Source organism: Pseudomonas sp. B21-019, from assembly GCF_024749225.1.
GTDB lineage: Bacteria > Pseudomonadota > Gammaproteobacteria > Pseudomonadales > Pseudomonadaceae > Aquipseudomonas.
Genome location: NZ_CP087193.1, coordinates 2289658 through 2405000, shown reverse-complemented (window position 1 = coordinate 2405000; position 115343 = coordinate 2289658). Strand labels below are relative to the sequence as shown.

The following is a 115343-nucleotide window of genomic DNA, read 5'->3' as shown; positions in this document are numbered from 1 at the left end:
TTGTGGCGGCGGTGATTGTCAGTGAGTTGAAGACCAAGGGTAAGGCGGCTGCCGAGGTTGATGAAGCCTTGGAGAGCGAAAGCGGCAATTAACAGCAAGATCTTTTCGGGGCTCCCCCATCTCCATTGAAACAATGATAAACAGGGTTTTTCCGTCTACCTTGTAGGATTCTGCGACAGCTTGACGTTTGGTGATCGGGGAGCTGGCACGTATGATGCTTCACAAACTTCCGCAGATTAGAAGCCTATGTCCCTGATAGTTCTACTGCTTCTGCCTTTTATCGGCAGCTGTCTGGCAGCCTTGCTGCCGCACAACGCGCGTAATACCGAATCGCTGTTGGCTGGCCTGGTTGCCTTGATCGGCACCGTCCAGGTCGCCCTCTTGTACCCGCAAATCGCCCATGGCGGCGTGATCCGCGAAGAGTTCTTCTGGCTACCCAGCCTGGGCCTGAACTTCGTGCTGCGCATGGACGGTTTCGCCTGGCTGTTCTCGATGCTGGTGCTGGGCATCGGTACGCTGGTTTCGTTGTACGCCCGCTATTACATGTCACCGGACGATCCGGTACCGCGCTTCTTTGCGTTTTTCCTGGCGTTCATGGGCGCCATGCTGGGGTTGGTGATCTCCGGCAACCTGATCCAGATCGTGTTTTTCTGGGAGCTGACCAGCCTCTTCTCGTTCCTGTTGATCGGCTACTGGCACCACCGCGCCGATGCGCGACGGGGTGCTTATATGGCACTGATGGTCACCGGCGCGGGCGGTTTGTGTTTGCTGGCGGGGGTCATGCTGCTCGGCCATGTGGTCGGCAGCTATGACCTGGACAAGGTCCTGGCCGCCGGCGAGCTGATTCGCGCGCATGCCCTCTACCCTATTCTGCTGCCCCTGATCCTGATTGGCGCCCTGAGCAAAAGTGCGCAATTTCCCTTCCACTTCTGGTTGCCCCACGCGATGGCGGCACCGACGCCGGTCTCGGCTTATCTGCACTCGGCAACCATGGTCAAGGCCGGGGTGTTCCTGCTCGCGCGCCTGTGGCCGTCGCTGTCCGGCAGTGAAGAATGGTTCTACATCGTCAGCGGGGCCGGCGCCTGCACCCTGTTGCTCGGCGCTTATTGCGCGATGTTCCAGAACGATCTCAAGGGCCTGCTGGCCTACTCGACCATCAGCCACCTGGGTCTGATCACCCTGCTGCTGGGCCTGAACAGTCCGTTGGCCGCCGTGGCCGCGGTGTTCCACATTCTCAACCACGCCACGTTCAAGGCCTCGCTGTTCATGGCCGCCGGGATCATCGATCACGAAAGCGGCACCCGGGACATTCGCAAACTCAGCGGCCTGGTCAAACTGATCCCGTTCACCGCCACCCTGGCCATGGTCGCCAGCGCCTCCATGGCCGGCGTGCCGCTGCTCAACGGCTTCCTGTCGAAAGAGATGTTCTTCGCCGAAACCGTGTTCATCAACGCCACGGCCTGGGTCGAGATGACCCTGCCGATCGTCGCGACCATCGCCGGGACGTTCAGCGTCGCCTACTCCCTGCGCTTCACCGTCGACGTGTTCTTCGGCCCGACCGCCACCGATCTGCCGCACACCCCGCACGAGCCGCCGCGCTGGATGCGCGCGCCGGTGGAGTTGCTGGTGTTTACCTGCCTTGTCGTGGGGATTTTCCCGGCGCAAGTGGTCGGCTCGCTGCTCGCGGCGGCGGCATTACCGGTAGTGGGCGGCACGCTGCCCGAGTACAGCCTGGCGATCTGGCACGGCTGGAACGCACCGATGATCATGAGCCTGATCGCCATGTCCGGCGGCATCGTGCTTTACCTGTTGCTGCGTAATCAACTCAAGCAAGGGCGCTTCACGCACCCGCCGGTGATCAGCCGTTTCAATGGCAAGCGGCTGTTCGAGCGCAGCCTGGTGGTCATGATGCGTCTGGCCCGTCGCCTGGAGCGGCGGATCAGCACCCGGCGCCTGCAAACCCAACTGTTTCTGGTGGTGCTCGCCGCCGTACTGGCCGGGTTGATCCCGATGCTGCACAGCAGCCTGAGTTGGGGCGACCGGGCGAAAATTCCGGGCTCGATCGTGTTCGTGATCCTCTGGCTGCTGGCGATTGCCTGTGCACTCGGCGCGGCGTGGCAAGCCAAGTATCACCGGCTCGCGGCCCTGACCATGGTCAGTGTCTGCGGCCTGATGACCTGCGTGACCTTCGTCTGGTTCTCGGCGCCGGACCTGGCCCTGACGCAACTGGTGGTCGAAGTGGTGACCATGGTGCTGATCCTGCTCGGCCTGCGCTGGTTGCCGCGACGGATCGAAGAGGTGTCACCGTTGCCGAGCAGCCTGCGCAAGGCGCGGGTACGGCGGGTTCGTGACTTGCTGCTATCGACAGCGGTCGGTGGCGGCATGGCGTTGCTGTCCTACGCGATGCTGACCCGCCAGACGCCCAACGACATTTCCTCGTTCTACCTAAGTCGCGCCCTGCCCGAAGGCGGCGGCAGCAACGTCGTCAACGTAATGTTGGTGGATTTCCGTGGCTTCGACACCCTCGGTGAAATCACCGTGCTGGTGGCAGTGGCCCTGGCGGTGTTCGCCCTGCTGCGACGCTTCCGTCCTCCGAAAGAAAGCCTGCAACTGCCGGCCCAACAGCGTCTGCTGGCGCCCGATGTGGTCACCGATCTGGTCAACCCGCGTCACGCCAGCGACACCGCGCTCGGTTTCATGATGGTGCCGGCGGTGCTGGTGCGCCTGCTGTTGCCAATCGCCCTGGTGATCTCCTTCTATCTGTTCCTGCGCGGGCACAACCAACCGGGCGGCGGTTTCGTCGCCGGGCTGGTGATGTCGGTGGCGTTCATCCTGCAATACATGGTCGCCGGCACCCAGTGGGTCGAGGCGCAAATGAGCCTGCGGCCGCTGCGCTGGATGGGCACCGGGCTGTTGTTCGCCACCGTTACCGGGCTCGGGGCAATGGCGGTCGGGTATCCGTTCCTGACCACCCACACCTGGCATTTCGAGCTGCCGCTGCTGGGTGACATTCATATCGCCAGCGCGCTGTTCTTCGATATTGGCGTGTACGCCGTGGTGGTCGGTTCGACGCTATTGATCCTCACCGCCCTCGCCCACCAATCGGTACGCGGTCATAAAACCAGCGCGCAAATCAGGCCCGCGGCCAAAGCCGTTGTCACCCAAGGAACCATCTGATGGAAGAAGTCATCGCAATCGCCATCGGTGTGCTGGCCGCGTCCGGCGTATGGCTGATACTGCGGCCACGGACGTTCCAGGTGGTCATGGGCCTGTGCCTGCTGTCCTATGGCGTCAACCTGTTCATCTTCAGCATGGGCAGCCTGTTCATCGGCAAGGAGCCGAGCATCAAGGACGGCGTGCCTCAGGATTTGCTGCACTACACCGACCCGCTGCCGCAGGCGCTGGTGCTGACCGCAATCGTCATCAGTTTCGCCATGACCGCGCTGTTCCTGGTGGTGCTGCTCGCCTCCCGGGGCCTGACCGGTACCGACCATGTGGATGGCCGGGAGCCTAAAGAATGATGGCGATGACTCACCTGATCGTTGCACCGATTCTGCTGCCGCTGCTGACCGCCGCCGTGATGCTGATGCTGGGCGAGAAACACCGCCCGCTAAAGGCCAAGATCAACCTGTTCTCCAGCCTGCTGGGACTGGGCATTGCCGTAATGCTGCTGCAATGGACGCAAACCACCGGCGTGCCCGGCTCCATCGGCGTGTACCTGCCGGGCAATTGGCAGGCGCCGTTCGGCATCGTGCTGGTGGTCGATCGTCTGTCGGCGCTGATGCTGGTGCTGACCGGGATCATCGGCGTCAGCGCCCTGCTGTTCGCCATGGCCCGCTGGGACGGCGCCGGTTCGAGTTTCCACGCACTGTTCCAGATTCAGTTGATGGGCCTGTACGGCGCCTTCCTAACGGCGGACCTGTTCAACCTGTTCGTGTTTTTCGAAGTGCTGCTCGCCGCCTCTTACGGGTTGATGCTGCACGGTTCGGGCCGGGCGCGGGTGTCGTCGGGGTTGCATTACATCTCGATCAACTTGCTGGCCTCGTCACTGTTCCTGATCGGCGCAGCGTTGATCTACGGCGTTACCGGCACGCTGAACATGGCCGACCTGGCGCTGAAAATCCCGCTGGTGCCGGAAGCCGATCGCGGCCTGCTGCATGCCGGCGCGGCGATTCTGGCGGTGGCGTTCCTGGCCAAGGCCGGGATGTGGCCACTGAACTTCTGGCTGGTGCCGGCCTACTCAGCGGCCAGCGCGCCGGTGGCGGCGATGTTCGCGATCATGACCAAGGTCGGCGTCTACACCTTGCTGCGCCTGTGGACGCTGCTGTTCTCCGGCCAGGCCGGGGCCTCCGCGTACTTCGGTGGCGACTGGCTGATCTACGGCGGCATGGCGACCATCGTCTGCGCCGCCGTGGCGATCCTCGCCGCGCAACGCCTGGAGCGCATGGCCAGCCTGAGCATTCTGGTGTCGGCAGGCATTTTGTTGTCGGCCATCGGTTTCGCCCAGCCGAACCTGATCGGCGCGGCGCTGTTTTACCTGGTCAGCTCGACCTTGGCCTTGAGCGCGCTGTTCCTGCTGGCGGAGTTGATCGAGCGTTCGCGTTCGGCCAACGAAATGCCACTGGACGATGACGGCGAGCTGCTGCCACGGCCCCTGGAATCCTTGCAGCCGCCCAAAGGCTTCAACCTCGATGACGACCAGAAAGCCGTGGTTGGTCAGGTGATTCCCTGGACCATGGCCTTCCTCGGCCTGAGCTTCATCGCTTGCGCTTTATTGATTATCGGCATGCCGCCGCTCTCCGGATTTATCGGCAAACTCAGCCTGCTCAGCGCCCTGCTCAACCCGCTGGGCCTGGGTAATGGCAGCGACGAGCCGGTATCGAACGGCGCGTGGGGGTTGCTGACGTTGTTGATCCTGTCCGGATTGGCCTCGTTGATCGCTTTCTCGCGTTTGGGCATCCAGCGTTTCTGGACCCCACAAGAGCGACCGTCGCCTTTGCTGCGCCGCCTGGAATGCGTGCCGATCATCGTGCTGCTGGGGCTGAGCATCGCGCTGACGTTCAAGGCTGAACCGCTGCTGCGCTACACCCAGGCCGCCGCTCAAGCATTGAATAACCCTCAGCAATACGTGATGGCGGTGCTCGGCACCCGTGCGGTGCCGAGCCCTGAAGCCAGGGCAGCACTGGTGGAGGTGCAACCATGAAGCGTCTGTTTCCTGCGCCGTGGTTGTCACTGTCCTTGTGGCTGCTGTGGCTGCTGTTGAACCTGTCGATGAGCCCCGGCAATGTGCTGTTGGGCGCGGTATTGGGCCTCTGTGCCCCACTGATGATGCGCAAGTTGCGGCCGTTGCCGATCCGCATTCGTCGCCCTGGGGTAATCCTGCATTTGTTCTTGCTGGTCGGGCGCGATGTGCTGGTGTCCAACCTTGCCGTGGCCTGGGGCGTGCTCAATGCCGGGCGGCGCGCGCCTCGCTCGCGGTTCATCAAGGTGCCGCTGGACTTGCGCGATGCCAACGGTCTGGCGGCGCTGTCGATCATCTGCACGGTGATTCCCGGCACGGTCTGGTCGGAACTGGCGCTGGATCGCAGCATTCTGTTGCTGCACGTCTTCGATCTGGATGACGAAAGCCAATTCATCCAGCACTTCAAGGCGACTTACGAGCGCCCCTTGATGGAGATCTTCGAATGAGCGAATTGCTGTCGAACGCAATCCTGCTGAGCCTGTTCATCTTTTCGTTGGCGATGATTCTGACCCTGATCCGCCTGTTCAAGGGCCCGTCGGCCCAGGATCGGGTTCTGGCCCTGGATTACCTGTACATCATCGCCATGCTGATGATGCTCGCGCTGGGCATTCGTTATGCCAGTGACACCTACTTCGAGGCGGCGCTGCTAATCGCCCTGTTCGGCTTTGTCGGCTCGTTTGCCCTGGCCAAATTCCTGTTGCGTGGCGAGGTGATCGAATGAGCGCTGAACTGTCTTTGTGGGTGGAAATTCCGGTGGCGATTCTGCTGGTGCTCAGCAGTCTGTTTGCGCTGATCGGCGCGGTCGGGCTGCTGCGGATGAAGGATTACTTCCAGCGCATGCACCCGCCGGCGCTGGCCTCGACATTGGGCGCGTGGTGCGTGGCACTGGCTTCGATCATTTACTTTTCGGCGCTCAAGTCGGGGCCGGTGTTGCATGCCTGGCTGATTCCGATTCTGTTATCGATCACGATGCCGGTGACCACGCTGCTGCTGGCCCGGGCAGCGCTGTTCCGCAAGCGCATGGCGGGGGATGATGTGCCGGCGGAAGTGAGTAGTCGGCGCACGGAACCCGGGAGTTAAACGCAAAAGATCTTGCTTGCCCGAATCAAATCCAGGCCACTGCCAGCAACCCGGCCCCCAACACCACGCACAACGGCGAATACGCCCAAGTGTCGAGCCGGGCAAACTTCGAATCCTTGACCTGCTTGAAGAACCCCACCAGATTCGAATCACCGATCGCCCGAGCGAACATCAGCAGCGCAATCGCGCTAATCACCCATTGCAACGACCAGTGATGCACCGTGGGCAGATACAGTCCGACCCGCAGGCACACCAGCATCGCAATCAGCAGCAAACCCACCGCCACCAGCAGCGTGCCAAAGCCCGATGGCTTGAACGCCGGCCTTGATGCCTCACCACCCTCCCCGGGTACTCTCGGTATCACCGCCTCGCTACCCCACTGGCCACCCGCCGCCCAATACAAGTGGATCAAGCTGATGACCAGAAAGATTGCAGCAATCCATTGCGCGACCAAAAGACTCATATTCAGACGTCCCGTGTGAAATGTTGCAGCAGAATGAACTTCCTTGTGCGATTTTAAAAGCGCCCCGTAGGAGCTGGCGAAGCCTGCGATCTTTTGATTTTGCTTCCAACGGCAAAATCAAAAGATCGCAGGCTTCTACGAGATCTATGTACACCCGAGCAGTTTATTTCAGCTGGGCAGCGACTTTATCCGCCACATCCTTGGGCACCCAGGCCTGCCACACCTGCGGGTTCGCCTTCATGAACGCCTCGGCCGCTTGACGTGGCGGAGTGTGTTTTTCACTCATCTGCGCCAAGGCCTTGTTCAACGCTTCGATCGGTAAATCGACCTTGCTGAAGAACTCGGTGAGCTGCGGGTACTGTTTCTGGAACGGCGCGGACACGCCGATGGACAGCTTCGAGGGCAGTGAGCGAGTCGGCTTCGGATTAGGATTGTCGGCCTCGGTCAGGGTTTTCCAGGCTTCAGCGTCGAATGGCGGTTCTTGCAGTTGAATCAGCTTGAAACGGCCGAGCAATGGCGTCGGTGACCAGTAATAGAACAGGACTGGTTTGCCGCGACGAATCGACGAACTGATCTCTGCGTCCAGCGCCGCCCCCGAACCACTGCGAAAGTTCACGTAGCTGTCGTTCAGCCCATAGGCCTTGAGCTTCTGCTTGTTGACCACCTCCGACGTCCAGCCGATCGGGCTGTTCAGGAAGCGCCCCTTGCTCGGGGTTTCCGGGTCTTTGAACACATCCTTGTAGCGCGGCAGATCACTGACACTGCGCAGCCCCGGCGCCAGCGGCTTGATGCCCTTGGCCGGGTCGCCCTTGATCACGTATTCCGGCACCCACCAGCCCTCGGTCGCGCCCTTGACCGTATCGCCCAGGCTCGCGACTTTGCCCTCGGCCTCAGCCTTGACCCAGACCGGACTGCGGCCCGCCCACTCTTCGCCAATGACCTGAATGTCATTGTTGGCCAAGGCGGTTTCCAGGGTAATGGTCGTTCCGGGCAAGGTATCGGTCGGCAAGCCGTAGCCCTGCTCGACGATGATCCGCAGAATCTCGGTGATCAGGCTGCCACTTTCCCAATTCAGGTCGGCAAAGTGAATCGGTGCCTGGGCAGCGAATACCGGAACGGGTGAAACCAACAAGCCGAACGTGGCCAGGGTAGCGGCCAGTAACCGTCGTAATCCCTTCATGCTCTTGCACCTCGTGCTGTTCACAGCAATAGCAGGATGGCCTGACAAATGAAGACCGCAAGCCTCTGAATACTCAGTCAACTGACTGTAGTAGAGGTTTCTGCTTTCGAGGGGCGAGGATTATTTTTCGGAAGGTTCCTGCAAGCGCGCAAGCTCTCTTCTGACCATGCTGGCGTACGCCGCCGGGCGCAACATATAAATCTGTGACGCTACCCAACTCAGCCAGGCTCCCTGCAGAACGGCCTTTTCAGCCAACAGGCGCTGGGCCTCGGCGTGTGCACTGGCCTGGTTCTGCTCATGGAAATCGGCGCGGGTCTGGGTCATTACTCGCTGGCCTTGAAGGTCACCAGTTCGCCTTTGCGCCACTTGGCGGCCTTGGCAGTCACGGCTTTCAGTGTCTTGGTCAGGCCTTCCTGCAATTGTTGGTGGGCCGCAAACACCATCACCACGCTATGACCTTCCTTGAACACAATGCCGTGGCCGTCCGCGGTGGTCACGAACGCGTAATCCCCCAGCCCGTATACCGTCAATTTGATTTCGCGGAACTTGATGTCCAGTTTTCCGCCTTCGCGGCTGGGCAATACGGAAGCGCTGAAATGATCGCCGACCTTGAGTTTCAGCCCGGGCTTGTCGTCCACCACCAGTGCCGATTCGGTGTCGATCTCGGCAATGTAAATGCCTTCAGCGTTCTGTTCGGTGATGTAGACGAAACGTGACTGAAACTGTTTAACCAGCTTTGCGCGCAAATCACCCAGTACGAACAAAGCATGCATATCGAGATTACTTACTGCCAAGGAAACATCCCCACATCTGAAAATGATGCCGCACGCAGGAAACGCGCACAGCAGAAAAAAGCGGCAATGCCGAGGTTTAACCAAATGACCCGGGTCGTAATCCTGGAACGAGCAGAGGGCTCATTCATCGCGAGGTTTGGGAAGATTACTGGAACATCCCCCGCTTCGTCTTGCCTGGCGGTCGTCAGAGGTTGAAGGAAAACGCCCTTCTGACGGCCAGAAAAACCGGACCACCAACTTTAGGGAAAAATCTCTTTAAAAAAAGCACTTTTCCGACATATCGCCAGTAAAAAATTGCTTTAGATGGGCAGCAATCGCCAACCAGTGATAGCGATTCTAGAGCAGCCATGCTCACCGAGACTACCCAAAACAACGTACGCACGTCGGTAAAACCACGAAAAGGACTTCATATGTGCACACTGACTCACTTCGCCCAGCCTCACACACACCACACAAACGGCTCGTCACTTCTGCAATCGATAATACTCCGTCAGCAGGATTTCCACCCTGAGGCGCATCCACTCCCGCGTTTTCAGGTGGTATTGGCCGGCAACGCCTTTTTCCATATCAGGGAAATATCCACCGGACGTGTCAGAGGTTTCCGCGCCGACCATAACGAAGCCTGCGCCCTTGCCCGCTCACTCGAGTCGCGCAACTGACGCACCCTGCGGCATTCACTTCTGTAGACGTTTCGTCACGCCGGCGACTTAACTCAGCCGCCGGCAGGCAACTGCTGCCATACTGCCCGCCCCATGAAACCCGTCCCCAGGGCGGACGGCGCTCACTACAACATAATATTTCAAAGGGAAGACTGCTACGTGACGGAATTTGATATCGGTGAATTTTTTATCCGGGGCGAAGCCAGAGAGGTCGACGGCGAATTCCAGGCAGTCATTATCATGCGCGCCAAACCGCCGTTGACCACGGTGTCGTATCACCAGGTTGAAAAGGATCGCTGGTTCAAGACGGCGGAAGTCGCGACGATTGCCGCCCAGGAATCCGCCAAAGCCCTGAAGCTTGCCGTCGATGAGGGTGCGTTGAAGACCTGAGATGGGAGTGACTGAGCAGGGTCAGGCCTGAGAGTGTTTTGCGGCGTGCCAGCCTTGTACAGATAGCACGCCTTTGTCTCGACAACCGGTCAGATCAGCTTGCGCTTGACCGCTTCATCCAGCGTGCTCTGGGTCAGGTGTTTGAGTACCGCATCCCCACGTTCATTGAACGGCAAGCCGACAATCAGCAGAATCTGCATCCAGGTGCGAGTGCTTTCCTGCTTGACGATTTTGCCCAGCATGTTGCCTTCCCGGTCCTTGAACACGGTTTCCAGCGTGAAGGTGTTGCTGTACGTAGTCGGGATCACGAAGAACGTGAAGCCTGTGAGCCAGGCGCTCGCGATATTGCCCTGCTCGTTATTGGTCAACGTACTCGTCACGTACAGGTTCGAGTCGACCTTGTCTGTGGTCACGCTTTTGAACTGTCCGGATTCCTTGAAGGTTCCCAGCATGTGCTGTTCCACCAACGCCGCATTGCCGACGCCACCCGACAGCTCACCGTTGAACTGCTGCTGAGTGGTCACGTGCAGATAAGCACTGGGCTTGTCTTGCCTGGCCTGCGCTGGCGGCCACTGGTCCACTTGGGCCAACTCATGCTGGGAATAGGAAATGCAGCCGGTCAGGGTGCTGCCGACCAAAAGCAGTAAAACCAGAAGATACTTATTCATGTGCAGCCAGTTCCTTTGACGGTGTACGCAGTTGAGGGGTGGCACTGGCTAACAGTTGAGCGATCAGATCGCGCAACTGCGAACCGCCCAGACGCGGATTGAGGTAGTCGGCGTTCCACATACCGACATTCTTGTCGAGCTTGACCTGCTCGACCGATCTGGCCAGTTGCTTGCCTTGGCGGTCTTCGATGATCAGTTCGCCGGCGAGGTCGTATTTGTCGACGTAAATTGGTCCGTCGACCCAGATCCAGATAGTCAACGTCACCAGCGCGCCAGGAATGTAAGCCGGGTGCATGGTGCGCTTGCCTGCCAGTGAGGTCAGGTTGAACTTGAGCACCACGTCGTCTTCGCCCGCCTTGGCCGGGAACACCACAACTCGCTTGAAGTAATCGCTTTTATCGATATAGGCGCTGACCTGCTCGGTCAGTTGCCGGCTGCCGTCGACGCGCACCTTGTCGTCCAGCTCGGGGGCGGAAATCACCACGTCGCGGATCTCGGCGCTGCGATCGAGAGTGGTCGGTGCGGGGCTCAGAGGTTCGCCGATAGGGCCTAGCGGCGTGAAAGACACACAGCCGGTCAACGACAGGCCAAGTGCGATGACCATCAGATAAACAAGACGCTTCACTGCTTACATCCTTTTCATGCGGAATCGGGGGGCGCGTCGGCTTGAAAGAAATCGCGCAAGGGATGGGCAGATCAGCACCGCAAGGCGCTAAACCTGGGGAGCGAGTGACGACGACATCCATGTACGGACTCTTTGAATGGCGACTTGATGACGCCAAAAAAACGCGACGGCATCGTAATCGCTGGAACAGAGGCAGGCAATAGCTTATTGCCATCATTGGTGGCGAATCTGGAGGAAGCTGCTAAACCCTTATCGAACTCTTGGCGCGCGGGCCCCTCGGATGCAATGAAGCCGCACCTCAGACCTCACGCCCGAGGCGATTGATTATCTGCAAGGAGATGAAGATGGATTCACCCACACATGACTTGAAAGGCTTGTTCGACCAGCTCGGCCTGGACTCCAGCGAAAAGGCCATCGACGATTTCATTGCCCTGCATTCACCGTTGCTCAATAACCAGAAACTCATCGATGCCGAGTTCTGGACCCCGCAACAAGCCGGCTTCCTCAAGGAACAACTGCGTGAAGACGCCGATTGGGCGCACGTGGTCGACGACCTGAACCTGCGCATGCACCAGATCCACTAGCCCGCATTCCTCTGTAGGAGAGCGGCCTCAGCGAGGTTTTTGCGGTTTGTAACCCAGGCGCAAACCACCCCAATGCCGGCCCTTGAGCATGATCGGCACCGAGAGGTCGTGCATCAGTTCACCGGTGTCGCGGGTGTAGGTCTGCAACAGTACGGCCTGCTGGTGGCTGCCACAGCGAATTCCGGTGCGGTCGGCGAACTTGCGCTTGGTGCGGTTTTGCAGGGTATCGACTTGCACGTCGCCGGTCAGTGGCTGGCTGAACACGGTGTTGTGGGTCGGCACGTACCCCTGCGGCGTGCAGGCAATGGCGAACACCAGGCCTTCGTGACGCGGCAGCAACGGTTCCTGAATCGCCGGCAAGACCTGATCGGTGTAACGGTCGAAGCGGGTCTGGTATTTGACCGGGCTGGTGTTGGGGATCGTCTGGTAATTGCGATCAAACAGGTCGTCGAGGCTGATCCGGCCCTGGTCGATATCCGCCTCGAAACGCGCCGCAATCTGACTCGCCCCTTCGCGGGCCAAGTCGTAAATCCGCTGGTGATAGTCATCCAGCCCGACTTCGGCGAGACGTTCGCTGATGGTTTCGGCCTGCCCTTCCATTTGCACCGCCGCCTGGGCCAGGCGCTGGGTTTGCTGGTCACTGATCGCCAGGTCGCTGCGCATTTGTTCGATGGCGTGAAACAGGCTGTCGAGTTGTTCGCGATTGGTGTCCGCGCCCTGAGCGATTTCCCCGACCTGCCTTTCGACGCCGGCGGCCAGGCGCGCGATGTTTTCCAGGTGCTGCCCCGTGTGCTCGACCTGCGCAACGCCAGTATTCAGATCGCTGGCCAGCTGACGAATCTGCTCCACCACTTGCGCCGTGCGTTGTTGAATGTCAGCGACCATCTCCCCGACTTCGCCGGTCGCCGTCGCCGTGCGCGCAGCCAGGCCACGAACCTCATCGGCCACCACCGCAAACCCGCGACCGTGTTCCCCGGCCCGCGCCGCTTCGATGGCTGCGTTCAACGCCAACAGATTGGTCTGACTGGCGATGGACTGGATCACCAGCGTGACCCGCTGGATATCGTCACTGCGCAGGCTCAGGGCTTCGATCAGCTCGCGGCTGCTGCTGGCACGCTGACTGAGTTGATGCATGCGCGCGATGGACTCGATCAGTTCCGTACGCCCTGCCGCGCTGCTCTGATGGGCTTCGCTCGCCGCGCTCAAGGCTTCCCGGCTGAGTGTCGAGGTAGCCTGTTCGGTGGCGATCATCACTTCAGCGCTGCTGACAATCTGTGCTGCGGCGCCGAGTTGCGATTGCAGTTTGTCGGCCAGTTGCTTGACCGAAAAGGCCACGCCGGCGGCGGACAAAGCGTTATGGCTGGTGGTGTAGGAAAGATCGCGAGTCAAACCGGCGATAGCGCTGGCGTTGTCAGCCGGGGTTGCCTGCGGCAGCGTGCGCGAACGCAGGCGTGGCAGCCAGATAATCAGCACAGTCAATGGCAGGCCAAGGTAAAGCGACCAGCCAGCCAATGCCATGCCACACAGCAAGAGCATCAGGGCGATGCTTTGCAGGGTCGGCGTGAGCCACTGGTTTTTAGGCAAAAGTACGGCTGCGGGCACTGCCCCAGCCAGAGACCCGTCTCGCGTCATCGTTTGTCACCCCAGGCATCTTCTAATTGTTGTATCCGCATTAAACGCCACCACAAGGCCATTATCTATGGTCCGTTAGTAGTGGGGGGTTGCAGCAGATCAATAGAAGTGCATGGGTGTTTTCGCAGACGTCGAAAAGCAAAGATCGCAGCCTTCGGCAGCTCCTGCACGGGTTCACATAAACCTGTAGGAGCTGCCGAAGGCTGCGATCTTTTCAAGGCAGCCAGCTATTAACTGGCTGCCTCACAGAATCAGGCCTGACGCTGGTGCTTGTCGATCTGCTCGTGACGTTCTTGAGCTTCGATGCAGTACTTGGTGGTCGGGCTGATCAGCAGACGCTTGAGGCCAATTGGCTCGCCGCTGTCATCGCACCAGCCGAAGCTGTCTTCCTTGATGCGTTCCAGGGCCTGTTCCAACTGAGGCAGCATGCGCTGGTCGCGATCGATCGCGTTCACCAGCCAGGTGCGCTCTTCTTCGACAGAAGCCGCGTCAGCCGGATCGGCCGGGGTGTCCAGGCTCTCGATGGCGATGCGATTCTGTTCGATGCGCTCATGGGTTTCGACTTTCATGTTCTGCAACAGCTCAGAGAAAAAAGCATGTTGCTCGGCATTCATGTAGTCATCCGCCGGCATGGCCAGCAACTTGTCCTTTGTCATTGATATCTCTATAAAAAAACGTGCATTAAGGCGAATTAGGGAGCGTTCCGTTGAGCCTTGTGCGGTCATTGGAACGGCGCCGTTTATTCCAAGCGCCACCCGGCACTCAATTTACGAGGGGCGGCAGTCTAAGGCCGACTTGAGGCCTCAGCAACTGAAAAGACAGCAAATCTGTCCGACAAAGCCTTGAAAGTGCTCTATGGCGAGCTTTGAGGCGCTTATCGGAGTGCGTTTATAGCAAGAAATTCAGTCCAGCGGCTGTATATAGAAGACAAACGGCTGCGCCACGCGGGTCAGGCGTGGCGCAGTTTCGTCTTTCGTGTGGCTTAGCGCTTGAGTTTGCGCTTGTTGCGGTACTGGTCGATGACCACCGCCACCACAATAATCAGCCCCTTGATGATGTCTTGAATATAAGCATCAACACCGACAAAGGTAAAGCCGCTGGCCATGACCCCGAGAATCAATGCGCCGATCACGGTGCCGGTGATGCGCCCTACGCCACCGGCCAGACTGGTGCCGCCGATGACCGCCGCGGCAATCGCGTCCAGTTCATAAGACATGCCCATCCCGGCCTGCCCGGTCGCGGCCCGTGCCGACGCCACCACCCCGGCCAGGCCGGCAAGCAACCCGGCGATGCTGTAGACGATCACCAGATGCCGCTTGACGTTGATCCCGGAGGTACGCGCCGCCTGCATGTTGCCGCCAATGGCGTAGGTGTATTTGCCGTACTTGGTGTAGCGCAGGGCAATGTGAAAGATCACTGCCACCACCAGAAAGATGATCACCGGCATCGCGCCATGTCCAATGGCCGTGTAGGAATCCGAGAGCATGCTCACCGGCTGACCTTCGGTGTAGTAGCGCGCCAGGCCACGCGCCGAGACCATCATGCCGAGGGTGGCAATGAACGGTGGAATCCCGGTGATCGCAATGATGCTGCCGTTGATCGCCCCCGCCAGCAATCCCACCCCCAGCCCAGTGATCACTGGAATCCACACCGGCAAGTCGGTCAGGGACGGAAACACCGCCCGGGCAAAGTCCGAGGTCTGGGCCAGGCTGGCGGCAATCATCGCCGACAGCGCCAGCACCGAACCGGAGGACAGGTCGATACCGGTGGTGATGATGACCTGGGTCACCCCGATCGCCAGCAGGCCGATGATCGACACTTGCAGAATCATCAGCACCAGACGCTGAGAGTTCATCAGGAAGCTCTGGTCCCGCACGATCCAGCCGAACAACTCGAAGACCAGGCCGATGCCGATCAGCACCAGGAAGATACTCAACTCGGTCGGAAAGCGCCGGCGACTCTTCACCGGTGCCATTGCAGGCTTGTTTTCCAGTATCGCGTTCATAACCACTCACCCTTCTATTGCGTCATCGGCGACAGCCATGGCCACCGCCGGCATCCATTAGTGAACCGCGGACATGCCCGAGGCCAGTTGCATCACTCGTTCCTGGGTCGCTTCGCTGCGGTCGAGGGTGCCCATCAGGTCGCCCTCGTGCATGACCATGACCCGGTCGCTCATGCCCAGCACTTCCGGCAGCTCCGAGGAAATCATGATCACCGCCATGCCTTCGCTGGCCAGGTACGAGATCAGCCGGTAGATCTCGGCCTTGGCGCCGACATCGATGCCCCGGGTCGGCTCGTCGAGAATCAGGATTCGCGGGTTGGTCATCAGCCAGCGCGCCAGCAACGCCTTCTGCTGATTACCGCCGGACAAGGTATCGATGCACTGCTCCAGCGACGGCGTTTTCACCCGCAGCTTCTTGCACATGTCTTCACACAACGCGCGCAGGGCTTTCTGCTGGATGAAGCCGTTGCCGACGTAATGGGGCAATACCGCCATTTCCATGTTTTCCAGCACCGACAGGCACGGGAACAGGCCGCTGAGCTTGCGATCTTCGGTCAACAACGCGAAGCCCTTCTCGATGGCCATGTGCGGATCAGTGATGCGCACCACTTCGCCGTCGAGCCGGATCTCGCCACCGTCACTCGGTGTGATGCCGAAAATCGCCTCGGCGACATTGGTCCGCCCCGAGCCCATCAACCCGGCAATGCCCAGGATCTCGCCGGCATGCAGGTCGAAGGAGACATCCTTGAAGCTGCCGTCCAGCTTGAGGTCGCGTACCGACAGCAACAGATCGCCGATCGGCTTCTCGCGCACCGGGAACAACTGGCTCAGCTCGCGGCCGACCATCATCGAGATCAGGCTGTCGCCATCCATGCTGTCGGCCCGTTGCAGGCCGATGTAGGCGCCGTCGCGGAACACCGCCACTTCATCGGCGATGCTGAACACTTCGTTCATTTTGTGAGTGATGTAGATGATGCCTTTGCCCTGGCTCTTGAGGTCGGCAATGATCGAGAACAGGTGGGCGACTTCCTTATCGGTGATGGCCGAAGTCGGTTCGTCCATGATCAGGATGTCGGAGTCGTAGGACACCGCCTTGGCGATCTCGACCATCTGCCGTTCGGCGATGCTCAGGTTGCCCACCTGCTCTTCAGGGTCGAGATTGATCCGCAGACGCTCCAGCAGCTTGGCGGTGCAGCGGTGCATTTCGCGGTGATCGATCATGTGCAGGCCGTTGAGCTGCTCGCGACCGATCCAGATGTTCTCGGCGATGCTCATGTGCGGCATCAGGTTGAGTTCCTGGTGGATCATCGCGATCCCGGCCTGGAGCGCAGCCAGTGGCGTTTCGAAGACCACCGGCTTACCCCGCAGGCGCAACTCGCCGGCATCCGGCTGGTAGATGCCGGCAATGATTTTCATCAGGGTGGATTTGCCGGCGCCGTTTTCGCCCATCAGCGCCAGCACGGAGCCGGGACGCACCCGCAGCTGTACGTCGGACAAGGCCACCACACCGGGAAAACCCTTGCTGACGTTGATGATCTCCAGCAGGTACGGCTCATCGACAGGTGTTGCGGTTGGCTGGATACCCACCAACGGGGTGCTCGAAGCAGTCGCTGAAGCGAACATGATCAGGTACTCCATCAGCAAGGTCGCGTCGCAACCTTGCGTGCTTATTGTTGTTATCGAACGGACGGACTATTTGAACTGGTCAACGTTTTGCAAAGTGATCAAGCGATACGGCACCCACACGGCCTGTTCGACCGGCTCGTTCCTGGCCATTTTCACCGCCGTGTCGATCGAGCCGTCGGCCTGACCCTTGGCGTCCTGGAACACCGAAACCAGCAGAGAGCCCTTCTTCACCGCGTTCAAGCCGTCGGGCGTACCGTCGACACCGGCGATCAGCACACTGCCTTTGGCGACACCCGCCTGTTGCAGGGCCATGGCCGCGCCAATCGCCATCTCGTCGTTGTTGGAGACGACCGCGTCGAACTTGCGGCCCTGGGTCAGCCAGTCGTTGACCAGGGTCATGCCCTTGTCTCGCGACCAGATGCCGCTCTGCTCTTGCTCGATCTTGATGTTCGGGTACTTGGTCAGCACCTCTTTTACGCCCTTGGTGCGGTTAGTGGTGGAGTTGTTGGCCAAATCACCGAGCAGAATCACGATGTCGCCCTTGCCGCCCATTTTTTCGGCCAGGTACTGCATCTGCATCTGGCCGGCCTCCAGATCGTTGGAGGCAACAGTGACCACGCCTTTGGGCAGGTTCAGGTCATCGGGACGGCGATTGACGTACACCAGCGGAATGCCGGCCTTGACCGCCGCTTCGGTAATTTTCTTGGTGGCGGCGGTATCCACCGGGTTGACCACAATGGCATCGACTTTCTGGCTGATGAAGCTTTCTACCTGGCTCAACTGCCTGACTACGTCGCTGCGCGCATCTTCGAACTGCAGCTTGACGCCATCAGGATAGGACTTGGCTTTGGTGTCCATGGATTCGCGCAGGTAGGTCAGCCAGGTGTCGTCGAACTGCGCCATGCTGACGCCGATCTTCATGTCAGCGAGTGCGGCACCGCTGGCGAGCATCAGGGACAAGGCGAGTGAGGCGAAACGGGTCTTGGTCTTCATGAAAGGTCTTTCTCCACATTCTTGTTGGTTTTTATGGATAAGGCGTGACGATTTCAGTGAGCGGGCAAGCGGACAATCGGCGCACCCGGAATGCAGCAGACCAGGGCGCCCTTGCGTTCGACGCAAAGCAAGCGAGAGATGGAATGAAACGAGACGCGAGGCAGGTCGCGAGAGAGGTGCAGCGCGGAACGTAAAGCCTGCAGAGCAGAGTTGAAGGTTTTCATCGACGGTACCTGGCTTTGTTTCTTGTTTTTGGTGCGCCCTTCACTCGTTCAAGGCCTGCTTGAGCGTGATCGGACGTTGATAGTCGGCAACCTGGAAACGACTTTATTGGAAAATAATTTCTATATCAACTCATTTTAGAATTTTATTCTGATTTTGTTCCATGGCTTTCAAATGGGCTCAACGCCACCACTTGATGGCGCTCGAAACTGAGCCGCGCAGCGTCTAGCACGCGGGTAGTCGCCAGTGCATCACGGGGCTCGACCGGCAGTGGGCCACCGCTCTGTAACGCGGTTTGTAGCTGCAAATAGAACTGGTTCCAGCAGCCTCGTTCGGACGGCACCCGCTCGCGCACCTCGCCTTGCTCGAACCAGCCCCAGCGACGATGCTCTTCGACACCCCAGCGCTCACCCTCGGATTTGGGCGTGAGCCCGGCCAGAGTCGATGCCTCTTGCCCGTCCAGACCGTCGACGCTGTAGCAGCCCTGGGTGCCGGTCACGCGAAAACGCGGGCCGGGGGTGTTTTGCAGGCAACTGCCACTCAGATGCGAGATCACGCCACTGGCATGAGTCAGGGACATAAAGAAGCCGTTGTCGAAGGTCTGGCCTTTTTCGAGGTAATCCAGTTCGGCGTAAACCCGGGTGACGGGGCCGAATAACAGCAGCGCCTGATCCACCAGATGGCTGCCCAGATCACGCAGGAAACCGCCGCCGCTGCCATTGTTCACCGACTGTGGCGAGTAGCGTTCGATCCGTGACTCGAAACGGGTGACCTGGCCCAGGGCACCGGACTCGATGAGTTTGCGCACGGTGAGGAAATCCGAGTCCCAGCGTCGGTTTTGGTAGACGCTCAAATGCACGCCCTGACGCTCGGCCATGGTGATCAGGGTTTGCGCCTGTTGCGTATCGGCGGCGAACGGCTTGTCGCTGACCACCGCCACCCCATGTTCGATGGCGTCGAGCACCAACGCCGGACGACCTTTGAGCGGCGTGGACACCACCAGCACATCAATCCCGGCTTCGACCAGTTGGCCAATGCTGTCGAAGGCCGGCACACCGGGATGTTCCGTGGCCAGCAGTTGTCGGCGTTCGGTGGAACGGGTGACCACGCCCACAAACGTCGCCGCCGGCAAACTGCTGATCAGCGGAGCATGGAAAAACCGGCCGCCATGGCCGTAACCGACAAGTCCGATACGCATGAAAGTATTCTCCTTATAGAACGCGGCCCCTGTGGGAGCGGGCTTGTGTGGCGAGGGGGCTTGCCCCCGTTGGGGCGCGAAGCACCCCTAAAACCAATCACCGCGTTATTGAATTTAGAAAGCAGTGACTGGTTTACGACTGCTTCGCAGTCGAACGGGGGCAAGCCCCCTCGCCACACAAGCCCGCTCCCACAGGTTTTTTGTGTATGCCGCGGTTATTGGCAGAGTTCGCGGGTCACGCGTTCGAGCATCATTCGGTTGGACTCGTCCGGCCGGTCTTCCCAGGCGAATACCGAGACGGTGGCGATGCCATCGAACTTGATCTCGCGCAAGGTGCCGAAAAACGCTTCCCAGTCCACCTCGCCCTGGCCGATGTCCAGGTGCTGATGCACGGTGGCGGTGACGCCCGGCGGGTTGACGATGTAGCGCAAGCCTGAGGATGCCTTGTGGTTGTAGGTGTCGGCGATGATCAAATGACTCAGTTTCGAGCCGGCGTATTTGAGCATCGAGGCGATGTCACCCACGCCATCGTCATAGAAAAACGTGTGCGGCGCGGCGTAGAGATAGTTGATCCAGTCGCGGTCCAGACCGCGAATGATGTCCACCGACTCGTTGTTGCGCTCGCAGAAATCATAAGGATGGGCCTGGATATCGAGCTTGATGCCTTCGCGTTCGAACTCGGGGATCAGTTCGTCCATAGAACGCATGAACTGGTTCTCGCAGACCAATGGGTTGTCCGACTGGCCGGTGAACTCGGTGTTGACCAGCTCGCAGTCCATCTCCACGGCAATCTGGATCGCCCGCTTCCAGTTGCGCACGGCGGCCACGCGCAAACCTTCATCGGCGGCGGCCCAGTGGTACATCGGTAATAAAGAAGAGAGTTTGACCCCGGTGTCGCTCAGGGCTTTGCGAAATTCCTTGATCCGCGCCTTGTCGACCCGCGGGGCTTTGTAGAACGGCAGAAAATCTTCCCGGGGCGACAGCTCGATATGTTCGTAACCGAGCTCGGCGACCTTGTCGACCATTTTGCCCAGGGACAGGTTGCGGTACATGTAGGGGTCTAGTGCGATGCGCATTTTTTCTCCTTAACCAGAGTCGACGACGTCCCCTGTAGGAGCTGCCGAAGGCTGCGATCTTTTGATCTTGATTCTAAAAAGCAAAGTCAAAAGATCGCAGCCTTCGGCAGCTCCTACATAATCGCTGACACCGATTTCAGGGTGAGTGTCAGCGGGGCCGGGGTTGGTTTTAGCCGTAGAAGCGTGGGCGATCCGGTAGGCCGACTTTGACGATCTGGCCGCTGTTCTGCGCCTCGATGCAGGCATCCGCAGCGACGGCGGCGGCGAAACCGTCCCACGCCGACGGCCCGCCGACCTGCCCGGCGCGCACGCCATCGATGAACGCCTGCAACTCGACGTCGTACGCGGCGATGAACCGGTCCTTCCAGTCCATCAGAATCGCATTGGACAGTTTCGCTCCGCTGCGCAGCTGAACCTGCGACGGCTCCGGCAGTTTGGCGATGCCTGTCTCCCCTACCACTTCGCACTGGATGTCGTAGCCGTACTGGCAGTTGACGAATACTTCCACGTCGATGCGCGTGCCCTTGGCGGTTTCCAGCAACACGATCTGCGGGTCTTTCAAATGGGCGTGGGCCTTGCTGGTCTTGCGCGGGAACACCACTTGCACCGACACATAGTCGTCGTCGAGCAACCAGCGCAACACGTCCAGCTCATGGATCAGCGTGTCGGTGATCGCCATGTCGGTCTTATAGTTTTCACCCACGGTCGGGTTGCGGTGTGCGCAGTGCAGCATCAGCGGCTCGCCGATCTGGCCACTGTCGATCACCGATTTCAATGCCCGATAACCTTCATCGTATGGGCGCATGAAACCAACCTGCACCAGTCGCTTGCCGTGGGCCACTTCGGCCTCGACAATCTTGCGGCAGCCTTCGGCGGTGACCGCCAGCGGTTTCTCGCAGAACACCGGTTTGCCCGCCGCAATCGCCGCCAGCACGAACTCTTCGTGGCTCGGGCCCCAGGAGGTGACGAGGATTGCGTCGACGTCCGGTGCCTTGATCAGCGCGAGGCCATCAGGATAGACCTCGGCGGTCAGCTTCAGATCGGAGACGACCTTGGCCGCTTGCTGCAAATTGATGTCGGTGACCGCGACAACCTGACTGTTGAGCAAGGTCTGGCTGCAACGACGGATATGGTCCTGGCCGATGGCCCCGGTGCCGATGACGCCAATGCGCAACGAATTGGAAAGCGAAGACATATAAACACTCCTGTTGTTCGTTTCAGGGCAATCAGTATTGACGGGCCTTGGCCAATCGTTCGTTGAGGGTCTTGGCCACTGCGTCAGTGCGTGCGCTGGTGGAGACTTGCGCCACGCCGACCCGCCACCACGACAGGTATTTGTGAATCATGGTTTTGGGCAGGACCTTGATGTCGATCAGCGTCGACACCGTCTGCAACCGCGCATCGGCCAACGCGGCTTGCAGCTCCTCGACGGTGTTGACCTTGTAGGTCTTGCAGCCGTAAGCCGCCGCGCTCATGGCGAAATCCACCGGCACGAAACCGCCATCGAGCTTGCCGGTTTCAGGATTGCGGAACCGGAACTCGGTGCCGAAGCTGTCCATGCCGTGTTCCATTTGCAGGTTGTTGATGCAGCCGAAGGTCATGTTGTCCAGCAGCACCACGTTGATCTTGCGGCGCTCCTGGATCGAGGTCGCCAACTCCGAGTGCAGCATCATGTAGGAGCCGTCGCCCACCAGCGCATAGACCTCGCGCTCAGGCTCGGCGAGCTTCACCCCCAGTGCGGCGTTCACCTCATAACCCATGCACGAATAACCGTACTCGACGTGGTAGGTGTTCACACCCTTGCTGCGCCAACTGCGCTGCAAGTCGCCGGGCAGGCTGCCGGCGGCGGCGACGATCACCGCATCATCGGCCAGGGTTTCATTGAGCACACCGAGCACCCGGCTCTGGGTCAGGCAGGAACCGGTCAGCTCGATGAATTCGCGCAGCACCGCCGGGTCCAGGTGATCGTTGATTTCCGGGACGAAGTCCTGAGTCTGGTACTCGACCTGATAGAGGCGGTCGACTTCCTCGTCCAGCTGCGCCCGGGCCTGTCGGGGTTGATCGCCCCAGCCGGAGCGATAGTCGCCCAACACAGCGGCCAAGGCGTTCAAGCCGGTTCTGGCGTCCGCCAGCAGTTGCACGCCATCGAGTTTCAGGGCGTCGCAAGGGCTGATGTTGAGGTTGAGAAATTGCACGTCCGGGTGTTTGAACAAGGATTTCGACGCGGTGGTGAAATCGCTGTAGCGGGTGCCGACGCCGATGATCAAGTCAGCGTCCGTGGCCAACAGATTCGCCGCCAGGCAACCGGTTTCGCCGATCCCTCCGACGTTCAGTGGATGGCTCGACACCACCGCGCTCTTGCCGGCCTGGGTTTCGGCGAAAGGAATATCAAAGCGCTCGGCAAAGGCCTGCAACGCTGCATTGGCACCGGAATACTTGACCCCGCCGCCGCAGATGATCAGCGGTTTGCGCTTGCCTTTGAACAGCGCCACGGCATCGCCGAGCATCGCTTCGGTGGCCGGACGGCGCTCGATGCGGTGCACGCGTTTTTGCAGGAAGTAATCGGGATAGTCGTACGCCTCGGCCTGCACGTCTTGCGGCAGGGCCAGGGTGACGGCGCCGGTTTCGGCGGGGTCGGTGAGCACGCGCATGGCGTGGATCGCCGCGGTCATCAGTTGCTCGGGACGGTTGATCCGGTCCCAGTATTTGCTCACGGCCTTGAACGCATCATTGGTGCTGATGCTCAGGTCGTGGAACTGCTCGATCTGTTGCAACACCGGGTCTGGTTGGCGGCAGGCGTAGACGTCGCCGGGCAACAGCAGCAAGGGAATACGGTTGGCGGTGGCCGTCGCGGCAGCAGTCAGCATGTTCGCCGCGCCCGGGCCCACCGATGAAGAGCAGGCGTAGATCTTGCGCCGCAGGTGTTGCTTGGCAAAACCAATGGCCGCGTGGGCCATGCCTTGCTCGTTGCGGCCCTGATGGACGATCAGGTCGCCGCTGTCCTGTTCCAGGGCTTGCCCCAGACCCAGCACATTGCCGTGGCCAAAAATGGTAAAGATCCCGGCGACGAATTTGCTCTGGACCCCATCGACCTCGATGTACTGGTTATCGAGGAATTTCACCAGGGCCTGGGCCATGGTCAGTCTTGTTGTGGTCATGCTTGCACCTTTTCCGTATGCAAATCCGATGTCAGCTCAGGGATTTCTGCAGGTGATCCATGCTCGCGCCGATCGCCGTCTGGATATCCGCCAGGCCATGGACGCTGTCGGCAAACGGTTCGAACGACAGGTAGCCGCTATAGCCGCTACTGAGCAAGGTGTCGATCTGCGCCGCATTGCCGAGGATGTCGCCCTCGCCCACCAGCACCCGATGGCCGTCACGAATGGTCGCCAGTGGCGCCTCGGCATCTTCGACGCCAGAGATGTGCACCAGCCCGGTCAGCTCAGGGAAGAATTCATGCTCGCTGGCCAGGTGATGGTGGAAGGTGTCATGCACCAGACGGAACACATCCAGCCCACCGATGGCCTTGATCGCATCGACTGCCGTGCGTTTGCGCCGCAGCGAGCATTCTTCGAAACCCAGCGGTTCGATGAAGCCGAGAATGCCGTGATCGCGCAGGATCGGTGCCAGTTCACTCAGCGCCGTGCGCAGGCCAGACGCACGCTGCGCTTCGGTTCGTGGATCGGCGCGGTCGTTCAATGGGCACATCACCAAGCCCCGTGCGCCACAGGCACGGGCATAAGCGGCAAGCTTCAGGGCGTGTGCGCGGCGCTCGTCATTCCAGACATCGAACGGATACAGCGCGTTGATCGACAGCACAGTGATGCCTTTGGCCGCGCACAGCTCACGGACGTGTTCGGGTGCGGTGCCATCCTCGATCTCGACGCCTTTGAGGTCGTTGCGAATCTCGATGGCGTCGGCCTTGAGGGTCACCGCCAACTCGATGAACGCCGGCAGGGACAAACGTGGGGCGACCATACGGTTCAAGGCGAAACGCAGGGGTTTGCTCATTTTTTGTTGTTCTCCGCTCACGTGAATTATTTGGCTGTCGGCATGCTGAATTCAGGGCCCTTGGCGATGCTGTCGGGCCAGCGCTGCATCACGCTTTTGTAGCGGCTGTAGAAGCGAATGCCTTCTTCGCCATAAGCGTGGTGATCACCGAACAGCGAGCGCTTCCAGCCGCCGAACGAGTGCCAGGCCATGGGCACCGGAATCGGTACGTTGATGCCGACCATGCCGACCTTGATGCTGCGGGCAAACGAACGGGCAATGCCGCCATCGCTGGTGAAACAGGACACGCCGTTGCCGAATTCATGGGCGTTGATCAGCGCCACGGCGCTGGCGAAGTCCGGCACACGCACAATGCCCAGCACCGGTCCAAAGATCTCTTGCTGGTAAATGCTCATCTCGGTCGTGACCTTGTCGAACAACGTGGCGCCGACGAAGAAGCCGTTCTCGGCGCCCGGCACCTTGAAGTTGCGCCCATCGACAATCAGCTGCGCGCCCTGGGCCACGCCTTCGCCGATAAAGCCCTCGACCTTTGCCTTGTGTTCGGCGGTCACCAGCGGCCCCATGTCGCTGTCGCCCTGCATGCCGTTGCCGACCTTCAATTGATCGATGCGCGGCAGCAGTTTGGCAATCAACTGGTCGCCGACATCGCCCACGGCCACGGCAATCGAAATCGCCATGCAGCGCTCACCGGCCGAGCCGTAAGCCGCGCCGATCAGCGCATCCGCCGCCTGATCCAGATCGGCATCGGGCATGACGATCATGTGGTTCTTCGCCCCGCCCAGCGCCTGTACACGCTTGCCGCGCGAGGTGGCTTGCTGGTGGATGTACTCGGCAATCGGCGTCGAGCCGACAAAGGAAATCGCCTCGACGTCCGGGTGTTGCAGCAAGGCATCGACCGCACTCTTGTCGCCCTGGACCACGTTGAACACACCGTCCGGCAACCCGGCTTCGGTGAGCAAACGAGCCATCAACAAACTGGCGGATGGATCACGTTCAGACGGTTTGAGGATGAAGCAGTTGCCGGTGACCAGTGCCAGCGGGATCATCCACAGCGGCACCATTACCGGGAAGTTGAACGGTGTGACCCCGGCGCAGACGCCCAATGGCTGACGCAGGTTCCAGTTGTCGATGCCACCGCCGATGTTGTCGCTGAAATCGGTTTTCAGCAGGTTCGGCGCACCGCAGGCGTATTCGACGATTTCGATGCCACGGGTCACTTCGCCCTTGGCGTCGGAGAACACCTTGCCGTGTTCGCGGCTGATGATTTCGGCCAGTTCGTTGTGATGGCGGTCGAGCAATTCCTTGAACTTGAACATCACCCGCGAACGGCGCAGGGACGATTGCTCGGACCAGGCCGGGAACGCCTTCATGGCCGAAGCGACGGCCTCGTCCACGGTCTTCTGGCTGGCCAGCCCGACCCGCGCCTGAACGCTGCCGGTGGCCGGATTGAAGACATTGCTGAACCGCTCGCTACCGCTGTCCTGCAGCTGACCGTCGATGTAATGGCCTATGACCGGGGCGTCGCTCATTATTCTTGTTCTCCCTTTGAATGTTGGAATTTAGAGATCCAGTAGCCAGCTGTGCTGCGGATCGTTATGGAACTGCCAGACGCGTTTCGGGCCGGCCATCACGTTCAGGTAATACGACTCATAGCCGTAGGGCACGCTGACCGGGTGATAACCCTTGGGCACCACCACCAGGTCGCTGTTTTCCACCGCCATGGCCTGATCGATACTGCGATCGTCGGTGTAGACCCGCTGGAACACGAAACCCTGGGGCGGGTTGATCTGGTGGTAATAGGTTTCTTCGAGAAAACTCTGGTGCGGCAGATCGTCGGTGTCGTGCTTGTGCGGCGGGTAGCTCGACGAGTGACCGGACGGCGTACGCACTTCCACCACCAGCAGCGAATGGGCGGGCTCGGTGTCCGGCAAGATGTCGCAGACATAACGGGTGTTGGCCCCCTTGCCGCGCACGCTGCGTTTCATGCTGTCGGGTTTGATCAGCCGTGCGCCGAGGTTTTCGGCGGTCGAACCGGGCGCCGCGCAAACGGCGATTTGCACGTCGCTCAGCGCCACCACCTGGGCTTGGCTGCCGGGCGGCAAATACACGGCGAACGGTGATTTGTCTTCGAACACCGACTGACGATCGCCGATGTTGTCCCAGTCGAACGCGCCCTGCTCTGGCGCTTCGCCCTTGATGCCGACCCGACCGCTGAGCAGCACCAGGCACAGCTCCTTGTCACCCGCGCTGACCGGCAAGGTTTCGCCGAGACTCAGGCGGTAAGCCGCGAAGCCGACATATTCCAGCTCCCCCTGCCCCAGCTCGACCATGGTCCGTCCGCGGGCATTGCTCTTGACCAACAGGCTCATCGCGCGGTCCTCTCGTCGAGCAAGGCACGCAAGGTGTCGTAGCCTTTTTTGGCGTAGACGTAACTTGGTGCCACCGCCGGATCTTGCTCGGCTTCCACCACCAGCCAGCCGTGGTAGTCGGCGCCCAGCAATACGTCGAGCAATGCGCTGAAGTCAATGTCGCCATCGCCGGGCACGGTGAAGGTGCCGTTGATGATGCAGTCCGGGAAGCTCCAAAGATTGTTGCGCGCCAGTTGCACCACCGGTTTGCGCACATCCTTGAAATGCACGTGGCAGACCCGTTCGATGTGTTTGCGCAATACCTGCAACGGCTCGCCGCCGCCCATGTAGCAGTGGCCCGAATCGAACAGCAGGCCGACTTCGCTGCCGGTCAATGCCATCAGTTTGTCGATGTCGGCCGGGGATTCGACGTAGGCGCCCATATGGTGGTGATACGCCAGACGCACGCCCTGGGACAGGGTGAAACGCGCCAGTTCAGTGAGTTTGTCGGCGTATTCTTGCCAGGCCTGTTCGGTGTGGAAACGCGGGCGCTCGACCAGTGGAATGCGCTGACCTTGAATGGAGTCGGCGACTTCGCCGTAGACCAGCACTTTGGCGCCGTTCTTCGCCAGCAGCTCGACATGGCTGCCGATGGCGTCGATTTCCTCGGCCACGGAACGGCGGGCCAGACGGCTGGAATACCAGCCGGAGACCAGCGCCAGGTCGTAAGGCCGCAGCACATCGCCGACGCCCTTGGCGTCCTTGGGGAACTTGCCGTTGAGTTCGAAGCCTTCGTAGCCAATGTCCTTGCCTTCGCTGAGGGCGGTGCTCAACGGCGTTTCACCACCGAGGGACGGCAGGTCGTCGTTGCTCCAGGAGATCGGGTTGATGCCAATTCGGATAGCGGGCATGGCTGCACCTTTTATTGTTTTCTCAAAAATGTTCAACCGATCACCTGTGGCGAGGGAGCTTGCTCCCGCTGGACTGCGAAGCAGTCCCGAATCAACCAGCCCGGTGTATCAGGTAAACCGCATTCACAGGTTTGCGACTGCTTCGCAGCCGAGCGGGAGCAAGCTCCCTCGCCACAAAAGCCTCATCAATCAGCTAATTTTTTCAGGCTCGGGCCGTGCGCCAGGCATCGATCAGTTCGACGAAGGTGCCCTGCACCTGGCGAATCAGCGCTTCGTCGTCGATTTCACCGGCCAGCCACGCGCGGCTCGGTTCCTGGAAGATCGTCCGACCCACGGCGAAACCACGGCAGGTCTGGCTCTGGCTGGCCTGTTGAAACCCTTCGGCCAAGGTCGCCGCCGGGGCATTCAGGCCCAGCAGCACCACGCCACGGCAATACGGGTCGCGTTCCTGAATCAGCTCGTCGAGTTGTTTCCACTCCTCGGCGCTTTGCGCTTCGATCTTCCACCACGCCGGGTAGATGCCTAGGTTGTAGAGGCGTTTGAGGGCGCGATAGAGCACGTCCGGATGCGGTGACGGGTGATCCTTGGGCGGAATGATCTCCAGCAGCAACTCGTGCCCGCTGACTTGCGAGGCCTGGTACAGGCCCTTGATCTGCGCCTCCTGCTCCAGACGCAGCAGAGGCTCGTCGTCGGGATGGAATTGCACCAGGCATTTGATGATCTGTTCTTGCGGCCAGCCGATCAGGTTGCTGCCGATCGAGCGCCCGTGTTCGAACGCCAATGGCCGCGAACCCTGCACTTCCACTGGCCGCGCCACCCACCAGCCGCGACCGGTGGCGGCGTTCAGCGAGTCCTGGCCGAAACGTTGATCGGCCAGCAAGCCGACATCGGCGTCGACACCCTGCTCACGCAAATCCGCCTCGACCCGTTCCACGGCTTTGATAAAGAGTTGTTTGAGTTCGCAGATAGCGTTCAGGTCGCGCCCGCCCTTGTGGGCCAGCTCCACCAGTTGCCCGCGATGATCGAAGGCAAAGATGAACAGCTGCTTCCACTGTTTGCGCGGCACGCTGACCTGATGCAGACGCTGCAATGTCACGTCCTGATCCGGCCGGGTGATCGGCACCGGGCTGTTGAACAGGTAATCGAGTTCGGCGCGGGTCGGCATCGCCGGGGCGCAGGCATGGCGCGACACCACCAGACCGCCGCAGGCATTGGCCAACTGGCAGCAGCGCTCGTCGCTGGCATCCTCCAGCCAGCCACTGAGGAAACCCGACATGAAGGCATCGCCGGCCCCCAGCACATTCAGCACTTCGACGCGCACACCGGGATAGATCGCGCCGTCTTCGAGACGCGCCGGGATCGCCCCGTGGATCACCGTGCAACCTTGCGGGCCGAGCTTGACCACCAACGTCGCCGCGCTCAGGCGCCGGACATTGCGCAGCGCGGTGAGCAGATCCTCGGCGCCGCCGGCGATCAGGAATTCTTCTTCAGTGCCGACGATCAGGTCGAAACGCGGGAGGATTTTCTGCACATGCTGGCTGACGTTCTGGCTGGCGACGAAACGGGTTTCGCCGTCCGCCTTGCCGGCCAGGCCCCAGAGCACCGGGCGGTAGTCGATGTCCAGCACCCGTTTGACGTTGTGCTTTTCGGCGTAGTCCAGCGCCTGAATGCTCGCCTTGTAGACACCGTCGGTGGAGAAATGGGTGCCGGTGATCAGCAGGGCTTTGCTGGAAGCGATAAAGGCTTCGCTGATGTCTTCGGCGCGCAACGCCATGTCGGCGCAGTTTTCGCGGTAGAACACCAGCGGAAAGGTTTCGCGATCCTTGAGGCCCAGCAGAACCATGGCGGTCAGGCGTTCCGGATCGACCTTGATGCCGCTGACGTCGCAGCCTTCACGGACCAGGGATTCAACGAGGAAACGGCCCATGTGGTCGTCCCCTACCCGGCTCAACATCGCCGACTTCAGCCCCAGTCGCGCGGTGCCGAAGGCAATGTTGGCGGACGAACCGCCCAGGTACTTGGCGAAGCTGCTCACATCCTCCAGCCGCGCCCCGACTTGTTGCGCATAAAGATCGACGCCAAGGCGTCCGAGGCAAATCAGATCCAATTGACGCCCACTGGCAAAACGAGTCTGGCCCATGCTGGCTCCTGTTATTTTTATCAGCCTGCGTTCGGGGCGATGAAGGCGCCGAACACTCTTGGTGGATGCAGACTAAAACGACCGGGGCCGAACAATCAATATTTATTCTATATATTTTTTACGTGGAATATTTTTTCCAATAAACTTTGATACAAGCGTTCCAGACAGCGTGCATCGTTTCAGCAGGCCCCAGGCCGATTGCAAGCTCAAGATTTTATTCCGGCCTACCCTGTAGACTGCGCACAGCCAACCTATTGTCAGGGGATGACGAGAACCGTCATCCCTATAAGAACAAGCCAGAAGGATTTCTTATGTCCCGCACCGATCAGCCGGCTACGACCGAGAGCTCGCCCGACAGCGATCTCGCCAGCCCTCCGATCAATGCCGAGCGTCTGTTGCAGCTGATCACCGAGGAGTACGAAAGCCTGCCGCGCCAGCTCAAACGCATCGCCAGCTACATGAGCCAGCAGAGCGACCGGATCATGGTCGACCGCATCAGCGACATCGCCCGCGAATGCGAAGTGCACCCGTCGGCCATCGTGCGCTTTTCCCAGCGCTTCGGCTTCAGCGGGTTCAGTGAAATGCAGGCGCTGTTTCGCGAGGCCTACACCCACAAGACCACACCGGTGCAGAATTACCAGCAACGCATCCGCAGCATGATCGCCAACAAGTCGCAGAAGGCCAGCGGCGGCGACCTGGCGCGCGAGTGCATCAACGCCACCCTGTCGGGCATCGAGCGATTGGGGCTGGAACTCGATGACCAGGCTTTCGACAAGGCCGTTGACCTGGTGGTGAATGCCGACAACATCTACGTGGTCGGGGTGCGCCGCTCGTTCGCGGTGGCCGATTACCTGGTCTACAACCTGCAACACACCAACAAGCGCATCCACCTGGTGTCAGGCCTTGGCGGCAGTTACCGCGAGCAGATGCGCAGCGTGCGCGCCAACGACCTGGTGATCGCCATCAGCTTCACGCCCTATGGCAAGGAAACCCAGCACTGCCTGCGCATCGCCCAGCACCATCAGGCGAAAACCCTGATCATCACCGACAGCAACCTCTCGCCATTGGCCAAGCGCGCCAACACCGTGCTGCTGGTCAACGAGGGCAGCTCGTTTGCCTTCCGTTCATTGAGTGCCACCTTGTGCCTGTGCCAGGCGCTGTTCATCGCCGTGGCTTATCGACTGGAATTGAAGGTCGATGAGATTCATGAGCAGGCAGGCTTTGAGGATTAGCCTTCGAGGATGAACAATAGGCCTGAGGATTAGCGCGAAACCGCTTGCAGGTCGCTGAACCTCGGCTAAGGTTGTCCATCCCCAAGGACCGTCTGTAAGGAGAGGCTCAATGAAACTGATCGGCATGCTGGATTCGCCCTACGTGCGGCGTGTCGCCATTTCCGCCAAATGCCTGGGCATCCCGCTGGAGCACGCGTCGGTTTCGGTGTTCAGACACTTCGAGCAGTTCCAGCAGATCAACCCGGTGGTGAAGGCACCGACGCTGGTGCTGGATGACGGTGAGGTGTTGATGGATTCAACGCTGATCATCGATTACCTCGAAGCCCTGGCCGCGCCGGGTAAAAGCCTGATATCCGACAATCCGGCTCAACGCTTGCGCTCGCTGCGCCTGATCGGCCTGGCGTTGGCGGCGTGCGAGAAGTCGGTGCAGCTTTACTACGAACGCAACCTGCGGCCAGCGGAAATTCAGTACGCGCCGTGGGTGGAACGGGTTGAAGGGCAATTGGCGGCGGCGTATTCGGCGCTGGAGCGGGAGCTGGAAAAACAGCCGCTGAAGACCGACGGCTCGATTGCACAGGATGGGATTAGCCTGGCGGTGGCCTGGAGTTTTACCAACCTGGTGGTGCCGGATCAGGTGGAGGCCGTGCAGTTTCCACTGATCAACGCGTTTACGGCTTATGCCGAAAGGCTTGAGGTGTTTGTCGATACACCGATCGAGTAGCCTAATCACTGAAAATCCCTGTGGGAGCGGGCTTGTGTGGCGAGGGAGCTTGCTCCCGCTGGGTCGCGAAGCGGCCCCAAAGCTTTGCGACTGCTGCGCAGTCGAGCGGGACGGTGCGGCGATCCGACAAGCTCCCTCGCCACAGGTGCCTGCACCCGATTGTGGAGGTGATCTGGCCGATTACCGCTTGGCCAACTCCATAATCATCCGCGACAGCAAATAAATCCGCGGCGCCACGCTTTCGACCTCGGCGTACTCCTCAGGCGTGTGGATATTGCCGCCGACAATCCCAAACCCGTCCAGCGTCGGCGTACCAACACCCGCGGACAAACTCGCATCTGCCGCCCCGCCGCTGCCTTCTTCCGTCAACTTGCGGCCAATTTCGCCGTAAATGCCTTGAGCCATAGCCATCAAGCGATCCGATTCCGCCGTTTGCGGCATCGGTGGCAAGCCGCGCTTGAGGCTGGTGGTGACTTGCGTATCGGCAATCAGTTTGTCCTTCGACACCCGCGCCAGGTCCTTTTCGATCCGGTCGAATTCCTCCGGCACCGCCGCCCGCACGTCAGCCTTGGCCGTGGCCTGATCCGGAATCACGTTGGTGCGGTCGCCGGCCTTGAGCACGGTGAAGTTGATGGTGGTTTTCTTCGCTTCATCGCCCAGTTTGCCGAGTTGCAAAATCTGGTGCGCGGCTTCCATGGCAGCGTTACGCCCCAATTCCGGGGCAACGCCCGCATGCGCAGCCTTGCCTTTGACCTCGACCACGGCGGTAGCACTGCCTTTGCGCCAGACCACCAGGCCATCGGCCGGGCGGCCGGGTTCGAGGTTGAGGGTCACGTCGTGGGCCTTGGCGGTTTTCTTGATCAGGTCGGTGGCGACGTCCGAGCCGGTTTCTTCACTGGCATCTAGCAGGAAGGTGATCTGCGCGTAGTCCTTGAAGTCGAGGTTCTTGAGGATTTTCAGCGCGTAGATCCCGGCGACGATGCCGCCCTTGTCATCCATCACGCCTGGCCCATAGGCGCGGCCGTCCTTGATGTGGAACGGGCGCTCGGTGGCGGAGCCTTCCTTGAACACGGTGTCCATGTGCGCCATCAGCAGGATCTTCGCCTTGCCGGTGCCTTTGAGGGTAGCCAGCACATGGTTGCTCTCGTCCGGGGTGTTGGGCACCAGTTCGATGGTGGCACCGAGCTTCTTCAACTCTTCGATGGCGATGTCACTCACCTGGGTCAGGCCCGGTTCATAGCCGGAGCCGGAGTCGATGTTCACCAACCGTTCCAGCAGTTTCAAGGCTTCAGCCTTGTACTGTTCAGCATCGGCGAGGACTTGTTTGTGGGGTTCGGCGAAGGCTGCCGGGGTGAAGGTGCCTAGGGCGAGGGTCAGGCCAAGGCTGGTGGCCAGGAGGGAGCGCGGGAGCTTGAACGTCATGAATCGATCCTTGTTTCGTGTCGGGGGTCCTGAAACCCTACCTGACTACGACACAAGGCTCTACACCGGATGCGACACATACAAACCTGCATGACCACACATTCCCTGTGGGAGCGGACCTGTGGCGAGGGGGCTTGCCCCCGTTGGGGAGCGAAGCGCCCCTGAAACCAGTCACCGCGATCTTGAATTAGAAAGCGGTGACCGGTTTTACGACTGCTTCGCAGCCGAACGGGGGCAAGCCCCCTCGCCACAGGTCCGCTCCCACGGGTGATGTGTGCATATTGGGTTACACAGAATCAAGCAACTCTTTACGCGGCTTGCCGTCGCCATGGCAAATGACGCGGTTACGGCCGGTGCTCTTGGCTTCGTAGAGCGCCTGGTCGGCGTCGTTGAGCCACAGGGTCGCTTCGTCGTGGGCCGGGTTGAAGGCCGCCAGGCCGATGCTCAAGCTGACCTTCAGCGCCGGGTTCTGCTCGTAACCCAACGTGGCGAAACGAGCACGCAGCGCATCCATCGCCACGGCGGCGCGCTCCAGCGGCAGGTCCGGCAGCAGCACGCAGAATTCGTCGCCACCATAGCGGCCGGCGACATCGGCAGCCCGCAGGTTCTGCTTGAGGATTTTGCTCAACTGACGCAAGACGATGTCCCCGGCGACATGGCCGTAGGTGTCGTTGATGGTCTTGAAATGATCGATGTCGATCAACGCAATCGCCCCGCCCTTCTGCTGGCGCCGGCAACGCTGAAACTCGATTTCCAGCTGGTCTTTCCAGGCGCCGTGATTCAGCAGGCCAGTCAGGCTGTCGGTGCGGCTCAGGGCTAGCAACTCGCGCTTGTGTCGGCCGAGAGTGTGGGCCTGACGGAAGCAGATCCAGCCCAGGGACATCGGATAAATCGACAGTAAAGGTAAACAGGCGTATAGCTGAAATGGACTGGTTTGCGGGACAAAAGCCGGCATGAACACCAGCAGCCCGAGGCCGATCCCGAGCACCTGCACAACGGCGCCCACCAACAGAAAACGCAAGCCACCGATGGCCACGTTGTGCATCGCCATCATCGACAGCGTAGCTGCGCTGGGCAGCGGATTGAACTGCATGGCGGCAACCCAGAAACCGCCAAGAAACGCGTCCACCAGAATGTTGCGGTGTTCAGCGTGATAAGGAATTTTCGCCCGACGCGCCCATTGATAGGCCACATGCGGCCAGATGACGCCGTTGAACAGCATCACCACCCAGACCCAGGGCGCGGGGTCGAGTGGATACATCCCTGCACCGACACACAATAGTCCAAGGGCCAGACCCAGGATGCGCGACCCATAAAGCCTCCTGGCCAATGAAAGTCCCTTTCCTCCCTTTTTTTCCATAGAGGCCTCTGTACTACTGAACCGAGCCTGACATCACATGGGTGAAAGTGATTGAAGTCTATCAGGGGAACGGCGAATAGCCATCACCGGATGACGGTCTGACAGCTGGTAGCTCCAATAGTGTGGCATCGCGATGAGGCGAGTGCCCAATGTTTGTCTATACATGAAGTAAGGGATCGATAAACCACGATAAACAGGAGGCCGCTGCAGAGGCTCCGCCAACCACCCTCCGTCCTGATCACTGCAAAAGGAATAGCCCGATGCTTTTGTTGGTTGTCGCTATCGCCGTTTTCGCGGCCTGGAGCTGGTTGAGCTACCCGGCCATCGGTTACTGGCTCTATGACTTGAACATGGCGCTGGAGGCCCGGCTGTATCGGTTGCACAAGCTTATCGTGCCGATCACCGAAATGACCGTCTCGACCTGGCAAGGCGGCCCCTACGAAGCCTCCAGCAACATACTGATGCTGCACGGCTACAGCGCCGACAAGAATATCTGGCTGCGCTTCGCCCGGCATTTCGTCAACGACTACCGGGTGATCATCCCCGACCTCGCCGGCCATGGCGAAACTGGCTTCAAGGCCGGTGGCGGTTATGACATTCCGGTCCAGGCCAAGCGGTTGATCCAGTTGCTCGATGTCTGCGGGGTCGAGAAGGTGCATGTGATCGGCAATTCCATGGGCGGCTACATCGCGGCATGGCTGGCGGTCAATTACCCCGAGCGTATCGTTTCACTGGCGCTGCTCGATCCGGCCGGCGTCACTGCCCCGGAACCCAGCGACATGGAGCGCCACCTGGCTCGCGGCCATAACCCGTTCCTGATTCATTCCCGTGAAGAGTTTCAGCATTTCTACGCCATGACCATGGCTTCGCCGCCATGGGTACCGGGGATCGTGCTGGACGCTGTCGCCCAGCGCTATGAACAGCAGCGCGATGAGCTGGAAGAAATCTTCAGGGACTTCCGGGCCAGCCCGCCGATGGAGCCAAAACTGCCCGATATCAAATGCCCGGCGCTGCTGCTTTGGGGGCGCAAGGACCGCTTGATCGACGTTAGCAGCGTGCCCGTCTGGAGCAAGGGCATCGCCGATCTGCGGGTGGAAATCTGGGACGGAGTCGGCCACATGCCGATGGTTGAGCAGCCGACCAAAACCGCACGCTTGTACCGGGAGTTTTTGCGGGCGCATCACATGACCCCCACCGCCTCGTAGCAGCTGTCGAGCCCTGGCGAGGCTGCGTTCGGCTGCGTAGCAGTCGTCAAACCAGAGCTTGCAGTGCATCAGGCAAACCGCGTCAGCCGGATTTACGACTGCTACGCAGCCGAACGCAGCCTCGCAGGCTCGGCAGCTGCTACGGAGGGTTGGCGGATAATTGGGGGGAGATGCTCGGCGATTCATACGAGGCGCGATTGATGAACATTCTTTACGACGAACGCATCGACGGCGCCCTGCCCAATGTCGACAAGGCCGTGTTGCTCAAGGCCTTGCAACAGGAGGTGCCGGACCTGGACATCCTCTGGCGCGAGGAAGAACTCAAGCCCTACGAATGCGACGGTCTCTCGGCCTATCGCACCACGCCGATGCTGGTGGCCCTGCCCCGACATCTTGAACAGGTGCAGGCACTGCTCAAGCTCTGCCATGCCCGGAATGTGCCGGTGGTGGCACGTGGGGCCGGCACCGGGTTGTCCGGCGGTGCGCTGCCGCTGGACAAAGGCGTGTTGCTGGTGATGGTGCGATTCAACAACATCTTGCACATCGACCCCGCCGCCCGCACCGCACGGGTCCAGCCAGGGGTGCGCAACCTGGCGATTTCCCAGGCAGCGGCGCCCTTCGGTTTGTATTACGCACCGGACCCGTCCTCGCAAATCGCCTGTTCCATCGGCGGCAACGTCGCGGAAAACGCCGGTGGCGTGCATTGCCTCAAGTACGGCCTGACCGTGCACAACCTGCTGAAACTCGAAATCCTGACCCTTGAAGGCGAACACCTGACCCTCGGCGCCGACTCGCTGGACGCACCGGGGTTTGACCTGCTGGCGCTGTTCACCGGCTCCGAAGGCTTGCTGGGGATCATCACCGAAGTCACGGTCAAACTGCTACCCAAACCCCAGGTCGCCAAAGTCCTGCTGGCCAGTTTCGATTCCGTGGAAAAGGCCGGTCGCGCGGTGGCCGAGATCATCGCGGCCGGGATCATACCCGGCGGCCTGGAAATGATGGACAACCTGGCGATCCGCGCCGCTGAAGACTTCATCCACGCCGGTTACCCGGTGGACGCCGAAGCGATCCTGCTGTGCGAACTGGACGGCGTCGAAGCCGATGTCCATGACGACTGCGAGCGAGTCCGCGAGGTGCTGCAACAGGCCGGCGCCAGCGAGGTGCGCCAGGCGCGGGACGAGGCCGAGCGCGTGCGGTTCTGGGCCGGGCGCAAAAACGCCTTCCCGGCCATCGGCCGACTTTCGCCTGATTACTACTGCATGGACGGCACCATCCCCCGCCGCGAACTGCCCGGCGTGCTCAAGGGCATCGCCAGTCTGGCGCAAGAATATGGCTTGCGGGTGGCCAACGTGTTTCACGCCGGCGACGGCAACATGCACCCGCTGATCCTGTTCGACGCCAACCAGCCCGGCGAACTGGAACGGGCCGAAGCCTTCGGCGGCAAGATCCTCGAACTGTGCGTGAAAGTCGGCGGCAGCATCACCGGCGAGCACGGCGTGGGCCGGGAGAAAATCAATCAAATGTGCGCGCAGTTCAACAGTGACGAGTTGACCTTGTTTCACGCGGTGAAAGCCGCGTTTGACCCGCAGGGGCTGCTCAACCCCGGCAAGAACATCCCGACCCTGCACCGCTGCGCGGAATTCGGCGCGATGCACATCCATGCCGGGCAGCTGCCGTTCCCTGAGCTGGAGCGTTTCTGATGGCGGATTTCGATGCCAGTGAAGCCCTGCTCGATCAGGTCAGGCAGGCGCTGGAAAACGCCACACCGCTGCGTATTCAGGGAGGTAACACCAAGGCGTTTCTCGGCCGTGAAGTGGCCGGCGAAGTGCTCGACACCCGCGCCCACTGCGGCATCGTCAGCTATGACCCGACGGAACTGGTGATCAGCGTTCGCGCCGGCACACCGCTGAGCGAACTGTTTGCCGCGCTGGATGCCGCGGGGCAAATGTTGCCCTGCGAGCCGCCGTCGTTCGGCGAAGGCGCCACGGTCGGCGGGATGATCGCCGCGGGGCTGTCCGGGCCGCGGCGCCCATGGGCCGGCTCAGTGCGGGACTTTGTCCTCGGTACGCGGGTGATCAGCGGCCTGGGCACTCACCTGCGCTTTGGCGGCGAAGTGATGAAAAACGTCGCCGGTTATGACCTGTCGCGCCTGATGGTCGGCAGTTACGGTTGCCTCGGCGTGCTGACTGAAGTCTCGCTCAAGGTGCTGCCCAAACCCCGGCAATGCCTGAGCATCAGCCTGGACATCGACTGCGCCCGCGCCTTGGCCAATCTGGCGCAATGGGGCCAGCAACCGCTGCCCATCAGCGCCGCCAGCCACGACGGCCAGCGTTTGTACCTGCGTCTGGAAGGCGGCGAAGGCTCGGTCACGGCGGCCCATCAACGGCTCGGCGGCGAACCGATGGACTCCGCTTATTGGTCCGACCTGAACGAACAACGACTAGACTTTTTCAATGAAGGCCTGCCGCTGTGGCGCTTGTCATTGCCCAACAACCTCGGGCCACTGGACTTGCCCGGCGAGCAGTTGATCGACTGGGGTGGCGCGCAACGCTGGTTGAAATCAGCAGCCGATAACATTCAATCACTGGCTCAGCAGCACGGCGGCCATGCCACCTGTTTCAGCCATGGCGTCACAGAAATGCCTTTCCAGCCCCTGGCCCCGGCGCTGCTGCGCTATCACCGGCAACTCAAGGCGCAACTGGACCCGCAAGGGTTGTTCAACCCCGGTCGGATGTACGCGGAGCTGTAAGATGCAAACCAATCTCAGCGAAGAGGCCCGACAACTGCCCCGCGCCGAAGAAGCGGACAAGATCCTGCGCACCTGCGTGCACTGCGGATTTTGCAACGCTACATGCCCGACCTATCAACTGCTCGGCGACGAACTGGACGGGCCACGCGGGCGCATCTACCTGATCAAGCAAGTGCTCGAAGGCGCCCCCGCCACGGCACAGGCACAATTGCACCTGGACCGCTGCCTGACCTGCCGCAACTGCGAAACCACCTGCCCGTCCGGGGTGGATTATCACAACCTGCTGGACATTGGCCGCGCCGTAATCGATCAAGCGGTGCCACGCCCGGCCAGTCAACGACTGTTGCGTCAGGGCCTGCGGGCATTGGCGCCGAACCCGAACCTGTTCAAGACCCTGCTGCAGATCGGCGCCACTTTCCGGCCGTTGCTGCCACGGGGTGTTGAGGCGAAGTTACCCCGCGACCTCCCTGCTCCGGGCGAACGCCCTGTCCCTCGGCATGCACGCCGGGTGTTGATGCTCGAAGGCTGCGTACAACCCGGTCTGTCACCGAACACCAACGCCGCGACGGCGCGGGTGCTGGATCGGCTGGGAATCAGCGTGATTGCGGTGCCGGAAGCCGGCTGCTGCGGCGCGCTGGACTATCACCTCGACGCCCAAGCTGCGGGCCTGGACCGCGCCCGACGCAACATCGACGCTTGGTGGCCGCACCTGGAAAGCGGCGCCGAAGCCATCGTGCAAACCGCCAGCGGCTGCGGCGCATTCATCAAGGATTACGGGCATCTGCTGGAGCGCGACCCGGTTTATGCGGCGAAGGCCCGGCGGGTCAGCGAACTGGCGCTGGACCTGGTGCAAGTGCTGGCCGATGAGCCGTTGGAGCGAGTCTGCGCCGCCACCGACCGACGGATCGCCTTTCACTGCCCCTGCACCTTGCAGCACGCACAGAAACTCGGCGGCGCGGTCGAGGCCGTGCTGACGCGGTTGGGCTTCAATCTCACAGCTGTGCCCGACAGTCATTTGTGCTGCGGCTCAGCCGGCACTTATTCGATCACCCAGCCGGAGCTGGCCCGGCAACTGCGCGACAACAAACTCAACGCCCTGGAAAGCGGCCACCCAGAAGTCATCGCCACCGCCAACATCGGCTGCCAGAGCCACCTCAACAGCGCCGGGCGCACCCCAGTCAGGCACTGGATCGAATTGGTGGACCAAGTGCTGCGTTGACCGAGCAGCCTGAGTGGCAAGAACAGTCCTTGGCAGAATGAAGTTCGTCAGAAACTTCGTTTGTCGGCGCCGCCGAAGGCTGCGATCTTTTCCAGCATCCGTTACGTCACTGCGCCAGGAATTTTTTTCATGAGCCACCCGAATTTCGTCAGCCCTGACCTGATCCGCCAACGCTTCTCCAAAGCGATGTCCGACATGTACCGCGAAGAAGTGCCGCTGTACGGCGCGCTGATGGAACTGGTGGAACAGACCAACCGCCGCGTGCTGGACAGCGACCCGCAAATCGCCCGACAGCTGCACAGCACCGGGGAAATCCAGCGGCTGGACCTGGAGCGCCACGGTGCAATCCGCGTCGGCACCGCCACTGAACTGGCGACCCTCGCCCGCCTGTTCGCGGTGATGGGCATGCAACCGGTGGGCTATTACGACCTGACCCCGGCCGGCGTGCCGGTGCATTCCACTGCATTCCGTGCCGTGCATGAGGCGGCGTTGCAGGTCAGCCCCTTCCGGGTGTTCACCTCGCTGCTGCGCCTGGAACTGATCGAAGACACCGAACTGCGGGCCTTTGCCCAGTCGGTACTGGACCAGCGTTCAATCTTCACCCCGGCAGCGCTGACGCTCATCGAACGCGCCGAAACCCAGGGCGGCTTGACCGAATACGAGGCGCAGGACTTCGTCGCCCAAGCCCTGGAAACCTTCCGCTGGCACCACAGCGCCACCGTCACCGCCGAACAGTACCAACAACTCAGCGCCCAGCATCGACTGATCGCCGACGTGGTGGCGTTCAAAGGCCCGCACATTAACCACCTGACGCCGCGCACCCTGGACATCGACATCGTCCAGGCACAAATGCCCGCCCACGGCATTACCCCCAAAGCGGTGATCGAAGGCCCACCCCGCCGCCAATGCCCGATTCTGCTGCGTCAAACCAGCTTCAAGGCGCTGGACGAGCCGATTGCTTTTACCGATCAAGCCGAGATGCGTGGCAGCCACAGCGCCCGCTTCGGTGAAATAGAACAACGCGGCGCAGCGCTCACGCCCAAGGGTCGGGCGCTTTACGACCGCTTGCTCAATGCTGCCCGGGATGAACTCAAGGAATTCCCCAACGAAGCCAATGCCGCACGCTACAACGCGCTAATGACCCAGCACTTTGGCGAATTCCCTGACACCGTTGAGGACATGCGCCAACAGGAACTGGCGTACTTTCGCTACTTCGTGACGGAAAAAGGCCTGGCGGCGGATGATCTGAACGGCGCGTCGCTGGAAGATTTGCTCCACGACGGGTATGTGCGGGTAGAACCGCTGGTGTACGAAGATTTCCTGCCGGTCAGTGCGGCGGGGATTTTTCAGTCGAACCTGGGGGACGCGGCGCAAACCCACTATGGTGTGCATTCGAACCAACAGGCGTTCGAAAAGGCGTTGGGGCGGTCGACGATTGATGAGTTGGGCTTGTATGCCGAGACGCAGCGGCGATCGATCGAAGAGTGTTTTGCAGCATTGGGTTTGAAGGTTACCGATTAGGCGTTATGGCCGCGAAAAGATCGCAGCCCTGCGGCAGCTCCTGCAGGAATACGTATTTCATGCAGGAGGGGCCGCCCCGTCGTTCGTCGCGTCGTTGCAGGCACGGCACGTTTTCGACCTTTTAAGCCGCACCGCCCTTGGCCTGTTGCTCCAGGTGCAGTTGCAGCTCTGGATCGATCTTCAGCGCAGCAGCCAGTTCATCCAGATAATTGCGCTCGGCGTCCTGCTGATCGTCCACCAGCATCACGCTGGCCAGGTACATCTCGGCGGCCATGCCCGGATCCTGGGCGGACTGCGCCACATCGGCGGCGTCCAGCGGCCGAGCGACTTCGTCATCGAGCCATTGTTGCAATTGCGGGTCGTCGGTATGGCGGCCGATTTCGGTGCTGATCATTTGTTTCTCGGCGTCGTCGATACGGCCGTCGGCCTTGGCGGCGGCGATCAAGGCGCGAAGGATGGCGTGACTGTGGTCTTCGATTTCCGGACCGGATAACAGATCAACGGTACGCGGCGCCTGTTGTGGTGCCGAGGCCTGGTTGCGTTGCCATGCCTGATAGGCCTGGAACGCCATCATCCCCAAAGAAGCCAACGCCGCATAGTTGGTGCCGCCCGAGCGCATCTGGCTTGAACCGCCCAAAGGGGAACCGCCGCCCAACAGACCACCGAGCAAACCTCCCAAACCTCCGCCCCCAGCACCGCCACCCGCGCTGCCACCCAACAGGCCACCGAGCAAGCCACCCAAATCGCCCAAGCCGCCCAAGCCGCCTTGAGTCGACGTCGCACCACCACCTTGTTGCGACAACGAGCCCTGGCCGGCTCGCAGTAATTGCTCAAGCAAATCGCTGGTGTTCATGACGACGTCCTCATTGATGGGCAGAAACTCAGTCAGGCAACGATAGTCCTCGCCGGACATTCCGCCAACTCCGTCTGGCTGACGTCAAAAGGTGCCCCTTCACACTGCTGACAGAAACTGACAGCGCCTCCTTTTATGCTGCGTCCACCTTCTAATGGAGCAACCCCATGATCACTCCCCGTTTCATTTTGCTTTTCGTGGACAACCCCGCCGTCAGTGCACGGTTTTATGAGTTTCTGCTGGAGCGCAAGCCCGTGGAAGAGTCGCCGACCTTCGCCCTGTTTGTCCTGGACGACGGCTATAAACTGGGGCTCTGGTCGCGGCATACCGCCGAACCTGCAACGACTGTAACGGGCGGCGGAACCGAGCTGGCGTTCCCGGTGGAGTCTGCCGAACAGGTCGATGCACTGTTTGCCAAGTGGAGCGCTCTAGGGCTGACCATGCTGCAAACGCCGACAGAGCTCGACTTCGGTCGCACCTTCGTCGCCCTTGACCCGGATAACCATCGGCTGCGGGTGTTCTTTCCTCATTAAGCTGACAACACAGGCAGACAACGCTCATGACGTACCCCGGATATTTCCGGGGTATTTTTTTGTGCGGCGTCTAAGATTCAAGGGTGGTGAACCTTATCCTCGAAAATCCGGTCGATACCTGCAACCCGATCCGGTTTGCCGACGCCCTCAATAGCAGGGTGATAACTGGCTTGCTTCATTTTCTGGAGAACGCCCCCGTGATATCCACCGTACACATCGCCAGGCTCAAAGCATGGGGCGCCCATGGTTTTACCGCCACCGGCGTGGTCACTGCCTTCCTCGCGACCCTCGCCCTGCTGGAGAACCAGCCCACCCATTGCCTGCTGTGGCTGGGCGTGGCGCTGATCGTCGACGGGCTGGACGGCGCGCTGGCACGCAAGGTCAACGTGCAATCGGTGCTGCCGAGTTTCGACGGCTCGATCCTCGATCTGGTGATCGACTACCTGACCTATGTGTTTATTCCGGCGCTATTCATCTACCGTTACATCCCGTTGCCGGACTACACCCTGCTGCTGACCGTGTCGCTGATTCTGGTGTCGTCGCTGTTCTGCTTCTGCAACGTCAACATGAAGAGCAAGGACAACTACTTCCAGGGCTTCCCCGCCGCATGGAACGTGGTTGCGTTGTGCCTGTACATCATCGGTCCGTCGCCGTGGATAACGTTGCTCACCGTGATCGGCCTGGCGCTGTTGACCGTGACCCGAATGAAATTCCTGCACCCGTTCCGCGTGCGCCGCTTCATGCCGATCAACATTGCCGTGACGGCCATCTGGTTGCTGTGCAGCTTGTCGCTGGTGCTCAACCATCCGGTCATCAACCCATTGGTGATGAGCCTGTGGCTGCTGATGTCGGCGTACTTCCTGGGGATCTGCATCTGGCGCACGGCGCTGGAGTGGTTCGACGGCTCGCGGCTCAAATAGGCACTGCAATCATGCCCATCCATATCGTGCGACTCGGCGCACCCCGCACCACGAATGAAGGCCTGCGCCTGGGCACGGTACGCCGCCCGCCCCGTGGTGTACCGAAGGCCGAATTCGCCAGCCGCGACTTCTATGATGTGTGGCAACCGCTGCTGTCCCCCAGCCCCGAACTGGTGGCCGAAGCCAAGGCGGCAGAAGATGCCAAAGCCTGGGAGAGCTTCAAGCGCAAGTTCAAGGCCGAGATGAACCATCCCGCGCCCAGTCAGCTGCTGGACCTGCTGGCCGCCCTCTCCCATCAAACCTCACTGGCCGTGGGGTGTTACTGCGAAGACGAAGCACACTGCCACCGTTCCGTATTACGGGAGTTGCTGGAGGCTCGGGGCGCAAAGGTTGTTTAGCCAAGATGCAGATTTGATCGCTCGCCCGAATGTTCACGGGCAAGCTGAATACACTTCATAGCCAGAATGGTCGTCGGGTCGATCAATGCCACTTGATGCCCCTTGATCATGAAGGCCTCGCTATGCTGCAGCACCAGCGGCAACTCCGTACATCCCAGGATGAGCACATCGGCGCCCAGTTCACACAGGTGCTCGGCGGCGATCAGGAGTTGGTCCCTGCAAAGGCCCTCTGTGAACCCGGCCTTGATCCCGAGCGCCCCATAAATCGCATCCATGACCAATGCCTGGTAATCCACACCGGGGGCGATTATGTGCAGCCCGGCCCGCCGGGCGGCCTCGTGGTAGACCTGTCTCTTGATCGTGCCCGACGTCGCCAGCAGCCCGACTGTTTTCCCGGCGCCGTACTGCTGAACGATGGCCTCTACCGTCTCGGCAAGCATGTTCACAATGGGTACGCGCAAGTGTGCCTGGATGCGCTCGACGAATGCGTGGGCGGTGTTGCACGGGATCGCAATCGCATTGGCTCCGGCGCTTTCAAGCCGCTTGCAGGTGGCATACATCGCCATCGTCGGATCGGTTTCGTCATTCAGCAAATTGGCGGTGCGATCAGGAATCTGGGGGTTTTGTTCGACCACCATCTTGATGTGCTCTTGGTCACGGCCGGCCGGTGTATGCGCAACCACCTTGCCCATGAAATCGACCGTTGCCGCAGGCCCCACCCCGCCTACGATCCCAAGCTTGAAGGGTGGGCGATTCGACTGACCTTTCTGCTGGGTCGCGAAGCCGGCATAAATCTCATTGATATCCAACACCGTGATGCCCCGCCGCTGCAGGTCGCCGCAGACCAACGAAAGCTCGGTCATGCCCGGCAAGACCATCGTGGCCCCCTGCTCCTGAAGCGACAGACAGGCCTGATACACACATTCCAGCGGTACACCGTCAAGGTATCCATCCTTGATGCCGTTAACGCCATACATCGCTTCCATCAACCCCGATTGTTCGTCAGCACCTGGATAAACAAGCTTGAAGTCGCTGCCGAAATAGCGCTCGAACATGCCGCAGTGGCGAACATAGTCTGAGGCGAGAATGCCCAATGCACTGCCGGGTTCAGCGACATGATCTATGTGCCTGCGCAATGCGGCCATCATGTCCAGAACCGGTATGCCTATCTCCTCCTGGATCTCTTCGCGGAAGGTGTGGCTGGCAAAACACGGCAGTACGATCGCGCTGACCCCGCTGGCCTCGAAGGTCTGACAGACCTGGAAAACATAGAACTTTCTCGAGGTCATGCTCGCGCCCCGGTCCAATGGCATCAGGACATCTTTGAACGGGTGCTGTTCGAACAGAAAGTGATAGCGGCCTTGATCCTCGAGCACCGCCCTGGACTTCACCAATTTGTAGAACAGATCGCCGCCGGCCAGTGAGCCAAGCCCGCCAACGATCCCCAGTTTGCGTACAAACGACGACTCACGGGACAGCTTCGATTCAGCTTTCATGGTGATAACTCTCAGGCAGTGGCTACAGTGCGAACAGGATGTGGGGATGCCTCGGTTTGAGGGACGTCGTCCGACTCCTCGCAAGGCTCCGATTTAGCGACCACTGCCGTTGCGATGCTATTGCCCACCACGTTGGTGGCAGTCCTGGCCATATCGAGGAATTGATCGATGCCGAGGATCAGCAAAATGCCCGCTTCCGGCAGATTGAACATGGGCAACGTCGCCGCGACGACAACCACCGAAGCCCGGGCTACACCTGCCATGCCCTTGCTGGTCACCATCAGCGTCAACAAGATGAGAAGTTGCTGTGTGAGGCTCAAGTCAACGTTGTAAGCCTGGGCAATGAACATGATCGCGAAGGCTTGATACATCATCGAACCGTCGAGATTGAATGAATACCCCAGTGGAAGTACGAAGCTGGATACGCGCTTCGGTGCGCCGAACTTCTCCAGCGCCTCCATGGTTTTTGGATAGGCGGACTCACTGCTGGCCGTCGAGAATGCCAACAGCACGGGTTCTCGGATCAACTTGCCCAGCGTAAATACCGAACGCCCCAGAAACAGGTAGCCAGCAGCGAACAACACGCCCCACAGAATCACAATGCCCAGGTAGAACTCGGCAATCAGTTTTCCGTAATCGACCAGCAACCCGAGACCTTGGGTGGTGATGGCCGAAGCGATGGCGGCAAAGACACCGATCGGTGCAAGCGCCATGACATAGTCGGTGATCTTGAACATCACCTTCGCCAGCTCTTCAATGTTGTCGGTGATCTTTGTGTAGCCGGCGCGCTTGACACCTGCCAACGCGAAACCGAAGAACAGCGAGAACACTACAATTTGCAGAATCTCGTTGTTGGCCATGGCTTCAGCAATGCTGCGAGGGAATACGTGGCTGATGAACACCTTGAGGCTGAAGTCCCCCGTGTTTACCGCTATCGGTGCCGCGCCGGCCTGAGTCGCCTGAAGATCCAGGCCTGCGCCTGGCTGGAAAAGGTTCACCAGCAACATGCCGATCAACAACGAAATCACTGAAGCGGAAACGAACCAGGCCATCGCCCTCGCCCCGATCCGTCCTACCGATCGGGAATTGCCCATGCTGGCAATACCGCCGACCAATGTGGCGAAAACCAAAGGTGCGATGATCATCTTGATCAAGCGCAGGAAAATGTCCGTCACCATTGAGAAGTAAGAGGCGATTTCTTTGGCGGCTTTCTCATCCGCTGAAAAATGATGGCAAGCCCAACCTACGATGACGCCCATCGCGATGCCGATCGCGATCTGGCGGGGTAAATTACTTTTTTTCACGGTGCTTTCCTCAAGTGATGTTGTAGCTTTTTTTACTTGGCAGAAGACAAGACTGGAATGACCCGATGCTTTGCGGCAGCGGGGCTACAGCACCGATTCTAAGGACGCCATTGGCGCGGGATGATGAGTAATCACCATAGGGTGATGCGTTTTTGGAATAGTTTGCGAAATACCCTCAATGGCTCCATTGCACCGCAGTAAACTCTTCGCCAGAGACGCGATGAGGAGCCAGCATGCAAACCAAATGGTTGGACGATCTTCTGGCAATTGCCGAATGGAAGAACTTTTCTCGCGCCGCCGAAGTGCGTTGCGTCACGCAGTCCGCGCTGTCTCGGCGCATTCGTTCACTTGAGGAATGGGTGGGAGCCGAACTGGTGGATCGCGGCACCTATCCTGTCCAACTGACTCAAGCGGGCCGCAGCTTTTGTGAAGAGGGGCGCGAGGCTTTGTCGGCGTTGCTGCAATTGCGACTGGCTCTTCGCGAAGGAGAAAGAATGCCGGGGCGCTCGATTCAGGTCACCGCCGGGCACAGTCTTTCAATGACATTTCTGCCTAAGTGGCTCACCCAGTTTCAACAGCAGAATGAGCCCTTCAATGCTCGCGTGGTGGCGGCGAATATCCACGATGCGGTGATTGCGCTGGAGGAAGGTAGCTGCGATTTGATGATCGTCTACCACCATCCCCTCGCCCCGATCCAGCTCGCCCCCGAGAAGTTCGGCAGTTTGACCCTGGGGCACGATTCGTTTGTTCCGCTGTGCGCGCCGGACAAGAACGGCAAACCCTTGCATCGGCTACCGGGGACGGCCGCCAAGCCAGTGCCGCACCTGGCGTATACCGCGACCACCTTTTTGGGGCGCGTGGCCGATATCGTCATCAAGAATGCGCCGACGGCTTGCGTGCTTGATCGTTGCTTTGAGGCGGACATGGCCATGTTGCTGATGAGAATGGCGATCGAGGGCTACGGCGTTGCCTGGTTGCCCTTGAGCGCCGTGACCGATGAGCTGGAGCGAGGGCAATTGGTGCTGGCCGGCGGCGATGAGTGGAAGACCCGGCTGGAGATACGTTCGTATTGTTCGATCGCCAATCAAAACCCGACGATGCGCGACCTTTGGAAAACGCTTGAAGTCGCATCGCGAGCAGGCCCATTCGAGCGACCAGACGCCCCTTAGACTGATCATGGTCAATAATCAAAGGATTGAGATGTATCGAACGACCACCGTCTGCTCGCTTACCCACGGGAGGTTTGTCATGTCTGGTCAACCGCGCTTCATGCTGGTCGCCTCACCGCTGATGGAACACAGCCCCGCCTTCGACCGGGCCGCGATGCTGGCCAAGGCCGAGGGGGCGGCCCTGCACATCGTGGCCTTCGACTATCTGGAAGGCCTGGCGACCGCCAGCCTGGTCAACGAAAAGGCCATGGAGCAGATGCGCTTGGGCTATGTCGAGCGCCACCGCCAGTGGCTTGAAGAACAGGCCCACCCCTTGCGCAAGATAGGTGTGAACGTCACCACCGAGGTGGCCTGGGTCGAGAATCCGCTGGAGGAGATCCTGATTCACCTCAAAGAGCAGCCGATGGACGTACTGATCAAGGCGCTGGATCATCCATCGCGGCTGTCGCGGCTGGTGTTTACCCCCCTCGACGTGCATTTGTTGCGTGAATGCCCGGTGCCGCTGCATTTCGTCAGCCATGCCACTCGCGCGTTGCCGCGCAAGATCGTCGCGGCGATCGACCCGTTTCACCGCGATGATCAATACAACAGTTTCAACGACCGGATCCTTCACGAAGCCTCAAAACTGGCGAGCGCCTGCAATGCCGAACTCAATGTGGTCTACGCCTATGACCTTTCATCCATCAGCGCGGATGAGTTCAACTTCTACAACGGTTCGGCGCTTTTCTCTTCGGACCAGGTCAAGACCCTGTTCGACCTCCAGGAGAATGCCTTCAACGAACTGGCCGCGCGCAACGGCATCGCGCCGGAGCAGCGGCACATGATCATGGGCAACCCCACCAAGGTACTGACCCACTACACCGAGACCCATGATGTGGATGTGATCGTCATGGGCCGGATCGGCCATCGCGGCATGGGCCGGTTGATCGGCAGCACGGTGGAGCATGTGCTGTACAAAATGCCATGCAGCGTGTGGGTGGTGTACACCGAGTCACTGGATGAGTGACTGCAACGGCTGAATACCAAATTGTGCACATACCTTTGTGGGCGCGCCCCCTCGCCACAGGGGTCGCGCACACGGGGATTTTGTGTTCTCGACTCAGCGCCGGGTGATCACCACCTCCAGGTATTCGCTTGGCACCACCAGCGACCTCTCCCCCGCTCGGTTCAGGCGATTGAGCAGTTCCGTCAGGTCGTTTTCCAGGGCGGCGGCCCCTTCAGGCGGCAGGGTCGCAAAGGCCTTGTGAACCGGGCCATACCAGGTGCGGAAGGTGTCGATGAAATGAGCGGCCGAGCGGTAGCGGAAGTTGAACAACCGCCGTGTGACCTGGAGCAGAAAGTCGCGCTGGTCGAACTGTGAGTGCAACCACGCTTCGGAGCCCCAGTTGGAAGGCGGCTGAGCCCCGGCGGGTGGCGGCATGTGGCGCCCCAGCACCTTGAACATCTGCCCGACGAAGCCTTCAGGCGTCCAGTTGGCAAGGCCTATCCGGCCTCCCGGGCGGCACACCCGCGCCAATTCCGCGGCAGCCTTTGGCTGATCCGGGGTAAACATCACCCCAAAGGTCGAGAGCACGGCATCGAAACTGGCGTCCTCGAAAGGTAGCGCCTCGGCGTCGGCCACCTGAAAGGTCACGTTCAGGTGTTCCGCCCGTGCCCGGTCTTCGCCACGCTCAAGCAGCTTGGCCACATAGTCGGTGGACGTGACCTTACAACCCCGGCGCGCAGCGGCAAGCGTGGCATTACCGTTGCCCGCAGCGACGTCCAGCACGAGCTCATCGCAGAGCAGGTCGCAGGCTTCAGCCAGTTGTTCGCCGACGATCTGTAAAGTGGTGCCGATCACGGCGTAGTCGCCGCTGGCCCACGCAGTCATCTGACGGTTTTTCAGGGCGGTGAGATCAATGGGTGTGCTCATGAAGTCTGCTCCGCTGCGGGTTGGAACGGGTCTCGGCTTACTCCGCCGTGGTGGGGTCGATGATGCTCATGACTCGGGAAACGCTGTTGATCGGAAAGCCACCTTGTTTGGCATGCTCCCTGATGAGCTCCTCGCTCGGCGCGATGTACACGCAATAAATCTTGTCGCCCGTGACGTAACTCTGCTGCCATTGCACTTGCGGCCCCAACCCGCGCAACACATCGCAGGATTTTTGCGAGATCGCTTTGAGTTCCTGTTGCGCCAGTGCGCCGGCTCCCGGAAGCTCGCGTTCAATAATGAACTTAGGCATAACCCTCTCCCTTTCATGATTGTGATGGCAGGATCGCAAGTGACCCCGTCCACAAACTAAAGCTGCCGGACAGGTATCCGTCCTGCCCGGTCGTCCGGCAGACTCACGAAATGCAACGATCTCCGATGCATGGTCATGCATCTGTAACGCTGGATTAACAGGTCGGCTTGCTTTACCGAAACGTGTTACGCAGCAGGCGTCTTGGCCTCTTCCAACAGCTGCCGGATCATCTGCTCCTGAGTCTCGTAGCGACCCTCGCCGAAGTGGCTGTAACGCACCTGCCCCTTGGCATCGATCAGGTAGTGAGCCGGCCAGTATTGGTTGTCGAAGGCGCGCCAGATCGCGTAGTTGTTGTCGATCGCCACCGGGTAGGTGATACCGAGTTTTTTCACCTGATCGCGAACGTTGTCGAGGATGCGTTCGTAACCGTATTCCGGGGTGTGCACGCCGATCACCACCAGGCCGTCCTTTTCATATTTTTTCGCCCAGTCCTTCACGTAGGGCAAGGTGTGCTGGCAGTTGATGCAGTCATAGGTCCAGAAATCCACCAGCACCACCTTGCCGCGCAGGGAGTCGTTGCTCAGCGCTGGCGAGTTGAGCCATTCGACCGCGCCGGAGAGTGACGGCATCGCACCTTTGGCCGCGTCCATCGGGTCGGCCTTGACCTTGCTGACCAGGTAATCGACCACTTTCGGCACGGTTTCCAGCACCTGCTGTTCCACCGAGGTAACACCTTCGGAGGAGGTGCCGGCGAGCAGTCTGTTATCGGTTCCGGTGGCAATGACCGCCGCCGCGACCAACACCCCGGCACCGGCGCCGCGACGCAGCCAACCGGTGACCGGAATCGACGGTTTCAAGCGATTGACCAGGCCGCGACCGGCGAAGATCAAGGTGCCCAGTGACAACGCGCTGCCCAGGCCATACGCCACCAGCAGCAGACTGGTCTGAGCGTTGGCGCCTTGCAGCATGGCGCCGGTGAGGATCACCCCGAGGATCGGCCCGGCACACGGAGCCCAGAGCAGACCGGTGGCGACGCCAATCATCACCGAGCCCAGCGGGCCGGACATTTTGCGAGTGTTGGGGTCGAGGCGATTGCCCAGCAACACGAACGGCCGCGCCAGCCAGCCGCCGATGCGCGCGGAGATCAGCGACAGCGCAAACAGCACCATCACGATCAGCGCCACATGGCGGCCGGTGTTGTTGGCTTGTATCACCCAATCGCTGCTGACCACGGCCAGGCTGGAGATCAGGGCGAAGGTCAGGGCCATGCCACCGAGGGTGAGCAGGATCGAGGTGCGTGTGCGTTTAACACCGGCAAACAGAAACGGCACGACCGGGAGGATGCAGGGGCTGAGGACGGTCAAAATGCCGCCCAGGAATGCGATGAGAAACATGGGGATCACCTTGAATATACGAGTCCGATGTGGGAGCGAGCCTGCTCCCACACTGGGAATATTGAGTTCATCAGAACAGTGCCTGGCTTCAAGCCATCTGGTTTTCCAACTGCTGGCCCTGTGGCGTCCGGCTGTAACCGTTCTCTGCAAGCAATTGCCCCTGCGGTGTGCGGCTGGAACCATCCTCAGCCACCAGCGGCGTCAGTTGGAAGCAGGTGCTGCTGCCACAGCTGCTCTGTTCAACAGCCGCGTTGGCATGCGCGGCGACGCCGGCTACGGAAAAGACGATGGCGGTCAAAAAGCGGGTGACGTTGTTCATGGAGTTATTCCTGTTTCAAAAAAGGGATTGATAACGGGTGAGCAAAGGACTCAGTTGTCTTCGTTGCAGTTGTCAGCGAATTTGCGGTAATCAAGGGCCTGGGTTTTGCCTTGGGAATCCAGGTAGGTCATCCGCGCATTCACAATCCCGCAGGAAGGCGTGGCGTCCTCTTTCATCGACAGCACTTTCTGGATGTCCAGGTGCGTGCCATAGGTGTAGGTTTGCGGGGTGACATTGGCTTCGGCCCGGGCCGACAAGGTGCAGATGTTCAGGGCGGCAAACAGGCAGGCGGCGTAGACGGCTTTGGTATTCATGGTGGTTTCCTCGGGGCTTCAATGGGTCAATCGTTGCCAAATCGTTGATGGGGCCGAGGCGGTTTGGGTTTGCCTCGATGGAAGCCATTAGAAGCCCGAGAGGTATCCCGTCTGTGTCTGGAACAGGCGCGAGTAAATTGCTTTGTATCAGCACCGGCCGGCGATACACAGCGATACAAACCCCCTGAAACCGGCTGTTTTTGCGTCCCCGTGTATCCGCCGACAGGCCAGATACACTGCAATACAAACCGCTGCGGGCGAGCGAGCCTTGACTCGGTAGACTGCGCGAAAACTCCTACTCAAGAGGCATGGCGACCATGGAACACGTCGATCACATTCTCATCGTGGACGATGACCGCGAGATCCGGGAACTGGTAGGCAATTACCTGAAGAAGAACGGCCTGCGCACCACCGTGGTGGCAGATGGACGGCAGATGCGCGCGTTTCTGGAGACCACGCCGGTGGACCTGATCGTGCTCGACATCATGATGCCGGGCGACGATGGCCTGCTGCTCTGCCGTGAGCTGCGCGCCGGCAAACACAAGGCCACGCCGGTGCTGATGCTCACCGCGCGCAACGATGAAACCGACCGCATCATCGGCCTGGAAATGGGCGCCGACGACTACCTGGTCAAACCGTTCGCCGCCCGCGAACTGCTCGCCCGGATCAACGCCGTGCTGCGCCGCACGCGGATGCTGCCGCCGAATCTGGTGATCACCGAAAGCGGTCGCCTGCTGGGGTTCGGTCGCTGGCGCCTGGACACCTCGGCCCGGCATCTGCTGGACCAGGACGGCACCATGGTCGCCCTCAGCGGCGCGGAATATCGTTTGCTGCGGGTGTTCCTCGATCATCCTCAGCGGGTGCTCAATCGCGACCAGTTGCTCAACCTGACTCAAGGTCGCGACGCCGATCTGTTTGACCGCTCCATCGATTTGCTGGTCAGCCGCTTGCGTCAGCGCCTGCTCGACGACGCCCGGGAACCGGCCTACATCAAGACCGTACGCAGCGAAGGCTATGTGTTTTCCCTGCCGGTGGAAGTGCTCGGTGCGCCGTCATGAACCTTGCGCTGCACTGGCCCCGCACGCTGGCCTCGCGGCTGTCGCTGATTTTCCTGATCGGCCTGATCCTCGCCCAGGCGCTGTCCTTTGGCGCGCAGTACTACGAGCGTTATGAAAGTGCGAAAAATACGATGTTGGGCAATCTGGAAACCGACGTCTCGACGTCCCTCGCCATCCTCGACCGCTTGCCGGCCGACGAGCGCGCGAATTGGTTGCAGCGCCTGGAACGCACCAACTATGGTTATCTGCTGAATGAAGGTTCACCCGGCACACCGATGGCGCCCAGCGATGTGCCGATTGCAGTCCCCTCGATTCAGGACGCCATCGGCCATGAGTATCCGCTGACTTTTACCGACATCCCCGGTCCGAAGAAACACTTCCAGGCCCACCTGAAATTGAAGGACGGCAGCCCCGTCACGATCGACGTGCGACCCGCGATGGTACCGTTGTCGCCGTGGTTGCCGGCGGTATTGCTGGGGCAACTGGCGCTGCTGATCGCCTGCACCTGGCTGGCCGTGAGAATCGCCATCCGCCCGCTCACCCGTCTGGCCCAAGCGGTGGAAACCCTCGACCCCAACGCTCATGCCGTGCACCTCGATGAAAAAGGCCCGACCGAAGTCGCCTACGCCGCCAGGGCATTCAATGCCATGCAAGCGCGTATCGCGGCGTATCTCAAGGAACGCATGCAACTGTTGGCGGCGATTTCCCACGACCTGCAGACCCCGATCACGCGCATGAAACTGCGTGCCGAATTCATGGACGACTCCAGTGAAAAAGACAAACTGTGGAACGACCTCGGCGAGATGGAACACCTGGTGCGCGAAGGCGTGGCCTACGCCCGCAGTATCCATGGCGCCACCGAGGAAAGTCGCCGCACCGATCTGGATTCGTTCCTCGACAGCCTGGTGTTCGACTATCAGGACATGGGCAAAGACGTGCAGCTGGGCGGCAAAAGCGCCGCAGTGATCGACACCCGGCCCCATGCCTTGCGGCGAGTGCTGGTTAACCTGGTAGACAACGCGTTGAAATTCGCTGGCGCGGCTGAGTTGTGGGTGGAAACGAAGGCCGACGGCAGCTTGTCGGTGAAGGTCATGGACCGAGGGCCGGGGATTGCCGAAGAGCAATTGGCCCAGGTGATGCAGCCGTTCTACCGCGTGGAGAATTCGCGTAATCGCAGCACCGGCGGGACCGGCTTGGGGTTGGCGATTGCCCAGCAATTGGCGCTGGCGATTGGCGGGGCGCTGACCTTGAGCAATCGCGTGGATGGTGGGTTGTGTGCGGAGCTCAAGTTACCGAAGCCCCAATAAGCACCGCCCATCCAATGTAGGTGTGGTGTTTGGGGGATTGTGTGCAGTCAGGCCCTTGTGGCGAGGGAGCTTGCTCCCGCTGGGCTGCGCAGCAGCCCCAAAACCTACACCACGGATTAGCCAGACACACCGCAGAATTCGGTTTACGACTGCTGCGCAGCCCAACGGGAGCAAGCTCCCTCGCCACAAAAGCCACTCGACGTTATTCCGAAGGCCGGGCCCGCAACCGCCGCCCCACCACATCCAGCACATCGCAGCCATCGCGCAATGGAATGGCACAGAGCAAAGCAAAATCACTGAGAATGAAGGATTCGCACTCGACTGAACCGCGCATCGACATGTTCTCAAGCACCTGAGTGACTGCGCGAATTCGATAGCTGGCAGTGTCATACAAAACATCGATCGGCGCGTGGGTATCGACGAACAGGGTGGGCATGTCGGTGCAGTTGCCGGTGAGGGCCATGAAGCGGTTGTTGGGGTGGGGGATTGGTTTTTCGTAGGGTAGATCTGGCGTTAGCGTCGTCATTTGTAATTTCCATGAGTATGAATATGAGCTGCCAACGCACCCTCCTACAGGTTTGGGTGGCAGCCATGCGCAGGAGTAGGAGTACCGAGCACTCATGAACCTCGGCCACGCCGAAGCGTGTCCCGCGCACAGCCGCCGCGAACGATCTTACGGACACACATTAAGTGCCGCAATCAAACGACAAAGCTGTTGCACCATGAGAGAGGGCTCCTACACCCTGCCACCACTTCCGCGGTGACAGCGAAAGACTATCCCTATACCCCATCGTCCACCAGTTCACGAAAACCGCTACAACTTGAAGGAAACGTCCGAAGACCTTGCCCAGAAATTTCGCAGTTATCCCGAGAGATTTAAACAGCGCCTAGTCTGATGTGCTCAAATAATTTTCTTAGCCGCATAACCACTAGCTACTATCGTCAAAACAACATTATTGTCACGAGCAGAGGTGAAGCAGTAACTAGTCCCGATTTCCGAGGCATCAATCAAAATCAACTCCTGTGACAGGGAAGTAGCATTCTCCAGAAACATCTCTGAAACCTCTGTACCCACCGCCCCAAGAGACTTGACCCCTAAAACGTGTTCAAAGGTAATTTCCCAAAGTTCCTCCTGCCAATCCAGGAACTCTATGCACAAACTGTCGTGCTCGCAGGTTATCTTTTCGATTGTGCCGTCTGAAACCGGAAACTCTGTCATTTTGAAGTACCTGGATGTTTTTCACCGGCAGTGAAACCGGTTCCGTGTCCTAGTTGATAGCCCTCAGGCTTGACCTTTATTACAGCTTTTTTCTTATCCGCTTGACTCCAACTTAAGTGACTAGGTTTGAGTTCAAGATGATAGTGCTCCCCGTGATGCCTGGCATTAAAGGGCCCAGCATCTCCAGGATGACTTTCAAATCTTATGCTTGTATCTGCATTAGGTCGCCATTCCATTCTTTGGCTTCCATGCTTTGTCTGCGAAACTTTGGGTTGAACGCCTAGCGCTTCCGTAAGCTCATTCGGATCCTTTGGAAAGTGCGTATAAGCCTTCGGTAGCGGCGGCTCACCCTCATCAACCTTAACGCCAGTCGTATCATCCGGCGCCTGACACCCTGACTTATTGGGCGGCGGACAATTCCCGCTCAACCCCAACGGATCAACCCACCCCGTCGGATTCGGCGTGTACTGGTACTGGTTCAGCCCGCCCGCCAACTTGATCGGGTCCGGCGTCAGGTATCGGCCAACGTCCGGATCATAGTACCGATGTCGGTTGTAGTGCAGGCCGCTCTCGGTGTCGAAATACTGCCCCTGGAAACGCAATGGTTGGTCGAGCTGCTCGCCTCCACCGAGTGCCGGGTGCGTAACCTTGCCGTAGGCGTTGTACTTCGCCGACCAGATGATTTCGCCACCAAAATCCGTCAGTTCTTGTGGGGTGCCGAGGTGATCTAGCTGGTAGTAGAAGGGGCAAGCCGTTTTCGGGCCTTTACCATCGAGCATGGCCAGCGGGCGGAAGGTGCCGGGTTCGTAGACGTAGCTGCGGTAGTGCTCGCGGCTGCTTTCGGTGACAAGGTTGTCGCCCTGCCAGAAGAACTCGATGGTTTTACCGTCGACGGTTTTGGCGATGCGGCGGCCGAAGGCGTCGTAGCGGTAAGTTGAACTACGACCGTCCGGCGTGGTGACGCCGATCAGCCGGTGCTGGCAGTCGTAGCGGTACTCGGTGACCAGTTTCTGTGCGGCGCCGCGGCGTTCGCGGATCAGGTTGCCGAAAGCGTCGTAGTCGTAATGGCGGTCGCCTTGCATCAACAGGCGATTGCCTTTGACGGTCGTCGGGCCGGGACGGTCCTGCATCAGCAGGTTGCCGGCCGGATCGTGGGCGAAGCTTTCCGGTGGGTCGTCGCGGGTGTGGCGGACGCGGGTCAGGCGGTTGAGCGGGTCGTACTGGTAACTGCGCTGACCGTGGCGGGTGTCGGCGATATGGTCGAGATTGCCGTTGAGGCTGTAGGCATAGTCGCGGCGGTACAGGCTTTTTTGCTGTTGGCTGACGGCGTGGGCCTTCAGACGGCCCTGGTCGTCGTAGGCATATTCACTGAGTAGCAGGCCCTGTTGGCGGTTTTGTTCGCGACCGGCGAAGAACGTATGCGAGGTCAGTCGTGCGCCATTGAGGTCAATGGCCGTCAGCGCACCGCCCTTGGCGTGGCGGTAGTCGAGTTTGCTGCCGTCCGGCAGGCGCAGGCGGTTGAGCTGGCCGCAGGCGTCGTAGCCATAACGCAAGGAGCCCCAGCCCTGATGTTCGGTGATCAGCCGGTCCTGCTGGTCGTACTCGAATTCCAGCGGATGATCGTGGCCGTCGTCGACGCTGGTCAGCCGGCCCAACGAGTCGTAGCGGTATTCGACCTGGGTGCCGTCGGGCAGCGTTTTGACCAGCAAGCGCCCGGCCGAATCCCGCTCATAGGCCGTTACCCGCCGCGAGTCGTCATCGCCGAACTCGGTTTTTTCCAGCAGATGGCCGTTGAGGTCGTAGGCGTAGGCAGTGCGGCGGCCGTCGAAACCGGTTTCCTGGCGGATCAGGCCGCTGGGCGTGTAGTCCAGCCGATAGTGTTCGCCGGATTCGTTCTCGATTTCCGTCAGCAGCAGCTGCGCGTTGTCGTAGCGATAGCGCAATTGCGTGCCGTCGGGATTGATCCGGCGGCTGACCAGGTGCAAATCGTCGGCGTATTCGTAGCGGGTGATACGGCCCAGTTCGTCGCGTTCGGCGGTGATCTTGCCGTAGGCGTTGTAGCTGAACCCGCGCGTGGCCCCGGTAGGCAATGTGGTCTGGACCAGTCGGCCGACGGCATCCCATTGGCACTGGGTAACGGCACCGTGTTCGTCCTGACGGGTAATCTGCCGCCCCAGCGCATCGTAGGAAAACCGCCGCTGCCCACCGTCCGGCAAGGTCTCTTGGAGCAACTGCCCCAGGGCATTCCAGACCAACACATGCCGACTGGTGTCCGGATAGCGGATCGACAGCAAGCGGCCTTGTGCGTCGTAGTGGTAATGGGTGACCTGGCCGTCGGGATCGGTCGCCTCGGTGACATCACCCTGAGCATTGCGCCGATAGGTCCACACCGCCTGACCGCGACAGCGCGCATGCAGGAAGCCGTGGCGGTACTCGTAGGCCGTCGGCTCGTCTTCCGGCGGAATCAGCGCCACCAACCGTCCGACTTCGTCATAACGGTATTCGGTGACAGCCCCCAGCGGATCCTGCTCGGCGATCAACCGGCCCTGCTTGTCGTAGGCCTTGAGCTGTTCGCCGCCGTCCAGCTCGACCCGGCGCACCAGTCGCGCCCGGTCGTCATGGACGTAAACCTCTTCGCTGCCGTCGATGTTCCGGACCGTGACGCTGCCCTGGTCATCCCAGACATAGCGCGTGTCCATCTGCGCAAACGACGCCCAGTGGCGAATACATCTGGCCGCCTTGCCAGACCGTTCCCACTCCCAGAAGAAACTCGCGCCACCGGCCAGTTGCCGCTGCAGAATCACGTGCCGGTCGTCGTAGTCGTAACGCTCGCCTTCGCCGGCGGCGTTGCTCGCTTCGATCAGCTGATCGCGTTCGTCGTAGTGGTAACTGACCAGCGTCTGCTCGGTGTGCCAGGCCTCGGCAAGGGTCTGGGCCGGGCGAAAACTTTGGTAGTCGACGGCGATCAGGTGGGCGCGGTCGTAGCGCAACAGCAAGGCGCGGCCGGCGCCGTTGTCGAGGCGCTGGATGCGCTCCTGGCGGTCGCGGGTGATGCGCAGGCGGTTGTCGTAGGCGTCGCTGATCGCGGTCAGCCGGCCGTGGTGAAAGTGGTAGAACCGCGTGTCGTCGCCGGCCTGGGCGAGGATCAGTTCTTCGGGGTCATTGCCGAGGTAAATCGCCGCCCGTGACAGGCTGTTGTGGATCGCCGGGCGTTCGCTGCTCGGCAGCGGGAACGTGGTGCGGCGGTTTTCGTGGTCGATCCAGATGACCTGGTCGCCGTCGATTTCCAGCCGATGGGTGAGCGAATGACTCCAGCCAAAACCGAGGCCGACATCGATCTCGGCGGCGCTGGTGCGATAGAGTCGGGTGAAGTCGAACGGCAGGATGCCGTCCAGCGCACCGTCGGTGAGGGTCAGCAGTTCTTCGCCGGTGACCATCGATACCGGGCAGCCATTTTTGCAGGTCGACGGTGCACAGGTGGCGCTGTCGCCGTTGGGGTTTTTCGCCTGATCCGGGGAGTCGTCGTGGTGTTCGTTTTGCTTGAGCGTGGTGTTGCGTTTGGCATCCCAGCGCAGTTGCATCCGGCCTTTTTTCAGGCCCGCCGCAACACCGCGCGCGGCGACTTTTTTGTAGCGGTCGACGTAGCCGATGAAGTTATTGATGATCGTGAAAATCGCCTTCACGAGACGCACAACAGCACTGAGCAACTGCGCAGCTCGATCAGCCAAACGCATCGTCAGATAGGCGATGCCGGCACCCGCCCCGGCGAACGTCAGGACAATCCCGATCAGGATGTCGATCAGCAACTGCACCACGCCCGCCGACACCGCTTCAGCGGTTTTGCCGGCAATTTCGCTCGGTGGCAGCATGTCGAGCCACAGGCTGGCGCTGCGTAGCAACAGGCACAGCGCCGCTTCGTCACTGGCCAGTAGCTGGATTTTTTGCATCACTTGCGGTGATTTTTCCGCCAGTTCACGCAGCTGATCAGCACCGCTGCCCAACCGCTCAGCGAACTTCGCCGGATCCTTGAGAATGTCCGACAGCAGGCTGATGCTGTCCCACACGCCTTCAATTGCCGCCCAACTTCCCGCGAGCATTCCATTGCCTACAGCAACCGAAGACGATTCCGACCACTTCGGCTTGAACGTCTGCCATTCATCACGCAGCCAGCTGTCGAGCTCCTTCGTCAGGCCGTCGTACGAGGAAAACAGCTCATTTACCTGATCCGGGGTGACTTCGTTGTGAACATGAACGCGGTAGAACTTGCCAGGTGTACCGGTGAACTCTCCCTTGCCACGTTCATTGAGCGTCACAGGCGTCGACTTACCGCCATCCACCGCAATGACATCGACCTGAATATTCCCCAACGGAATGTCGTAAACCGATTCGAACTTGCTCTCGATCTGCAGAATTCCGCCGTCGGGACACTGCGCAACGCTGGAGAAAAAATCGTCATCGCTGCTGCTGACGGACTTACTGGTATCGCCCAGTTTGATTTTGCGTTCCATGTCCATCAGCGACGGCAAATCAGCGGCACGGCTGGCCATGTCCGCCGTTTGGTTGAACCAACGCTTAAGCTGTTTGCGGTAGAGCGTCAGGGAGTCCGGAAAACGGTCTAGCTCCTGCTCGATACGGGCGATGTGCTCCATCAACTCACCGAAAAGCAGGCAGCGACTGGAGAAAAAGAGTCGAACATAAGCAATCCCTTGCGCAGAAAATTAGGCGCGGGGACTTTGCGGGGGATCAATCAGGAAAGAAGTCAGGAAAGGTGGAAATGGATGTAGGGCGATTCGCTGATTAGCAGCGACTAAAGGCCGCTATGCCGATTACCCCCTCCCCATGCATCTGCCGCAACAACGCCAATCCACTATCGATAAAGGCCTGCGACCCCGCCATCCCCGCCTCCACCGCCAGCCCTTCCAACTGCGCCCGGCCATCGAGCTCAGGAAATTCCCCGATCCGCTGCAACAACCGCCACGCCAACGGGCTCAGTTCGGAAAAATTCACACTCCAGTCCTCGGCCCGACGCACCAACAGTAACGTGGGCTGAGTCGGTAGCACTTGCGGCCGATAATCCGGCCCCACTTTTTGCACCGGCCAGCCATAGGCCAACGGCCAGGCCAGTGGCGAAACCTGCAACGGCCGATCCAGCAGCAGCCCTGCATCACCGGCGGGTAGCGGCTCGGCGTCGGATTGTTGCAGGGCCATTTCGACCCATTCGTAATGCGCCAGCTCGACCATGAACGGCGGCCACGGTCCATCGCTCAACACTTGCGGTTCAGCGGCGAGGAATTCGACGAACTCCTGGGCGATCTCGCCGAATTTTGGTGTTTGAGCGCGGTGGTCCCGCAGGAAGATCCGCACCAGAGCACGCCAGTCACTGTCGCCCAATATCTTCACCAACACCGGAAAGGTGCCACTGAGCAACGACGACAGGTTCGAGAACACCAGGTTGCGATAAACCTGCGCCCGTGCCACGTCCATCCCGACGGGAGGAGCACAGTGGTCGGGGTCGCGCAGGTAGCGAGTCAATGTGTCTTGCTGCTGATACAGCGTCGGTTTATCCACGGTCCGCCTCCTCCTGCAGTCGGCGAATGGTCTGCAACTCGCTCACCAGTTCAGAGAACGCCGGGTAATTGAAGTCCCGTTCAAGCAGCGTCGGCTGTACGCCGAACCGCGCATACGCCTCGGCCAGCAAAGCCCAGACCACCGGTTTGACCGAGGCGCCGTGGGTGTCGATTTTCAGAGTGTCGGATTCGTCGAAATGCCCCGCCACGTGCATTGCGACTACCCGCCCCGTGTCGATGCCCGCCAGAAACGTCTGCGGATCAGAACCGTGATTGATCGAGTTGACGTAGACATTGTTGACGTCCAGCAGCAGGTCGCAATCGGCTTCGCGCAGCACTGCGTTGGTGAACGTCAATTCGTCCATGTCCTGCTGCGGCGCGGCGTAGTAGGAGACGTTTTCCACCGCCAGGCGCCGACCGAGAATGTCCTGTGCCTGACGAATTCGGGTGGCGACGTGGTGCACCGCTTCTTCGGTAAACGGCAATGGCAGCAGATCGTAAAGATGCCCGTCATCGCTGCAGTAGCTCAGGTGTTCGCTGTACAGCGGCACTTTGTAGCGATCGAGGAAAACCCGCACTTCTTGCAGAAAGCCTACGTCCAGCGGCGCCGGCCCGCCCAACGACAAGGACAAGCCGTGGCAGGACAACGGATAACGTTCGGCCAGGGCACGAAACGCCGCGCCATGCGCGCCGCCGATGCCGATCCAGTTTTCCGGCGCGACTTCCAGAAAGTCAAAAGCGCCCGCCGGGGCCGCTTGCAGGTCGTTCATCAAACCGCGGCGCAAGCCTAGCCCGACGGTCGCCGGCGCTGATGTGAGGGGAATTTGCATGATGTCGATCTCATCCTGGGATCCGGTCTCCAGCGCCTGAATGCTCAGTGCCGGCCGGCAGGTCCAGTTAAGCGACGCGGTGTGTCGGGTCTGTGTGCGCAAACGCCCCTCTTCTCAGCGCACTGTATCGGACAGGCAGCCAGATACAGAGGGATACACGAACTAGACTTGTTGATTACCCCCGTAGGGGGGAGCCAGGACGCGGTTATCGTCCTGTTCATTCCCACGATCACCGCCCACAGGTGCATGCCTCGACAAACAATGCCTGCGGGCCGTGATCCTGCTGAAGGAGCACACAAGATGGACGAGGCCAGACTCAATGATTTCATGGGCAAACTGGTGAGCGACATGGGTGGCGCGGCGATGCTCGCCAACGTCATCCTCGGCGAAGAACTCGGCCTGTACCGGGCCATGGCCGACAGTCAGCCCGTCACCCCCGAAACACTCGCCGCGAAGACCGGCTGCAACACCCGCCTGCTGCGTGAATGGCTCAGCGCCCACGCCGCCTCCGGTTACATGGAACACCGCGACGGCCAGTTCCGCCTGCCCGAAGAGCAAGCCCTGGCGCTGGCGATCGAAGATTCACCGGTTTATGTAGCCGGCGGTATGGCGGTGGTTGCGTCGTTTTTCCATGACAAGGACAAACTGGTCAACGCCATGCGCGGCAACGGTGCCCTGCCCTGGGGCGATCACCATCCGTGCATGTTCAGCGGCACCGAGCGGTTCTTCCGCCCAGGATACAAAGCGCATCTGGTCAGCGAGTGGCTGCCGGCGCTCGACGGGGTAGTGGCCAAACTGGAGGCTGGCGCGAAAGTGGCGGACATCGGCTGCGGACACGGAGCCTCGACCGTGATCATGGCCCAGGCATTCCCCGAGTCGCGGTTCGTCGGTTTCGATTACCACGCGCCTTCAATCACCGTCGCCACCCAGCGCGCCGAAGAAGGTGGCGTGTCCGGTCGGGCGCGGTTCTTCCAGGGCAACGCCAAGAGCTATCCGGGCGACGACTATGACCTGATCTGCTATTTCGACTGCCTGCACGACATGGGTGACCCGGTCGGCGCCGCAAAGCATGCCTATGAATCGCTCAAACCCGACGGTACGGTGCTGTTGGTTGAGCCCTTCGCCAACGACACGCTAGACGAGAACACCAACCCGGTGGGACGGCTGTTCTACGCCGCCTCGACCTTTATCTGCACACCTAACTCGCTGTCCCAGGAGGTCGGCCTCGGGCTCGGTGCCCAAGCGGGCGAGGCTCGGTTGCGCAAGGTCTTCACCGAGGCGGGGTTCACCCAGTTCCGGCGAGCCACGGAAACGCCGTTCAACCTGATTCTGGAGGCGCGTAAGTAACACCAGGATCATCACCCAGACTGGCGAAACCCCAATCTCTGTGGGAGCGAGCTCGTGTGGCGAGGGGGCTTGTCGGAACGCCGCATCGCCCCGTTCGACTGCGAAGCAGTCGTAAAACCAGTCACCGCGTTCTAAATCCAAGATCGCGGTGATTGGTTTTAGGGGTGCTTCGCGCCCCAACGGGGGCAAGCCCCCTCGCCACACGAGCCCGCTCCTACAGGTGACCGTGATCAGCTCAGACGCTCGCCAAGGTTTTCAGCCTTGAGAATATCGAACAACGCCTGCGCCGCCGCCGACAGTTCTTGCCCCGTCGTCAGCACCCCGATCGCCCGTTCCACCACCGGGTCGCGCAGGGTGATGCAACGCGCGCCCAGCTCGCGCATCTGCCCGGCGCACAACGCCGGCACCGCGCTCACGCCCAGTCCGCTGGCCACCATCCGCCCGACCGTCGCCAACTGATGACTTTCAAACTCCACCGGCAATTTCATGCCCCGCGCCTGCAAATGCTCTTCGAGCATTACCCGCACCGTGGACGGTCGCTGCAAGGTAATGAACGGTTCCTTGAGCAGGGTCTGCCAATCGATATCGCCCAGGTCCGCCAGCGCTGAATCAAGCGGCACCACCGCCACAAACCGGTCGATGTACAACGGGGTAAATTGCAGCGACGAACTCTGGGTAGGCTCAAACGCCACGCCCAATTCCACCTGGCGGTCGCGGACCATTTCCAACACCTGCTCGTTGATCACGTCGTTCACCGTGACGTTGACCTTGGGATAACGCGCGCGGAAAGTCTTGAGGATCGGCGGCAGCAGGTTGCCGGCAAACGACGGCATCGCCGCCAGCGTCACGCGGCCACGCTGAAGGGTGAAGCGTTGGCGCAGCTCATCCTCGGCATTGTCCCAGTCCGCGATCAGCCGACGGGCCAGTGGCAGCAGCGATTCACCCTCGGCGGTCAGCGCAACGTTACGGGTATTGCGGGTGAACAGGCGCCCGCCCAGGCCCTCCTCCAGCGCCTTGATGGTCAGGCTCAACGCCGACTGGGACAGGTGCAGCCGCTCGCAAGCCACGGCAAAACTCAAACTCTGGGCCACGGCCAGGAAGGCGCGGATCTGTTTAACGGTCATGGCCACTGTCTCCAACGTAGCGCGCACTCATTGGTGAGTTTTATCTATCAATCAACCTTAAAAATCAACTTAACAAATAAATCCTGTGGCGAGACACTCCCTCCCCATCCGGCTAGCCAGCCGCCCACAAAGAATAAAAGAGGTGCATATGGCAGGGTTCGACAAGCGCGTGTATTCCTATGAGGAAGCGATGGCCGGTCTTGAAGACGGCATGACCGTGATCTCCGGCGGCTTCGGCCTGTGCGGGATTCCGGAAAACCTCATCGCCGAGATCCAGCACCGGGGCACCCGTGACCTCACCGTGGTCTCCAACAACTGTGGCGTCGATGGGTTCGGTCTCGGCGTGCTGCTGGTGGACCGGCAGATCCGCAAAGTGGTGGCCTCCTACGTCGGCGAGAACAAACTGTTCGAAGACCAACTGCTTAAAGGCGAAATCGAAGTCGTCCTGACCCCTCAAGGCACCCTCGCCGAGAAAATGCGCGCAGGCGGCGCCGGCATCCCGGCGTTCTTCACCGCCACCGGCGTCGGCACTCCGGTCGCTGAAGGCAAGGAAGTGCGCGAGTTCAAGGGCCGCCAGTACCTGATGGAAGAATCCATCACCGGTGACTTCGCCATCGTCAAAGGCTGGAAAGCCGACCATTTCGGTAACGTGGTCTATCGCCACACCGCCCAGAACTTCAACCCGCTGGCCGCCACTGCCGGCAAGATCACCGTGGTCGAAGTCGAAGAAATCGTCGAACCCGGCGAGCTGGACCCGTCGCAGATCCACACCCCTGGCATCTACGTCGACCGGGTCATTTGCGGCACGTTCGAAAAGCGCATCGAACAGCGCACCGTGCGTAAGTGATCCCCTGCCCCCGGACCGAATGAAGGAATAACAACAATGGCACTTTCCCGCGAACAAATGGCTCAGCGCGTCGCCCGCGAAATGCAGGACGGCTACTACGTGAACCTCGGCATCGGCATTCCGACCCTGGTCGCCAACTACATCCCCGAAGGCATGGAAGTCATGCTGCAATCGGAAAACGGCCTGCTCGGCATGGGCGCCTTTCCGACCGACGCCGAAGTCGACGCCGACATGATCAACGCCGGCAAGCAAACCGTGACCGCGCGTATCGGCGCGTCGATTTTCTCCTCCGCCGAATCGTTCGCGATGATCCGCGGCGGCCACATTGACCTGACCGTGCTCGGCGCGTTCGAAGTGGACGTCGAAGGCAACATCGCCTCCTGGATGATCCCCGGCAAACTGGTCAAGGGCATGGGCGGCGCGATGGACCTGGTGGCCGGTGCGGACAACATCATCGTCACCATGACCCACGCCTCCAAGGACGGTGAGTCGAAACTGCTGCCCCGCTGCAGCCTGCCGCTGACCGGCGCCGGTTGCATCAAACGCGTACTGACTGACCTGGCCTACTTGGAAATCCACAACGGCGCGTTCATTCTCAAGGAACGCGCACCAGGCGTGAGCGTTGAGGAAATCGTCGCCAAGACCGCCGGCAAACTGATCGTGCCTGACCACGTCCCGGAAATGCAGTTCGCTGCCCAGTGAGGAATCCGTCCATGCAAGACGTTGTGATTGTTGCTGCCACTCGCACTGCCATCGGCAGTTTCCAGGGCGCGTTGGCCAATGTGTCCGCGGTTGATCTCGGTGCTGCGGTGATCCGCCAGTTGCTGGCGCAAACCGATCTGGACCCGGCGCAGGTCGATGAAGTGATCATGGGCCAGGTATTGACCGCCGGCGCCGGGCAAAACCCTGCGCGCCAAGCTGCGATCAAGGCCGGCCTGCCTCACGCCGTACCGGCCATGACCCTGAACAAGGTCTGCGGCTCGGGCCTCAAAGCGCTGCACCTGGCGGCGCAGGCGATTCGCTGCGGCGATGCCGAGGTGATCATCGCCGGTGGCCAGGAAAACATGAGCCTGGCCAATTACGTGCTGCCGGGCGCCCGCACCGGTCTGCGCATGGGCCACAGCCAGATCGTCGACACGATGATCAGCGACGGTTTGTGGGATGCGTTCAACGATTACCACATGGGCATCACCGCCGAGAACCTGGTGGACAAGTACGGCATCAGCCGTGAAGCCCAGGACGCCTTCGCTGCCGCCTCGCAACAGAAAGCCGTGGCCGCCATCGAAGCCGGGCGCTTCGTCGATGAAATCACCCCGATCCTGATCCCCCAGCGCAAGGGCGATCCACTGGACTTCGCCACCGATGAACAGCCGCGGGCCGGCACCACCGCCGAGTCCCTGGGCAAGCTGAAACCGGCCTTCAAGAAGGACGGCTCGGTGACCGCCGGCAACGCCTCGTCGCTGAACGACGGCGCCGCCGCGGTGATCCTGATGAGCGCCGCAAAAGCCAAGGCCCTCGGCCTGCCGGTGCTGGCGAAAATCGCCGCGTACGCCAACGCGGGCGTCGACCCGGCGATCATGGGCATCGGCCCGGTCAGCGCCACCCGTCGTTGCCTGGACAAGGCCGGCTGGTCCATCGATCAACTGGAGCTGATCGAGGCCAACGAAGCCTTCGCCGCGCAATCCCTGGCGGTGGCCAAGGACCTGGAATGGGACCTGAACAAGATCAACGTCAACGGTGGCGCCATCGCCCTGGGCCATCCGATTGGAGCCTCGGGTTGCCGGGTGCTGGTGACCTTGTTGCACGAGATGATCAAGCGTGACGCCAAGAAAGGCCTCGCCACCCTGTGCATCGGTGGCGGTCAGGGCGTGGCATTGGCGATCGAGCGCTAGCCCGAGACCGCGTTGTCGTTCATCGTGAGCAGGCTCGCTCCCACAGGTGACCGCATTCTCCCGAGAGCACTCGGTTACCTGTGTGAGCGTGGCTTGCCCGCGACGACGGCGGCACAGTCAACATTGATGTCGCCTGACACACCGCTTTCGCGGGCAAGTCCCCTCACCACAACGGCTGGAAACCTCTGGCCCTCAGGCAAATTTCACCAGGTTCAAGACCGGCAACGGACCGCCCGGGAACTGCACCAGCCGCGCCCCGACACTCAGTTCGCCCAGATCGATTCCAAAGAAGCCCAATCGCTCGATCAGCGCTGCCACTTGAGCCTTGGCCTCGGCATCGTCACCAGAAAGAAACAACACTCGCCGCCCACCCTCCGCCGCCGGATCACTCTCAAGCAGATGCGCTTGAAGGTGATTGAAGGCCTTGACCACCCGCGCGCCAGGTACCCATTCGGCAAACACTTCACTGGACGGACGGCCCTGCAAATCCACCGCTTTGAACGATGGCGCCTCGATCGAATTGTTCGCGTCGATGACAATCCGCCCGCCGAAATCCGGCAATCCGGCCAGTGCCGTTGGCAATTTCGACCAGTTCACCGCGACCAGAACGATCGGCTGCGCGGCCGCTTCTTCACGGGTGCCGGCCCGCGCCGTCGGCCCGAGTTCTTCCACCAGTGAGGCCAGGGTTTCCGGGCCGCGGCTGTTGGCGATGACGACTTCAATGCCCTGACGGGACAATGCTTTGGCGAAGGCTGTGCCGATGGCGCCGGCGCCGATGATTCCGATAGTGCTCATGGTGTTCACTCCGTAGTAGGTTGGTGGAGTGAATACTGCGCTTGCCATTACTACTTTATTAGACGGTAATTAGTTGAATGATCTTCAAGTATTAATATCAGGTGTCTGAGATGGAAACACTCGCCAACCTCGAATCTTTCGTGCGCAGCGCTGAAACCGGCAGCTTCTCCGCCGCCGCACGGTTGCTCGCACTGACGCCCGCCGCCGTCAGCCGCAACGTGGCGATGCTTGAACGCAATATCGGTGTGCGGCTGTTCCAGCGCTCGACCCGCAAGCTGTCACTGACCGAAGCCGGCGAACGCTTTCTGGCCAGCATCGGCGACAATCTGCAGGCGCTGCAGACGGCGATCAGTGCGGTGTCCAGTGATCGCGGGGAGCCGGCGGGGGTGCTCAAGGTCAGCTTGGCGCCGACGTTCGGCATTGACCACGTGTTGCCGCTGTTACCGGAATTTCTGGCGCGCTACCCGCTGATTCGCTTGGAATGGCACTTTGAAAACCGCCAGGTCGATCTGATCGCCGAAGGGTATGACGCCGCCATCGGCGGCGGTTTCGAGCTGACACCCGGGGTCGTCTCGCGGACGTTGGCAGCGGCGGATGTGGTGGCGGTGGCCTCACCGGCGTACATGGCCGGACGCACCCTGCCCAGCAGCCCGGCGGACCTGGCTCAGTACAACGGCATTGTGATGCGCGGCATTCGCACCGGGCGGGTGCGCCAATGGGTGATGCGGGATAGCGTGGGCAATGAAGCCAGCGCCGAGCTGAGTGAAAACATCGTGCTCAATGACCCTGCCGCCATGCGTGAAGCGGCCCTGCTCGGCCTTGGTGTGACGCTGCTGGTGTCGCCCGATGTCATCGCCCATATCCAGCACGGCGAACTGCTGCGCTTGTTGCCGGACTGGCATGCCGACGCGGGATCGATCTCGCTGTATTACCCGAGCCGCACGTTGATGCCGGCCAAGACCCGGGTGTTTATCGATTATCTGGTTGAGGCGTTTGAGCGGGGGTGAAGATCAAAAGAATGACTCAGCCCACAAACTGCAAAATCAACCAGCTGTTGGCCGCACTGATTACCGTAAACAATCCCCACGCCAACACCCGAGTTGGCAGCCGATTCACAAACGGCCCCATGAGCGTCTGATCGTTGGTCATGCGAATCAACGGGTACAACGCGAACGGCAGTTGCAGGCTGAGTACCACCTGACTCAACACCAGCAGTTTGCCGATTGCCCCGTCGCCCATCAGCCACACGCCGATAAACGCCGGGATCAGCGCCAGCCCGCGAGTGATCAAGCGCCGTTGCCAGCAGGGCAAGCGCAGGTTCAGGTAGCCCTCCATGATCACTTGGCCCGCGATGGTGCCGGTGAAGGTCGAGCTCTGCCCCGACGCCAGCAACGCCACACCAAACAACACACTGGCCAACGCCCCGCCCACCAATGGATCGAGCAAGTGATAGGCATCCTGGATGTCCACCACGTCGGTGTGCCCGGTCTTGTGGAAGGCCGCGGAAGCAAGAATCAGGATCGCCGCGTTGACCAGCAGTGCCAGGGCCAGGGAGCCGATGGTGTCGATGCGCGCCAGTTTGACCGCGTCCTGCTTGCTGGCCAGGTCTTTGCCGATCATCCGCGTCTGCACGATCGAGGTATGCAGGAACAAGTTATGCGGCATCACCGTGGCCCCGAGAATACCGATGGCCAGGTACAACGGCGCCGCATCGCCGATCACCGAAAGTGACGGTGTGAAACCGCGAGCGACATCCGGCCAATAGGGTTTGATCAGCAGCAGTTCGACGAAGAAACACGCGCCAATAGTGCCCACCAGCACCAGCATGATCGCCTCCAGCCGACGAAAGCCGCGATTTTGCAGGGCCAATACCAGCAACGTGTCGAACGCGGTGAGCGCGATGCCAAACGTCAGCGAACAACCCAGCAGCAAGTGGAACGCCAAGGCGCAGCCAAGCACTTCGGCAAGGTCGGTGGCGATGATCGAAATTTCCGCCAGCAGCCACTGGGTCCGTGCGGTCCGCGTGCTGTAGCGCTCCCGGCACAACTGCGCCAGGTCGCGCCCGGTGGCGATACCCAGACGCGAGCACAAACACTGCACCACCATCCCCGCCATGCTCGCCAGCAACACCACGAACAACAGGCTATAGCCAAACCGCGAACCGGCCTCGATGGCCGTGGCCCAGTTGCCCGGGTCCATGTAGCCGATGGACACCAGCAAACCGGGGCCGGCAAAACGCAGAACGCGCTTGTAGAACGAAGCACCAGGGTCAACGGCAACCGTGCCGGCCACTTCCGGTGGGCAAAACGGCGCGGTGCCGACTTTGGGCAAACTGAATTTCACGCAAGCATCCGTCAACAGGTGGGAGCGCGCAGCTTAGACGTTTCGCGCACCCGGGTGTAGGCGCTCAACGCTTGCGCAGAGACCGCCTTAAGCAATCCATCGCCCGCAATGCTAACGTGACCGGCACACACAAATGGAGATGCGTGCGTGCTGATGCTCAAGCTGCTGGTGATTCCGGGGTTTCTGTTGCTGATTTCCCTGGCCGGTAAACGCTGGGGACCGAGCGTGGCCGGTTGGCTGTCGGGGTTGCCGGTGGTGGTCGGGCCGATTCTGTTGTTCCTCGCCATCGAGCAAGGCCATGTGTTCGCCGCTCAGGCGGCAACGGCGGCGCTTTCAGCCATGTTCGCGATGATTGCCTTCTGCGTGACGTATGCCCAGGTCGCACAACGCTTGAGCTGGTCGTGGGCACTGACGATGGCGCTGCTGGTCTGGGCGTCGGTGGCTGTTGTGCTGTCGCTGATCCCGCCGTCGCTGACGCTCTCGGTGATCGCCGCCGCCACCGCGTTGCTGGCCGCGCCGTACCTGTTTCCCTCGGTGCAACCCGTCGTTTCAGGCCCGGCGCCCAAATCCGACAAACTGCTGCTGCGCATGATGGCTGGCGCCCTGCTCACGTTGGCAGTGACGCTGCTGGCCAGCACCGTCGGCGAACGCTGGAGCGGATTGCTCGCAGTATTCCCGGTGCTGGGCAGTGTGATGGCGGTATTTTCCCAGCAGACTCGCGGGCCGGCGTTTACGGCGGCGTTGCTGCGGGCTACAGCTACCGGGATGTATTCGTTCGCGGCGTTTTGTCTGGTGCTGGCGTTGGCGTTGCCGAGGTTCGGCTGGACGGGATTTGCATTGGGGATAGGCGCCTCGCTCGGGATGCTGTTGGTGACTAAACAACGGGCATTGCGCCCAGCGCCCTATCGTTTCAACGAACGGCAACGATGATCACCACGCACCCGGTGTAGCAAATCGCGATCCGTGGGATGATCGCCGTCATAGCGCTACCATCCCACGGAGAGTTTGAATGTCATTGTTGAGTAAAAAAGCCGTTGTTCTGCTGCTGACAGCGGCTGCCAGCCTGGGGGCCTTGAATGCGCAGGCGGCCAAGGCCACTACCAGCGACAAAGCGCCGACCCAGAAGGTCTCGATGCTCGGCGGCAAGTTCACCTTCACCCTGCCCAAGGGCTTCATTGCCAATCCGCTGCCGGCCGGCGACGCGGCCACCGGCACCGCCGGGGCGACGGGCACGATGTACACCAACCAGACCAGCAAAACCGTGGTGATCGCCGCCGAAAACACCATTCCCGGCGGCGCCAACGTCAAGGACAACGACGGTGAGTTCCTCGACGCCACCGTGTCCGCCTTCGCCACCGAGCAACGCAACGCCTTGCCGGACTTCAACAAGCTGAGCGAAAAAAGCCTGACCCAGAAAGGCACGGGGCTGGGCCTGCGACAGATCGACAGCACCGCCACCCAGGGCGGCGGCATGACCCTCGACACCTCGCTGATGGCCGCCTCTGGCACTCGCATGGCCATCATTCAGGTCATCTCCCGCCCCAACGACAAAACCGGCCACGAAACGCTGGTGAACCAGATCATCACCGGCCAATAAACCCGACCGGCTCAGGGATTGAGGCGCTGCAACCAGGCGCTCAAATCCTGCATCTCGGTGGCGCTGATGCTGTGGCCGACACCTTCGTAGGCATGAAACTCGGGCTTGAGTGACAGCCGTTGCAACAGGCTGTCGGCCTCGGTGCCGTCGTTGTAGGGCAGGCGTTTGTCGGCGGTTCCATGACCGATGAAAATCGCCAGCGACTGGCGTTTTTCATCCGGTTTGAGTTCGGACTTGAGCACCGGCAGGATGCGCCCGCTCAACGCCGCAATGCCGCCCACCGCCTCGGGATGACGCAAAGCGACTTCATAGGACATGATCGCGCCCTGGCTGAAACCCACCAGGAAAACCTTGTCCGTTTCGGTGTGATATTTCTTTGCCGCTTGTGCGACGAAATCCAGCAGCACCTGGCTGCTGGTCTTCAGGTCGTCCGTCTCGCCGTTGTAGGCGCCCTCGCCCTTTTTGCGAAACCACTGGTAACTGCCCTCTTCCAACGTCATCGGCGCCCGCACCGACAGGTAGTTGTACTGCGGTGGCAATTCATCCTTGATGCCGAACAGATCCTGCTCGTTGCTGCCGTAACCGTGCAGGAAAATCACCAAGGGCTGGTTACGGGATTCGACGTTGGCCTGTTCCAGGTACTTGAGTGGCAGATCGGTGTGTAGCGGGATTTCAGCGTGGACGGCGGTGGACGCCAGGAGCGTGAGCAGAGCGAGAAACTTCAACATAAACCTTCCTTCACAGCGCGCAGGATTCGGGGCAGAGCCTAACATCTCTTCCCGCCGATACATCGCCTCCCTCCGATGCACCGTTTCCCTCTGATGTACCGCGCCCCCGTAGGAGCTGCCGAAGGCTGCGATCTTTTGATTTTGCTTTGAAAAAACAAGATCAAAAGATCGCAGCCTTCGGCAGCTCCTACATTTGGATCGGGTCCGACCTTTAGTCAGTCGTTGACCAGTTTCCCGACCCGGATCGGCTCACGTCCGGCGACTTTCGCCTGCCAGGTGCCCGGTTGCGTGTAGCGTCCGCGATCGATGGCAAACAGCACGCCGCTGGTTCCGGCACACACGGTCGTGGTGCGGTCGCTCAACGGATCGACTACTTCAAACAATGCGTCGCCCCGCTCCACCCATTCACCTGAATTGCGCAGGAAACTGACCACCCCGTGATGCGGTGCAAACAGGTACTCGGTGCCTTCGAACGGCAGGCCCTCACAGCATTCGCTCGGCGCTGCCGGCCAGGTGCCGGTGATGAAACCCTGTTCGGCGAGGAACCCCATGATCGCCTCGCAATTGGCCTGGGCCTGATCGACCCGGGTATCGCCCATGCTGCCCAGCTCCAGCGTGGTCGCCAGGTTGGCCGGCGGGATCGCTGCCTCGGGAAAGGCCCGCGCCAGGCGCAACCACGGCGTAGAGCACGACTCATCGAAAGAGCTGCCGCCGGAATCCTCACACAACAACGCCACCCCGGCCTTCAAGCGAGCCGCCAGGGAGCGCCATTGCGGCCAATGCTGCGGCAAGGCATACAGGTGAATCGCCGCGTCGAAATCGCAATGCAAGTCGAGGGTGATGTCGGCCTCGCAGGCGTGGCGCAGCAGCAAGCGGTGCATGGCTTCCAATTGCGAAAGCGGTGCCGGCAATCCATCGAGCACCTGCCCCATGGTCTGGCGAATCAGTACGATGTTGGCCTGGGCGTCACCCCCCAATTGATCGCCGATCAACTCAGCCACCGGTGCGCTGAGTTCAACGAACGAGCGGTTGAAGTTCTTGCCGCTACCCAATTCGAAGCGACCCATGTGGCTGCCTTGCAGGTGCTGATCGAGGCCGATGGGGTTGGCCACCGGCACCAGTTCGATGATGCCCTGAAGTTGCCCCTGGGTTTCGAGCTCGGCCAGACGCTTCTTCAGTTCCCAGGCGGTGCGCATGCCCGGCAGTTCGTCCGCGTGCAGGCTGGCCTGGATGTAAACCTTGCGAGTACCCGCGCCATAACGAAACACGCTGAGCGTGCGTTCAGTCCCCAGATGGCTCCAGGGCAGTGAATGATCGATGCGTTGCATGGGGACTCCTGTAGGCTCGGGATCGCGGGGCTTTTGTGGGCTCACAATTGCCGGGTTTCTGTAGGAAATGTGTTTTGCAGGGCAATAAAAAATGGCCACCGCATCAACGGTAGCCACTTTTTTTCTACGGCGTATTAATGGCCGTAAACATCGAAGTTGAAGTACTTGTCCTGCACTTGCTTGTACTTGCCGTTGGCGCGAATTTCAGTGATGGCGGTGTTGAATTTGTCTGCCAGCTCTTTATCGCCCTTGCGCACGGCAATGCCGGCACCGCCGCCGAAGTACTTGGCGTCTTCGTAGGTCGGGCCGACAAACGCGAAGCCTTTACCGGCGTCGGTTTTCAGGAAACCGTCGTCCAGGTTGACCGAGTCGGCCAGCATCGCGTCAAGGCGACCGGCAACCATGTCCAGGTTGGCTTCCTGCTGGGAACCATAACGCACCAGGTCGATGCCGGCCGGCACCAGCACTTCGGTGGCGAAGCGGTCGTGGGTACTGGCGCGCAGTACACCCACTTTCTTGCCCTTGAGCTCGGTCAGTGGATCCTTGACGTTGGTGCCTTCCTTCATCACGAAGCGCGCCGGGGTGTGGTAGTACTTGATGGTGAAATCGACGTTCTTCTTGCGGTCGTCGGTGATGGTCATGGACGACAGGATCGCGTCGATTTTCTTGACCTTCAGGGCCGGGATCAGGCCATCGAACTCTTGCTCGACCCAAGTGCACTTCACTTTCATCTGTTCACACAGCGCGTCACCGATGTCCACGTCGAAACCGGTGAGTTTGCCGTCGGGGGTTTTCATCGAGAATGGCGGGTAACCGGCTTCGATCCCGAGGCGAATCGGTTTGGCGTCTTCGGCCACGGCGGTCAGGGACAACATCGACAGTGCCAGGGCACCGAACATCACTCGCTTCTTCATTTATAACTCCTGTGTGCGGAGGCTTTTATTGGCAGCTTTCGATTGGCAACTTTCGGCTAGTGAAGACCGAAGTGGCCGGCAGTCTAGAGCGGCTACAGGAGGGCAAATTGTGTTTAGGCGACAAATACTTATAAAAAAGAAGCCGAGGGATTCGACGCACTTGAAGTGTGCTCCGAGGTGGTGCAAGGACTGTAGGACAATCCTTTGCTTCAGACAAAACCTACACATTTTCGGGTACTGATCCGATCGAAGAGTCGCACTGGCGATGAACCTTTTTTTGCCTCACATTGACCCGCCAACTGCCCCCACAAGAGAAACGTGATGCCCGCGCTGAATCTGATCCAGCACCATCCTGCCGAAGGCCCCGGCGCCATTGCCGAATGGGCCCGATCCCGAGGCATCACCCTGAACGTGTTTCGCGCCGACCTCGGTCAGTTGCCGCCGGTGAGCGCGGCACCGCTGATTCTATTGGGTGGGCCTTATGAATCAGGTGCCGGGCCGGCATGGCTGGAAACAGAACGTCAGTGGCTGGCGGGCAGCCTGGATCAGGGCGCGGCGGTGTTCGCGATTTGCCTGGGGGCGCAGTTGCTGGCGCTGAGCCTGGGTGGCAATGTGCGGCGGATGGCTCACACCGAAACCGGCTGGACTACCGTGACCTTTGCCGATGGCCAGACGCTGAAGGTGCTGGAATGGCACGAAGACGCGATCGATCTGCCGCCCGCTGCGCAGTTGCTGGCCAGCAGCGAGGTTTGTGAGCAGCAGATGTATCGCGTTGGCCCGACGCGGGTGGGGTTGCAGTTCCACCCGGAATGGAATGCTGAATCGGTGGCGATCCTCAATGAGCACTTTGGCGAGGAATCACCGTTGCCCCGGGAACCACAGGACGGCGCCGCTTATGCAGCAGTGTTTGACTGGCTGCAGGCGACGCTGGATGCATGGTGGAGCGCTTCATCAGCTAATCGCTGAATCTGTGGCGAGGGAGCTTGTCGGATCGCCGCACCGTCCCGCTCGGCTGCGAAGCAGTCGTAAACACTGAGAACACGGTTTATTCAGGGGGCATGGTTGGCAGTTCTCGGGGCCGCTTCGCGCCCCAACGGGAGCAAGCTCCCTCGCCACACTGAGTCAGCATTCACAGCTAATGGTCAACGCAACGGCGGGTTGCACCGCAACACTCAACTCAAACCCTTCATCCAGCCACCCGGTCACCCCGCCGATCATCTCCTTGACCGGGTAACCCAGTGCCGCCAGCTTCACCGCGGCCTTGTTGGCGCCGTTGCAGTGAGGTCCGGCGCAATAGACCACAAACAGCGTGGACTTCGGATAGTCCGCCAGGCTATCCGCTGTGATCAATCGACTCGGGATGTTGATCGCGCCTGGCACATGTCCGCGTTCGAACGCCAACGGTCCGCGCACGTCCACCAGAACAAAATCCACCTCGCCGGCCTCTTGGCTGCTGTAGACGTCGGAACAATCGGTTTCGAAGGTCAGACGATTGCTGAAGTGCATCAGGGCGATGGCGGACGGGGCTGCGGGAATCTCGCGAACCAGGCTAGGCATGGGCTGTACTCCAAAGTCTCAGTGGGTGTGAGAAAACTTTATCTGCTCCGGCCTTGCCGCTACAGTGGCGCACAAGACACTCACCGGGAATTTTCCGCCAAATGCAGCCCACCCCAGGTTTAGTCGCGATTCTGGCCTACGACGGCCTCTGTACCTTCGAATTCGGCATTGCCGTGGAGATCTTCGGCCTGGCGCGGCCAGAGTTCGATTTCCCTTGGTACGAGCACCGCATCGTCGCCGTCGACCAAGGGCCGATGCGCGCCATGGGCGGCATTCAGGTGCTGGCCGACGGCGGGATGGAACTGCTTGAGCGCGCCCGAACCATCATCATCCCCGGCTGGCGCGACCGCAGCGCGCCGGTGCCGGAGCCCTTGCTCGCAGCCCTGCGTCAGGCTCATGCCCGAGGCGCGCGGCTGCTGTCGATCTGTTCCGGGGTATTCGTACTGGCGGCCACCGGTTTGCTGGACGGTCACGGCGCCACCACCCATTGGCGCTACACCACTGAACTGGCCGAGCGTTTCCCGAACATTCTGGTGGATCCGGACGTGCTCTATGTCGATTCGGGTCAGTTGATTACCTCGGCCGGCAGCGCCGCCGGCATCGATGCCTGCCTGCATCTGGTCGCGCGGGATTTCGGCACGCAGGTGGCCAACTCGGTGGCGCGGCGGTTGGTAATGTCGCCGCAACGCACCGGCGGCCAAGCGCAATTCATTCCGTCACCGGTCAGCCCGACGCCGCGCAGCGATCTGTCGCGGGTCATGCAGTGGGCGCGGGAACGTCTGCATGAACCGCTGGAGGTTCGCGACCTCGCCAGCGAGGCGGCCATGAGTGAGCGCACGTTCCTGCGGCGGTTCACCGAAGCCAGCGGTATGCCCCCCAAAGCGTGGCTGCAGCATGAACGCCTGGCCCGGGCCCGCGAGCTGCTGGAGAGTACGAATCAAAACACCGACCAGATTGCCCAGCGCTGCGGTTATCGCTCGGTGGAGAGTTTCCGGGCGGCATTTCGCAGCGTGGTCGGCGTGCCGCCTTCGGTGTATCGGGAACGGTTCGGGCACAAGGTCAGCGCTGTTTGAATGATCTCAGTCCAGGGCGTTACAGACCGCCCCAACACTCTTTATCAATGGCGATAAAAACAATAAGGACTCATGAGGAATCGCACTAACTTATCGCCAATCTTAATATCAAATATCTCGACTGCTCACCCGCCGCGATAAATAAAACGATATTAAAAATTACTCTTGCACAGCCCATTGCATATTTATCGGCGCCTGCTTAACTGCAAAAACTGCTGATGACAGCAGTGCCCGCAAACACCACGGAAGGAATCGTTATGAGCACTTCAACTCGCCATAGCATGCCCCCCTATGGGGTGGCCATCCAAGGCGCGATCAAGGCAGGCGACCTGCCGCAAATGAAGACGCTGTTGAAACAACGCGATGCATCCACACCAGAAAATAAAGAGCTAAAAACTGCTTACGAGCAGTTGGTTAAGGAAATCGCACGCCTGGAAAAGCACTAATAGCTATTTCCACGCCCCTTATTGCAATGGAGGCAATAATTATGTCTGGTTCCAATCAACAACCTGTCGGCTTGTTCCCACTCTGCTACCGAATTGGTACTTCGGCCGCGGGCGCACAAAGTCTGGCACTTAATCTTCTGGTCTTTACCCCTGACCAAACAGTAAACGGCACTGCCGCCATCACTCAGGCCACCAACCCGCCGCTGGATGTGCACTCCGATGTCTGGGGCGAATACACCTACCTGACGGTTATGAAACCTGGCGTCAGCAAGATCTTGATTACCGCTCAAGGCAATAATGGCGGCCCGGGCTCGAACTCAATCGTGAATTTCAAGTTGCATCTGGTAGTCGGTAGCGACTGGAAAGAAGGTGTCGCCAATTACGAGTACTTCAATGGTCAGCGGTGGGTCCAGGTCAATGCTCCCGCCCATCTCGTCGAGTCGGTGCCCTCCAACGCTTATAAATCAGTGCCTTTGGAGCCCGGCCCGGTCATTCTGCCGTATCCACCGATCATGCCGCTGTACGCCGCGCCGATTCAAAGTGCCATTGCCAGCGGTGACCTGGCCCAGATGAAAAACCTGGCGCGCTTGGCTCAACAACAACTGGATCAGCAACCCCAGCTGCAAAGTGCGCTCGAAACGGCCAAGGGTGAAATCAGCCGGCAGGAGCGCCGCTGACCTACCCACGAAACATGCCCGAGTTGTCCAGAATACAAATAAGGGAGTAGCACCATGTCAATCGGACTTTTTCATACCCGCCTGAATGTCAGTAGTCACCTATTGGGCGCACCGGTTTTAACCCTGGATCTGCTGGTAGATACCGTCAACAAGAAAGTCAGCGGAATGGCCAGCATTTATCAAAGTACCTACCCTCCACTCAACTTCCGTGCCCGTGTCTGGGGTAGTTACTCCGAGGCAAAACTGATTCCCGAGGCGGAAAGCCATATCCTCCTCTCCTTGGATGGCAGCCCTAGTGGCCCTTACAGCCAGATCGCCCAGACCTTCGACCTACGGGGCATTTTAGGTGGTGATTGGGCCAGCGGTTTTGCCGACTACAAGTACTTCGATCAGGATCACTGGACTACCGTAAGACACGCCGCCGTCAGCCAGGCCCCCTTGATTGAGCGCCCAGAGCATCCGCACCATGCGGTGCCGCTCTATGCCGTCGCGGTACAGCAAGCGCAAACCAGCGGTGACCTGGCGCAACTGAAGTCCGTGGTGAGCCAGGGTGAACAGCAATTGGCCAACAGTGGAGCCCTGCGCAGCGCGCTGGAGCAGCTGAACGCTGAAATCGCCCGCCTGGAGGCCCGCTAACCCCAGGCAGGTAAGCGCAAACCCATGTGGAAGCGGGCTTGCTCGCTCCCACATGGTCCGCGCTATTGACCAACAACAAAAGGTAAATCCGGTCGCGCCATTGACTCAAGGAAGGCGCGAACACTTCGATGGATTCGTGCCGCGCACGCGTTGGTGCGCAAGGATTTCCCATGTCAGACAGTCGCCCTGCCCGCTACCTCAGTGAAACCGACCTCAAACGCTACGTGCCGGTGCATGTGGTCTGGGAAATCACTCTGGCTTGCGATCTCAAATGCCTGCATTGCGGCTCACGCGCCGGCCATCGACGCCCCGATGAACTGAACACCCGGGAGTGCCTGGACGTCATCGATTCCCTGGCAGCACTCGGCACCCGCGAGATCACCCTGATCGGCGGCGAAGCGTATTTGCGCAAAGACTGGACCCAACTGATCCAGGCCATCCACGATCACGGTATGTATTGCGCCATACAAACCGGTGGCCGCAACCTGACGCCCGCGAAAATGCAGGCAGCGGTGGATGCCGGGCTCAATGGCGTCGGTGTGTCACTGGATGGACTGGCCCCACTGCATGACGCAGTGCGCAATGTTCCGGGCTCGTTCGACAAGGCGGTGGACACCCTGCGACGCGCCAAACAGTCCGGGCTTGCGGTGAGCGTCAACACACAAATCGGCGCGGCCACGTTGCCCGACCTGCCCGAGCTGATGGACCTGATCATCGACCTCGGCGCCACTCACTGGCAGATCCAGCTGACAGTCGCCATGGGCAATGCCGTCGATCACCCGGAGCTGCTGTTGCAGCCCTATCAACTGCTGGAAGTGATGCCGCTGCTGGCGCGCCTCTACCGTGAAGGGGTCGATCGCGGCCTGCTGATGAACGTGGGCAACAATATTGGTTACTACGGCCCTTACGAGCACATGTGGCGTGGTTTCGGCGACGAGCGCGTGCACTGGAGTGGCTGCGCCGCCGGCCAGACCGTGCTGGCGCTGGAAGCCGACGGCACGGTAAAGGGTTGCCCGTCATTGGCAACGGTGGGGTTTTCGGGCGGCAACGTACGCAACATGAGCTTGCACGATATCTGGCACTACAGCGAAGGCATGCACTTTGGTCGCCTGCGGGGGGTCGACGACCTGTGGGGCTACTGCCGAAGCTGCTATTACAACGACGTCTGCCGTGGCGGCTGCACCTGGACCTCGCATTCCCTGCTCGGCAAACCCGGCAACAATCCCTACTGCCATTACCGCGCGCTGGACCTGCAAAAGCGCGGGTTGCGCGAGCGCATCGTCAAACTCGAGGACGCGGCAAAAACCTCCTTCGCCGTCGGACGTTTTGATCTGATTACCGAGCGCATCGATACCGGCGAGAAGGTGAACAGCGTCAGCGACAGCGGCCAGGTGATCAAACTGGCCTGGGCGAACCAGGGCCAGAAATCGCCGGACGAAGGACGTATTCCACCACAACTGGCGCTGTGTCGTGGATGCTTGCAGTACATCCATGCACACGAAGTGACGTGTCCCCACTGCGACGCCGATGTTGCCGCCGCGGAAGCCGTGCACCAGACAGACCGTGCCCGGCAACAAGCGATCATTAACACCCTGACCGGCCTGCTGGGGTTGCCGCAAAATACCTTGATGTAACGTTTATGCCGACACATCACCAGGGGAGCGACCTCGCAGATCGCTTCCCTGGCACATCGCCCGGCATGCGGATCTGCGCGTTGCGAAAAGGACGGTTACTGAGCCGTCGGGTGTTCGACGATCAGCGATTCGATGTTCATCTTTTTCGCCCGGGTCAGCGCCGCCGTTATTTCAGCTTGCCTGGCCTGCGCCTCGGCTTGCGAACCGAACGGCCCGACCAGAATACGAACCTTTCCATTTTCCTTCACGACGTTGGGAACGAAGCTGTGCTCAATCAACCAACCACTCAGGTCACTGACCGCCTGGGGTGTCTCGCCACGCACTTCGACGTCCCACTGCGGGCCCGTTACCGCCGCGGGGACGGAGGCGACTGCCGGTTGCGGCTTTTGAGCGTCAACCCCTTTATCCTCACCGCATCCGGCCAGCGTCAGTACCGCGATTACCAAGACCATTTTGCGCACAACGCTTTCCTCCGAATGCTTAAAGCGGCGATTTTAACATCCATGGATCCATCCCGAGTGCCGCAAAATGGGCTCAAAACAACGAGAATGATGGTGGCGGCCTCTGTATAGTTACACCTTGGGAATTAATGCAGCATCTGCGCGTCAGAAAGAGGCACCCAAACCGTGAAACTTCGCACTAATCTATATCTAATACCGACCTCTGCACTGTCCGAACCAGGTGCCCTACAAAGCAATCAAGGAGAAAACCATGCTGATACTCACCCGCAAAGTCGGTGAAAGCATAAACATCGGTGATGACATTACGATCACCATTCTGGGCGTTAGCGGCCAGCAAGTCAGGATTGGCATCAACGCCCCGAAAGACGTTGCGGTGCATCGCGAAGAAATTTATCAACGCATCCAGGCTGGCCTGACCGCCCCGGACAAGCCGCAAACACCCTGAATCCTGCTGCAGTCAGTAGCCAGCCCATTCTGCCTCGAGTAACGGCTGGCTAAGATTCAAGTGCCGCATCGTTCTGCGCTCCGTCTCTCTTTGCGATGCCATCGCAACACGGAGCCGATACTACTGCCCTGGCTCCTGCCATGACTGTCAGACGTTTCGGATTTGCAGCGAGAAAGAGCGCTCCTCCCCTGCCCGGTTAGCCAAACGTCACACCACGCGCCATGCCCGTAGCCGCCACGACCATCAGCACCAGCAACAGCGCCTCGATATGACTGATACGGGCAAACAGCGTTGCGCGCCCGGTATCGATAGCCGCGCCGCGCCCCAGCGCAATCCGCCATTTGATCAGCGTCACCATCGGTGCAATCTCAAGCAACAGGATGAACACCAAGAGCGTCATCTTGAGATGAAACAGGGGTTGGTGAAGATAGTAGTCAGTGCCTTTTTCGTACCCGCCAAAGGCTCGTAGCCCACCCGTGATCAGCAGAGTGACTGCAGAGATCCCCCACAGATTATCTGCAATCAAAACACGGCGAGCGTCCCCTGCCCCGGCACTCAGACGACGTAACGCCGTACCGCGGGTCAGTACAGCCCAAAAACCCAGACCAAAGGCCAAGAGGTGAACCGCCGCCAGAAACCAGTGAGCCAGCATCGACATACTCCCATCAGGACAAAGTTGAATCAGCCTTACAGTAGTAGTCCATCGCGTGGGATTTGCTCACGCATGTAGCTGGGCTGATCTCCCGCACCTCGCCATCGGGCAAATTGCAGGCGAAAAAAAACCGGGTTCCTGATGGATACCCGGTTTTTGAGAGTTCTGGACTTAATCCAGTCGTTTTGAAATCGAAGTGCGAGCGCTGCTCAACCCTTTCGTGTTGTGATCACCAGGCGTAGTGGCCGAAATGGCAGAGGCCTTGGCAATTCCTCGCGTGTCCCTGGAATGCGCAATGCCCGAAGTGACTGCGCCATGGCCACGGTCACTGTTACGTTCGCTACCAAAGTGGTTGCCATTGACGCCATGATCTCGAACGGCTTTGCCGGCGTGATCGCTGCTCAAGCCTGCGCCACGGCCGACATGGGCGCTACTCAAGCCTGCACCACGGCCGACGTGGGCGCCACTCAAGCCTGCGCCACGGCCGACGTGGTCGCTGCTCAAGCCGGCGCCACGGCCGACATGGGTGCCACTCAAGCCTGCACCAAGGCCGACATGGTCGCTACTCAAGCCTGCGCCACGGCCATTGCTACTGACGCCGCCGGAATGGCCGGAACCGCCGTTGCCACCATGACCACCGCCGTTACCGCCGCCATTGCCACCACCGTTACCACCGCCGCCACCACCTCCATTGCCACCATCCTTCGCGTAGGCGGAGCTCATGATGGACAGTTCAGCGGGCAATAACGGGGCGGCTGCAAGCATCATCACGCAGGACATGACGGCAACAAAACTCTTGTTTTTTAATAGCATGGTGAGGTTCCGTGGAGGTTGATATTGCACGGAATAATTGACCGTCTCCCCCCCACACAGTTCAAAGGCCGGCGACCAGCGGGCAAGCAATGTGCAGTGATCGAACCGGCACACTGCTTCCCGCGATGTTGCTGGTCGTTATGCGGCAAGGGCGCGATTGAAATTTATCGCCCTCACATCAATCGAATGCGCCATTGAGCACCTCGTAGATGATCCCGGTAGCGATGGCCACCAAAATCAAGTCAGTGCCAGCCTGCTGCCACTCATAGCCATCGTAGTGGGGAAGCTGGCCGAGCAGACGGCCATCGAGCTTTTTGGCGATCCCCGGCGGCAGAGGTTTACCGCGCGCAAGGTTTTTCTGAATACCGGGTGGCAAGGCGGGACCGGGGCTCCAGTAGTCGCGATAACCACCCACGATGCCAAGGACGCTACCGTGGTTGATGCTCGGGCCGTGACTCCAATCGTCCCCCCCTGAACCTTTCCCTTTGTTTCCATGGCCGGAGTTGCCATGGTCCTGGTTGTATTGTGGATTTCCCTTGCCACCTCCCTGGCCTTTCCCGTTTCCCGGGTCGGCCAATGCAGTCACTGAACCGGACACCAAGGCAAGACACGTCATAGCGGCGATCAACGAGCGAGATCTAAACATATCCGTTCTCTCCGAAAGGGGATGCCCCCTGAAGAATGTAGACGGCTATGGCGGTATTAGTTCAGCAACAGTATTTACTGGAAGTAAGGCGCCGAGTTGGCGTTTTTGAGGATTTTGCAAAAGCCAGGTAAATCGCAGACAACAAAAAAGGGCCCACCTTTCGGTGGGCCCTTCCAGACCGCCCAGCAGAGCGGATTTTGTTTGGTAGGCGCGATTGGACTCGAACCAACGACCCCCACCATGTCAAGGTGGTGCTCTAACCAACTGAGCTACGTGCCTGCTGTGAGGCGGCATTCTACGGAATTCCGGAGGGGTGTCAACACCTTTTTTTCACCTAACCCTATGAATATGCAAAATATTTAATTTCGCTGTGGCAAAGAAGATTTTCCGGTGGCTGGCGGTCGATTTTTAACTCGGGTAGGATCAATGCACTCGTAAAATATATTAAACAGAGGCTGCAGGATGGCGAACACTCCCTACCCAGAGTCCTATTACGCCGCGTCGGCCAATGCGGCGCCAGCGCGCCCGGCCTTGCAGGATGATGTAGAGACTGATGTCTGTGTAATCGGCGCCGGTTACACCGGCCTGTCCTCTGCCCTGTTCCTGCTGGAAAACGGTTTCAAGGTTACGGTGCTGGAAGCCGCCAAGGTCGGCTTCGGTGCGTCGGGACGCAACGGTGGCCAGATCGTTAACAGCTACAGCCGTGATATCGATGTGATTGAGCGCAGCGTCGGCCCCAAGCAAGCTCAGTTGCTAGGGCAGATGGCGTTCGAAGGTGGGCGGATCATTCGTGAGCGAGTGGCCAAATATAATATCCAGTGCGACCTGAAGGATGGCGGTGTGTTCGCCGCCATTACCGACAAGCAGATGGGCCATCTGGAGTCTCAGAAGCGCCTGTGGGAGCGTTTCGGTCACACGCAGCTTGAGCTGTTGGATCAGCGTCGCATCCGCGAGGTAGTGGCTTGCGATCAATATGTCGGCGGCATGCTCGATATGAGTGGCGGGCATATTCATCCACTCAATCTTGCCTTGGGCGAAGCAGCAGCCGTGGAGTCGTTGGGCGGCACTATTTACGAGCAATCGCCGGCAGTGCGCATCGAGCGCGGTGCCAACCCGGTGGTGCATACGCCTCAGGGCAAGGTAAGGGCCAGGTTCATCATCGTCGCCGGCAACGCGTACATCGGTAATCTGGTGCCGGAGCTGGCGGCCAAGTCGATGCCCTGCGGGACTCAAGTGATCACCACCGAACCCTTGGGCGATGAATTGGCCAAGCGCCTGCTGCCTCAGGACTACTGCGTCGAAGACTGTAACTACCTGCTCGACTACTACCGCCTGAGCGCCGACAAACGCCTGATATTTGGTGGCGGCGTGGTGTATGGCGCGCGGGACCCGGCGAACATCGAGGCGATCATTCGACCGAAGATGCTCAAGGCCTTCCCGCAACTCAAGGACGTGAAAATCGATTACGCCTGGACCGGCAACTTCCTGCTGACCCTGTCGCGTCTTCCCCAGGTCGGGCGCCTGGGCGACAACATCTACTACTCCCAGGGCTGCAGTGGCCACGGCGTGACGTATACGCACCTGGCGGGCAAGGTACTGGCCGAAGCATTGCGTGGTCAGGCTGAACGCTTCGACGCCTTCGCCGACCTGCCCCACTACCCGTTCCCCGGCGGGCAGTTGCTGCGTACGCCGTTCGCGGCGTTGGGCGCCTGGTATTACGGATTGCGGGACAAGCTCGGGGTCTGATCGACCGACTCAGGAGCGGCGACTTCTTGTAGCGAAGTCGCCGTCGAAGCCCAACAGATTTCAGTGGCGCGCAAAGTGACTCGGCCGTTGTAGCGCCGAGGCTGGATGCAGAAGGATCAGAGCGCAAAGGCGCGAAAGAAGAAAAAGCCAAATCGCAGACACAAAAAACCCCGGTCTTTCGACCAGGGTCTTTGCTATCGACTCGAAGATTGCCAACGGCCTTCTTCGTAGCTCCAAGGCGTTCAGTGGGCCTTGAGGCAGATATGGCGCAGCGGACGGGACTCGAACCCGCGACCCCCGGCGTGACAGGCCGGTATTCTAACCGACTGAACTACCGCTGCGTATCGCTTTGAGCTGACGCTCAAGTAACTCGTCTGATTGAAGCTTCGAGACTTTTCAATCTCGCTTTTCAATCTCGAACCAGGGCAAACCTGACTCGGAAAATATGGCGCAGCGGACGGGACTCGAACCCGCGACCCCCGGCGTGACAGGCCGGTATTCTAACCGACTGAACTACCGCTGCGCGTCGGTGGAGGCTTTTCAGCTTCCCTCTTGTTTACACAAGAGTCTCAAGAGTTGGTGGGTGATGACGGGATCGAACCGCCGACATTCTGCTTGTAAGGCAGACGCTCTCCCAGCTGAGCTAATCACCCTTTGCATCTCTGAGGCCGCGAAATTTACGCAGGTACCGAAGCTAAGTCAATACCCCGCTTGAAGTTTTTCTAAAAAAGACAAAATCGTGTCATTCCGGACTAGGCCGACAACCGTCAGACCGCTTTCGCGAGCACGCTCGCCCCCACAGTGGACCGCGCCTCTTCAGACAACAGGTTTTCTAATGTGGGAGCGACCCGACTCTCGGCGGCGAGCCGACGATGATGGCAACACATTCAACATCAATGCCGGGGACGGCGCCCCTGCCCTGTTACTCGCTGTAAATCATCTTCTTGGTCATGCCACCATCGACCACAAACTCCTGGCCCGTGACGAAACCAGCGTTCTTCGACAGCAACCAGGCCACCATCGCCGCCACGTCTTCGACGGTCCCTACCCTGCCCGCCGGATGCTGCGCATGATCGGCGTCGGTCAGCGGTTCGGCGCGCCGTGCCGCTGGATCTCGTGCATCGATCCAGCCGGGGCTGACCGCGTTGACGCGAATCTCTGGCCCAAGACTGATAGCCAGGGCGTGAGTCAGGGCCAACAGACCGCCCTTGCTCGCCGCGTAAGCCTCTGTGTCGGGCTCCGACTGCGCAGCACGGGTCGAGGCCAGGTTGACGATGGCGCCGCTGTGAGCGCGCAGGTACGGCGCACAGTGCTTGGCCAACAGCATCGGCCCACTGAGGTTCACCGCCAGCACTCGGTTCCAGTAGGCCAGGTCAAGGCTTTCCAGGGTGATGTTGTGCGGATCGGCCACTGCCGCATTGCACACCAGCGCATCCAGACGCCCGAACTGCCCCAGCACCTCGGCCACACCCAGCGCCACCTGTGCTTCATTCGCGACGTCCATGGCGATGAACCAGGCGTTTTCGCCGAGCACCTTCGCCACTTTCGAACCACGATCGCGATCCAGATCGGTCAGCACCACCTGCCAGCCTTCGCTGATCAGCCAGGCCGCAATGCCCAGGCCAATGCCGCGCGCGGCACCGGTGACCAGCGCGACGCGGCCATGGGTGCCCGTGGTCGGCGTCGACAACTCGATCACAAGGCAGCCAACCCGCGCGCCAGATCGGCTTGCAGGTCTGCCACGTCTTCCAGACCGACCGCAATGCGAATCAGGCTGTCACGGATCCCCGCAGCTTCACGCTCTTGCGGCGCCAGACGGCCGTGAGAGGTGGTGCTCGGGTGCGTGATGGTGGTTTTGCTGTCGCCCAGGTTGGCGGTGATGGAAATCAGGCGAGTCGCATCGATAAAGCGCCAGGCGCCCTCTTTGCCGCCTTTGACCTCGAAACTCACGACTGCACCGAAACCCTTCTGCTGACGCTGGGCCAGTTCGTGCTGCGGATGGCTCTTGAGTCCGGCGTAATGGACTTTCTCGATGCCGTCCTGCTGCTCCAGCCACTCAGCCAGTTGCTGGGCATTGGCGCAATGCGCCTTCATGCGCAGGCTCAGCGTTTCCAGGCCCTTGAGGAAAATCCAGGCATTGAACGGACTCAGGGTCGGCCCGGCAGTGCGCAGGAAACCGACGACTTCTTTCATCTGCTCGCTGCGACCCGCCACGACACCGCCCATGCAACGACCCTGGCCGTCGATGAACTTGGTCGCCGAGTGCACGACAATGTCCGCGCCCAGCTTCAGTGGCTGCTGCAGTGCAGGCGTGCAGAAGCAGTTGTCGACCACCAGCATCGCGCCCTTGGCGTGAGCGATTTCCGACAGCGCGGTGATATCCACCAGCTCGGCCAGCGGGTTGGACGGCGATTCTACAAAGAGCAGTTTGGTGTTGGCCTTGATCGCCGCATCCCAGCCGGACAAGTCCGCCAGCGCTACGTAATCGACTTCGATGCCAAAGCGCTTGAAGTATTTCTCGAACAGACTGATGGTCGAGCCGAACACGCTGCGTGATACCAGCACGTGATCGCCGGCACTGCACAGGCTCATTACCACCGCCATGATCGCGGCCATGCCAGTCGCCGTAGCCACCGCTTGCTCGGCGCTTTCCAGCGCGGCAATGCGCTCTTCGAACGCGCGCACGGTCGGGTTGGTGTAGCGCGAGTAAACGTTACCCGGCACTTCACCGGCAAAACGCGCAGCCGCGTCGGCGGCGGTACGGAATACGTAGCTGGAAGTGAAGAACATCGGATCACCGTGCTCGCCTTCCGGCGTGCGGTGCTGACCGGCGCGTACGGCCAGGGTATCGAACGCTACGCCTTCGAGGTCGCTGTCCAGCCGACCGGCATCCCAATCCTGACTCATGCTGTCACTCCTTTCCCTATTCTCGTAAATTAAAAGCCAGATACAAAACCGGCCCCTCAGGGCCGGTAGTTACTCAGTTGTTGTACAGATCAATGATCGCACTGACTGCCTGGGTCTTGACCTTGGAGGCATCGTTACGCGCCTGCTCGATCTTGTTCAGGTAAGCCTCGTCGACGTCGCCGGTGACGTACTGGCCGTCGAACACCGCGCAATCGAACTTGTCGATCTTGATCTTGCCGCCACCGACCGCTTCGATCAAGTCAGGCAGGTCTTGATAGATCAACCAGTCAGCACCGATCAGGTCGGCCACGTCCTGAGTCGAACGGTTGTGGGCGATCAGCTCGTGAGCGCTCGGCATGTCGATGCCGTAGACGTTCGGGTAACGCACGGCCGGGGCCGCCGAGCAGAAATAGACGTTTTTGGCGCCGGCTTCGCGAGCCATCTGGATGATCTGCTTGCAGGTGGTGCCGCGAACGATGGAGTCGTCCACCAGCATCACGTTCTTGCCGCGGAATTCCAGTTCGATGGCGTTGAGCTTCTGGCGTACGGATTTTTTCCGCGCAGCCTGACCCGGCATGATGAAGGTCCGACCGATGTAGCGGTTCTTCACGAAGCCTTCGCGGAACTTGACGCCCAAGTGGTTCGCCAGCTCCAGGGCCGCGGTGCGGCTGGTGTCCGGAATCGGGATGACCACGTCGATGTCGTGGTCCGGACGCTCGCGCAGGATTTTCTCGGCGAGCTTCTCACCCATGCGCAGACGGGCCTTGTAAACCGAAACGCCGTCGATGATCGAGTCCGGACGTGCCAGGTAGACGTGTTCGAAGATGCACGGGGTCAGCGACGGGTTGGTCGCGCACTGACGGGTGTGCAGCTTGCCGTCTTCAGTAATGTAGACCGCTTCGCCCGGTGCCAGGTCGCGAATCAGGGTGAAACCGAGCACGTCCAGCGAAACGCTTTCGGAGGCGATCATGTACTCGACGCCTTCATCGGTGTGACGCTGACCGAAAACGATTGGGCGGATGCCGTGCGGATCGCGGAAACCGACGATGCCATAACCGGTCACCATCGCCACGACCGCGTAACCACCGACGCAACGGTTGTGCACGTCGGTGACGGCCGCGAACACGTCTTCTTCAGTCGGCTGCAACTTGCCACGCTGGGCCAGCTCGTGTGCGAACACGTTGAGCAGCACTTCCGAATCGGAGTTGGTGTTGACGTGGCGCAGGTCAGATTCGTAAATCTCCTTGGCCAGTTGTTCAACGTTGGTCAGGTTACCGTTGTGCGCCAGGGTGATGCCGTACGGCGAGTTGACGTAAAACGGTTGAGCTTCGGCCGAGGTCGAGCTGCCCGCGGTCGGATAACGCACATGGCCAATGCCCATGTGGCCGACCAGGCGCTGCATGTGACGCTGATGGAACACGTCACGCACCAGGCCATTGTCCTTGCGCAGGAATAACCGGCCATCGTGGCTGGTCACGATACCGGCAGCGTCCTGGCCGCGGTGCTGGAGGACGGTTAGCGCGTCATACAGCGCCTGATTGACGTTCGACTTACCGACGATACCGACGATGCCACACATGCGACGCAACCCCTACTTAATGGATCTGAACTGAACACAACTCACTGAGGCGTTTTGGCCGTCGGCAAGAGGTGCTCCTTGAACGGAATATCAGCGGGTACGCTGATTCCGCTGGCAAGCCACTGACTGCTCCACCCGAGGATCAGGTTTTTGGACCAGTCTGCGACCAATAGAAATTTTGGCACGAGCTGCGACTCTTTCCACCACTCGTCCTGCTGTACCGGCCCCAGGCTCAACAGCCCGACCGCCACGACCACCAGCAACACGCCACGCGCCCCGCCGAAAGCCATGCCGAGGAATCGATCGGTCCCGGATAGCCCGGTGACGCGAACCAACTCGCCGATAAGATAATTGATCATTGCGCCTACGATTAAAGTGGCGACAAACATGATGGCACAGCCCGTGATAACACGAGCCGACGGCGTAGCAATGTATCCGCCCAGGTACTCGGACAATGAACCACCGAACATCCAGGCAACGACTCCTGCGATGATCCAGGTCAGCAGCGAGAGTGCTTCCTTGACGAAGCCGCGGCTCAGACTGATCAAAGCGGAGATGGCGATGATTGCAACGATCGCCCAGTCAACCCAGGTAAATGGCACAGTGCAGCCTACAGACAGATGAGGCGGCGCATTTTAGCAGAGCCCATGGCTGTCGGTAAGCTGAGATTATCAGTGCTTTTCAAATCGGGGCGATAGATTTAGCCGCGCTCAGGCTGGAAACGCACCACAAAACCCTTGAGGTTCTGCTGGCGACTCAATAAATCACGCAGACGATCGGCTTCCGCACGCTCGATCAGCGGCCCGACGAACACCCGATTTTTGCCATCGGAGGAACGGATATAGGCGTTATAGCCCTGGCTGCGCAGGGTTTTCTGCAGACTTTCAGCGCTCTCACGGCTCGCCAGGCTGGCCAGTTGCACCGACCAGCTGACCGACAGGCCATTGGCATCGACGCGACTTGGAGTAGCGATCGGCTTGGTCGGTGCAACCGCGATTGGCTGGGCAGGTGCAGGCACAGGCTTGGCAACTGGCGCTGCTGGCGGCGCGACTGGCTTGGCAGCCGGCGGCGCTGGCGCTACGGGAGCCGTTGGCGCAATCGGTGCCGACGGCGCTTGCTGCTCGGCAATTTCGTCGTCGCTTGGCACAGGCTCTTGCGGCAATGCCTGCGGTTCAGGCACCGCCACCGGCTCGATCTGCACTTGCGGCACTGCGGGGGCATGCGGCGCAGCAGGCGCGTCGACCCTTACCTGGCGCTGTTCGTCCTGACGGGAAAACAGCATCGGCAAGAAAATCACCGCCAGCGCCACCAGCACCAAGGCACCGACCATGCGCTGCTTGTACGCCTTATCCAGCAAAGCCATTTGCCGCTTCCTCCGTGGAGTGCCGGGCCAGCCACTCAAGGGCCTCGGCGACACAATAAAATGATCCGAATAACAGAATCTCGTCGTCGCTCGTCGCCTGCGCGCACTGCCCTTCCAGGGCAGCGGCCACGCTGTCATAGGACGTAACCGAGGCGCCAAGGTTCTGCAACGCCGCGTGCAACTGAGCTACCGGCCGTGCCCGCGGCGAATCCAGCGGCGCGACGGCCCAATGCTGGACACTAGCATTCAATTCATCGACAACACCATCCAGGTCCTTGTCCGCCAACAACCCGAACACCGCCAGACGCTTGCCGGCCGGCGGTCGACTGGCCAGACGCCGAGCCAGATATTCTGCCGCGTGAGGGTTGTGCCCCACGTCCAGCAGCAGATTCAGACGCTTGCCCTGCCAGTCGAACTGCCGACGATCAAGACGACCGACGATCCGCGTCGCTTTCAACGCTTCAATAATCTGCGCATCCACCCAAGGCAAACCGAGCAGAAGGTAAGCCTGCAACGCCAGTGCAGCGTTTTCCATCGGCAGATCGAGCAATGGCAGATCGTGCAATTCGACCGCACGCCCTTGGGCGTCAATGCCGCGCCATTGCCAGTTGTGATCGGTGATACCGAGGTCGAAATCGCGCCCACGCAGGAAAAACGGGCAATTGAGCTCGCGCGCCTTATCCAGCAGAGGTTGAGGAGGATTCAGATCGCCGCACAGTGCAGGCGCGCCCTGGCGAAAGATTCCGGCCTTTTCGAAGGCCACGGATTCGCGGGTATCACCCAGGTAATCCGCATGGTCGACACCAATGCTGGTGACGAGCGCTATATCGGCATCCACCACGTTGACTGTGTCCAGGCGCCCGCCCAGGCCGACTTCCAGCACCACTGCATCGAGACCGGCCTGTTGAAACAGCCAGAACGCCGCCAGGGTGCCCATTTCGAAGTAAGTCAGGGATGTTTCGCCGCGACCCGCCTCGACCGCGGCAAAGGCTTCGCACAGCTGCGCGTCAGTGGCTTCGACGCCATTGACCTGCACCCGCTCGTTGTAACGCAGCAGGTGCGGAGAATTGTAGACACCCACGTTCAGGCCCTGCGACCGCAGCAATGAAGCCACGAAGGCGCAGGTAGACCCTTTGCCGTTGGTGCCGGTGACCGTGATCACCCGAGGCGCCGGCTTGCCCAGCCCCATGCGGGACGCTACCTGTTGCGAACGCTCCAACCCCATGTCGATGGCCGAAGGATGCAACTGTTCAAGGTAGGCGAGCCACTCGCCAAGGGTGCGCTCGATCATAGGTTCGCAGGTACCGGTGGGACCACGATCGGCTCGACTGGAGCGGCGACGAATTTAGGTGTCGGCTTGCCGGTCAGTTGTGCCAGCAGGTTGCCCAGACGTGGACGCAGTTCCTGACGAGGGATGATCATGTCGATCGCGCCGTGCTCCAGCAGGAACTCGCTGCGCTGGAAGCCTTCCGGCAGTTTTTCACGAACGGTTTGCTCGATCACGCGCGGGCCGGCGAAACCGATCAGGGCTTTCGGTTCACCGACGATCACGTCGCCGAGCATTGCCAGACTGGCGGAAACACCACCGTAGACTGGGTCGGTCAGCACCGAGATGAACGGAATGCCTTCTTCGCGCAGACGTGCCAGCACCGCGGAGGTCTTGGCCATTTGCATCAGGGAGATCAGCGCTTCCTGCATCCGTGCACCGCCGGAAGCGGAGAAGCAGATCATCGGGCAACGGTTTTCCAGGGCGTAGTTGGCGGCGCGCACAAAGCGCTCACCGACGATGGCACCCATCGAGCCACCCATGAAGGAGAATTCGAAAGCCGACACCACGACCGGCATGCCCAGCAAGGTGCCGCTCATGGAGATCAGTGCGTCTTTTTCGCCGGTCTGCTTTTGCGCAGCGGTCAGGCGATCCTTGTACTTCTTGCCGTCACGGAATTTCAGACGGTCAACCGGCTCCAGGTCCGCGCCCAGTTCGGCACGACCTTCAGCGTCGAGGAAGATGTCGATGCGCGCACGTGCGCCGATACGCATGTGGTGGTTGCACTTGGGGCAAACGTCCAGGGTCTTTTCCAGCTCCGGACGATACAACACCGCCTCGCAAGACGGGCATTTGTGCCACAGACCTTCAGGCACCGAGCTCTTCTTGACCTCGGAACGCATGATCGAAGGGATCAGTTTGTCTACTAACCAGTTGCTCATGCTTTCTTTCTCCAGTACCGGCGGCCCGAACGCTCTGGTTCGCAGCCCCGCGTATGCCCTTGAGCTAAATTCATGTGTGTAGCGATGATCGATGGATTGCCGGGTCAGCGAGACGCGACCTGCGTACAACCCAAAAATTCTCAGCCATGCCTGCTTTGTGCAGGTGCACCTCTTTTGTACAGAGCAGTGGACGGCGGCAGTCTGCCAGCCGTCACATCAACGTAGGAGCTGTCGAGTGAAACGAGGCTGCGATCTTTAGGATCAAAAGATCGCAGCCTCGTTTCACTCGACAGCTCCTACGCAGCTCCTACAACCGCTTTGATGAATGCCTGAATCTTTGCGTGATCCTTGATGCCCTTGCTCGCCTCTACCCCTCCGCTGACGTCCACCGCGTAAGGCCTAACCCGGGCGATCGCCTCGGCGACGTTATCTGGCGTCAAGCCGCCCGCCAGGATGATCGGCTTGCTCAAGCCTTGCGGTATCAGTGACCAGTCGAAGGCTTCACCGGTTCCACCGGGAACACCTTCGACATAGGCGTCGAGCAAAATACCGCTGGCACTTGGGTATGCGTCACAAGCCGCCGCGATGTCATCACCGGCCTTGACCCGCAATGCCTTGATGTACGGCCGGTGCCAGCCTTCGCAATCAGCGGCGGTTTCGTCGCCATGGAACTGCAACAGGTCCAGTGGCACGGCGTCGAGGATTTCCCCCAACTCGCAACGACTGGCGTTGACGAACAAACCCACGGTGGTCACGAACGGCGGCAAGGCCTTGATGATCGCCCTCGCCTGCTGGAACGTCACGGCCCGCGGGCTTTTGGCGTAGAACACAAATCCGATGGCATCGGCCCCGGCCTCAACCGCCGCCAACGCATCCTCTATGCGGGTAATCCCACAAATCTTGCTGCGAACGGCCGACATGTCGATAGAACCTCAGGGCAATTGCGGGAAAGTCCCGGATGGTATCAAAAGCGTTCGAAGGCGTCAGCCGTCAAGTTCCGAGAAGCCGGTGAGGAAGTGCGGGCCGATGTAACGCTCGGGCAATTCGAACTCGTCGCGATACTCGACCTGCACCAGATACAGGCCAAACGGATGGGCCGTCACCCCGCCGGAACGACGAACGCGACTCTCCAGCACCTCTTTCATCCACTCCACGGGACGCTCGCCAGCACCGATGGTCATCAAGACGCCTGCGATGTTGCGCACCATGTGGTGCAGGAACGCGCTGGCACGGATATCCAGCACGATCATTTTGCCATGGCGGGTAACGCGCAGGTGATGCAGCTCCTTGATCGGCGACTTGGCCTGGCACTGGCCGGCGCGGAAAGCGCTGAAGTCGTGGGTGCCGACCAGGTACTGAGCGGCCTCGGACATGCGCTCGACGTCCAGCGGGCGGTGGTTCCAGGTGATTTCTTCGTTCAGGTGCGCCGGGCGGATCTGATCGTTGTAGATCACGTAGCGATAGCGCCGGGCGATGGCTTTGAACCGCGCATGGAAATGCGCCGGCATGACCTTGGCCCAGCTGACGCTGATGTCGTGCGGCAAGTTGATGTTGGCACCCATGACCCAGGCCTTCATCGAGCGCTCGACCTGGGTGTCGAAATGCACCACTTGGCCGCAAGCATGCACACCGGCGTCGGTGCGCCCGGCGCAATGCAGCGACACGGGTGAGTCGGCGACTTTGGACAAAGCCTTTTCAAGAAGCTCCTGCACCGTGTCCACACCGGAGGCCTGACGTTGCCAGCCGCGATAACGCGAACCTTTGTACTCAACGCCCAACGCGATCCGGAAAAAGCCGTCGGCCGCCATTTCGGCGGCCGGATTATCTATATTTGCCAAGGGGTGACAGCCTACTGATCTACGCAAAGGCAGGCATTATAAGGCCGCCGGACCGGGATGCCAGCGTAACTGTGACACGGCGTTGAATGTACCAACCCCATCGCATCCCCCAAACAAAAACGGCAGCCTTGACGGGCTGCCGTTTTGTTTACGCCTTACCGACGATTCACGCCAGACGCGAGAGCATTTCCTTGGCTTCGCTCTTCTGCCCCGCATCGCCCTCGGTCACCACCTCATTGAGGATGTCCCGAGCGCCGTCGTTGTCGCCCATGTCGATGTAGGCCTGGGCCAGGTCGAGTTTAGTGGCGACTTCGTCGGTGCCAGAGAGGAAATCGAGCTCATCGTCCGCAGAGGCAAAAGCGTCTTCTTCGGTGAAGCTCGGCTCGCCAAGGCTCTGGGACAAACGATCCAGCTCGGCATTGACGTCGTTGAGTTCGTTTTCAAAGGCGTCAGGCTTATCCGGGGTGGCGTCCATTTCATCGGCCAGCGACAGATCGAAGTCAGCCGGCAACTCCAGGTCGTCGAGCGGCGCCTCAGTCGCGACCGGCGCTTCAGTGACAGTCGGCACTTCAGCGGCAGGCAAGTCCTTGAGGTCGTCATCCAGACTCAGCAGGAAGTCGTCTTCAGCCAGGGTTTCTGGCGAAGCATCGCCACCCAGGTCCATGTCCAGGTCGAAGTCCGACAGATCGTCGAGGCTTTCCTTGATTTCAGTCTGTTGTTGCAACACCGACTCAAAGCTCAGGTCGTCGTCCAGCGGAAACTCGTCCAGCTCAGCCAGAGACTCTGGTTCTGGCTCAGGCTGTGGTTGCGGTGCTGGCTCGACTGCAACCGCAGGCGTGATCGGAGTAGCCGCTTCCAGATCGTCGAGACTCAGATCGAAAGCACTGTCAAAGTCAGCCAGTGCCGGTTCCGGGGCTTGCGGCTCGTCCAGCAGCAGCTCCTTGACGTACTGCGCGTCCAGCTCGGCGGCGACAGCCGCGGCGGCCAGACCACCCACCGCCGCAACCACCATGGCCGGGAAACGGCTTTTCAGCTGTTCGACCCGGGCGAAGTTGTCGCCGTTGGCCACCAGTTGACGCTCCTGAGCGACGAACGCATCGCGATCGCCCTGCTGACCGTAGACTTCCATCAGCTTCAGGCGCAGGTCGCTGCGTTGCGGCTCTTGCTTGATAGCGTCTTCCAGCAACGCGGCAGCCTGATTCAGGCGACCGGCCGCGATGTGCGACTGTGCCTGGGCCAAGACGTCGTCAGAGCGTTCGGCGGCAGGCGCAACCAACGGTGCAGCGATCGGTGGCGTCACCACAACCGGGGCAATCACTGGTGCAGGTGCAGGCGTTGGTGCGGTCGCGAGTTTCACGCTTGGCGGTGGAACTTCCAGACCTTCGAAGCTGCTTTCCGGCAGGTCGAGGTCGGCGGAGAACTCTTGCTCCTCAGCCAAGGCACGGGCCATGCGCAGATGTTTTTCTGCTTCTTGCTGAGCTTTGCGGCGACGAGCCAGCAACAGCAGCAAGAGCAGCAGAACCACCGCACCGCCACCCACCAGACCCAGCAGGATCGGGTTGGTCAGCAGTTCGTTGAATTTCTGCTCGTCGGACGCCACAGGCGTCGGCTCGACGACTGGCGCCGGAACGACTTCCGGTGCAGCAGCCTCTGGCGCAGGAGCCGCCGGAGCCGGGTCCGCAGGCGTTGCCGCAGGATTGGCCGCAAGTTCCGCCGACATCGCCGGAGCGGTCGTAGCCGCCGGTGCGCCCGCGCCGCCTTCGGCTTGCAGCTTGGCCAACTGATTATTCTTCAGTTCGATCAGGCGCTGCAGCTTGTCCAGCTGGCTTTGCAGGTCGTTCATGCGGCTTTTCAGTTCAGCGTTGTCACGGCGAGCCGTGTCGAGGCTTTCCTGGGTCACGGCCAGCTTGTTGCTCAAGGCTTTCGCGTCACCGGCAGCACCTTTGCCACGGCCCTTGCCGGTGTCGGCAGAGACCAGGCTCAGCTTGTCCGTGGCGACTTGCGACGAAGCGCCGTCACCGCGAGCACGCTTGGTGGCATCGAGTTGCTGCTGCCCGCTTCCGGGCTTCGCCACATAGCGACGACCGTGGCGCCATGCAGAGTTCTGCGCCGCGACTTCAGCGATGGCCTTGGGTTGCGGCAGGCTGGCGCTTTGCACCTGATCCGGCAGACGCAGCACCTGGCCGGTTTTCAGCCGATTGATGTTGCCGTCGATAAAGGCATCCGGGTTCAGCGCCTGGATGGCCAGCATGGTTTGCTGGATCGATCCACCGCTACGCGCCTTCGCGGCGATTTCCCATAGGGTATCGCGCGACGTGGTGGTGTATTGCGTCGATTTGGTCGCGCCGGTGACTGGCGCGGTCACCGCCTGGGCTGGCGCCGGTTGCGCGGCGGCATCGGCGGTTTGCGGCGAGAATTTGGACGGATCGAGCAGCACGCTGTAATCACGCAGCAAACGACCGCTTGGCCACATCACCTGAACCAGGAATTTCACCATCGGTTCGGACAACGGTTTGCTGGAGGTGATGCGCAGGATGCTTTTGCCGCTGGCGTTAAGCACCGGCGTGAAAGTCAGGTCGTTGAGGAACGCCTGACGGTCGACACCAGCCTTGGCGAAATCTTCGGGCGAGGCCAGGCTCGGCACCACTTCGGCAGCCGTGAGGTCCTTGACGTCGAGCAACTCGATTTCTGCTACCAGAGGCTGGTTCAGCGTCGATTTCAGGGTCAATTCCCCAAGCCCGAGGGCATGCGCCATACCGGAGGACAGCGCCGAGGCGGCCGCTATTGCTAACACCAGTTTGCGAACTTGAACCATAGCCTCATCCTTTGTTTGAACATTCCTCGGCCAGCGAGAAGGTGTTGATTGCCGCTGCCGTAAGGCGTTGCGCGCGACGGCGAAGGGTCGTCGCGCGCGATCGTTTCATTCATGCGACGAAAGCCCTGCGGGATGGCTCGCCTCAAGCATTCCAGCCAAACACAGTGTTCGGCTGGAACCACTAGAAAAAATTGTTGCCAAGTATCTTTTACAGCAGGTCTTTTATCAACAATTCAGCCACCTGCACAGCATTGAGCGCGGCGCCTTTGCGTACGTTATCTGACGTCAGCCACACGTTAAGTTCCGCCGGGTCGTCGATCCCGCTGCGAACCCGACCAACGTAAACCACGTCCTGCCCTACCGCATCGCCTACCGGAGTCGGGTAATCGCCCGCCTCGACCAGCTCGATACCGGGCGCCGCTTCCAGTGCCGCGTTGACTTTCGCCAGGTCGACAGCGCTCGATGACTGCAAGGTCACGCTATAGCTATCGCCAAAAAACACCGGGGCTTGAATGCAAGTGACGGAAATCTTTAATAAAGGCAGCGACAAGACCTGACGCAGCTCGCGCACCAGACGCTTTTCCAGCAGCGTATGACCCTGAGCATCGGGCGCACCGACTTGCGCCAACAGGTTAAAAGCCATCTGCCGATCGAAGAATGCCGGCTCCAGCGGACGCACGTTGAGCAGTTCGGCGGTTTGCCGGGCGAGCTCGCTGACGGCTTCGCGGCCCTGGGCGGATACCGCCAGGCACGCCGTCAGGCTGATGCGTTGCAGGTCGAGCAAGTCGAGCAGCGGCGCCAGCACCACCGCCAGCGCTGTCGCCGAAGGGCTTGGGCTACTGACCTGGAAGGGCTTTTTCAGGCCAGCCAGAACTGCAGCATTGGCCTCGGGCACCACTTGCGGCGCCTGATCGGCAGGCAACGCGCCGGACAGATCGATCAGCGAGCAACCGGCGGCCGTAGCACGCGGGGCGAAACTGAGGGTCACCGCCGGGCCGGCGGCGAAGAACACCAATTGGACTTTGCTGAAGTCGAACTCATCGACTTCGCGCACCCGCACGTTCTTGCCGCGAAACGGCACCGAGTGTCCGGCCGATTCACTGCTCGCCAGCAGGTGCAGATTGCCGACCGGAAAGTCGCGCTCTTCGAGAATCTGGACGAGTGTTTCGCCGACAGTACCGGTGGCGCCGATCACGGCAATATCGAAGGACTGGCTCATGGTTCTACCTCTGGCGAAACGGGGGGAGCGGCACTTTACCGGGTGGTTGGCGGTGAGGCAACGAATGGGGAAGCCTTGTAGCAGCTGCCGAAGGCTGCGTTCGAGGACGAAGTCCTCGTCATGGCGATCCCGATCATTCAGGCAAAGCGCGCACGAAGGGTTTACGACTGCTGCGCAGCCGGACGCAGGCTTCGCCAGCTGCTACAGAAGTTGGATGGCGCGCATAAAAAACCCGCACCTCTTTCAAGGCGCGGGTTCTTTCATTGCATCAATCGATCAACGCTCAAGCAGGATCCGCAGCATGCGACGCAGCGGCTCGGCCGCGCCCCACAGCAGTTGGTCGCCGACGGTGAAGGCTCCGACGAATTGCGAACCCATGTTCAGCTTGCGCAGACGACCGACCGGCACGTTCAGGGTGCCGGTGACTTTCGTCGGGCTCAGCTCCTGCATGCTGATTTCACGGTTGTTCGGCACCAGCTTGACCCAAGGGTTGTGCTGGCTGATCAGTCCTTCGATGTCGGCGATCGGCACGTCTTTGTTCAGCTTGATGGTCAGTGCCTGGCTGTGGCAACGCATGGCGCCGATGCGCACGCAGATGCCGTCCACCGGGATCGGGCTCTTGAAGCGACCGAGGATCTTGTTGGTCTCGGCCTGGGCCTTCCACTCTTCACGGCTCTGGCCGTTCGGCAGTTCCTTGTCGATCCACGGGATCAGGCTGCCGGCCAGCGGTACGCCGAAGTTTTCGGTCGGGTACGCGTCGCTGCGCATGGCTTCGGCAACACGGCGGTCGATGTCGAGGATCGCGCTGGCCGGATCGGCCAGTTGATCGGCGACAGCACCGTGGGTCACACCCATTTGCTTGATCAGCTCACGCATGTGCTGCGCGCCGCCACCGGAGGCCGCCTGATAGGTCATGGCGCTCATCCACTCCACCAGGCCGGCTTCGAACAAGCCGCCCAGGCCCATCAGCATCAGGCTGACGGTGCAGTTGCCGCCGATGTAGTTCTTGGTGCCCGCGTCGAGCTGCTGGTCGATGACCTTGCGGTTCACCGGGTCCAGCACGATCACCGCGTCATCCTGCATGCGCAGGCTGGAAGCGGCATCGATCCAGTAACCCTGCCAGCCGGCTTCGCGCAGCTTCGGGAACACTTCGCTGGTGTAGTCGCCACCCTGGCAGGTCAGAATCACGTCGAGGGTTTTCAGCTCTTCAATGCTGTAAGCGTCCTTGAGCGGAGCAATGTCCTTGCCCACGGACGGGCCTTGGCCACCGACATTGGAAGTGGTGAAAAACACCGGCTCGATAAGATCGAAATCCTGCTCTTCCAGCATCCGCTGCATGAGCACGGAACCGACCATGCCGCGCCAACCGATCAGACCTACACGTTTCATCGCAACTACACCTTCTTGAAAAGTGGGCCGCTGCTTTCAAGGTTGAAAATTGCAGCGGGCCAGAGAGATTACAGATTCCGCAGCGCGGCGACTACTGCGTCGCCCATTTCCTGCGTACCGACCTTGGTGCAACCAGCCGACCAGATGTCGCCCGTACGCAGGCCTTGATCCAAAACCAGGCTCACGGCCTTCTCGATGGCATCGGCCGCATCCTGCAGATTGAAGCTGTAACGCAGCATCATCGACACCGACAAAATGGTCGCCAACGGGTTGGCAATGCCCTTGCCAGCGATGTCTGGCGCCGAACCGTGGCACGGCTCGTACATGCCTTTGTTGTTGGCATCCAGCGACGCCGACGGCAGCATGCCGATGGAACCAGTGAGCATCGACGCTTCGTCGGAAAGAATATCGCCGAACAGGTTGTCGGTGACGATCACGTCGAACTGCTTCGGCGCACGCACCAGTTGCATGGCGGCGTTGTCGACGTACATGTGGCTCAGTTCGACGTCCGGGTAGTCCTTGGCCACTTGCTCGACGATTTCACGCCACAGCTGGCTGGAGGCCAGCACGTTGGCCTTGTCCACCGAGCACAGCTTCTTGCCGCGCACGCGCGCCATGTCGAAACCGACACGGGCGATACGGCGGATTTCAGTTTCGCTGTATGGCAGCGTGTCGTAGGCCTGACGCTCGCCGTTTTCCAACTCGCGCACGCCACGTGGCGCGCCGAAGTAGATACCGCCGGTCAGTTCACGGACGATCAGGATGTCCAGGCCGGCAACGATTTCCGCCTTCAGGCTGGAAGCCTCGGCCAGTTGCGGGTACAGGATCGCCGGACGCAGGTTGCCGAACAGGCCCAGTTGCGCACGGATTTTCAGCAGACCGCGCTCAGGGCGGATGTCACGCTCGATGGTGTCCCATTTCGGGCCGCCCACGGCGCCCAGCAGCACAGCATCGGCTGCGCGTGCACGGGCCAGGGTTTCGTCGGCCAGCGGCACGCCGTGCTTGTCGATGGCGGCGCCACCGATCACGTCATGGCTCAGTTCGAAGCCCAGGCTGTACTTGTCGTTCGCCAGCTCCAGCACCTTGACCGCTTCGGCCATGATTTCCGGGCCAATACCGTCGCCTGGGAGAATCAGAATCTGCTTGCTCATGCTTTCCTCATGTCATCAGTCGGCGCACTCGCGAGTGCGCCCGGAAAAATTCTATCGTTCAGCCATCAGCACCAGCACATCGGTGCTGAACGAACCATCGGCCTCAATCTCAAAATATTCGCGCACTTCGTTGCCCATCGATTGCTGCAACTCGAGGATCGCCGCGCGCATCACCTGCGGCGTGCGCATGCGCTCGACCCAGGAGGTGTACTCCAGGCGCAACCGTTGACGCGTGGTGCTGCGGGTATGCAACCCCGCTTCGCTGACCTGACGCAACCACTCGCCCGCAGAATAATCGCGCACGTGGCTGGTGTCGCGCAGCACTTCGACGCTTTGCAGGTAAGTGTCGAACAACGGGCTGCCCGGCGACAACACATCGATGAACGCCGCCACCCCGCCCGGCTTCAGCACCCGGCGAACTTCGCGCAGGGCCACGCCGAGGTCGCTCCAATGGTGCGCCGAATAGCGGCTGAAGACGAAATCGAACTCGCCATCGGCGAACGGCAGACGCTCGGCGGCGCCGTTGACCGTGGTCACATTGCTCAAACCCCGGTCGATCGCGGCGGCGGCGACCACATCGAGCATCTGCTGGGACAGGTCGTAAGCGACTACTTCCTTGACCAGCGAGGCCACATGAAAACTCACATGACCGGCGCCGCAACCCAGGTCCAGTACCCGGGCATCGCCCTGCCCCGCCAGTTCAGCCTGTAGCAGTGCGAACTCGGTGCCTTGAGCGTGTACGGCGCTGCTCAGGTAAGCAGAGGCCTGCTCACCGAATTGCTTTTGGACTACCTGACTGTGCTGGGCGTTGCTGGTCATCGGGACTTCCTTTTGGGTTGCTGGTTTTCAAGATCAAAAGATCGCAGCCTTCGGCAGCTCCTACATGGAATGGCATGCACCTGTAGGAGCTGCCGAAGGCTGCGATCTTTTCAACGGTCACCTCAAAACATCACGCGTCGCGAAACAACCACGGCTGGCTCGCGCGGTGCTTGGCTTCAAACGTGGCAATCGCCTCGTGATCCTGCAAAGTCAGGCCGATATCGTCCAGGCCATTGAGCAGGCAGTGCTTGCGGAAGGCATCGATCTCGAAACTCAGCACTTTGCCGTCCGGACGGGTCACGGTCTGGGCCTGCAGATCGATCTGCAACTGGTAGCCCGGGTTCGCTTCAACCTGCTTGAACAGCTCATCGACTTCAGCATCACTCAAGATGATCGGCAGCAAGCCGTTCTTGAAGCTGTTGTTGAAGAAGATGTCGGCGTAACTCGGCGCGATGATGCTGCGGAAACCGTACTCTTCCAGCGCCCACGGCGCGTGCTCGCGGCTGGAGCCGCAACCGAAGTTCTCGCGGGCCAGCAACACGCTGGCGCCTTGATAACGCTCGGCATTGAGGACGAAGTCCTTGTTCAGCGGGCGCTTGGAGTTGTCCTGATAGGGCTGGCCAACGTCCAGATAACGCCACTCATCGAACAGGTTCGGACCGAAACCGGTGCGTTTGATCGACTTCAAGAACTGCTTCGGGATGATCTGGTCGGTGTCGACGTTGGCACGATCCAAAGGCGCGACAAGACCAGTGTGCTGGGTAAAAGCTTTCATGCTGCGCTCCTTTAGATCAATTCACGGACGTCGACGAAACGACCGTTCACAGCGGCGGCGGCGGCCATGGCCGGGCTGACGAGGTGGGTACGACCACCGGCGCCCTGACGGCCTTCGAAGTTACGGTTGGAGGTCGATGCGCAATGCTCGCCCGATTCCAAACGGTCCGGGTTCATCGCCAGGCACATCGAGCAGCCAGGCTCACGCCATTCAAAACCGGCCTCGATAAAAATCTTGTCCAGACCTTCGGATTCGGCCTGAGCCTTCACCAGCCCCGAACCCGGCACCACGATGGCCTGCTTGATGGTCGAAGCCACTTTGCGGCCCTTGGCGATCACCGCGGCGGCGCGCAGGTCTTCGATCCGCGAGTTGGTGCAGGAACCGATGAATACGCGGTCCAGCTGAATGTCGGTGATCGCCTGATTGGCGGTCAAACCCATGTATTTCAAGGCGCGTTCGATGGAGTCACGCTTGACCAGGTCCATTTCCTTGGCCGGATCCGGTACGTTCTGATCCACGGCCAACACCATCTCAGGCGAGGTGCCCCAGCTGACTTGCGGCTTGATCTGAGAGGCATCGAGCTCGACGACGGTGTCGAACTTGGCATCGGCGTCGGAGACCAGGTCTTTCCAGGCTTCGACGGCCAAATCCCATTCCGCGCCCTTCGGAGCAAATGGACGGCCCTTGACGTAAGCCACGGTTTTTTCGTCGGCGGCCACCAGGCCAACACGGGCGCCGGCTTCGATGGACATGTTGCAGATGGTCATGCGGCCTTCAACGGACAAGTCGCGAATCGCGCTACCGGCGAATTCGATGGCGTGGCCATTACCGCCGGCGGTGCCGATCTTGCCGATCACGGCGAGGACGATGTCCTTGGCAGTCACGCCGAACGGCAATTTGCCCTCGACCAACACCAGCATGTTCTTCATTTTCTTGGCGACCAGGCACTGAGTGGCGAGCACGTGCTCGACCTCGGAGGTGCCGATACCGTGAGCCAGGGCACCGAATGCGCCGTGGGTCGAGGTGTGGGAGTCGCCGCAGACCACGGTCATGCCCGGCAAGGTGGCGCCCTGCTCCGGGCCGATGACGTGGACGATGCCTTGTCGGACGTCATTCATCTTGAATTCGACGATGCCGTATTCGTCACAGTTATCGTCGAGGGTCTGAACCTGCAAACGCGAGACCTGGTCGACGATCGCCTCGATGCCGCCCTTGCGCTCCGGGGTGGTCGGTACGTTGTGGTCCGGGGTCGCGATGTTGGCATCGATGCGCCAAGGCTTGCGCCCGGCCAGACGCAGGCCCTCGAAGGCTTGCGGCGAGGTCACTTCGTGGATGATGTGACGATCGATGTAGATCAGCGCAGAGCCATCGTCGCGCTGCTTGACCAAATGCGAATCCCAGAGCTTGTCGTAGAGCGTTTTGCCGGCCATCAGACGGTTTCCTCATCAGCTTGTTTCTATGCCCCGGATCTTGAGTAATTCAATAACCCCTTGGCTTGTGAGGTCGATCCTAGGGGGTTACATTAAATAACTCAAATTCATATTTTTTATGCTTTGCATAACCAACTGGAATGTCACTGAGACCTCATTATGGACCTCGCCAACCTCAACGCTTTTATCGCGATTGCCGAGACCGGAAGCTTCTCCGGCGCCGGCGAACGGCTGCACCTGACGCAACCGGCCATCAGCAAGCGCATCGCCGGGCTGGAGCAGCAATTGAAGGTGCGACTGTTCGATCGACTGGGCCGGGAAGTCGGCCTGACCGAAGCCGGCCGCGCCCTGCTGCCACGGGCCTATCAGATCCTCAATGTACTGGATGACACCCGCCGCGCCCTGACCAACCTGACCGGCGAAGTCACCGGCCGTCTGACATTGGCCACCAGCCATCACATCGGCCTGCACCGTTTGCCACCCTTATTAAGGGAGTTCACCCGACGTTACCCGCAGGTGGCGCTGGATATTCAGTTTCTCGACTCGGAAGTGGCTTACGAAGAAATCCTTCATGGCCGCGCTGAACTGGCGGTCATCACCCTTGCACCGGAACCTCACACATTGGTCAAGGCCACGCCCGTGTGGGACGACCCGCTGGATTTCGTGGCCGCCCCGGAGCATCCGCTGATCAGCAACGGCGCAGTCAGCCTGGCGGACATTGCCCTGCACCCCGCGGTTTTCCCCGGTGGCAACACCTTTACCCACCATATCGTGCAGCGCCTGTTCGAGGCCCAGGGCCTGACGCCGAACATCGCCATGAGCACGAACTATCTGGAAACCATCAAGATGATGGTCTCGATCGGCCTGGCCTGGAGCGTTTTGCCGCGCACCATGCTGGATGATCAAGTGGCGCGCATACCTTTGCCGGGCATACAACTCACTCGCCAGCTAGGCTATATCCTGCACACCGAACGGACGCTGTCGAACGCGGCAAAGGCCTTCATGGCTTTGCTGGATGCACAAATCGATCAGCCAGGGACTCGCGGCTAAGCTGTGCTTCTTCTTTTGTGCTACGCCTATAGAGCCCCAAAACCCTGTGCCTAACGCCCAACTCAGCCCAAGGCCTGTCATCCATGCCCAAATCTGTTGAACGTATGCCGCCAATGCCGCGAATTCAGGCAATTGACCCAAAACGGTCCGAGCAGAGCTGGGAAAGCGCCCCACAGTTGCTCGCGGCCCTCAACGGTGCCCGGCTGGGCGCCTGGTATTGGGACATCGAGCGCGGGCAGATAAGCTGGTCACGGGGCACTCAGGCGTTGTTCGGCTTCGATCCCCGACAACCGTTGCCCGAGGATCTGGAATACCTCGACCTGCTGCCCCAGGAGGATCGGGCGAAAGCCATCCGCGCCTTCAATGCAGTGATCGCCGGCGCTCCGCTGGAGCAGGCCATGCACCACCGCATCCGCTGGCCCGACGGCAGCCTGCACTGGCTGGAAATCAACGGCAGCCTGCTACCGGACAAAAACGGCCGGCCACGAATGATCGGGGTCATCCGTGAAATCACCCACCAGCGCCAGCGTGAACAAGCGCTGAGCAGCTCGGAAAAACGCTTCGCCACGCTGTTTCACCTGTGCCCGAACATGGTGCTGCTGACCCGTCAGGAAGACGGCCTGATCAGCGAAGCCAACCAGTATTTCGAAAGCCTGTTCGGCTGGCCGGTGCAAGATGCTATCGGCCGAACCACGCTGGAGCTTGGTCTTTGGGTCAACCCGGAGCAACGGGCGGAACTGGTCAAGGCCACCAAGGCCAAAGGTGAGCTGATCAACATGGAGGTGCAATTTCGCGCCAGCAATGGGCAGATTCACGACGGCATTCTCAGCGCGCAAAAAGTCGAGCTCGAAGGCCAGCCCTATCTGCTGAGCACATTCCTTGACACCACCGAACGCAAAATCGCCGAGCACGCCCTCAAAGACAGCCAGGAACGCCTCGACCTGGCCCTGGATTCAGCGCAACTCGGCACCTGGGACTGGCACATCCCCAGCGGCATGCTTTATGGCTCGGCGCGGGCCGCTCAGCTGCACGGGCTGGAGCCCAAACCCTTCCATGAGTCCTTCGATGCGTTTTTCGAAGGTGTACCCGGCGAAGAACGCGACACCATGCGCGACGCTTACCGCAGCTTACGTGAAGGCCCGGCCGGCAATTATCAACTGACCTACCGCGTGCAGCTGCCGGACGGCAGTTCGCGCTACCTGGAAAGCCGCGCCAGACTCTACCGCGATGATGACGGCAACCCGCTGCGCATGGCCGGCACATTGCTGGACATCACCGAGCAAGTAGAGCGCGAACAGCAACTGATAGCGTCGGAGGAGAAATTCGCCACGTTGTTCCAGGTCAGCCCCGACCCGATCTGCGTCACGCGCCAGGACACCGGCCACTTCATCGAGATCAACTCCAGCTTCACCCAGACGTTCGGCTGGAGCACCACCGACGTCATCGGTCGCAGCGCCGACGAAATCGGCCTGTGGGACGCCTCGGCGAAAAGCCTGCAAAGGATCGAGCGAGTCATCCGCGAACAGGGCCTGAACAATGTGGCGATCATCGTTCAACACAAGGACGGGCAATCCCTGACCTGCGTGATCTCCAGCCGCCAGATCAGCGTCGGCGACCAGCCGTGCATCGTCACCACCCTGCGCGACATCACCCAACAGCAACGCTCGGAAGCGGCGCTCAAGGCCAGCGAAGAGAAGTTCGCCAAGGCCTTCCACTCAAGCCCCGACGCCATCACCATTACCGAGCGCGACACTGGACGCTATCTGGAGGTTAACGATGGCTTCTGCCGCCTGACCGGCTACCGTGCCGATGAAGTGGTGGGCCGCACGGTGTATCAGGTCGGCATCTGGGCCGAGGAGAAACAACGCTCGGCGTTGTTGGCCGAACTACAGATCAAGGGCCGGGTTCACCACCTGGAAATGCTCGGGCGCAACAAGCGCGGCGAGTTGCTGACCGTCGAAGTCTCGGTGGAGCCGATCACCCTCAACGAAACCGCCTGCCTGCTGCTGACCGCCCGGGACGTCAGCCTGCTGAAAAATGCCGAAGCACAGATCCGTCACCTGGCCTACCACGACCCGTTGACCAATCTGCCGAACCGCGCGCTGCTGATGGACCGCCTGAGCCAGCAGATCGCCCTGCTCAAACGCCACAACCTGCGCGGCGCCCTGATGTTCCTCGATCTGGACCACTTCAAGCACATCAACGACTCCCTCGGCCACCCGGTGGGCGATACGGTGCTGAAAATCATCACCGCGCGCCTTGAAGCCAGCGTACGCATGGAAGACACCGTCGCACGCCTGGGCGGCGATGAATTCGTGGTGCTGCTCAGCGGCCTGGAAGGCTCGCGCAGCGACGTCAGCGCTCAAGTCCGGGAACTGGCGGACACCTTGCGCGAACTGCTGTCCGAACCGATGTTCCTCGACGGACAGCGCCTGCAAGTGACGCCGAGCATCGGCATCGCGCTGATCCCCGACCACGGCTCGACCCCGACCGACCTGCTCAAGCGCGCCGATATCGCCCTCTATCGCGCCAAGGACTCGGGCCGCAACACCACGCAGATGTATCACAACACCATGCAGAAGGCCGCCAGCGAACGCCTGCGCATGGAAACCGACCTGCGCCTGGCCCTTTCCCGGGGTGAATTCAGCGTGCAATACCAGCCTCAGGTGGACGCCCGCAACAACCGCATTACCGGCGCCGAAGCCCTGGTGCGCTGGCACCATCCGCAACTGGGCGCGCAATCGCCGACCGAGTTCATCAAGGTGCTGGAAGACAGCGGGCTGATTCTGGAAGTCGGCACGTGGATCCTCGACGAAGCCTGCGCGGCCTTCAAACGCCTGATCGCCAAAGGTCTGATCGACCCGCTCAATTTCAGCCTGTGCGTGAATATCAGCCCGCGACAATTCCGTCAGAACGACTTCGTCGAACGCATCGAGCACAGCCTCGGCAGCCACGACCTGCCCTGCTCGCTACTGAAACTGGAAATCACCGAAGGCATCGTCATCCAGAACCTGGACGACACCATCAGCAAAATGCGACGCCTGAAAAAACTCGGCGTGAGCTTTGCCATGGACGATTTCGGTACCGGATACTCCTCGCTGACCTACCTCAAGCGCCTGCCGGTCGACACCCTGAAAATCGACCAGTCGTTCATCCGCGACGCCACCACCGACCCCAACGACGCCGAAATCATTCGCGCCATCGTCGCCATGGCCCGCAGCCTGGAGCTGGAAGTGATTGCCGAAGGGGTCGAAACCCTGGAGCAGCTGGAGTTCTTGCAGGGGCTGGGCTGCCATTTGTATCAGGGGTATCTGCACAGCCGGCCGTTGCTGGTCGAGGAGTTTCAGAAACTGCTCAAATAAACCCGTAGCAGCTCCGCATTCGACTGTAGCAGCTGTCGAGCCTGTGAGGCTGCGTTCGGCTGCGAAGCAGTCGTAATCCAGTCAATACCATTTACCTGAAAGAACGCGGTGGCAGGTTTTGCGACTGCTACGCAGCCGAACGCAGCCTCGCGGGCTCGGCAGCTGCTACAAATAGGTGTAAATCTTATTCAGGACGGGATAACGGACAAAAAAAGGGCGCCAGTGGATGGCGCCCTTCTCATTTGCTCTGACCGATTAGTGTTGCAGAGCCGGTTTTTTCGTCCCGTTGATCGGGATGCGTTTGGCTTTCGCTTCTTCCGGGATCACACGCAGCAGGTCGATACTCAACAAACCGTTGCGCAGTTCGGCGGCCCTGATTTCGATGTGGTCCGCCAGACGGAACGACAGTTTGAAGGCGCGCTGTGCGATGCCTTGATACAGATAGGTGACATCTTCGTCCGTGTCACGTTTGCCGCCACTAATGGTCAACACACCTTTTTCCACTTGCAGGTCCAGGTCTTCTTCCTGGAAACCGGCGGCCGCTACGACGATACGGTATTGGTCATCCCCGTATTTTTCAACGTTGTAAGGTGGATAGGTGCTGCCTGGCTCATTGCGCAGGGCGGTTTCGAACAGGTCGTTGAAACGGTCGAAACCTACCGAGGAACGGAACAGTGGAGCCAAGGAAAATGAAGTACTCATGATTCAAATCTCCTGAACATGTTCAGCAAGTTTTTTTGTCTCCGCGACCCGAATTCGGCATCGCGTAATCCTTACATAAGGACCGCTGACTGCTTTTCAAGAGATTTTTTTCTGTTTTTTTCAAGCGGATTCAAGCTGCTTCAGCTACCTGCAAACCCAGTAAACGCGAGACCTGATCCAGCTCGGTTTCACGACGCAAGACGCTGAACAACTCTACCGCTTCGGGATAATTGCGGGTCAGCATCGCCAGCCATTGTTTCAGGCGACCCGGCGATTGGCGTGGCGTCATCTGGGCCTTGGCTTGCAGCCAGAAGTCCTGAATCAGCGGCAGCAGCTCGGCCCAGGTCATCTCGACGACCTCCTCGCCGGCCCGCGCTGCGGCGATTTGCCGGGCCAGGTCCGGACGCGACACCAGGCCACGACCGAGCATGATGTCTTCGACGCCGCTGATCTCGCGGCAACGATGCCAGTCCTCGACGCTCCAGATGTCACCGTTGGCGAACACTGGCACCTTGACCACGTCCTGGACCCGCGGGATCCACTCCCAGTGAGCTGGCGGCTTGTAGCCATCCGTTTTGGTCCGCGCGTGAACCACGATGTGCGCCGCGCCGCCTTCGGCCAGGGCTGTGGCGCAAACCAGCGAACCATCGGGACTGTCGAAGCCCAGGCGCATTTTGGCGGTCACTGGAATGTGTGCGGGCACCGCACGGCGGACATGTTCGACGATTTCGTTGAGCAGCTCAGGCTCTTTGAGGAGAACGGCGCCACCGCGCGACTTGTTGACGGTCTTGGCCGGACAGCCGAAGTTCAGGTCGATGACTTCGGAACCCAACTCGCAGGCCAGTGCAGCGTTTTCCGCCAGGCACACCGGATCGGAACCGAGCAGCTGCACCCGCAGCGGCACGCCGGAGGCGGTACGGGCGCCGGTCAGCAGTTCCGGGCCGAATTTGTGGTAATAGGCAGGCGTGAGCAGCTGATCGTTGATCCGAATGAACTCGGTTACACACCAATCGATACCGCCCACACGGGTCAGCACGTCCCGCAGGATGTTGTCGACCAACCCCTCCATGGGCGCCAAAGCAATTTGCATGAAAAACACACTCGACGAAAAACGTGCGGCAGTTTACTGGTTTCGGCGTGCAGAAGGTATTTCGTCAGACCGGGCGGTGGCAAATGTGCGGACTGTGTCAGCTTGGAACTTGCAACGCCGAGCCGTAGCCCTCGATGAATTCCGCCGGCATGCGCTTGGGCTTGCCAGTCGACAGTTCGATGCACACGAACGTGGTCTGCGCCCGCAGCAACGTCGAGTTGTCACTGGGGCGGATCAGCTGGAAGTGTCGGGTCATTTTCAGGCGCTGGTCCCAATCGACGATCCAGGTCGCCAGTTGCAGTTCATCGCCTTCGTAGGCCGCCGCCAGGTAATCGATCTCGTGCCGCACCACTGCCATTGCCCGATCCAGACGCCGATACTCGACCAGGTCCAGGCCCAGCCGCTGCGAGTGACGCCAGGCACAGCGCTCGAGCCAGGTCACGTACACCGCGTTGTTCGCGTGGCCCAGCCCGTCGATGTCTTCGGCGCCCACTTCCAGATCAATGATAAACGGCGTTGCCCGATCCCAGCCCATGCCCCACTCCCGGTCAGATTATTTCGACCGGGGCAGTGTAACGGAAGCTCAGGCCGATTGGCGCGATTGCAGGCTGCGACCGGCCAGCAGCGAGAGCACACCGTCGATCACTCGAGGATCGGCCAGCACTCGCTGATGACCGCCCTCTTCCAGGCGCAACAAGCGACTGTCGAACCAGGCTTCGTGAATCAATTGGGATTCCTTGACCGAGACAAAGTTGTCGTCCTCGGCATGGACAATCAGGCCAGGCATGTCGAGCTGGTAGTGCGCGACATCCAGCGCTGCGGCACGCATGCCGACGTCTTTTTCGACCTGACGAATGAACGCCGAACGGGCTTTGGGCGGCAGGCGTACATAGCGCGCAAAACCGCGCAGCACCCCAAGGATTCGCGCCGGGGCGGCGATCGAGACCAGGGTTTCGGTGCGCAAGCCCAACTGCACCGCGAGCATGGCGCTGGCGCCGCCCATCGAGTGACCGATTACCGCTTGCAGCGGCGGTAGTTCAGCAGCTGCTTCAAGCATCGCCCGGGCGAACAGCACCACATTGGCTTCGCGCCCAGGCGAGCGACCGTGAGCCGGGCCGTCCAGGGCGACCACGGTGTAACCGGCATCGACCAGCGCCGTGATCAGCGCGGCAAACTGCGTTGGCCGGCCTTCCCAGCCGTGCATCAACAACACCGCCGGGCCCTGCCCCCAACGCAGCGCCGAGAGGCCGAAGCGCAAGGTGATCCGCTCGGATTTCGCCAGCAGCGGCAATTCCCAATCACGCGGAGGCAACTCCCGCGGGGTCATGAATGCCAGACGCATCTTGCTCGCCACCAGCTTCGGTGCGAACCAGCCCAAGGTGCCATTAACGCCACGAACCCAGCTCAACGTGTTCATCGCCCATCTCCTCAGACTGGATGCCTTTAGGTCACAGCACCGCCGATTTGGCGGCGCGCAGCAATCGATCGGACAACTCTCCTGGCCCCAGCGCCCGCGCCAGCGCCAAACCACCCACCATCAAGGCGATGTCGGCCAAAACCTTGTCGGTGTCTTCCGGGCTGGCTGCCAACTGCGCGACCATCAATTCAATATGTTCATTCAACGCCACACGAAATTCGTCCGGCAGACGGCCCAGTTCACTGATCGACGCTGGAACCGGGCATGCCCGCTCGGTGGAATCACGGTGTTTGCGCGACAGGTAGAACGCTGCGACCAACGCGCGACGCTCTTCGCCGGTCAACTCGGCATCCATGTCGGCGATCAAGTCACGACGATGGCTGAGCAGCTGCTTGAACGCTTCCAGCATCAACGCGTCCTTGCTCTCGAAGTGCGCGTAGAAACCGCCGACCGTCAGCCCGGCCGCGCCCATCACTTCGCCCACGCTCGGCTCGGCCGGACCGCGCTGGATCAGCGCTGCGCTGGCAGCCTTGAGGATGCGTTCGCGGGTTTGAGCTTTTTTATCGTTCATCGTTGCCTCCGAATATTACGACTAGAATATTATTCTCATAATAATTTTCCGCAAGTCGTGGATGTGACCGCTGGTCTGAAGAACAGTGTTGGGGAAAAAGGAGATTTGGCCAAACGCCAGACAAACAAAAGGGCCATTCAATAATTGAATGACCCTTAAAAATCCCGCAAAGCGGGTAATCGTGGCGTCCCCTAGGGGACTCGAACCCCTGTTACCGCCGTGAAAGGGCGGTGTCCTAGGCCACTAGACGAAGGGGACGCAAACCCTTCTATACAACTGATCAGTGCTGAGAGCTGATCGATTCAAGGCCGGTGTGGCCAGACCTTGAACTGTAAAATTGGTGGAGCTAGACGGGATCGAACCGTCGACCTCTTGCATGCCATGCAAGCGCTCTCCCAGCTGAGCTATAGCCCCGGATTTTTCGCCTCGCGGCGGAGCGATATCTTGCAACATCGCTTCTGTAAAACTGGCGTCCCCTAGGGGACTCGAACCCCTGTTACCGCCGTGAAAGGGCGGTGTCCTAGGCCACTAGACGAAGGGGACGCAAACCCTTCTATACAACTGATCAACGCTGAGTGTTGATCGCTTCAAGGCCGGTGTGGCCAGACCTTGAAGTGTAAATTGGTGGAGCTAGACGGGATCGAACCGTCGACCTCTTGCATGCCATGCAAGCGCTCTCCCAGCTGAGCTATAGCCCCTCATCGCTGAGGACGGGGCGAATCTTAATGGCGCATCGGAAAGCTGTCAAACTTATTTTTCAAAAAATTTAAAATTTTTTGCCGACATAACAATCACTTACCGCCCTCCCCCCGTAAATTCGGGGGAAGCGCCGAAGATCAGGATCAAAAGATCGCGGCCTCCGGCAGCTCCTACAGAGTCAAACGCCGTCAGGCAATCGCGCCCAGAAGCTTTTCCCACTCTTTGTTTTCTTTCTTCGACACGCCGCCCAGCAGGTCAATGGCCTGGCGCAGACGGAAACGGGTCAGGTCCGGACCGAGGATTTCCATCGCATCGAGTACCGATACCGAACTGGCCTGCCCGGTGATCGCGGCAAACATCAGCGGCATGGCGTCACGCAGCTTCAGCTCCAGGGATTCAACCACCGCCTGAATCGTTGCGGTGATGCTGTCCTTCTCCCACTGACGCAGGCTTTCCAGCTTCCACAGGATCAATTGCATCAACTGACGAACCTGATCGCCCGAGAGCTTCTTGGATTCGAACAGTTTAGCGTCCGGATTCACCCCACCCGCGAAGAAGAAGCCGGCCAGCGGTGCGACCTGGCTGAAGGTTTCAACCCGGCCCTGCACGTGTGGCGCGATCTTCATCATGTATTCAGGGTTCAGCGCCCACTTCTGCACGCGAGCGGCGAACTCTTCCACTGGCAGGTCGCGCAACCACTGGCCGTTGAGCCACGACAGTTTCTCGATGTCGAAAATCGGCCCGCCAAGCGAGACGCGGCTCAAGTCGAAGTTGTCGACCATTTCCTGCAGGGAGAACTTCTCGCGCTCGTCCGGCATCGACCAGCCCATGCGGCCCAGGTAGTTGAGCATCGCTTCCGGCATGAAGCCCATGCGCTCGTAGAACGTCACCGAGGTCGGGTTCTTGCGCTTGGACAGCTTGCTCTTGTCCGGGTTACGCAGCAGCGGCATGTAGCACAGCTGCGGCTGTTCCCAGCCGAAGTACTCGTACAGCAGGATCAGTTTCGGTGCCGAAGGCAGCCATTCTTCACCGCGCAGCACGTGGGTGATGCCCATCAGGTGGTCGTCGACCACGTTGGC

Annotated in this window: 109 protein-coding genes and 8 tRNA genes (2 of these 117 only partly in view); 41 read left to right on the top strand and 76 right to left on the bottom strand. The window is 60.4% G+C overall.

The features are described from left to right. From LOY36_RS10840 to LOY36_RS10810, 7 genes are all read left to right on the top strand, one after another. Positions 1–92 carry the end of a DMT family transporter gene (locus tag LOY36_RS10840; protein WP_258673421.1) on the top strand. 937 nt of this gene lie to the left of the window's left edge, so the window shows 92 of its 1029 coding nt (coding positions 938–1029); the start codon falls outside the window, past its left edge; the stop codon is at positions 90–92. Positions 93–246: 154 nt separating this feature from the next. Continuing rightward, positions 247–3177, top strand: coding sequence for a monovalent cation/H+ antiporter subunit A (locus tag LOY36_RS10835; protein ID WP_258673419.1), 2931 nt, complete (start codon positions 247–249; stop codon positions 3175–3177). Beyond that, positions 3177–3521, top strand: coding sequence for a Na+/H+ antiporter subunit C (locus LOY36_RS10830; protein ID WP_019649262.1), 345 nt, complete (start codon positions 3177–3179; stop codon positions 3519–3521). Before LOY36_RS10835 ends, LOY36_RS10830 begins: the two co-directional genes overlap by 1 nt. Further along, complete coding sequence (locus tag LOY36_RS10825; protein WP_258673416.1) at positions 3518–5203, top strand: monovalent cation/H+ antiporter subunit D; 1686 nt, start codon at positions 3518–3520, stop codon at positions 5201–5203. The genes LOY36_RS10830 and LOY36_RS10825 overlap by 4 nt, the downstream gene beginning before the upstream one ends. Continuing rightward, on the top strand, positions 5200–5688 hold the full coding sequence (locus LOY36_RS10820) for a Na+/H+ antiporter subunit E (RefSeq protein WP_019649264.1): 489 nt from the start codon (positions 5200–5202) through the stop codon (positions 5686–5688). Before LOY36_RS10825 ends, LOY36_RS10820 begins: the two co-directional genes overlap by 4 nt. Next, positions 5685–5963: a K+/H+ antiporter subunit F gene (locus LOY36_RS10815; protein WP_007935991.1), complete on the top strand. Its 279-nt coding sequence runs from the start codon at positions 5685–5687 to the stop codon at positions 5961–5963. The genes LOY36_RS10820 and LOY36_RS10815 overlap by 4 nt, the downstream gene beginning before the upstream one ends. Then, the gene (locus LOY36_RS10810; protein WP_258673413.1) at positions 5960–6322 is read left to right on the top strand and encodes a Na+/H+ antiporter subunit G; all 363 of its coding nucleotides are present in this window, start codon (positions 5960–5962) and stop codon (positions 6320–6322) included. The genes LOY36_RS10815 and LOY36_RS10810 overlap by 4 nt, the downstream gene beginning before the upstream one ends. Before the next feature lie 25 nt (positions 6323–6347). On the opposite strand, the gene LOY36_RS10805 is transcribed toward LOY36_RS10810, so the two are convergent. The 4 genes from LOY36_RS10805 to LOY36_RS10790 all read right to left on the bottom strand — a co-directional run bounded on the left by LOY36_RS10805 (position 6348) and on the right by LOY36_RS10790 (position 8759). After that, the gene (locus LOY36_RS10805) at positions 6348–6785 is read right to left on the bottom strand and encodes a DUF3995 domain-containing protein (protein WP_258673410.1); all 438 of its coding nucleotides are present in this window, start codon (positions 6783–6785) and stop codon (positions 6348–6350) included. A gap of 163 nt (positions 6786–6948) precedes the next feature. Beyond that, a complete protein-coding gene (locus LOY36_RS10800; RefSeq protein ID WP_258673407.1) occupies positions 6949–7965 on the bottom strand; it encodes an ABC transporter substrate-binding protein in 1017 nt (338 codons plus the stop codon). 120 nt (positions 7966–8085) lie between these two features. After that, positions 8086–8289 (bottom strand): hypothetical protein, encoded by a 204-nt coding sequence (locus LOY36_RS10795; protein WP_007935975.1) that lies wholly within the window; start codon positions 8287–8289, stop codon positions 8086–8088. Beyond that, the gene (locus LOY36_RS10790; protein ID WP_008035847.1) at positions 8289–8759 is read right to left on the bottom strand and encodes a hypothetical protein; all 471 of its coding nucleotides are present in this window, start codon (positions 8757–8759) and stop codon (positions 8289–8291) included. Before LOY36_RS10790 ends, LOY36_RS10795 begins: the two co-directional genes overlap by 1 nt. Before the next feature lie 410 nt (positions 8760–9169). On the opposite strand from LOY36_RS10790, the gene LOY36_RS10785 reads away from it, so the two are divergent. Beyond that, a complete protein-coding gene (locus LOY36_RS10785) occupies positions 9170–9418 on the top strand; it encodes a hypothetical protein (protein ID WP_081628227.1) in 249 nt (82 codons plus the stop codon). 159 nt (positions 9419–9577) lie between these two features. Then, entirely contained in the window at positions 9578–9808 is a 231-nt protein-coding gene (locus LOY36_RS10780; RefSeq protein WP_019649270.1) for a hypothetical protein, read from the top strand. 89 nt (positions 9809–9897) lie between these two features. On the opposite strand, the gene LOY36_RS10775 is transcribed toward LOY36_RS10780, so the two are convergent. Continuing rightward, positions 9898–10476, bottom strand: coding sequence for a hypothetical protein (locus LOY36_RS10775; protein WP_258673403.1), 579 nt, complete (start codon positions 10474–10476; stop codon positions 9898–9900). After that, on the bottom strand, positions 10469–11101 hold the full coding sequence (locus tag LOY36_RS10770) for a hypothetical protein (RefSeq protein WP_258673400.1): 633 nt from the start codon (positions 11099–11101) through the stop codon (positions 10469–10471). The genes LOY36_RS10775 and LOY36_RS10770 overlap by 8 nt, the downstream gene beginning before the upstream one ends. Positions 11102–11445: 344 nt before the next feature. Here LOY36_RS10770 and LOY36_RS10765 point away from each other — a divergent pair, with 344 nt between their 5' ends. After that, the gene (locus LOY36_RS10765) at positions 11446–11685 is read left to right on the top strand and encodes a DUF2789 domain-containing protein (protein ID WP_019649273.1); all 240 of its coding nucleotides are present in this window, start codon (positions 11446–11448) and stop codon (positions 11683–11685) included. 27 nt (positions 11686–11712) lie between these two features. Here LOY36_RS10765 and LOY36_RS10760 read toward each other — a convergent pair whose 3' ends face one another. The 14 genes from LOY36_RS10760 to iolC form a co-directional block, all read right to left on the bottom strand. Then, complete coding sequence (locus LOY36_RS10760; RefSeq protein ID WP_408981119.1) at positions 11713–12936, bottom strand: methyl-accepting chemotaxis protein; 1224 nt, start codon at positions 12934–12936, stop codon at positions 11713–11715. Positions 12937–13568: 632 nt separating this feature from the next. Continuing rightward, positions 13569–13973 carry a TraR/DksA C4-type zinc finger protein gene (locus LOY36_RS10755; RefSeq protein WP_007935965.1) on the bottom strand — a complete coding sequence of 135 codons (405 nt, stop codon included), beginning with the start codon at positions 13971–13973 and terminating at the stop codon, positions 13569–13571. 326 nt (positions 13974–14299) lie between these two features. Beyond that, entirely contained in the window at positions 14300–15322 is a 1023-nt protein-coding gene (locus tag LOY36_RS10750) for an ABC transporter permease (RefSeq protein ID WP_018928024.1), read from the bottom strand. Between the two features lie 57 nt (positions 15323–15379). Further along, entirely contained in the window at positions 15380–16945 is a 1566-nt protein-coding gene (locus LOY36_RS10745) for a sugar ABC transporter ATP-binding protein (protein ID WP_258673394.1), read from the bottom strand. A 69-nt stretch (positions 16946–17014) separates the two neighbouring features. Continuing rightward, on the bottom strand, positions 17015–17941 hold the full coding sequence (locus tag LOY36_RS10740; protein ID WP_019649275.1) for a sugar ABC transporter substrate-binding protein: 927 nt from the start codon (positions 17939–17941) through the stop codon (positions 17015–17017). 367 nt (positions 17942–18308) lie between these two features. Beyond that, the gene (locus tag LOY36_RS10735) at positions 18309–19361 is read right to left on the bottom strand and encodes a Gfo/Idh/MocA family protein (RefSeq protein WP_258673391.1); all 1053 of its coding nucleotides are present in this window, start codon (positions 19359–19361) and stop codon (positions 18309–18311) included. 215 nt (positions 19362–19576) lie between these two features. Further along, entirely contained in the window at positions 19577–20437 is an 861-nt protein-coding gene (locus LOY36_RS10730) for a sugar phosphate isomerase/epimerase family protein (protein WP_007939382.1), read from the bottom strand. A 169-nt stretch (positions 20438–20606) separates the two neighbouring features. Then, positions 20607–21632, bottom strand: a complete 1026-nt coding sequence (locus tag LOY36_RS10725) for a Gfo/Idh/MocA family protein (RefSeq protein ID WP_019649278.1) — start codon at positions 21630–21632, stop codon at positions 20607–20609. Between the two features lie 31 nt (positions 21633–21663). Beyond that, the gene (gene iolD / locus LOY36_RS10720) at positions 21664–23595 is read right to left on the bottom strand and encodes a 3D-(3,5/4)-trihydroxycyclohexane-1,2-dione acylhydrolase (decyclizing) (RefSeq protein ID WP_258673388.1); all 1932 of its coding nucleotides are present in this window, start codon (positions 23593–23595) and stop codon (positions 21664–21666) included. Between the two features lie 31 nt (positions 23596–23626). Further along, positions 23627–24448, bottom strand: a complete 822-nt coding sequence (locus tag LOY36_RS10715; protein WP_258673386.1) for a TIM barrel protein — start codon at positions 24446–24448, stop codon at positions 23627–23629. A 26-nt stretch (positions 24449–24474) separates the two neighbouring features. Continuing rightward, positions 24475–25977 (bottom strand): CoA-acylating methylmalonate-semialdehyde dehydrogenase, encoded by a 1503-nt coding sequence (locus LOY36_RS10710; protein WP_258673384.1) that lies wholly within the window; start codon positions 25975–25977, stop codon positions 24475–24477. 30 nt (positions 25978–26007) lie between these two features. Beyond that, the gene (iolB, locus tag LOY36_RS10705) at positions 26008–26817 is read right to left on the bottom strand and encodes a 5-deoxy-glucuronate isomerase (RefSeq protein WP_258673382.1); all 810 of its coding nucleotides are present in this window, start codon (positions 26815–26817) and stop codon (positions 26008–26010) included. Next, a complete protein-coding gene (gene iolE / locus LOY36_RS10700) occupies positions 26814–27707 on the bottom strand; it encodes a myo-inosose-2 dehydratase (protein WP_258673380.1) in 894 nt (297 codons plus the stop codon). The genes iolB and iolE overlap by 4 nt, the downstream gene beginning before the upstream one ends. Positions 27708–27909: 202 nt before the next feature. Continuing rightward, positions 27910–29847 (bottom strand): bifunctional 5-dehydro-2-deoxygluconokinase/5-dehydro-2-deoxyphosphogluconate aldolase, encoded by a 1938-nt coding sequence (iolC, locus tag LOY36_RS10695; protein ID WP_258673378.1) that lies wholly within the window; start codon positions 29845–29847, stop codon positions 27910–27912. 311 nt (positions 29848–30158) lie between these two features. Here iolC and LOY36_RS10690 point away from each other — a divergent pair, with 311 nt between their 5' ends. Together LOY36_RS10690 and LOY36_RS10685 are read left to right on the top strand one after the other, a co-directional pair. Further along, a complete protein-coding gene (locus LOY36_RS10690; protein WP_007939390.1) occupies positions 30159–31079 on the top strand; it encodes a MurR/RpiR family transcriptional regulator in 921 nt (306 codons plus the stop codon). A 109-nt stretch (positions 31080–31188) separates the two neighbouring features. Further along, positions 31189–31800, top strand: a complete 612-nt coding sequence (locus LOY36_RS10685; protein ID WP_258673375.1) for a glutathione S-transferase — start codon at positions 31189–31191, stop codon at positions 31798–31800. Between the two features lie 180 nt (positions 31801–31980). Here LOY36_RS10685 and LOY36_RS10680 read toward each other — a convergent pair whose 3' ends face one another. Together LOY36_RS10680 and LOY36_RS10675 are read right to left on the bottom strand one after the other, a co-directional pair. Beyond that, positions 31981–33222: a M20/M25/M40 family metallo-hydrolase gene (locus LOY36_RS10680; protein WP_019649286.1), complete on the bottom strand. Its 1242-nt coding sequence runs from the start codon at positions 33220–33222 to the stop codon at positions 31981–31983. 286 nt (positions 33223–33508) lie between these two features. Next, on the bottom strand, positions 33509–34582 hold the full coding sequence (locus LOY36_RS10675; protein WP_258673373.1) for a diguanylate cyclase: 1074 nt from the start codon (positions 34580–34582) through the stop codon (positions 33509–33511). Between the two features lie 260 nt (positions 34583–34842). Between LOY36_RS10675 and LOY36_RS10670 the strand changes: the two genes are divergently transcribed. The 5 genes from LOY36_RS10670 (at position 34843) to LOY36_RS10650 (ending at position 41276) form a co-directional block, all read left to right on the top strand. Beyond that, positions 34843–35787, top strand: a complete 945-nt coding sequence (locus LOY36_RS10670; RefSeq protein WP_018928038.1) for an alpha/beta fold hydrolase — start codon at positions 34843–34845, stop codon at positions 35785–35787. Positions 35788–35987: 200 nt separating this feature from the next. Further along, positions 35988–37487, top strand: coding sequence for a glycolate oxidase subunit GlcD (gene glcD / locus LOY36_RS10665; RefSeq protein WP_258673370.1), 1500 nt, complete (start codon positions 35988–35990; stop codon positions 37485–37487). Then, positions 37487–38536: a glycolate oxidase subunit GlcE gene (gene glcE / locus LOY36_RS10660; RefSeq protein WP_258673368.1), complete on the top strand. Its 1050-nt coding sequence runs from the start codon at positions 37487–37489 to the stop codon at positions 38534–38536. The genes glcD and glcE overlap by 1 nt, the downstream gene beginning before the upstream one ends. Before the next feature lies 1 nt (position 38537). Next, positions 38538–39755 (top strand): glycolate oxidase subunit GlcF, encoded by a 1218-nt coding sequence (gene glcF / locus LOY36_RS10655; RefSeq protein WP_258673366.1) that lies wholly within the window; start codon positions 38538–38540, stop codon positions 39753–39755. Between the two features lie 129 nt (positions 39756–39884). Further along, positions 39885–41276, top strand: coding sequence for a VOC family protein (locus LOY36_RS10650; RefSeq protein ID WP_258673364.1), 1392 nt, complete (start codon positions 39885–39887; stop codon positions 41274–41276). A gap of 121 nt (positions 41277–41397) precedes the next feature. Here LOY36_RS10650 and LOY36_RS10645 read toward each other — a convergent pair whose 3' ends face one another. After that, positions 41398–42189, bottom strand: coding sequence for a tellurite resistance TerB family protein (locus LOY36_RS10645; protein ID WP_258673361.1), 792 nt, complete (start codon positions 42187–42189; stop codon positions 41398–41400). Positions 42190–42296: 107 nt separating this feature from the next. On the opposite strand from LOY36_RS10645, the gene LOY36_RS10640 reads away from it, so the two are divergent. From LOY36_RS10640 to LOY36_RS10630, 3 genes are all read left to right on the top strand, one after another. Then, positions 42297–42662: a VOC family protein gene (locus LOY36_RS10640; RefSeq protein ID WP_064617017.1), complete on the top strand. Its 366-nt coding sequence runs from the start codon at positions 42297–42299 to the stop codon at positions 42660–42662. 197 nt (positions 42663–42859) lie between these two features. After that, positions 42860–43582: a phosphatidylcholine synthase gene (gene pcsA, locus LOY36_RS10635; protein WP_026345825.1), complete on the top strand. Its 723-nt coding sequence runs from the start codon at positions 42860–42862 to the stop codon at positions 43580–43582. 11 nt (positions 43583–43593) lie between these two features. Next, entirely contained in the window at positions 43594–43980 is a 387-nt protein-coding gene (locus tag LOY36_RS10630; RefSeq protein WP_258673359.1) for a DUF488 domain-containing protein, read from the top strand. Here the strand turns inward: LOY36_RS10630 and LOY36_RS10625 are convergent. Beyond that, the gene (locus LOY36_RS10625; RefSeq protein ID WP_258673357.1) at positions 43977–45476 is read right to left on the bottom strand and encodes an amino acid racemase; all 1500 of its coding nucleotides are present in this window, start codon (positions 45474–45476) and stop codon (positions 43977–43979) included. The two genes, LOY36_RS10630 and LOY36_RS10625, sit on opposite strands and share 4 nt — an antisense overlap. 11 nt (positions 45477–45487) lie before the next feature. Further along, entirely contained in the window at positions 45488–46780 is a 1293-nt protein-coding gene (locus LOY36_RS10620) for a dicarboxylate/amino acid:cation symporter (RefSeq protein WP_019649297.1), read from the bottom strand. Positions 46781–47013: 233 nt separating this feature from the next. On the opposite strand from LOY36_RS10620, the gene LOY36_RS10615 reads away from it, so the two are divergent. Together LOY36_RS10615 and LOY36_RS10610 are read left to right on the top strand one after the other, a co-directional pair. Next, entirely contained in the window at positions 47014–47949 is a 936-nt protein-coding gene (locus tag LOY36_RS10615; RefSeq protein WP_258673354.1) for a LysR substrate-binding domain-containing protein, read from the top strand. Between the two features lie 79 nt (positions 47950–48028). Then, positions 48029–48955 carry a universal stress protein gene (locus LOY36_RS10610; RefSeq protein ID WP_019649299.1) on the top strand — a complete coding sequence of 309 codons (927 nt, stop codon included), beginning with the start codon at positions 48029–48031 and terminating at the stop codon, positions 48953–48955. 93 nt (positions 48956–49048) lie between these two features. Here LOY36_RS10610 and LOY36_RS10605 read toward each other — a convergent pair whose 3' ends face one another. From LOY36_RS10605 to LOY36_RS10585, 5 genes are all read right to left on the bottom strand, one after another. Then, entirely contained in the window at positions 49049–49861 is an 813-nt protein-coding gene (locus LOY36_RS10605) for a class I SAM-dependent methyltransferase (RefSeq protein ID WP_019649300.1), read from the bottom strand. A 37-nt stretch (positions 49862–49898) separates the two neighbouring features. Beyond that, positions 49899–50171, bottom strand: coding sequence for a DUF4242 domain-containing protein (locus LOY36_RS10600; protein WP_258673350.1), 273 nt, complete (start codon positions 50169–50171; stop codon positions 49899–49901). Between the two features lie 185 nt (positions 50172–50356). Continuing rightward, positions 50357–51565, bottom strand: coding sequence for a cytochrome c biogenesis protein DipZ (locus LOY36_RS10595; RefSeq protein WP_258673348.1), 1209 nt, complete (start codon positions 51563–51565; stop codon positions 50357–50359). 88 nt (positions 51566–51653) lie between these two features. Further along, complete coding sequence (locus tag LOY36_RS10590) at positions 51654–51884, bottom strand: hypothetical protein (protein WP_086945476.1); 231 nt, start codon at positions 51882–51884, stop codon at positions 51654–51656. 50 nt (positions 51885–51934) lie between these two features. Next, a complete protein-coding gene (locus tag LOY36_RS10585) occupies positions 51935–52198 on the bottom strand; it encodes a DUF2790 domain-containing protein (protein WP_019649304.1) in 264 nt (87 codons plus the stop codon). Positions 52199–52515: 317 nt separating this feature from the next. Here LOY36_RS10585 and LOY36_RS10580 point away from each other — a divergent pair, with 317 nt between their 5' ends. Continuing rightward, the gene (locus LOY36_RS10580; RefSeq protein ID WP_026345826.1) at positions 52516–53256 is read left to right on the top strand and encodes a response regulator; all 741 of its coding nucleotides are present in this window, start codon (positions 52516–52518) and stop codon (positions 53254–53256) included. Next, positions 53253–54563 carry an ATP-binding protein gene (locus LOY36_RS10575; RefSeq protein WP_258673342.1) on the top strand — a complete coding sequence of 437 codons (1311 nt, stop codon included), beginning with the start codon at positions 53253–53255 and terminating at the stop codon, positions 54561–54563. Before LOY36_RS10580 ends, LOY36_RS10575 begins: the two co-directional genes overlap by 4 nt. Positions 54564–54765: 202 nt before the next feature. Here the strand turns inward: LOY36_RS10575 and LOY36_RS10570 are convergent, their stop codons facing one another. The 5 genes from LOY36_RS10570 to LOY36_RS10550 form a co-directional block, all read right to left on the bottom strand. Beyond that, on the bottom strand, positions 54766–55089 hold the full coding sequence (locus tag LOY36_RS10570; RefSeq protein ID WP_258673338.1) for a hypothetical protein: 324 nt from the start codon (positions 55087–55089) through the stop codon (positions 54766–54768). Positions 55090–55464: 375 nt separating this feature from the next. Beyond that, positions 55465–55782, bottom strand: coding sequence for a hypothetical protein (locus LOY36_RS10565; protein ID WP_019649308.1), 318 nt, complete (start codon positions 55780–55782; stop codon positions 55465–55467). Then, entirely contained in the window at positions 55779–60431 is a 4653-nt protein-coding gene (locus LOY36_RS10560) for an RHS repeat protein (protein ID WP_258673335.1), read from the bottom strand. Before LOY36_RS10560 ends, LOY36_RS10565 begins: the two co-directional genes overlap by 4 nt. Positions 60432–60579: 148 nt before the next feature. After that, positions 60580–61350 (bottom strand): DUF2063 domain-containing protein, encoded by a 771-nt coding sequence (locus LOY36_RS10555; RefSeq protein ID WP_258673333.1) that lies wholly within the window; start codon positions 61348–61350, stop codon positions 60580–60582. Then, entirely contained in the window at positions 61343–62179 is an 837-nt protein-coding gene (locus LOY36_RS10550; protein ID WP_258674164.1) for a DUF692 domain-containing protein, read from the bottom strand. The genes LOY36_RS10555 and LOY36_RS10550 overlap by 8 nt, the downstream gene beginning before the upstream one ends. A gap of 300 nt (positions 62180–62479) precedes the next feature. Here LOY36_RS10550 and LOY36_RS10545 point away from each other — a divergent pair, with 300 nt between their 5' ends. Then, complete coding sequence (locus LOY36_RS10545) at positions 62480–63526, top strand: class I SAM-dependent methyltransferase (protein WP_064617006.1); 1047 nt, start codon at positions 62480–62482, stop codon at positions 63524–63526. 230 nt (positions 63527–63756) lie between these two features. On the opposite strand, the gene LOY36_RS10540 is transcribed toward LOY36_RS10545, so the two are convergent. Further along, a complete protein-coding gene (locus tag LOY36_RS10540) occupies positions 63757–64650 on the bottom strand; it encodes a LysR family transcriptional regulator (RefSeq protein ID WP_258673331.1) in 894 nt (297 codons plus the stop codon). A gap of 148 nt (positions 64651–64798) precedes the next feature. Between LOY36_RS10540 and LOY36_RS10535 the strand changes: the two genes are divergently transcribed. Genes LOY36_RS10535 through LOY36_RS10525 form a run of 3 tightly spaced genes read left to right on the top strand, consistent with a single transcriptional unit; the run spans position 64799 to position 67389 of the window. Beyond that, entirely contained in the window at positions 64799–65497 is a 699-nt protein-coding gene (locus LOY36_RS10535; protein ID WP_018928063.1) for a CoA transferase subunit A, read from the top strand. Between the two features lie 36 nt (positions 65498–65533). Further along, entirely contained in the window at positions 65534–66199 is a 666-nt protein-coding gene (locus LOY36_RS10530) for a CoA transferase subunit B (RefSeq protein WP_018928064.1), read from the top strand. Between the two features lie 11 nt (positions 66200–66210). Beyond that, positions 66211–67389, top strand: a complete 1179-nt coding sequence (locus LOY36_RS10525; protein ID WP_258673329.1) for an acetyl-CoA C-acetyltransferase — start codon at positions 66211–66213, stop codon at positions 67387–67389. A gap of 192 nt (positions 67390–67581) precedes the next feature. Here the strand turns inward: LOY36_RS10525 and LOY36_RS10520 are convergent, their stop codons facing one another. Next, positions 67582–68184 (bottom strand): NADPH-dependent F420 reductase, encoded by a 603-nt coding sequence (locus tag LOY36_RS10520; RefSeq protein ID WP_018928066.1) that lies wholly within the window; start codon positions 68182–68184, stop codon positions 67582–67584. A gap of 110 nt (positions 68185–68294) precedes the next feature. Here LOY36_RS10520 and LOY36_RS10515 point away from each other — a divergent pair, with 110 nt between their 5' ends. Next, entirely contained in the window at positions 68295–69191 is an 897-nt protein-coding gene (locus LOY36_RS10515) for a LysR family transcriptional regulator (RefSeq protein ID WP_258673326.1), read from the top strand. A 16-nt stretch (positions 69192–69207) separates the two neighbouring features. Here the strand turns inward: LOY36_RS10515 and LOY36_RS10510 are convergent, their stop codons facing one another. Continuing rightward, complete coding sequence (locus LOY36_RS10510; protein WP_086945471.1) at positions 69208–70527, bottom strand: Nramp family divalent metal transporter; 1320 nt, start codon at positions 70525–70527, stop codon at positions 69208–69210. A gap of 147 nt (positions 70528–70674) precedes the next feature. Between LOY36_RS10510 and LOY36_RS10505 the strand changes: the two genes are divergently transcribed. Further along, entirely contained in the window at positions 70675–71457 is a 783-nt protein-coding gene (locus tag LOY36_RS10505) for a hypothetical protein (protein ID WP_258673325.1), read from the top strand. Between the two features lie 79 nt (positions 71458–71536). Then, the gene (locus tag LOY36_RS10500) at positions 71537–72124 is read left to right on the top strand and encodes a hypothetical protein (RefSeq protein ID WP_258673323.1); all 588 of its coding nucleotides are present in this window, start codon (positions 71537–71539) and stop codon (positions 72122–72124) included. Between the two features lie 11 nt (positions 72125–72135). Here the strand turns inward: LOY36_RS10500 and LOY36_RS10495 are convergent, their stop codons facing one another. From LOY36_RS10495 to LOY36_RS10485, 3 genes are all read right to left on the bottom strand, one after another. Further along, the gene (locus tag LOY36_RS10495) at positions 72136–72852 is read right to left on the bottom strand and encodes an alpha/beta hydrolase (protein ID WP_258673321.1); all 717 of its coding nucleotides are present in this window, start codon (positions 72850–72852) and stop codon (positions 72136–72138) included. Positions 72853–73067: 215 nt separating this feature from the next. Further along, positions 73068–74180: a succinylglutamate desuccinylase/aspartoacylase family protein gene (locus LOY36_RS10490; protein WP_258673320.1), complete on the bottom strand. Its 1113-nt coding sequence runs from the start codon at positions 74178–74180 to the stop codon at positions 73068–73070. 134 nt (positions 74181–74314) lie between these two features. Beyond that, positions 74315–75094, bottom strand: a complete 780-nt coding sequence (locus tag LOY36_RS10485) for an ABC transporter substrate-binding protein (protein ID WP_018928073.1) — start codon at positions 75092–75094, stop codon at positions 74315–74317. A gap of 321 nt (positions 75095–75415) precedes the next feature. On the opposite strand from LOY36_RS10485, the gene LOY36_RS10480 reads away from it, so the two are divergent. Continuing rightward, complete coding sequence (locus LOY36_RS10480) at positions 75416–76060, top strand: type 1 glutamine amidotransferase (protein WP_258673318.1); 645 nt, start codon at positions 75416–75418, stop codon at positions 76058–76060. Positions 76061–76216: 156 nt separating this feature from the next. On the opposite strand, the gene LOY36_RS10475 is transcribed toward LOY36_RS10480, so the two are convergent. Next, on the bottom strand, positions 76217–76651 hold the full coding sequence (locus LOY36_RS10475) for a rhodanese-like domain-containing protein (protein ID WP_258673317.1): 435 nt from the start codon (positions 76649–76651) through the stop codon (positions 76217–76219). Between the two features lie 101 nt (positions 76652–76752). Between LOY36_RS10475 and ftrA the strand changes: the two genes are divergently transcribed. The 5 genes from ftrA to LOY36_RS10450 all read left to right on the top strand — a co-directional run bounded on the left by ftrA (position 76753) and on the right by LOY36_RS10450 (position 81117). Next, entirely contained in the window at positions 76753–77724 is a 972-nt protein-coding gene (gene ftrA, locus LOY36_RS10470; RefSeq protein WP_258673315.1) for a transcriptional regulator FtrA, read from the top strand. Between the two features lie 257 nt (positions 77725–77981). Beyond that, entirely contained in the window at positions 77982–78170 is a 189-nt protein-coding gene (locus tag LOY36_RS10465; RefSeq protein ID WP_018928077.1) for a DUF1843 domain-containing protein, read from the top strand. A 41-nt stretch (positions 78171–78211) separates the two neighbouring features. Then, positions 78212–78847, top strand: a complete 636-nt coding sequence (locus LOY36_RS10460; RefSeq protein ID WP_258673312.1) for a DUF1842 domain-containing protein — start codon at positions 78212–78214, stop codon at positions 78845–78847. Positions 78848–78901: 54 nt separating this feature from the next. Further along, positions 78902–79483: a DUF1842 domain-containing protein gene (locus LOY36_RS10455; RefSeq protein WP_258673309.1), complete on the top strand. Its 582-nt coding sequence runs from the start codon at positions 78902–78904 to the stop codon at positions 79481–79483. A 170-nt stretch (positions 79484–79653) separates the two neighbouring features. Beyond that, positions 79654–81117 carry a GDL motif peptide-associated radical SAM/SPASM maturase gene (locus LOY36_RS10450; RefSeq protein ID WP_258673305.1) on the top strand — a complete coding sequence of 488 codons (1464 nt, stop codon included), beginning with the start codon at positions 79654–79656 and terminating at the stop codon, positions 81115–81117. A 95-nt stretch (positions 81118–81212) separates the two neighbouring features. On the opposite strand, the gene LOY36_RS10445 is transcribed toward LOY36_RS10450, so the two are convergent. Then, positions 81213–81578, bottom strand: coding sequence for an SPOR domain-containing protein (locus LOY36_RS10445; RefSeq protein WP_007938113.1), 366 nt, complete (start codon positions 81576–81578; stop codon positions 81213–81215). Positions 81579–81828: 250 nt separating this feature from the next. Between LOY36_RS10445 and csrA the strand changes: the two genes are divergently transcribed. After that, complete coding sequence (gene csrA / locus LOY36_RS10440) at positions 81829–82023, top strand: carbon storage regulator CsrA (RefSeq protein ID WP_007938114.1); 195 nt, start codon at positions 81829–81831, stop codon at positions 82021–82023. A gap of 196 nt (positions 82024–82219) precedes the next feature. On the opposite strand, the gene LOY36_RS10435 is transcribed toward csrA, so the two are convergent. From LOY36_RS10435 to LOY36_RS10420, 4 genes are all read right to left on the bottom strand, one after another. Beyond that, positions 82220–82675, bottom strand: a complete 456-nt coding sequence (locus tag LOY36_RS10435; RefSeq protein ID WP_018928082.1) for a DUF2214 family protein — start codon at positions 82673–82675, stop codon at positions 82220–82222. A gap of 171 nt (positions 82676–82846) precedes the next feature. After that, the gene (locus LOY36_RS10430) at positions 82847–83488 is read right to left on the bottom strand and encodes a hypothetical protein (RefSeq protein ID WP_258673303.1); all 642 of its coding nucleotides are present in this window, start codon (positions 83486–83488) and stop codon (positions 82847–82849) included. Between the two features lie 178 nt (positions 83489–83666). After that, complete coding sequence (locus LOY36_RS10425; protein WP_007935023.1) at positions 83667–84134, bottom strand: anti-virulence regulator CigR family protein; 468 nt, start codon at positions 84132–84134, stop codon at positions 83667–83669. A 202-nt stretch (positions 84135–84336) separates the two neighbouring features. After that, positions 84337–84413 (bottom strand) — tRNA-Val (locus tag LOY36_RS10420). 183 nt (positions 84414–84596) lie between these two features. Here LOY36_RS10420 and LOY36_RS10415 point away from each other — a divergent pair. Further along, a complete protein-coding gene (locus LOY36_RS10415; protein ID WP_258673296.1) occupies positions 84597–85880 on the top strand; it encodes an FAD-binding oxidoreductase in 1284 nt (427 codons plus the stop codon). 264 nt (positions 85881–86144) lie between these two features. On the opposite strand, the gene LOY36_RS10410 is transcribed toward LOY36_RS10415, so the two are convergent. The 19 genes from LOY36_RS10410 to leuC form a co-directional block, all read right to left on the bottom strand. Next, positions 86145–86221, bottom strand: a tRNA-Asp gene (locus LOY36_RS10410). 105 nt (positions 86222–86326) lie between these two features. Further along, positions 86327–86403: transfer RNA gene (locus LOY36_RS10405), tRNA-Asp, on the bottom strand. 54 nt (positions 86404–86457) lie between these two features. Next, positions 86458–86533: transfer RNA gene (locus LOY36_RS10400), tRNA-Val, on the bottom strand. A 269-nt stretch (positions 86534–86802) separates the two neighbouring features. Beyond that, complete coding sequence (locus LOY36_RS10395; RefSeq protein ID WP_258673295.1) at positions 86803–87579, bottom strand: SDR family oxidoreductase; 777 nt, start codon at positions 87577–87579, stop codon at positions 86803–86805. Next, positions 87576–88787, bottom strand: coding sequence for an O-succinylhomoserine sulfhydrylase (locus LOY36_RS10390; RefSeq protein WP_018928087.1), 1212 nt, complete (start codon positions 88785–88787; stop codon positions 87576–87578). The genes LOY36_RS10395 and LOY36_RS10390 overlap by 4 nt, the downstream gene beginning before the upstream one ends. Before the next feature lie 73 nt (positions 88788–88860). Next, a complete protein-coding gene (gene purF / locus LOY36_RS10385) occupies positions 88861–90366 on the bottom strand; it encodes an amidophosphoribosyltransferase (RefSeq protein WP_007935163.1) in 1506 nt (501 codons plus the stop codon). 41 nt (positions 90367–90407) lie between these two features. Then, complete coding sequence (locus tag LOY36_RS10380) at positions 90408–90968, bottom strand: CvpA family protein (protein WP_018928089.1); 561 nt, start codon at positions 90966–90968, stop codon at positions 90408–90410. A gap of 98 nt (positions 90969–91066) precedes the next feature. After that, positions 91067–91729 (bottom strand): SPOR domain-containing protein, encoded by a 663-nt coding sequence (locus tag LOY36_RS10375; RefSeq protein WP_258673290.1) that lies wholly within the window; start codon positions 91727–91729, stop codon positions 91067–91069. Next, positions 91713–93020, bottom strand: a complete 1308-nt coding sequence (folC, locus tag LOY36_RS10370) for a bifunctional tetrahydrofolate synthase/dihydrofolate synthase (RefSeq protein ID WP_258673287.1) — start codon at positions 93018–93020, stop codon at positions 91713–91715. Before folC ends, LOY36_RS10375 begins: the two co-directional genes overlap by 17 nt. Further along, positions 93017–93937, bottom strand: coding sequence for an acetyl-CoA carboxylase, carboxyltransferase subunit beta (accD, locus tag LOY36_RS10365; protein ID WP_007935172.1), 921 nt, complete (start codon positions 93935–93937; stop codon positions 93017–93019). The genes folC and accD overlap by 4 nt, the downstream gene beginning before the upstream one ends. Positions 93938–94233: 296 nt before the next feature. Continuing rightward, the gene (locus LOY36_RS10360; RefSeq protein WP_258673285.1) at positions 94234–94857 is read right to left on the bottom strand and encodes a phosphoribosylanthranilate isomerase; all 624 of its coding nucleotides are present in this window, start codon (positions 94855–94857) and stop codon (positions 94234–94236) included. Positions 94858–94920: 63 nt separating this feature from the next. Then, the gene (gene truA / locus LOY36_RS10355; protein WP_253426823.1) at positions 94921–95745 is read right to left on the bottom strand and encodes a tRNA pseudouridine(38-40) synthase TruA; all 825 of its coding nucleotides are present in this window, start codon (positions 95743–95745) and stop codon (positions 94921–94923) included. 196 nt (positions 95746–95941) lie between these two features. Next, complete coding sequence (locus LOY36_RS10350; protein WP_258673283.1) at positions 95942–98590, bottom strand: FimV/HubP family polar landmark protein; 2649 nt, start codon at positions 98588–98590, stop codon at positions 95942–95944. A gap of 208 nt (positions 98591–98798) precedes the next feature. Then, positions 98799–99809: an aspartate-semialdehyde dehydrogenase gene (locus LOY36_RS10345; protein ID WP_258673281.1), complete on the bottom strand. Its 1011-nt coding sequence runs from the start codon at positions 99807–99809 to the stop codon at positions 98799–98801. Between the two features lie 276 nt (positions 99810–100085). Continuing rightward, complete coding sequence (asd, locus tag LOY36_RS10340) at positions 100086–101198, bottom strand: aspartate-semialdehyde dehydrogenase (protein ID WP_007935182.1); 1113 nt, start codon at positions 101196–101198, stop codon at positions 100086–100088. 68 nt (positions 101199–101266) lie between these two features. Continuing rightward, positions 101267–102349 (bottom strand): 3-isopropylmalate dehydrogenase, encoded by a 1083-nt coding sequence (gene leuB, locus LOY36_RS10335; protein WP_007935187.1) that lies wholly within the window; start codon positions 102347–102349, stop codon positions 101267–101269. Positions 102350–102400: 51 nt separating this feature from the next. Next, positions 102401–103168, bottom strand: a complete 768-nt coding sequence (locus tag LOY36_RS10330; RefSeq protein WP_019649333.1) for a class I SAM-dependent methyltransferase — start codon at positions 103166–103168, stop codon at positions 102401–102403. A gap of 130 nt (positions 103169–103298) precedes the next feature. Then, positions 103299–103943, bottom strand: coding sequence for a 3-isopropylmalate dehydratase small subunit (leuD, locus tag LOY36_RS10325; RefSeq protein WP_018928097.1), 645 nt, complete (start codon positions 103941–103943; stop codon positions 103299–103301). A gap of 11 nt (positions 103944–103954) precedes the next feature. Next, positions 103955–105373 (bottom strand): 3-isopropylmalate dehydratase large subunit, encoded by a 1419-nt coding sequence (gene leuC / locus LOY36_RS10320; RefSeq protein ID WP_258673278.1) that lies wholly within the window; start codon positions 105371–105373, stop codon positions 103955–103957. A gap of 159 nt (positions 105374–105532) precedes the next feature. Between leuC and LOY36_RS10315 the strand changes: the two genes are divergently transcribed. Next, on the top strand, positions 105533–106423 hold the full coding sequence (locus LOY36_RS10315; protein WP_019649335.1) for a LysR family transcriptional regulator: 891 nt from the start codon (positions 105533–105535) through the stop codon (positions 106421–106423). Positions 106424–106506: 83 nt separating this feature from the next. Then, positions 106507–109785, top strand: a complete 3279-nt coding sequence (locus LOY36_RS10310) for a PAS domain S-box protein (protein ID WP_258673276.1) — start codon at positions 106507–106509, stop codon at positions 109783–109785. A gap of 255 nt (positions 109786–110040) precedes the next feature. Here LOY36_RS10310 and LOY36_RS10305 read toward each other — a convergent pair whose 3' ends face one another. From LOY36_RS10305 to gltX, 10 genes are all read right to left on the bottom strand, one after another. After that, a complete protein-coding gene (locus tag LOY36_RS10305; protein WP_258673274.1) occupies positions 110041–110487 on the bottom strand; it encodes an Hsp20 family protein in 447 nt (148 codons plus the stop codon). A 130-nt stretch (positions 110488–110617) separates the two neighbouring features. Continuing rightward, complete coding sequence (locus tag LOY36_RS10300) at positions 110618–111577, bottom strand: tRNA-dihydrouridine synthase (protein ID WP_258673272.1); 960 nt, start codon at positions 111575–111577, stop codon at positions 110618–110620. Positions 111578–111674: 97 nt separating this feature from the next. Beyond that, a complete protein-coding gene (locus LOY36_RS10295; RefSeq protein WP_258673270.1) occupies positions 111675–112112 on the bottom strand; it encodes a thioesterase family protein in 438 nt (145 codons plus the stop codon). 48 nt (positions 112113–112160) lie between these two features. Continuing rightward, positions 112161–112994, bottom strand: coding sequence for an alpha/beta fold hydrolase (locus LOY36_RS10290; protein WP_019649340.1), 834 nt, complete (start codon positions 112992–112994; stop codon positions 112161–112163). 31 nt (positions 112995–113025) lie between these two features. Continuing rightward, positions 113026–113565 carry a TetR/AcrR family transcriptional regulator gene (locus LOY36_RS10285; RefSeq protein ID WP_019649341.1) on the bottom strand — a complete coding sequence of 180 codons (540 nt, stop codon included), beginning with the start codon at positions 113563–113565 and terminating at the stop codon, positions 113026–113028. Between the two features lie 182 nt (positions 113566–113747). After that, positions 113748–113823 (bottom strand) — tRNA-Glu (locus tag LOY36_RS10280). A gap of 80 nt (positions 113824–113903) precedes the next feature. Then, positions 113904–113979 (bottom strand) — tRNA-Ala (locus tag LOY36_RS10275). A 53-nt stretch (positions 113980–114032) separates the two neighbouring features. Beyond that, positions 114033–114108 (bottom strand) — tRNA-Glu (locus LOY36_RS10270). Between the two features lie 79 nt (positions 114109–114187). Further along, positions 114188–114263, bottom strand: a tRNA-Ala gene (locus LOY36_RS10265). A 189-nt stretch (positions 114264–114452) separates the two neighbouring features. Continuing rightward, positions 114453–115343, bottom strand: partial view of a glutamate--tRNA ligase gene (gene gltX, locus LOY36_RS10260; protein WP_018928106.1) — the 3' portion only. Its footprint extends 591 nt past the window's final position; 891 of the gene's 1482 nt are visible here — the last part of the coding sequence; the start codon falls outside the window, past its right edge; its stop codon occupies positions 114453–114455.

Coding starts and splice junctions, on each gene's coding strand:
- LOY36_RS10835 (WP_258673419.1), top strand. CDS start 247: ATGTCCCTGATAGTTCTACTGCTTCTGCCTTTTATCGGCAGCTGTCTG.
- LOY36_RS10830 (WP_019649262.1), top strand. CDS start 3,177: ATGGAAGAAGTCATCGCAATCGCCATCGGTGTGCTGGCCGCGTCCGGC.
- LOY36_RS10825 (WP_258673416.1), top strand. CDS start 3,518: ATGATGGCGATGACTCACCTGATCGTTGCACCGATTCTGCTGCCGCTG.
- LOY36_RS10820 (WP_019649264.1), top strand. CDS start 5,200: ATGAAGCGTCTGTTTCCTGCGCCGTGGTTGTCACTGTCCTTGTGGCTG.
- LOY36_RS10815 (WP_007935991.1), top strand. CDS start 5,685: ATGAGCGAATTGCTGTCGAACGCAATCCTGCTGAGCCTGTTCATCTTT.
- LOY36_RS10810 (WP_258673413.1), top strand. CDS start 5,960: ATGAGCGCTGAACTGTCTTTGTGGGTGGAAATTCCGGTGGCGATTCTG.
- LOY36_RS10805 (WP_258673410.1), bottom strand. CDS start 6,785: ATGAGTCTTTTGGTCGCGCAATGGATTGCTGCAATCTTTCTGGTCATC.
- LOY36_RS10800 (WP_258673407.1), bottom strand. CDS start 7,965: ATGAAGGGATTACGACGGTTACTGGCCGCTACCCTGGCCACGTTCGGC.
- LOY36_RS10795 (WP_007935975.1), bottom strand. CDS start 8,289: ATGACCCAGACCCGCGCCGATTTCCATGAGCAGAACCAGGCCAGTGCA.
- LOY36_RS10785 (WP_081628227.1), top strand. CDS start 9,170: ATGTGCACACTGACTCACTTCGCCCAGCCTCACACACACCACACAAAC.
- LOY36_RS10775 (WP_258673403.1), bottom strand. CDS start 10,476: ATGAATAAGTATCTTCTGGTTTTACTGCTTTTGGTCGGCAGCACCCTG.
- LOY36_RS10765 (WP_019649273.1), top strand. CDS start 11,446: ATGGATTCACCCACACATGACTTGAAAGGCTTGTTCGACCAGCTCGGC.
- LOY36_RS10760 (WP_408981119.1), bottom strand. CDS start 12,936: ATGATCGCCACCGAACAGGCTACCTCGACACTCAGCCGGGAAGCCTTG.
- LOY36_RS10755 (WP_007935965.1), bottom strand. CDS start 13,973: ATGACAAAGGACAAGTTGCTGGCCATGCCGGCGGATGACTACATGAAT.
- LOY36_RS10750 (WP_018928024.1), bottom strand. CDS start 15,322: ATGAACGCGATACTGGAAAACAAGCCTGCAATGGCACCGGTGAAGAGT.
- LOY36_RS10745 (WP_258673394.1), bottom strand. CDS start 16,945: ATGTTCGCTTCAGCGACTGCTTCGAGCACCCCGTTGGTGGGTATCCAG.
- LOY36_RS10740 (WP_019649275.1), bottom strand. CDS start 17,941: ATGAAGACCAAGACCCGTTTCGCCTCACTCGCCTTGTCCCTGATGCTC.
- LOY36_RS10735 (WP_258673391.1), bottom strand. CDS start 19,361: ATGCGTATCGGACTTGTCGGTTACGGCCATGGCGGCCGGTTTTTCCAT.
- LOY36_RS10730 (WP_007939382.1), bottom strand. CDS start 20,437: ATGCGCATCGCACTAGACCCCTACATGTACCGCAACCTGTCCCTGGGC.
- LOY36_RS10725 (WP_019649278.1), bottom strand. CDS start 21,632: ATGTCTTCGCTTTCCAATTCGTTGCGCATTGGCGTCATCGGCACCGGG.
- iolD (WP_258673388.1), bottom strand. CDS start 23,595: ATGACCACAACAAGACTGACCATGGCCCAGGCCCTGGTGAAATTCCTC.
- LOY36_RS10715 (WP_258673386.1), bottom strand. CDS start 24,448: ATGAGCAAACCCCTGCGTTTCGCCTTGAACCGTATGGTCGCCCCACGT.
- LOY36_RS10710 (WP_258673384.1), bottom strand. CDS start 25,977: ATGAGCGACGCCCCGGTCATAGGCCATTACATCGACGGTCAGCTGCAG.
- iolB (WP_258673382.1), bottom strand. CDS start 26,817: ATGAGCCTGTTGGTCAAGAGCAATGCCCGCGGACGGACCATGGTCGAG.
- iolE (WP_258673380.1), bottom strand. CDS start 27,707: ATGCCCGCTATCCGAATTGGCATCAACCCGATCTCCTGGAGCAACGAC.
- iolC (WP_258673378.1), bottom strand. CDS start 29,847: ATGGGCCAGACTCGTTTTGCCAGTGGGCGTCAATTGGATCTGATTTGC.
- LOY36_RS10690 (WP_007939390.1), top strand. CDS start 30,159: ATGTCCCGCACCGATCAGCCGGCTACGACCGAGAGCTCGCCCGACAGC.
- LOY36_RS10685 (WP_258673375.1), top strand. CDS start 31,189: ATGAAACTGATCGGCATGCTGGATTCGCCCTACGTGCGGCGTGTCGCC.
- LOY36_RS10680 (WP_019649286.1), bottom strand. CDS start 33,222: ATGACGTTCAAGCTCCCGCGCTCCCTCCTGGCCACCAGCCTTGGCCTG.
- LOY36_RS10675 (WP_258673373.1), bottom strand. CDS start 34,582: ATGGAAAAAAAGGGAGGAAAGGGACTTTCATTGGCCAGGAGGCTTTAT.
- LOY36_RS10670 (WP_018928038.1), top strand. CDS start 34,843: ATGCTTTTGTTGGTTGTCGCTATCGCCGTTTTCGCGGCCTGGAGCTGG.
- glcD (WP_258673370.1), top strand. CDS start 35,988: ATGAACATTCTTTACGACGAACGCATCGACGGCGCCCTGCCCAATGTC.
- glcE (WP_258673368.1), top strand. CDS start 37,487: ATGGCGGATTTCGATGCCAGTGAAGCCCTGCTCGATCAGGTCAGGCAG.
- glcF (WP_258673366.1), top strand. CDS start 38,538: ATGCAAACCAATCTCAGCGAAGAGGCCCGACAACTGCCCCGCGCCGAA.
- LOY36_RS10650 (WP_258673364.1), top strand. CDS start 39,885: ATGAGCCACCCGAATTTCGTCAGCCCTGACCTGATCCGCCAACGCTTC.
- LOY36_RS10645 (WP_258673361.1), bottom strand. CDS start 42,189: ATGTCCGGCGAGGACTATCGTTGCCTGACTGAGTTTCTGCCCATCAAT.
- LOY36_RS10640 (WP_064617017.1), top strand. CDS start 42,297: ATGATCACTCCCCGTTTCATTTTGCTTTTCGTGGACAACCCCGCCGTC.
- LOY36_RS10630 (WP_258673359.1), top strand. CDS start 43,594: ATGCCCATCCATATCGTGCGACTCGGCGCACCCCGCACCACGAATGAA.
- LOY36_RS10625 (WP_258673357.1), bottom strand. CDS start 45,476: ATGAAAGCTGAATCGAAGCTGTCCCGTGAGTCGTCGTTTGTACGCAAA.
- LOY36_RS10615 (WP_258673354.1), top strand. CDS start 47,014: ATGCAAACCAAATGGTTGGACGATCTTCTGGCAATTGCCGAATGGAAG.
- LOY36_RS10610 (WP_019649299.1), top strand. CDS start 48,029: ATGTCTGGTCAACCGCGCTTCATGCTGGTCGCCTCACCGCTGATGGAA.
- LOY36_RS10605 (WP_019649300.1), bottom strand. CDS start 49,861: ATGAGCACACCCATTGATCTCACCGCCCTGAAAAACCGTCAGATGACT.
- LOY36_RS10600 (WP_258673350.1), bottom strand. CDS start 50,171: ATGCCTAAGTTCATTATTGAACGCGAGCTTCCGGGAGCCGGCGCACTG.
- LOY36_RS10595 (WP_258673348.1), bottom strand. CDS start 51,565: ATGTTTCTCATCGCATTCCTGGGCGGCATTTTGACCGTCCTCAGCCCC.
- LOY36_RS10590 (WP_086945476.1), bottom strand. CDS start 51,884: ATGAACAACGTCACCCGCTTTTTGACCGCCATCGTCTTTTCCGTAGCC.
- LOY36_RS10585 (WP_019649304.1), bottom strand. CDS start 52,198: ATGAATACCAAAGCCGTCTACGCCGCCTGCCTGTTTGCCGCCCTGAAC.
- LOY36_RS10580 (WP_026345826.1), top strand. CDS start 52,516: ATGGAACACGTCGATCACATTCTCATCGTGGACGATGACCGCGAGATC.
- LOY36_RS10575 (WP_258673342.1), top strand. CDS start 53,253: ATGAACCTTGCGCTGCACTGGCCCCGCACGCTGGCCTCGCGGCTGTCG.
- LOY36_RS10570 (WP_258673338.1), bottom strand. CDS start 55,089: ATGACGACGCTAACGCCAGATCTACCCTACGAAAAACCAATCCCCCAC.
- LOY36_RS10565 (WP_019649308.1), bottom strand. CDS start 55,782: ATGACAGAGTTTCCGGTTTCAGACGGCACAATCGAAAAGATAACCTGC.
- LOY36_RS10560 (WP_258673335.1), bottom strand. CDS start 60,431: ATGGAGCACATCGCCCGTATCGAGCAGGAGCTAGACCGTTTTCCGGAC.
- LOY36_RS10550 (WP_258674164.1), bottom strand. CDS start 62,179: ATGCAAATTCCCCTCACATCAGCGCCGGCGACCGTCGGGCTAGGCTTG.
- LOY36_RS10545 (WP_064617006.1), top strand. CDS start 62,480: ATGGACGAGGCCAGACTCAATGATTTCATGGGCAAACTGGTGAGCGAC.
- LOY36_RS10540 (WP_258673331.1), bottom strand. CDS start 64,650: ATGACCGTTAAACAGATCCGCGCCTTCCTGGCCGTGGCCCAGAGTTTG.
- LOY36_RS10535 (WP_018928063.1), top strand. CDS start 64,799: ATGGCAGGGTTCGACAAGCGCGTGTATTCCTATGAGGAAGCGATGGCC.
- LOY36_RS10530 (WP_018928064.1), top strand. CDS start 65,534: ATGGCACTTTCCCGCGAACAAATGGCTCAGCGCGTCGCCCGCGAAATG.
- LOY36_RS10525 (WP_258673329.1), top strand. CDS start 66,211: ATGCAAGACGTTGTGATTGTTGCTGCCACTCGCACTGCCATCGGCAGT.
- LOY36_RS10520 (WP_018928066.1), bottom strand. CDS start 68,184: ATGAGCACTATCGGAATCATCGGCGCCGGCGCCATCGGCACAGCCTTC.
- LOY36_RS10515 (WP_258673326.1), top strand. CDS start 68,295: ATGGAAACACTCGCCAACCTCGAATCTTTCGTGCGCAGCGCTGAAACC.
- LOY36_RS10500 (WP_258673323.1), top strand. CDS start 71,537: ATGTCATTGTTGAGTAAAAAAGCCGTTGTTCTGCTGCTGACAGCGGCT.
- LOY36_RS10495 (WP_258673321.1), bottom strand. CDS start 72,852: ATGTTGAAGTTTCTCGCTCTGCTCACGCTCCTGGCGTCCACCGCCGTC.
- LOY36_RS10490 (WP_258673320.1), bottom strand. CDS start 74,180: ATGCAACGCATCGATCATTCACTGCCCTGGAGCCATCTGGGGACTGAA.
- LOY36_RS10485 (WP_018928073.1), bottom strand. CDS start 75,094: ATGAAGAAGCGAGTGATGTTCGGTGCCCTGGCACTGTCGATGTTGTCC.
- LOY36_RS10480 (WP_258673318.1), top strand. CDS start 75,416: ATGCCCGCGCTGAATCTGATCCAGCACCATCCTGCCGAAGGCCCCGGC.
- LOY36_RS10475 (WP_258673317.1), bottom strand. CDS start 76,651: ATGCCTAGCCTGGTTCGCGAGATTCCCGCAGCCCCGTCCGCCATCGCC.
- ftrA (WP_258673315.1), top strand. CDS start 76,753: ATGCAGCCCACCCCAGGTTTAGTCGCGATTCTGGCCTACGACGGCCTC.
- LOY36_RS10465 (WP_018928077.1), top strand. CDS start 77,982: ATGAGCACTTCAACTCGCCATAGCATGCCCCCCTATGGGGTGGCCATC.
- LOY36_RS10460 (WP_258673312.1), top strand. CDS start 78,212: ATGTCTGGTTCCAATCAACAACCTGTCGGCTTGTTCCCACTCTGCTAC.
- LOY36_RS10455 (WP_258673309.1), top strand. CDS start 78,902: ATGTCAATCGGACTTTTTCATACCCGCCTGAATGTCAGTAGTCACCTA.
- LOY36_RS10450 (WP_258673305.1), top strand. CDS start 79,654: ATGTCAGACAGTCGCCCTGCCCGCTACCTCAGTGAAACCGACCTCAAA.
- csrA (WP_007938114.1), top strand. CDS start 81,829: ATGCTGATACTCACCCGCAAAGTCGGTGAAAGCATAAACATCGGTGAT.
- LOY36_RS10435 (WP_018928082.1), bottom strand. CDS start 82,675: ATGCTGGCTCACTGGTTTCTGGCGGCGGTTCACCTCTTGGCCTTTGGT.
- LOY36_RS10430 (WP_258673303.1), bottom strand. CDS start 83,488: ATGCTATTAAAAAACAAGAGTTTTGTTGCCGTCATGTCCTGCGTGATG.
- LOY36_RS10425 (WP_007935023.1), bottom strand. CDS start 84,134: ATGTTTAGATCTCGCTCGTTGATCGCCGCTATGACGTGTCTTGCCTTG.
- LOY36_RS10415 (WP_258673296.1), top strand. CDS start 84,597: ATGGCGAACACTCCCTACCCAGAGTCCTATTACGCCGCGTCGGCCAAT.
- LOY36_RS10390 (WP_018928087.1), bottom strand. CDS start 88,787: ATGAGTCAGGATTGGGATGCCGGTCGGCTGGACAGCGACCTCGAAGGC.
- purF (WP_007935163.1), bottom strand. CDS start 90,366: ATGTGTGGCATCGTCGGTATCGTCGGTAAGTCGAACGTCAATCAGGCG.
- LOY36_RS10375 (WP_258673290.1), bottom strand. CDS start 91,729: ATGGCTTTGCTGGATAAGGCGTACAAGCAGCGCATGGTCGGTGCCTTG.
- folC (WP_258673287.1), bottom strand. CDS start 93,020: ATGATCGAGCGCACCCTTGGCGAGTGGCTCGCCTACCTTGAACAGTTG.
- accD (WP_007935172.1), bottom strand. CDS start 93,937: ATGAGCAACTGGTTAGTAGACAAACTGATCCCTTCGATCATGCGTTCC.
- LOY36_RS10360 (WP_258673285.1), bottom strand. CDS start 94,857: ATGTCGGCCGTTCGCAGCAAGATTTGTGGGATTACCCGCATAGAGGAT.
- truA (WP_253426823.1), bottom strand. CDS start 95,745: ATGGCGGCCGACGGCTTTTTCCGGATCGCGTTGGGCGTTGAGTACAAA.
- LOY36_RS10350 (WP_258673283.1), bottom strand. CDS start 98,590: ATGGTTCAAGTTCGCAAACTGGTGTTAGCAATAGCGGCCGCCTCGGCG.
- LOY36_RS10345 (WP_258673281.1), bottom strand. CDS start 99,809: ATGAGCCAGTCCTTCGATATTGCCGTGATCGGCGCCACCGGTACTGTC.
- asd (WP_007935182.1), bottom strand. CDS start 101,198: ATGAAACGTGTAGGTCTGATCGGTTGGCGCGGCATGGTCGGTTCCGTG.
- leuB (WP_007935187.1), bottom strand. CDS start 102,349: ATGAGCAAGCAGATTCTGATTCTCCCAGGCGACGGTATTGGCCCGGAA.
- LOY36_RS10330 (WP_019649333.1), bottom strand. CDS start 103,168: ATGACCAGCAACGCCCAGCACAGTCAGGTAGTCCAAAAGCAATTCGGT.
- leuD (WP_018928097.1), bottom strand. CDS start 103,943: ATGAAAGCTTTTACCCAGCACACTGGTCTTGTCGCGCCTTTGGATCGT.
- leuC (WP_258673278.1), bottom strand. CDS start 105,373: ATGGCCGGCAAAACGCTCTACGACAAGCTCTGGGATTCGCATTTGGTC.
- LOY36_RS10315 (WP_019649335.1), top strand. CDS start 105,533: ATGGACCTCGCCAACCTCAACGCTTTTATCGCGATTGCCGAGACCGGA.
- LOY36_RS10310 (WP_258673276.1), top strand. CDS start 106,507: ATGCCCAAATCTGTTGAACGTATGCCGCCAATGCCGCGAATTCAGGCA.
- LOY36_RS10305 (WP_258673274.1), bottom strand. CDS start 110,487: ATGAGTACTTCATTTTCCTTGGCTCCACTGTTCCGTTCCTCGGTAGGT.
- LOY36_RS10300 (WP_258673272.1), bottom strand. CDS start 111,577: ATGCAAATTGCTTTGGCGCCCATGGAGGGGTTGGTCGACAACATCCTG.
- LOY36_RS10295 (WP_258673270.1), bottom strand. CDS start 112,112: ATGGGCTGGGATCGGGCAACGCCGTTTATCATTGATCTGGAAGTGGGC.
- LOY36_RS10290 (WP_019649340.1), bottom strand. CDS start 112,994: ATGAACACGTTGAGCTGGGTTCGTGGCGTTAATGGCACCTTGGGCTGG.
- LOY36_RS10285 (WP_019649341.1), bottom strand. CDS start 113,565: ATGAACGATAAAAAAGCTCAAACCCGCGAACGCATCCTCAAGGCTGCC.